Source organism: Kitasatospora sp. NPDC087315 (genome assembly GCF_044744345.1).
Classification (GTDB): domain Bacteria; phylum Actinomycetota; class Actinomycetes; order Streptomycetales; family Streptomycetaceae; genus Kitasatospora.
The window spans coordinates 1-115,343 of record NZ_JBIUYD010000020.1; the positions used below are offsets into that span (position 1 = coordinate 1).

Sequence of the window (115,343 nt, forward strand, 5' to 3'; positions counted from 1 at the left end):
TGCCGAGTACGAAGCCGCCTACTACAGCCAACAGCAGCCAAACCTGCAGGTCACAGCAACAATCTAGAGTCTCTGCAGAACCCGCAGCGGTTCAGACCCCGAAGACTACAAGGCAAGGCACGCGGTCGAATGCGGCATCAATCGGCTCAAAAGACACCGCGCTGTAGCCACACGGTACGACAAACTCGCGGTCCGCTACGAGGCGACCGCCCTCGTCGCAGCCATCAACGAGTGGTTGTGACGTACTGATCCGACGACACCTCAAACACCCGTACTCGCCGACCGCCGATGGGATTGACGGTCTCACGGACCGGATGCATCCCCAGTTTGGCCATGATCCGTTCGGAGGCGTCGTTGCCCACTTGCGTGATGCTGACGATCCGCTCCAGCCCTCGCTCTTCGAACCCGAACCGTACAGCGGCCGCAGCAGCCTCGGTGGCCAAGCCCTGCCCCCAGTGTGAACGTCCCAGCCGCCAGCCGACCTCAACCGCCGGGAGTACCTCCGGCAAGAAGTCGGGCACCGAAAGGCCGGTGAACCCGGCCAGCTCGCCAGTGGACCGGATCTCCACGGCGAACAGGCCGAAGCCCTGTGACTCCCACTCGCTCTCCCATGCCTGGACCCGGCTGCGTGTCTGCTGTTCGTCAAGGACGCTGCCGTCGCGGATCCACCGCATGACCTCGGGGTCGGCGTTGACGGCGGCCATGGGCGCAACGTCTTCCTCGCGCCAACGACGCAGGATCAAACGGGGAGTCTCAAGCGTGACCATCCAATCATTCTGGATCACAATTGGGCTCTCCGCCCTCTTCACTAGGCACTTTCGATACACGCCCTAGTGGCGTCCTCACAGTTGGTCCCGGCACTCCGAGCACAGTCGGTCCGCGCTCGGGACCGGCCGACGGCACAGGCCGTCGTCGCCCTGGCACTCGGGAGACGCCTGGCGAGGCGCCGGAGCAGCCTCGGACGGTGCCGGCCGGTGGGCGGATGGGAACGGGGGCACCTTCAACAGCCGGGCTGCCAGGACGGCGCCGACACTTCGGGTGATCTTCTCCGGGAGCGGGGCGGACAGGATGCCCGTCAGCGCGTCCCGGGTCCAGCCGCCCGCGAGCAGCCCCTCCACCCGGGCGGCCTGATCCGTCAGGGGCTTGCCCGCGAGCGCCATGCGCGGTTCACAGCGGCCCAGTTCGAGCAGCAGCTCCATGCCCTCCGTCGGACGCGGCGGGCTCGGCACCTTCAGACTTCCCGGGCTCCCGACGGACAGCTCCGCGTCCGGGCCGACCGGCCGGGACGGAAGGACGGAAGGTCCTTCAACTTCCCTCCGAATCAGATTCCTTACCCTCCCGGAGGGGTTTCCCGTCTTCCCGGCCGCCGCCGTTCCGGCTCCGGGGCGCCCGGCGGCCGGAGGCACGGGAAGCGGCGGCACCGTGTGCACCGCCTTGCCCGTGACCGGGACCTCGTGGACGGACACCGTGGTCCGCACCTGTCCCGTCAGCGGGTCCCGCTCGGTCCGCCGGATGTAGTGGCCGGCCTGCTCAAGCTCACGGAGCGCACGGCTTACGGTCGTTCGGCCCTCGACACTCTTCGCCGCCAGGGTCCGCACGTCCTCCCGGGCCCCGTCGGGAAGGCTGAGAAGGTAACTCAGCAGCCCACGGGCCGCCCAGCTGAGCGAGTGCTTCCGGACGACGTGGCCGTTGTCGAGGATCGTGTACCCGGGCGCATGCTTCGGGATACGATGGATCTGCATAGGGAGCTCTCATCTCCTGGTGCCGAGCCCCGGGGTGTTGACGCACCGCCGGGGACCATCTTTTGGCACGGATCATCAGATTAATTGCGCCAACAGGTCGGCGTGACACCACCGTTGGCCGCAAGGATCACCGTAGACGCGGCAGACGAACACCAGCGCCGGAACCAGATAGTCCCCTCTCCGGATCACCCGAACAGACGGCGCGCGAACACCCCCCCTGGCGCAACACAAAACAGCGCGCCCCCGAACGAATCCGGAGGCGCGCCGCTCCCGGGCCTACCCGCCGACCGGGCTGAACCGGACCGGCAGGTGGACCAGGGCGCGGTGGAACGGGCCCGGGCGCCAGAACAGGTCGTCGGCCGGGGTGCTCAGCGCGAGGTCGCTCAGCCGGCTGGTGAGCTGCTCGATCGCGGTGATCGCGATCAGCAGGGCGGGGTCACGGGCCGGACAGGCGTGCGGCCCGGCCGCCCAGGCCAGGTGGGCGCTCTCGCCGCTGCGCAGCTCGCCCCCGTCGGTGTCCGGCGCGGCCCGCGAGTTGGCGGCCGCGTAGGAGACCAGGAGCAGCGAGCCGGCGGCGATCTCCCGGCCGTGGAAGGTGATGTCGTACCGGGGGTAGTGGGCGGAGAAGTTCGCCAGCGGCGGCTCGTGCCAGAGCACCTCGTCGATCGCCTGGTAGGCCGTCATCGCACCGCCGAACAGCGATCCGGCGTAGCGGGCGTCGGTGAGCAGCCGCAGCAGCGCGTTGCCGATCAGGTTGGTGGTCGGCTGGTGCCCGGCGATCATGGTCAGGGTGATCTGCCGGATCACCTCGTCGTTGTCCAGCCCGGCCGGGTGGTTGAGGAACCAGGAGGTCAGGTCGTGCCGGGCGTGCTCGCGGCGCTCGGCGACCATGCCGGTCACCACCGAGACGAGGTCCGCGTAGGCCGCGCCGGCCTTCTCGGTGGACTCGATCATGCCGGAGATGCCGGCGACCAGCCGGGCGCTGTGCTCCTCCGGCACACCGAACCAGGTGTTGAAGACGAACACCGGCAGCTGCCGCGCGTACTCGGCGATCAGGTCGGCGGAGCCGGCCGCCTCGAAGCGGTCGATCAGCTGGTGGGCGACCTCGGCGACCCGGCGCTGGAGCAGGTGCGGTTCGATCAGCGCCAGCCCGTCGGTGATCACCTGCCGGTAGCGGGCGTGCACCTCGCCGTCGCTGAACAGGGCGGTCGGCCGGTAGCCGAGCATCGGCAGCAGGGGTGAGGCCGCCGGGACGGTCTGCTGCCAGGCCCGGGAGTCCTTGGAGAAGGTGTCGGTGTCGCGCAGCAGGTCCAGCGCGGCCTGGTAGTCGGTGACCAGCAGGGCCTCGACGCCCGGCGCGATCTCCACCGGGGCGACCGCGCCGTAGCGGCGCAGCTGCTCGTAGACGAGCTGCGGGTCGGCCGCGAAGACCGGGCCGTAGATCGGGATCGGCCGGGTCTCGGGCCTCGGCGGGCTGGTGTCGGCGGTCACGGCTGCTCCAGGGCGGCGGCGGGTGCGGCGGGCAGGACGTCCAGGACGTGTTCGGCCAGCGCGATCAGCGCGTCCAGGCTGGCACGGCGCTCGCGGGCGTCGCAGAGCACCAGCGGGGTGTCCGGATGCAGGTCCAGATGGGTCCGGAGCACCTCGATCGAGTGCACGGGCGCGTCGGGGAAGCAGTTGACGGCCACCGCGTAGGGCAGGCCCTGTTCCTCGACCATGTCCATGATCTCGAAGGAGTCGGCCAGCCGGCGGGTGTCCGCGAGCACCAGGGCGCCGAGAGCGCCGCGCGCGATGTCCTGCCAGAGCGGGAAGAACCGCCGCTGGCCGGGCGTGCCGAACATGTAGAGCACCAGCTGGCCGGGCAGGGTGAGCCGGCCGAAGTCGACCGCCACCGTGGTGGTGGTCTTCTCGGGCAGGCCCGCCGCGTCGTCCACCGGCGCGCCGGTTTCGGTCATCGCCTCCTCGGTGTGCAGCGTGGCGATCTCCGACAGGGTGCGGATGAGCGTGGTCTTGCCGACCCCGAACGGGCCGGCGACCACCAGTTTCATCAGCGTCTGGTCCCGGTCGGGCAGGTAGCCCACCCGGCTCGGGCGGCCGGTCGGGCTACCGGAGAGTGCGGAGTCCAACGAGGAGCCTCTCAACGATGGAGCGGTCGGTCTGCTGTGCGCGGGGGATCGGGCTGCGGGCCCGTAAACAGCCCGCGTCGACCAGATCCGCCGCGAGGAAGACGGTGGCGCTGACCGGGAGCCGCAGGTGCGCGGCGGCCTCCACGACGGTCAGCGCGCCCGGGCGCAGCAGCTCCCAGAGCCGCCGGTGCTCGTGTTCCAGCTCCGGCGGCGGCTCGGCGCCCGCGGCGTACAGGACGGTGAGCCGCTCGAAGCCGGCGCCGCCGGGCCTGCTGCGGCCGCCGGTGGCCAGGTAGGCGGGCACCATCCGCCTGCGGGGTACGGCGGTCATGACCGGGCGGTGCTCTCCTGTTGCCGTGCCGGACTCGCCATCGCACGGCCCAGGGCGGCGACCTGCACCTGCATCTGGTAGGCCACGTTGCCGAGTTGGGCCTCCGGCGAGGTGAACACCGCGAGCGAGGTGTTCTCCCCGGCCGGGACGACGATGGCGAAGCCCAGTTCGGACTCGACCACGGTCTGGGCCAGCCGGGGCTGGTCGGTGTCGGTGAAGGCGCTGGTGAACGCGCGGGCGGCGGCGTGCACGGTGGCCGTCATCGCGGCGACCCGCTCGGCGGAGGCCCGGTCGAGGCCGTCCGAGGCGCCTTCGACGAGGCCGTCACCGGTCGCGATGACCGCGTGCAGGACTCCCGGCAGCTCCAGCAGCGGGGTCAGCACCCACGAGATCTCGTCGGTGGCGGTAGGGCTCGTGCTCACTGCTCGGCTCCTTCGGGGGTCTGGGCGGGGCTGTGGCCGGTACCTGCGGTGTCGGCCGTGCCGTCGGACCGGTCGGCCCGGTCCGCGGCTTCCGCCACGGCGGCCCGGCCGGTCCCGGTGCCCTGCTGCAGGGCCTGCCAGCGGGCGGCGGCCTGCTCGGGGGTGCGGGCGGGCGGGGCGGCGGGCGTTCCGGCGGGACTGCGTTCGGCGGTGGGGTCGGCGGCGCGCGGGACGGGCACCCGGTCGTCGGACGGCAGCGGCTGGCGCCGGCGGCGGCTGGGCAGCCCGCTGCCGTCGCCGGACGGCACGGCCTGCACGGGTGGCGCGTCGGGCCCGGACGGCACGACGTGCATGGTCGGCACGGTGTGCCCGACCGGCGGTTCGGGCCGGTCCGGGTCGCGGACGGTGCGCCCGTCGCGCCCGTCGGACAGCTCGCGCGGGGTCGGCACGGCCTGCACGGTGGGCGCCGGAGCCGGGCCCGCGCCGGCCCGCAGCGGCAGCGGGGTGAGCACCGAGAGCGGCTGCTCGTCGTCCACCACCGTCAGCAGCGCCGCCGGGATCCGCACGATCGTCCGCATGCCGCCGTACGGCGAGGGCTCGATGTGACAGGAGAAGCCGTACTGGCGGGCGAGCTTGCCGACCACGGCGAAGCCGGTCTTCGGCGGGTTGCCCAGCTCGGTGAGCAGCACCTCGGGCGGGCCGGTCAGCAGCCTGCGGGCCCGGCGCAGCTGGTCCTCCTCCATACCGATGCCGCTGTCGTCGATGATCACCAGTGCCCCGCGGCCGCCCTGCTGGACGGTGACCGGGACGTCGGTCTCCGGGTGCGAGTACGCGGTGGCGTTGGCGAGCAGCTCGGCGACGGTGATGGCCAGCGGCTCGGCGGCCCGGGCGACCACGGCCAGCCGGCTCTCCCGCAGGTGGTTGGCCACCTTGATGCGGGCGTAGCCGGGCACCCGGGAGAGCGCGCCGACGACCACCTCGGCGAGCGGCGAGTCGGTCCGGGCCAGGCCGGGCCAGGCCTCGCAGAGCACCGCGATGGTCTGGATCCGGCGCAGGGCGACCTCGTTGCGGAAGTCGACCTCCAGCAGCCGGGGGTCGTCGTTGTCGTGCTGGAGCTGCTGGACCAGGCTCTGGATCTGGTACAGCAGCGTCTGGATCTTGGAGGTGGCGCCGCGCATCGCGGCCCGGGCGGCGGCGTCGACCCGCTCGCGTTCGTCGGTGATGGCGGCCGCGGCCGCGTCCAGCACGGCCTGCAGGGCCTGGACCGCCTCCGGGCCGATGCCCTGCCGGTCCAGCGGTCCGGCCACCGGCGCGTTGGGGTGGCTGAGCCGCAGCGCGGTGGCCGCCACCCGCTCCTTGGCGAGGTGGCCGATCTCGGCCAGCAGCTCCCTGGTCCGCTCGTCCGCGTCGGTCAGCCGCTGCTGGGCCTCGGCGGTCCGGCCCTCGGCGGCGGCCGCCCGCTCCTCCGCCTGGTGGATGAGCCGTTCCGCCTGACCGGTCCGCCCCTCGGCGGCCAGGGCGCGCTCGGCGGCCTCCCTGGTCCGCTCGTCCGCCTCGCGGGTGCGCTCCTCGGCGGCCCGGTAACGGCCCTCGGCGCGGCGGGTCTCCTCGGCCGCGTGCCGGGCGGCGTCCTGCGCCTCGCGCTGCTGCTGCTCGGCCCGGGCCAGCCGGCCCTCGGCGACGCGGGTGCGCTCCTCGCTGTGCGCCAGTCCGGTCTCGGCGGCCGCGGCCCGGGTGAGGGCCCGGGAGCGGCCGCGGGCCAGGACACCCGCCAGCACGGCGGCGGCCACCACCAGGGCGAGCAGCGCGATCTGCGTCATCGAAGTCCTCGGAAGTCCTCGCTGGAAGGGCTGGAAAGGGGGTGCGTGCACGGTCCGGACGGGCCGACGGCGGCGCCGGCGCTGCGGTCCGTCCGGTCTGTTCGATCCGTCCGGTCAGGCGGGCGAGCCGGTGCTCCGCCCCGCCCGGAGCCGCGGCACCCGACCAGTATCCTCGTCCAACTCCCTGGCCACCAGGGCAACCTGACTCATGGCCTCCAGGACGCTCGGCACCTCGGAGCCGTCCAGGTGGCGGTACTCGGCGGCGACGGTGAGCACCAGCCGCTCGGGCAGGCCGAGTTCGGGGTAACGCTGCTCGGCGATGACCCGCCGGGCGGCGTCCAGCGCGGGTATCCCGGCGGCGTGCAGGGCGTGCGCGCGGTCCCGGACGTACTCCAGGTACCCGATGTGCGCCTGGACGCCGGAGCGGTCGAGCACCGGGCCGTGGCCGGGGACGACGACCTCGGCGCCGGTGGCCAGGATCCGCTCGCAGGCCTCGATCACGTTCTGCAGCGGGCCGGCCCAGTGCACGGGGTGGTCGCCGGGCTGCTGCGGCGTCGATCCGAAGATCACATCACCGGTGAACACCGCGCGCTGTCGCGGCAGGTGGACGATCAGGTCGCCGCCGGTGTGCGCGGCCGGCAGCCCGGTCACCTGCACCGGGTACTCCCCCACGCGCAGCTCCAGCTCACCGTGGAACACCGTGTCCGGGCGTACCGGCTCGGTGCCGGACCAGTCGAACTGCCCGAAGTGCTCGCGGAGGTAGCCGCCCAGCGGCGAGGCCGGGTCGCTGCCCGTCACCAGCGCGTGCTGCTGCTTCGGGGTCGGCTCGTAGTGGATGTGCTCCAGCGCCTCGCGGGTGGAGATCACCTCGGCGTCCGGGAGCACCCCGGCGCCCCAGAGGTGGTCGCCGTTGGCGTGCGTGACGATCACCCGGTCCACCGTGACCCCGTCGGGCAGCCGGCGGCGGCTCTCGGCGAGGAACTCCGCGGCCATCGAGGGGTCGTACGGTGTGTCGATCCACAGTGCGGTCTTCGGCGAGACCAGCAGTCCGCAGTTGGCCAGGCCCCAGCCCCGCTTCGGGGGGAGCCACACATACAGGTCCTCGGCAATCGCGCTCACGTTCGCACGGTTGATCGTCATGTGCGCGATTATGCCCATGATGTGTCAGGGGCGGGAAAATTCCTGTACGTTCACCGACAGGCCGCGCCCCAGACTCTCCCGACCTGTCCCGATTCGCACACCCTTGGTCGGTACCAATCGTCTCACCCAGCGGGACGGACCACGAAACGGGAACGGACGGCGCGACGACGGACCGGCCGGGGCCATCACAGCGCGGGCAGGGTCCGGGTACTCGGTGCAGAAATCCGGAAATCCCGTGGTGAGTACGCCCCCGGACCGCGGCGGCGGGGCCTCAGCCGTCCAGCCGCTTGGTGAACTTCCGCTCGCTCGCGCAGCGTTCGTATCCCAGCCACGCATTGATCGCGAGCATCGGCGCATTGGTCGCGTCGTTGCTGGTGTACGCCCAGCGGTAGCCCGCCGCCCGGGCCCGGCGCAGCGACTCCGCCTTGGCCAGCTTGCTCAGGCCCCGCCCCCGGAACTCCCGGCGGCAGGCCGTGAACGCCGACCAGTACCGGTGCGCGCCGTCCGTCTGCACCGCGGTGAACGCGGCCGGCTCGCCGTTCACCACCGCCACCACGGTCAGCTCCCGGTCGAGGTCGGGCCGGGCCCATGCGCCGCGCAGCCAGTCCTCGTAGTCGGCGGCGTCCATCTCGACCTCGCCGGGCTCGTCGCGGATCGCGTCCGCCTCGATGAGGAAGACCGGGTACGGGTCGTCCACCCAGTCGGTGGCCGGCCGGAGCCCGACACCCGGCGGCAGCGCCGTGGCCGCCGGCAGCGGGAGCGTCAGGTCGCGGCCCGCGAAGTGGGCCGGCCGCCCCTCCGTGAAGCCCCGGTGGGCGGCGAAGGCCAGCGACTCCGGCCGGTCGTCCACCCAGCTGTGCAGCTCCACCACACCGTGCTCGACGAGGTGCCGCTCGGCCGCCGCCAGCAGCGCGGTGAAGGCGCCGCGGCCCCGGTACGCGGGCAGCACACTGCCGTTGGCGTACCCGACGCCCTTGGTCGTCGTCCCGGTGACCACACCGCAGCGGATCGACCCGACCACCTCGCCGTCCAGCTCGGCGACGAAGGTACGGAAGTGCTCGCCCCCGGCCTGGCGGGTGTTCAGCCACACGAACACCTCGGGGGTGAGCAGGAGGTGCTCACGGCCCGCGGTGTGCGCGGCGGCGGCGGCCCCGGCGTCGGCCGGGCGGAAGTCACGAATCGTCAGTGTCGTCATAGACGCGCCACGCTAACCGCCCGCCCGGCCGGGCCGCCTCCGAATTTCGGCCCCCACCAGCAGCTCGGCACGGCGGACGGGACTAAAGTCCCTCACCACCGGGCCCTCAAGCTCAAATAATGCTCTGAGATGACCGGGCGAGGCTTGGCAGCCACCCCACCCGGGGACATCCTCAGCAGCACGGCCCGGCGGTCCTGGCGACGACGCCCGCACCACCCGACGGCCACCCCACCCAGCCCTCCGAAGGGGGCGCGCACCGATGACCTCCCCCGCAGTGAACCGGCCCGCGGCGGCCACCCCGGCGAACCGGCTCGGCATCGGCCTCGGCTGGCGCAGTGAGATCGACACCGTGGTGGAACGGCAACCCGGCCTGGACTGGGTCGAGGTGGTCGCGGAGAACATCTGCGCCGACCACCTGCCCGAGTCGCTGACCGTCCTGCGGGCCCGCGGCGTCACCGTCGTGCCGCACGGCGTCGCGCTCGGCCTCGGCGGCGCCGACCGGCCCGATCCGGCCCGGCTCGCCCGGCTCGCCGAGGCGGCCGAGGCGCTGGACTCCCCGCTGGTCACCGAACACCTGGCGTTCGTCCGGGCCGGCGGCCTGGAGGCCGGGCACCTGCTGCCGGTGCCCCGCTCGCGCGACGCCCTGCGGGTCGTCGCCGAGAACGTCCGGATCGCACAGGACCTGCTCCCGGTGCCGCTGGCGCTGGAGAACATCGCCGCCCAGCTGGCCTGGCCGGACGACGAGCTGACCGAGGGCCAGTTCCTCGCCGAGCTGGTCGAGCGCACCGGCGTCCGGCTGCTGATCGACGTCGCCAACCTGCACACCAACCGGGTCAACCTGGGCCTGGACCCGGCCGCCGAGCTGGACCGACTGCCGCTGGAGGCGCTGGCCTACGTCCATGTGGCGGGCGGCACGATGATCGACGGCATCTGGCACGACACCCACGCCCACCCCGTCACCGAGCCGGTGCTGGAGGTGCTGGCCGAGCTCTGCGCGCGGGTGGCACCGCCCGGGGTGCTGCTGGAACGGGACGCCGCCTTCCCGCCGCCCGCCGAACTGGCCGGCGAACTGGACGCCATCCGGCGTGTGCTGGAGGGGGGCCGCACGACATGACGGGCCCCACGCACAAGAGCCCGGCGCCCGAGGGCCCCGCGCACGAGCCCCCGGCGCACGATCACCCCGCGCACGAGCCCCCGGCGCACGATCACCCCGCCCACGGGAGCCCGGCGCCCGAGGCCCCGGACCTGACCGCCGCCCGCGCCGCGCTGGCCCGGCGCCAGGAGGCGCTGCTGGCCGCCCTGGTGGCCGGCGGCCCCGTCCCGCCCGGCTTCGACGAGGCCCAGGTGCGCGCCCAGTCGATCGGCCTGGCCGCCAAGCGCCGCGACACCGCCGCCAAGGTCGCCCCGGCCCTGCCCCGCCTGCTCGGGCCGCAGTACGGACCGCTGTTCCTCGCGTACGCCCGCCGGCACCCGCAGACCGGCGGCTACCGCGCCGACGCCCGCGCCTTCGCCGCCTGGGCGATCGCGGACGATGCCACGGGAGAGGAGCACCGCACCGCCCTGCGGCAGTGGCTCGACCCCGCCGCCGGGCGACGGCCCGGCCCGCTCACCCGCCTGCGCCGGGCCCTGCTACCCGGCCCGCGGCCACACGACCAGAAGAGGCCGGCGGGAAGCGCCGGACCCTCCCACGAACTGTAAGACCTCACCATTCCGGGGGAAACGCCCATGTGGCACAACGTCTACTACCTGGTCCCGGCCGTCCTGCTGGCCGCAGCCGCCGTCGCCGCGATCCGGGCCAAGGTGCTGGTCAAGCGCGTGCCCTTCGCCAAGGGCCTGCCCGGCCGCGGCCTGCCGCTGCTGGACACCGCCTTCCTGTCCGGGGGCCCCGGCCGGGTCTTCGACACCGCGCTGGTGCGGATGCACCAGGCGGGCCGGGTGGTGGTCAACCGGGCCGGCCTGGTCACCGTCACCACCGGCACGCCGTACGACGCCGTGGACCTCGCGATCATCGAGGCCGTCGGACCGTCAAAGCACCGCGACCTCACCCCGCTGCGCCGCGAGGTGATGCGCTCCCCCGCCGTCCAGGAGATCGGCGACCGGCTCGCCGACCGCGGCCTGATGCGCAACCCCGTCCGGCTGCGGCGGGCCCGCCTGGCACGCCGCCGGCTCTGGTTCGCCCTGCTGGGCGTGGTGGTGTTCACCGTCGCGGCCTATCTGCTGGACTCCGGCGACGCCGGCTCCGACCGGCCCGCGCCGTGGATCCCGCCGGTCCTGCTCGTGGTGGGCCTGGTCGCCCTGATCCTCACCTGGCCGGTCAAGGGCCGGATCACCCTGGCCGGCTGCCGCCAGCTCATTCTGATGAACAGCGGCAAGCCGTGGAAGCCCAGTGCCGGTCTGGCGCCCAGGTCGACGGGCGGCGCGCTGCTCGGCGCGATCGCGCTGGGCGGGCTGGCCGCCGCCGGGCTCGGGGACGAGGAACTGCAGGAGGCGATGCTCGCCGCGGCGGCGGCCGACGCGGCCGCCCGGTCCACGGCGGCCACCGGCGGCTCCTCGTCCTCCTCCTCGTCGTCCTCGTCATGCTCGTCGTCCTCGTCCGGCTCCTCCTGCGGCGGCTCGGCCGCCTGGTGCGGCTCCTCCGACTCCGGGTCCTCCGGATCCGGCTGCGGCGGCGGCAGCTGCGGCTCCAGTTCCAGCGGTTGCGGCTCGTCCTCGTCGAGCTGCGGCTCCGGCTCCAGCAGCTGCGGGTCCTCGTCCTCCTCCAGCTGCGGTTCGAGCTGCGGTGGTTCGAGCTGCGGCTCCTGACGTCACAGTTCGGTATCGCGCTCCGGGAATGCGTTCCGCGCGCGACCGCGAGAGGTCTACAACAAGCCCATGTGGTTGCTCTTCCTGATCCCGGCCTGCGTCGCCGCGGTGCTCTCCTGCATCCGGCTGGTCCGGATGACCGCCACCGCGGACACCCTCGCCGGACAGGACGGACCGCGGCCGTCCGAGGCCGTCGGAATCGGGCTGTACGAGACGGCCTACCTGGCGGGCGGCCCGGACCGGGTGGTGGAGCTGGCGCTCGTCCTGATGTCCTCCCGGGGGCGGCTGCACCTCGCGCACACCGGCTGGACCACCGTCGTCGACCCCAAGGGCCGCAGCCGGCTGGAACGCGCGGTGGTCGCCACCGTCGGGCCCGAGGGCCAGTGCCGGACGGCCGACCTGCGGCGGGCGATGGGCGTCCACCCCACCGTGCTGGAGATCGGCGGCCGGCTGACCCTGGCCGGACTGGCCACCCCGGCGTCGGTGCAGCAGAACACCGTCCTGGTGATCCGGCAGGTCCGGCAGGCGCTGCTGCTCTCGCTGGTGCTGCTGGCCGCCGCGCTGGCCGTCGGCGGGGCCGCGGACGGTGACACGCTGGTGCCGCTCGCCTGGTTCTCGCTGCCGCTGATCCTCACCTCGGGCACGCTGCTGATGGCCCGGGTCGACGTCTACCCCTACACCCAGTGGGCCTCACCGGTCGGCCAGGAGGTGCTGCGCGAGGTCCGCCCGGCGCGCCAGCACGGCCTCGTCGACGACGACGAGCGTGAACTGCTCACCGCCGTCGCGATGATCGGCCCGGCCGCCCTCCCGGACGCCCGGCTGCGCGCGGCGCTCCGCCCCCAGCGCGACTGACCGCGGCCCGGCCGACGCGCTCCGGCCGGAGAACGCGTGGAGGGGCCCGCCGAGGCGGGCCCCTCCACATGGTGCGCGGCCGGTCAGACCAGGCCGTTGAGCAGCTCGCTCACCGGCTTGCGGCGGCCGGTGAAGAACGGCACCTCCTCGCGGACGTGCAGCCGGGCCCGGGACGGGCGCAGGTCGCGCATCAGGTCGACGATCCGGTGCAGCTCGTCCGCCTCGAAGGCGAGCAGCCACTCGTAGTCGCCGAGGGCGAAGGAGGCCACGGTGTTGGCCCGCACGTCCGGGTAGCCGCGCGCCATCTGGCCGTGCTCGGAGAGCATCGCGCGCCGCTCGGCGTCCGGCAGCAGGTACCACTCGTAGGAGCGGACGAACGGGTAGACGCAGACGTAGTCGCGCGGGCGCTCGTCGGCGAGGAACGCCGGGATGTGCGACTTGTTGAACTCGGCCGGGCGGTGCAGCGCCATGTTCGACCAGACCGGCTCCAGCACCCGGCCGAGGCCGGTGCGGCGGAAGCGGTTGTACGCGTCCTGGAGGTCGTCCGAGTCCTCGGCGTGCCACCAGACCAGGATGTCGGCATCGGCACGCAGACCGGACACGTCGTAGGTGCCGCGCACCGTGATGTCCTTCGCGGCCAGCTGGGCGAAGAGCTCGTCCACCTCGGCCGCGAGGGCGGTGCGGTCCTCGGGCAGCGCGCCCTTGAGCTTGAACACCGACCACATGGTGTAGCGGATGACCTGGTTCAGGTCGCGCGCCTTCTTCTTCTCGGGCTGCTGCTCCGGCTGCCGCTCAACGGTCTCAGTCATGCGCCCATTGTCCTCTCCGTGGAACCTTCCCCGGTCTCCGGGGTCGGCAGTCTGTCGACGATCGCGGCCACCGCCGTCCGCGCGCTCGCGACGCACGCCGGGATGCCCACCCCGTCGTACGCGGCCCCGCACAGCGCCAGCCCGCCGAGCCGCCCGGCCGCGGCCCGGATCCGGGCCACCCGGTCGAGATGGCCGACCGGGTACTGCGGCAGGCCGGCCCGCCAGCGGGTGACGGCGGTGTCGTACGGACGGGCGGTCAGGCCGATCGCCTCGCCCAGGTCCTCCAGCGAACGGGCCACCAGCTCCTCGTCCGGCAGGTCCAGCGCCTGCTCCTCGCGGTGCCGGCCCAGTGAGGTGCGCAGCAGGAACGCGTCCGGGGCGGAACGCTCCAGCCAGCCCCACTTGTTGGAGGAGAAGGTGGACGCCTTGATCCGCCGGCCGTCCACCGGCGGCACCAGGAAGCCGCTGCCGGCCGGCGGTTCGGGCAGGTCCGCGCGCCGGAAGGCGAGGGTGACCAGCGCCATCCCCGCGTACTCGACCCCGTCCAGTTCGGCGGCCGCGCCCGGCGCGTCCGTGCGCAGCAGGCGGGCGGCGGCGGGCGCGGGCACGGCCAGCACGACGGCGTCCGCCGTGAGCGTCTCGCCGCCGCCGGTCACCACCCGCCAGCCGTCGGGGGCCCGGCGCAGCTCGTCCACCGGCGTGTGCGTCCGCAGCTCGGCTCCGGCCCTGACGCAGGCCGCCGCGACCGCCTCCGGCAGCGTGCCGAGGCCGCCGCGCAGGCCCTGGAACACCGGCCCGGCGGTGCTCTGCGGCCGGGTCGCCAGCTCGCGCACCCCGGCCACCAGGGAGCCGCCGCCCTGCGCGATCGGCAGCAGCTGCGGCACGGCGGCGCGCAGCGAGATCTCGTCGGCGTGCCCGGCGTAGACGCCGCCGAGCAGCGGCTCGACCAGCCGGTCCACGACCTCGCGGCCGAGCCGGGCGGCGACGTACCGGCCGATCGCGATGTCGTCCGCGACCTCCGTACCGCCCTCGTGCCGGGTCCGCTCCAGCCCCTCGGCGGTGAGGACCCCGGAGGCGGCGAGCGCGTCCAGGTCACCGGGGACGCCCATCACCTGCCCGCCGGGCAGCGGCCGCAGCGCGCCCCTGGTCCAGATCGCGGCCTTGGCGGTGGTCGGCGGTTCCAGCTCCTCGCCCAGCCCGACCGCACGGGCCAGTTCGACCGCCTCGGGCCGCCGGGCCAGCATCGACTCGGCCCCCAGGTCCACCCGGACCCCGCCGACCTCTCCGCCGGACAGCTTCCCGCCGACCCGCCCGGACGCCTCCAGCAGCGTCACCCGGGCCCGCGCGCTCCCCCCGGCCGCACCGCTGAGGAAGGCGGCCGCGGCCAGCCCGGCGATACCGCCGCCGATCACGACGACATGTGCTTGCGACATGCCTCGCAGTCTTGCAGGTCCTTACACCTTTGCCGCACTCCGCCCGCTTCCGGACGATTCCCCCTCCGCAGCGCCGCCGATCAGAGCACGGCCAGGGCGTGTCTGACAATTCGCGGCGGATCAGCGCGCGGCGTTGGGGTGCGTGCATCGCAAGGCGGAGGAGGGAGTCCATGCGGAGCATCGGCGACCGACGACAACGCGGCGTGGGGGCACCTCCCGGCCGGAGGCTGGGGGAGTGCGTGCCCCAACGCCGCACGCCCGGCGGGAATTGTCAGACACGCCCTAAGCTTTCCGCCATGGAACCGATCCTGGTGAGCGCGTGTCTGGCGGGTGTGCCGTGCCGGTACGACGGGCGGGCGAAGACGTCGGCGGCGGCCGTGGGGCTGGTGGAGGCCGGACAGGCGGTGGTGGTCTGCCCGGAGGTGGCGGGCGGGCTGGCGACGCCGCGGCCGGCGGCGGAGATCGTCGGTGGGGACGGCGAGGACGTGCTGGCCGGGCGGGCCCGGGTGGTGGACGTGACGGGGGCGGACTGCACCGGGGCGTTCCTGGACGGCGCCCGGCAGGCGCTGGCCGCCGCCGAGGCGGCCGGGGCACGGCGGGCGCTGCTGATGGCCCGCAGCCCCTCGTGCGGCTGCGGCCGGATCTACGACGGCACGTTCACCGGCGCCCTGCGCCCGGGGGACGGGGTGACGGCGGCGCTGCTGCGGCGGGCGGGCATCGAGGTCGAGGCCGGGTAGCCACCCCGGCGACCGTACGTGTCCCCTCCGCCACCGAGCCGTGATCGAGTTGCGATCTCCCGGACGGGTCCGATTCGGGCCCTCGCCCGTCGAATGGTCTGGGCGCCCCGGTCGGGGCGCCGGACCGAGGGTTCGGGGAGGGTTCGATCGTGGTGCGAGGACGACGCAGACCGGGCGCACTGGCGGCCGGAGTGGTCGCGGCGGCGCTGCTGGTCGGGGGGTGCGGCGCGGCCGAGCGGAACATGGACGCCCGGGCGGGGGGCGACAGCGCGGCGAGGAAGGACGAGGCGCCCGCGGCCGCGCCGGCCGCCGGTGCCGCACAGTCGGCGGCTCCGGCCGGAGCGGGCGGAACGGCGGGGGCGGCGGGGCAGACCGGGCAGGCGACCGGGCAGCCGGGCGCCGTGCCGGCCGCGGACACCCGGCTGATCGCCTACACCGCGCAGCTGTCGCTGCGGACCACGGACGTCTCCCAGGTGCTCGCCAGGGCCCGCGAGCTGGCGGCCGCCGCCGGGGGCTACATCGGCGGCGAGACGGTGAACGGCGGGGCTCCCGACGGAAGGGACCCGTACAGCGCGGCCCCCCGGCCCGGCGGCCCGCTGAACGGCCAGATCATCCTCAAGGTGCCGTCGGCGGCGTTCCAGCAGACCCTGGACCAGCTCTCCGCACTCGGCGAGGTGCTGTCGCGCAAGAGCCAGGCGGACGACGTGACCCAGCAGGTCGCGGACGTGGCGAGCCGGGTCCAGAGCCAGCAGGCGAGCGTGGAGCGGGTGCGGGCGCTGATGGGCCAGGCGAAGTCGCTGGCCGACATCACCAGTCTGGAGAGCGAGTTGAGCCGCCGTGAGGCGGACCTGGAGTCGCTGCAGAAGCAGCAGAAGGAGCTGGCCGCCCGGACTTCGCTCTCCACCCTCACGCTGGACGCACGGCGCGAGCCGACGCCCGCCCACACCGACGCGCCCGACGCACCGAAGCAGAGCGAGGAGGGTTTCTGGCACTCGGTCGGCTCCGCGCTGGGCGGCGGCTGGGACGTGCTGGTCACGATCGTCCGCGGGCTGGCGATCGCGGTCGCGGCGGTGGCGCCGTTCCTGCTGGTACTCGGGCCCGCGGCGTTCGCCTTCTGGTTCCTCCGGCGGCGGCGGGCGGCCAAGCTGCCCCCGGTGCCCGCCCATGCGCCGGGCCGGCCCGGCTTCCCGGCCGGTCCGGAGGCGGAGGAGACGGTGGAGGAGGAAGAGGAGCGGTACAGCTGAGACAGCGGTGGCGGGCCGCCTTGCGCGGGCCCGCCACCGTCCTGTCCTGGACCGGTCAGCGCGCGCTGGCCTCGTGCACGAAGGCGACGAGCCGGCTGAGCGCGTCCGGGTCCATGCTGGGCAGCACACCGTGGCCGAGGTTGAAGATGTGGCCGCTGCTGCCGATCGCCTGGGCGGCGTGCAGCACCTCGCGGGCCTTGGTCTCGACCGCCCTGGTGGGCGCGAACAGCACGGCCGGGTCGAGGTTGCCCTGGAGCCCCTTGCCGGGGCCGACCCGCTCGGCGGCGACGTTCAGCGGCACCCGCCAGTCCACGCCGACGACGTCCGCGCCGGCCTGGCCCATCAGGCCGAGCAGCTCACCGGTGCCGACGCCGAAGTGGATGCGCGGCACACCGTATCCGGCGACGGCGTCGAACACCTTGGTGCTGGCCGGCATCACCGAGCGGCGGTAGTCGTCGGGGGCGAGCGCGCCGACCCAGGAGTCGAAGAGCTGGACGGCGGAGGCGCCGGCCTCGATCTGCACCTTCAGGAAGACGGAGGTGATGTCGGCCAGCCGGTCCACCAGGGCGGCCCACAGCTCGGGCTGCCCGTACATCATGGCCTTGGTGTTCTCGTGGTTCCTGGACGGGCCGCCCTCGATAAGGTAGCTGGCCAGGGTGTAGGGCGCCCCGGCGAAGCCGATCAGCGGGGTGGAGCCGAGCTCGTCCACCAGCAGGCCGACGGCCTCGGTGATGTAGGGGACGTCGTCCGGCTCCAGCGGGCGCAGCCGCTTGAGGTCCTCGGCGGTACGGATCGGGTCGGCGATCACCGGGCCGATGCCGGGCTTGATGTCCACGTCGATGCCGATGGCCTTGAGCGGGACCACGATGTCGCTGAAGAAGATCGCCGCGTCCACCTTGTGCCGGCGCACCGGCTGCAGGGTGATCTCCTTGACCAGCTCGGGCCGCATGCAGGAGTCCAGCATGGGGATGCCCTCGCGGACCTTCAGGTACTCGGGCAGCGAGCGGCCGGCCTGGCGCATGAACCACACCGGGGTGTGCGGCACCGGCTCGTGCCGGCAGGCGCGCAGGAAGGCGGAGTCGTACGCGGCGCCGCGGCGCGCGGGGGGCTGCTGACCGGTGCTGATGGCTGCCGTGGTGTCTGCCGTTGTCTCACTCACGGTTCAAATCTTCGCACGTACCCCGGGTGGCACTCCCCGCCCGGCCTCGTGGGTTCCTCCAAGATCTGGCCGGATTGCCGTCCCGGCACGCCGCACGGGCAGAAGTTGCGGCGATTACCCAGGTTTTCGACCTAGTCTTCGGGTCATGGCAGCGGTCGGCGGGCACCCCGCACAGGGTGGCGGAACAGGTGGCGGAACGGGTCGGGAGGGGGCGCCGAGCGAGTTCCGGGCCGCCGTCGAGGCACTGAGCGGGGTGCGGTTGCGCCCCGAGATCGAACTGTCCGCCGTACCCGCGCCACGCCGGCTCGCCCCCTACTCGTTCGCGCTGACCGCCTCCGTGGAGGTGGACGGCGAGGAGCTGGCCGACGGCCGGCTGGTGCTGCTGCACGACCCGGCCGGCCAGGAGGCCTGGAACGGTGACTTCCGGGTGGTGACCATGACCCGGGCCGAACTGGAGCCCGAAATGGCCGGCGACCCGATGCTCTCCGAGGTCGGCTGGGCCTGGCTGCTGGACGCGCTGCAGACGCACGGCGCCGGCTTCGTGGAGCCGTCCGGCACGGTGACCAGATGCGCCTCGCAGTACTTCGGCGCGCTGGCGGACCGGGCGTCGTCCACCGAGATCGAGATCCGCGCGTCCTGGACGCCGGCCGACGGCCGCTTCGAGCGGCACCTGGCGGCCTGGGGGGACCTGCTCTGCACCAGCGCCGGCCTGCCGCCGGCCGTACCGGCGGCGCAGCAGTCCGCCGATGCCTCGTCACTCGGTGGAGTGGTTCCGATGCCCGCCCGCCGGCGCCCGCGTTCGCACTGATTCGCGCCGGTTCGCACGAAGGAGTGGCGCCGGTCCGCATCGGACCGGCGCCCCCCGGGGCTGACGGAGTGTGGCCTTCGTTCCGCTCCACGTCAATCGACCGGTCGAAACCCACCGAAACCGGCCAATCCGCGCTGGATCTGATCGATTTTGTACGAATTCCAGGCATGTCACATCAGTCGCCTGCGCGATTTGTCCGTATTGTTACTCACTAGATCGTGATCTTTCGCTAAAGCCGGGCACGGTAGCTGCCGAAGCAGACTGTGACCCTTTCCAAACGCGGAACACTCCGACCGCCCCCATCGGGGTTCCGTCCGCCACTCCCCGCAGGAGGCCTGGTGTCGGTCCTTCTTGAGCACCCCGCAAACGTGGTCGCCTACCGGCCGACCAAGCCCACCGCCATGGTGGTCATCGCCGATCCCCGCGTCCGAAACACCGTCACCCGCCACCTGTGGGCCCTCGGCGTCCGAGACGTGATCGAAGTGTCCTCGATCGCGGAGGCCCGCCCCCGGGTCTCCACCCCACGCGACATCTGCGTCGCCGACGTGCACCTCCCGGACGGCTCCGGGCTGACCATCCTGGCCGAGACCCGCGCCGCGGGCTGGCCCAACGGCCTGGCACTCTCCGCCGCCGACGACATCGGCGCCGTCCGCAGCGCGCTGGCCGGCGGCGTCAAGGGCTACGTCGTCACCGGGACGCGCACCAACGTCGCCATGCCGGGCCGCCCGGGCCTGCCGCTCGGCGCGGGCGGCCTGGCCGGCCGGATGCGGCGCCCCGGCATGCCGGGCGTGCCGGGCTCGGCCGGTGTGCCGGGCGCCCCCGGAGCCCCCGGAGCGCCGGGCGCACAGCAGGCCGCGTACCGCGAGCTCTCCGGCCGCGAGGTGGAGGTACTGCGGCTGGTCGCGGAGGGCCAGTCCAACAAGGCGATCGGTGTGGCGATGGGCCTGTCCGCGCTCACCGTGAAGAGCCACCTCGCCCGGATCGCCCGGAAGCTCGGTACCGGCGACCGGGCCGGGATGGTCGCGGTCGCGTTGCGGACCGGAATCATTCACTGACGCCCTAGGTGGGACCGCTGCGGCGGCCCTGGAGGAACGTTTCCTCCAGGGCCGTATTTTCGCCCGCTCGCCTCTGTGTTTTCGCCCGCTCGCCTCCGGGGCGCTCTGGTCCGGTGCCGACGGTCGTCGCTCCAAGGCCCCTCGCTCCTCGGGGCCTCCTCGCTCCTTCCTTTCGGCACCGGCGCGCCCCTTCGGCTCGGGGCGGGTAGGGCGGGCTGGGGCGGGGGGCGAGGCGGATAGGGGCGGGCGGAACGAGGCGAACGGGTGGGAGCGGGTTGGGATTGGTGCGGCGCTTCGGCTCGGACCGGGTGGGCGGAGAGATCGTCATGGACCCGGTCTGACCAGTCCGACAACACTCCCGGTTCTGAGGACCGTCGTACCCTTGGTGGGTGACCGACGCCGTAGCAGCCATCCCAGAAGAAGCAGCCCCGGTCCCGCTCCTTGAGCCGAAGGAGGGGATCCCGCCAGTCGTGGCGGACGAGGGGGCGCTGGCCGCCACCGTCGCCGCCTTCGCCGCGGGTACCGGACCGGTCGCCGTCGATGCCGAGCGGGCCTCCGGCTACCGCTACGGACAGCGCGCGTACCTCATCCAGCTCCGCCGCGCGGGCGCCGGCTCCGCGCTGATCGACCCGATCGCCTGCCCCGACCTCAGTGGGCTGGGCGCCGCCCTCGCGGACACCGAATGGGTGGTGCACGCCGCCACCCAGGACCTGCCCTGCCTGGCCGAGGTCGGCATGAGACCCCAGAGACTGTTCGACACCGAGCTGGCCGGGCGGATCGCCGGCTTCGCCCGGGTCGGCCTCGGGCCGATGACCGAGAGCGTGCTCGGGCTGAGCCTGGCCAAGGAGCACTCGGCGGTCGACTGGTCCACCCGCCCGCTGCCCGAGCCCTGGCTGCGCTACGCCGCTCTGGACGTCGAGGTGCTGGTCGAGCTGCGTGACGCACTCGAACAGGAGCTGGACGCCCAGGGCAAGCTCGACTGGGCGCTGGAGGAGTTCGCCGCGATCGCCGCCGCACCCCGGCCCGCACCGCGCACCGACCCGTGGCGCCGCACCTCCCAGCTGCACAAGGTCCGCCGGCGCCGCCAGCTGGCCGTGGTGCGCGAGCTGTGGCTGACCAGGGACCGGACCGCGCAGGAGCGCGACATCTCGCCGGGCCGGGTGCTCTCGGACGCCGCGATCGTCAACGCCGCGCTGGCCATGCCGCTCAACATCGCCGCCCTCCAAGGCGTTCAGGGCTTCGGGCCGCGGGTGCACCGGCGCCAGCTGGAACAGTGGCTGGCGGCCGTACAGCGGGGCCGGGACGTCCCGGAGAACCAGCTGCCGCCCGCCGCCGCACCGCACGACGGCCCGCCGCCGCCGCGCGCCTGGGCCGAGAAGGACCCGGTGGCCGCCGCCCGGCTGTCCGGGGCGCGGGCCGCGGTGAGCGAGCTGGCCGAGCGGCACAACCTGCCGGCCGAGAACCTGATCACCCCGGACCTGGTCCGCCGGGTCTCCTGGGAACCGCCGGCCGACGCCGACGCCGAACGGGTGGCCGCCGCGCTGCGCCGGCTCGGCGCCCGGCAGTGGCAGGTGGAGCTGGTGGCACCGGCGATGGCCGCGGCCTTCGCCAAGGCGGCGGCCCAGGAGAACTGAGCAGCACCGGCACACGGAGGTACGCCGAAAGGGGATGTCGTCACGGACGGCATCCCCTTTCGGCGTACCCGGGCCGGGGGAGTCCGCAGAGGCATGTGACGGGGTGTGGCGGGGACGTGGCGCGGGACACACGGGGAGATCGGGCCGCCGGGCCTGGGCAGGTTGGTTACCGACGGGTAGCATGGCGGTGGAGCGGCGCCGCCCGGGTCTTCGACGGCGGCGGCCTGCCCACCTCAACCGTTGGTCCCTGGGAGGAGAGCCCCCGTGCCTCGTACCGCGAGGGACGTCGTCTTCGTCGATGGCGTCCGCACCCCGTTCGGCAAGGCCGGCCCGAAGGGCATCTACCACGAGACCCGCGCCGACGACCTGGTCGTCAAGTGCATCCGGGAACTCGTACGCCGTAACCCGAACCTGCCCGTCGAGCGGATCGACGAGGTCGCCGTCGCGGCCACCACGCAGATCGGCGACCAGGGGCTGACCATCGGCCGCACCGCCGCCCTGCTGTCCGGCCTGCCGAAGTCCGTCCCGGGCTACGCGATCGACCGGATGTGCGCCGGCGCGCTGACCGCCGTCACCACCACCGCCGGCGGCATCGCCTTCGGCGCGTACGACGTGGTCGTGGCCGGCGGCGTCGAGCACATGGGCCGCCACCCGATGGGCGAGGGCGTCGACCCCAACCCGCGCTTCGTCTCCGAGAAGCTGGTCGACGAGTCCGCCCTGTTCATGGGCATGACCGCGGAGAACCTGCACGACCGGTTCCCGCACCTGACCAAGGAGCGCTGCGACGCCTACGCCGTGCGCTCGCAGGAGAAGGCCGCCAAGGCGTACGCCAACGGCGACATCCAGCCCGACCTGGTGCCGATCTCGATCCGCAACACCAACCCCGAGGTCGGCGAGACCGGCTGGGGCCTGGCCACCGTGGACGAGCCGATGCGCCCGGGCACCACCCTGGAGAACCTGGCGGGCCTCAAGACCCCGTTCCGCCCGCACGGCAACGTCACCGCGGGCAACTCGGCCGGTCTGAACGACGGCGCCACCGCCTCGCTGCTGGCCGCCGAGGACGTCGCCGAGGAGCTCGGCCTCCCGGTGAGGATGCGGCTGGTCTCGTTCGCCTTCGCGGGCGTCGAGCCCGAGGTCATGGGCATCGGCCCGGTGCCGGCCACCGAGAAGGCGCTGGCCAAGGCCGGTCTGACCATCGACGACATCCAGGCCTTCGAGATCAACGAGGCCTTCGCCGTCCAGGTGCTCGCCTTCCTGGACCACTACGGCATCGCGGACGACGACGAGCGGGTCAACCCGTACGGCGGCGCGATCGCCTACGGCCACCCGCTGGCCTCCTCCGGCGTGCGCCTGATGAACCAGCTGGCCCGCCGCTTCGGGCAGCGCCCGGACGTCCGCTACGGCCTCACCACGATGTGCATCGGCTTCGGCATGGGCGGCACGATCATCTGGGAGAACCCGCACTGGAGCGGAGCCACCGAGCAGGCAGAGTCCGAGGGCGGTAAGTGACCATGAGCACCACTGAGCTGCTGCAGCACGGCGCCGGGCTGTTCCCCGGCGAGGTCGTGACCACCGCGCACGTACGCCACCTGGACCTGCCGCTGCGGGCCGGACGGCTGGCCCTGATCACCCTGGACAACGGCTTCGACCACACCAAGCCGACCACCTTCGGCCCGGGCTCGCTGCTGAAGCTGTCCGCCGCACTCGACCAGGTCGAGGCGGAGGCCGCCGAGGGGACGATCGTCGGCGTCGCCGTCACCGGCAAGCCGTTCATCTTCGCGGTCGGCGCCGACCTCAAGGGCGTCGAGCTGCTCAAGGAGCACGCGGACGCGCTGGCCATCGGCAAGGGCGGCCACGAGGTCTTCAAGCGGATCGCCGCGCTGCCCGTCCCGTCCTTCGCCTACTACAACGGCGCGGCGATGGGCGGCGGCGTCGAGGTCGGCCTGCACTGCACCTACCGCACGGTCAGCGCGGGCGTGCCGGCCTTCTCGCTGCCCGAGGTCTTCCTGGGCCTCGTCCCGGGCTGGGGCGGCTGCACCCTCCTGCCGAACCTGGTCGGTCCGGCGAAGGCCGTCAAGGTGATCATCGAGAACTCGATGAGCCAGAACAAGCAGCTCAAGGGCGCGGACGTGTTCGAGCTCGGCATCGCGGACGCGATCTTCGAGCCGGCCGACTTCCTGGAACAGTCGCTGCTGTGGACCGCCAAGGTCCTCAACGGCGACGTCGTGGTCGAGCGCGAGGAGATCGACCGCGGCAAGGCCTGGGACGACGCCGTCGCCTGGGGCCGGCTGGTCGCCGACGCCAAGGTGCACGGTGCCGCTCCGGCCGCGTACAAGGCGCTGGACATCATCGCCCGGGTCAAGGACCAGGACCTGCAGGCGGGCTTCGACGCCGAGGACGCGGCCCTGGCCGACCTCATCATGAGCGGCGAGCTGCGCAGCGGCATCTACGCCTTCAACCTGGTGCAGCGCCGGGCCAAGCGCCCGTTCGGCGCGCCGGACAAGTCGCTGGCCCGCCCGGTCACCAAGGTCGGCGTGGTCGGCGCCGGTCTGATGGCCTCGCAGCTGGCGCTGCTGTTCGCCCGCCGGCTGGAGGTGCCGGTGGTCCTCACCGACATCGACCAGGAGCGCATCGACAAGGGCGTCGGCTACGTCCACACCGAGATCGACAAGCTGCTCGGCAAGGGGCGGATCGGCCAGGACAAGGCCAACCGCCTCAAGGGCCTGGTCACCGGCTCGCTCGACAAGGCCGCCGGCTTCGCCGACGCGGACTTCGTGATCGAGGCCGTGTTCGAGGAGATGGGCGTCAAGCAGACCGTCTTCGCCGACCTGGAGAACGTGGTCTCGCCGACCTGTGTGCTGGCGACCAACACCTCCTCGCTCTCGGTCACCGAGATGGCCTCGAAGCTGAAGCACCCCGAGCGGGTCGTCGGCTTCCACTTCTTCAACCCGGTCGCGATCCTCCCGCTGCTGGAGATCGTCCGCGGCGAGCAGACCGACGACGCCTCGCTGGCCACGGCCTTCGGCGTCTCGAAGAAGCTGAAGAAGACCGCCGTACTGGTCAAGGACGCCCCGGCGTTCGTGGTGAACCGGATCCTGACCCGCTTCATGGGCGAGATCCAGAGCATCATCGACGAGGGCACCCCGATCGCCACCGTCGAGAAGGGCGTCGAGCCGCTCGGTCTGCCGATGTCCCCGATCGTGCTGCTGGAGCTGGTCGGCCCGGCCATCGCGCTGCATGTCTCGGAGACCCTGCACGGCGCCTTCCCGGAGCGGTTCACCGTCTCCGAGAACCTCGGCCGGGTGGTCAAGGCCGGCAAGCGCGGCTTCTACACCTGGGTCGACGGCAAGCAGGTCCTCGACCCCGAGGTGCTGGAGCTGCTGACCTTCGGCGACTCCGTGCTGACCGAGGAGCAGGTCCTCGACCGCGCGCTGGAGGCCGTGACGCAGGAGATCGGCCTGATGCTGGCGGAGGGTGTCGTCGCCGAGGCGCAGGACATCGACCTCTGCATGATCACCGGTGCCGGCTGGCCCTTCCACCTGGGCGGGATCACCCCGTACCTGGACCGTTCGGGCGTCGCCGAGCGGGTGAACGGCAAGAGGTTCCTCGCCCCGGGCGTGGCCTCCGTCCCCGCGTAACGCGGCCGGACCCGCAGGAGCCCCGGTGACCGTGGAGGTCACCGGGGCTCCTGCTCGTGTGCCGGGCCCGGGGCTCAGCGCTTGAGGCGGTAGACCACGGTGTCGGCGAAGACGCCGACCATCTCGTAGTGGGTGTCCAGCAGGTTCTCGATCTTCGGCACCAGCCCGGGCTGGTACGGGGCGAGGCCGGAGTCGTCCACCACGACCTCGGGCAGGCTCTTGGCGATCTCCTGGTCGAAGGTCTGCCAGGCGTTGCTGACGCTGAACTGTTCGCCGACGTTCGGGTTGCCGTCCTTGCCGCCGCTGTAGTTCGTCAGGAAGCCCGCCGTCAGGTAGCGGGTGGCCGGCTTGCGGTCGGCCAGCCAGTACAGCTCCGGGTGCATGCCCCAGACCAGCACGGTGTCCTTCGGCGTGGTCTGCGCGGCGACGGCGGTGGCGACCTCCGTGGTCCGGTCGAGCCGCTCCCCCGGCCAGGCCAGCGCCAGGCCCCAGAACACCGTCGCGACGGCCGTGGTGTACACCAGGACCGGCCGCCAGCGGACCGCCGAGGTGGCGACCGCGCCGGTGCCCAGCAGCACCAGCGGGGGCATCAGCTGCAGGTAGTAGTGGCCGAAGAAGTGGAAGCCGACACTGACCGCGACGGCCGAGGAGAGCAGCCAGACCCAGAGGTCGGTGGTGGAACCGTGCTCCTCCCCCGCGACGGGCAGCGGGCGGTGGCGGTACTTCAGCCAGAGCCGGCGCCCGACCGGCAGCAGGAAGCCCAGGCCGGCCCCGACCAGGATCGCGGAGTTGCCCAGCGCCCGGCCGGTCATCTGGAGCCAGGCACCGCCGAAGGAGGCGTAGTCGCCGCTGCCGGTGACCACCCAGAACAGGAAGCCCTTGGGCTTGGTGAGGATCACCGCGACCAGCGCTATCGGCAGCGTGAACCCGAAACCGATCTTGAACAGGGCGGGCAGCCAGCGCACCCCGCGCCGGCGGGCGTCCTGGAACAGCATCCAGAGCACCGGCAGCATCACGGCGCCGCCGGTCTGCTTGGTCAGCGAACAGAGCGCCACCGCGATGCCCGCGGCCAGCCAGCGGCGCCGCTCGGCGTACCGGAAGGCGGCCACCATGGCGGGCAGCATGAAGACCTCGAAGGTGGCCGCCTGGGTGTCCTCCGGGGAGAGCCCGATGGAGACCAGCAGGTAGAGCAGGCCCGCCCCGGCGCCGGCCCGGTTGCCCCAGCGGCCGCGGGCGATCGAGGCCAGCAGGATCGCGGTGACCAGGTGGGCGACCACGGCCAGGGTGCGCAGCGGCCAGAGCGAGGCGGAGCCGAAGACGGTGAAGCAGGCCTGGTAGAGCCAGGGCAGCAGCGGCGGCTTGCGGTCCACGACGGTGTCGTACAGCACCCCGCCGTCGGAGAGCATCCGCGCCTGGGTGGCCAGGAAGCCCTCGTCGGGGCTCCAGACCGGCCGGACGAAGGAGGGGATGTGGGTGACGAGCGCGACCAGGGCCAGCACCGGCACCAGCCTCGTCCAGTAACCCGTACGGACGCCCGCCCAGCGGTCGGCCAGGAAGGCCGCCATGGGCAGGCGCTGGGCCGGGCCGGCGAGGCGTGGGTGGGTGGGGGTCGTCGGCACGAGTGACAACCTACCGGGCGGGATCGGCGCGGGCAGCGCCGGTCCCGCCTTTCGGTGCGATTATCAGCCTTGCCTGTGACGAACTGTTACAGAGTTGCGTCGGTCGGCCGTCCGTGGGACGGCCCGGGCCCCGGTCAGGCCTCGACGGGGGCCACGTCCAGCCGGGAGACCAGCGCGGTGACCCGGCGGGCGATGTCCGGGGCGTTGAGGCCGATCTCGGCGAGGATCTCGGCCCGCGAGGCGTGGTCCAGGAACTGCTGCGGGATGCCGAAGTCACGCACCGGCACATCCACCTCGGCGTCGCGCAGCGCCTGCGCCACGGCCGCGCCCACACCGCCGACCCGACCGTTGTCCTCGATCGTGACGACCACCCGGTGCTCGGCCGCCAGGCCGGGCAGGGCGGCGTCCACCGGCTTGACCCAGCGCGGGTCCACCACGGTGGCGGTGATGCCCTGGGCGGCCAGCAGGTCGGCCACCTCCAGGCTGGTGGGGGCCATCGCGCCGACCGAGACGATCAGCACGTCGGCACGGCGGTCGCCGGCCGGGGCCTCGGCCGCGCGCAGCACGTCCATGCCGCCGACCCGGCCGACCGCGGCGACGGCCGGGCCGACCGTGCCCTTGGAGTAGCGGACCACGGTCGGGGCGTCCCCGACCTGGACGGCCTCGCGCAGCTGGGCGCGGAGCTGGTCGGCGTCACGCGGGGCGGCCAGCCGCAGGCCGGGGACGACCTGCAGGATCGACATGTCCCACATGCCGTTGTGCGAGGCGCCGTCGGTGCCGGTGACGCCGGAGCGGTCCAGCACGAAGGTGACGCCCAGCTTGTGCAGGGCGACGTCCATCAGGACCTGGTCGAAGGCCCGGTTGAGGAAGGTCGCGTAGACCGCGAAGACCGGGTGCAGGCCGTTGGTGGCCATACCGGCGGCACTGGTGACGGCGTGCTGCTCGGCGATGCCGACGTCGAAGATGCGCTCCGGGAAGGCCTTGGCGAACGGCGCCAGGCCCACCGGGTGGAGCATCGCCGCGGTGATGCCGACGATGTCCTCGCGCTCGTGGCCGAGCGCGACCATCTCCTCGCCGAAGACCGACGTCCAGTCCTTGCCGGAGCTCTTGATCGGCAGACCGGTCTCCGGGTGGATCACGCCGACCGCGTGGAAGCGGTCCTCGTCGTTGTTCTCGGCGGCGTGGTAGCCGCGCCCCTTCTCGGTGAGGCAGTGCACGATCACCGGGCCGCCGAAACCGCGCGCCTTGGTCAGCGCGGACTCCAGGGCGGTGAGGTCGTGGCCGTCGATCGGGCCGATGTACTTGAGGCCGAGGTCCTCGAACATGCCCTGCGGGGCGATGAAGTCCTTCAGGCCCTTCTTGGCGCCGTGCAGGGTCTCGAACAGCTGCTGGCCGACCACGGGGGTGCGCTGCAGCGCGTCCTTGCCCCAGGAGAGGAAGCGCTCGTAGCCCTGGGTGGTGCGCAGCGTGGCCAGGTGGTTGGCCATGCCGCCGATGGTCGGCGAGTAGGAGCGCTCGTTGTCGTTGACGACGATGACGAGCGGACGGTCCTTGGCGTCGGCGATGTTGTTGAGCGCCTCCCAGGCCATCCCGCCGGTGAGCGCGCCGTCGCCGATGACGGCGACGACCGGGCGGTCCTGGTGCCCCTGGATCTGGTTGGCCTTGGCGAGACCGTCGGCGTACGAGAGCACGGTGGAGGCGTGCGAGTTCTCGATCACGTCGTGCTCGGACTCGGCGCGGGAGGGGTAGCCGGAGAGGCCGTCCTTCATCCGCAGCCGGGAGAAGTCCTGGCGGCCGGTGAGCAGCTTGTGGACGTAGCTCTGGTGGCCGGTGTCGAAGAGGATGCGGTCGCGCGGGGAGTCGAAGACCCGGTGCAGCGCGATGGTCAGCTCCACCACGCCGAGGTTGGGCCCGAGGTGGCCGCCCGTCTTGGAGACCTCCGTCACCAGGAAGGTCCGGATCTCCTGGGCCAGTGCGGCCAGCTGTCCGGGCGTGAGCCGGTCGAGATCGCGCGGTCCCCGAATGCGGGTCAGCAGGGCCACCCGTTCCTCCTCGTTCAAAGTTGCGGACCGCGGGGGTCCGACGGGCGTCGCTGCCCGGTGTGCCGGCGCGCTCCGACGGTCTCGGTCGGTGCCGACCGGTCGAGTCTAATGTCCGCCTCCCGGACACCGAGCGGCGCGCCCGGTGCCACCGGCCGGTTACCGCCGGCCGCCGGGGTGCGGCCCGCACCCGGATCCGGCCGGGGCCGCGCCCCGCTCAGGGCCGGGCGACGGACGCCGGGACCGGGCGGCCGACGGCGCCCGACTCGTCCATCTCGCTCATCACCAGGGCGAGCGCGCCGAGCACCTCGGCCCGGCCGCCCAGGGTGCCGGGGACCACCGAGAGCTGACGGGCGGCGCTGGGGATGGCGTACCGGGCCACCGAGTCCCGGATCGGGCCGAGCACCAGCTCACCGGCCTCGGCGAGGTCTCCGCCGAGGATGACCCGGCGGGGGTTGAGCAGGTTGCAGAGGGTGGCGACGCCGCTGCCGATCTGCCGGCCGGCGTCGGCGATCACCCGGCGGCAGCCGAGGTCGCCGTGGTGGGCCAGCTCGACCACCCGGGGCAGGGTGAGCCCGGTGCCGAGGGTGGGGGTGAGCAGGCCGAGCAGGTAGCGGGAGCCGACGAAGGTCTCCAGGCAGCCCCGGTTGCCGCAGCGGCAGACCGGGCCGGCCTCGTCCAGGGTGATGTGCCCGATCTCACCGGCGGTGCCGCCCGGGCCGCGGTAGAGCTGGCCGTTGACGACCAGACCGGCGCCGACGCCGCTGGCCACCTTGATGTAGGCGAGGTCGCTCACCCCGCGGCCGGCGCCCCAGACCAGCTCGCCGAGCGCGCCGAGGTTGGCGTCGTTGTCCACGTGCACCGGCATGCCGAGCCGCTCGGCCAGCTCCCGGCCGGGGGCGATGCCGGTCCAGCCGGGCAGGATCGCGGTGGAGCCGAGGGCGCCGGTCTCCACGTCGATCGGGCCGGGCACGCCGAGGCCGACGCCGATCACCTTGTCGGGGCGGAAACCGGCCTGCTGGAGCAGCCGCTCGACCAGCGCCTCGGCGCGGTCGAAGCCCTGCTCGGCGGAGACGTCGACGTCGATCGGCGCGCTCTCCTCGGCGAGCACCCGGTGCGCCAGGTTGCCGACGGCGACCCGGAGATGGGTGTGGCCGAAATCGATGCCCACCACGATCCCCGCGTCGCCGCTGAGCGAGACGCTGCGGGCGCGGCGGCCGCCGGAGGAGGTGTCGGCGACCACGACGGTGCCGCCCTCCTTCAGCTCCCGGACGATGTTGGACACGGTGGCCGCCGAGAGGCCGGTGCCGCGGGCGATCTCCGCCTGGGTCAGCGAGCCGGCCATCCGTACCGCCCGCAGCACCCGGTCCAGGTTCGCCCGGTGCAGCGAGGACTGCGAGCCCGGTGTGTCCGTCGACATGATCGACCCTCCCAACGGCGAGGGAACCCCTCCGCCGGGCGTCCCCTTCAACTCCTGAAGCCTACGGCGCGGAGCGGCCCGGGGGTGCGGTCCGGGGCGGGACCGGACGGCGGCGGCCGGTGCGGTCCGGGGCCGTCGCGCAGGGGTCCGGGGGCTCCTGAGGAGGGCCCGGGAAAGCCCACCCGTACGATGGTGCCCAATCTCACCCGCCCCACCGGCCCCGGATGTGAACCGGCCGGGGGGCGCTTCCAGACATGACGGGGCAGCAGATGGCAGGGGATCACCCGATACCGGGGACAGGCGATTCGTCCGGCGGCGGTGCGCAGGGCAACCGGGGCGTCTCACTCGGGCGCACGCCCGGCGGCGTGGACCCGGCCGCCGTGGCGGACCAGAGGACACATGTCGACGGGGCGCCGGTCCCGGGCCGGGTCGCACCGGCCGCGCCCGGCACACCACCGCCGCCCGGGCCGCCGCCGGCTCCGGCTCCGGCTCCGGGCAGCGAGTACGCCTACGCGCCCACCGCGGCCGCGTTCCCCGCGCAGAGCGCGCCGCCGCCCCCGCCGGGCGCACCGGTCGGCCCGTACGACCCGGCTCCGCCGTACCAGGCGCCCGTCGCCGGCCAGCCGTACGGCTACCCCGCCCCGCCACCGGCCAACGGCTACGGGTACCCGCAGCAGGCCGGGTACGGCTACCAGGGCGTGCCGGTGCCGCCCGCGCCGAAGCAGCGCAACCCGGTGATGCTCTGGGGCGGGATCATCGGCGGCGTGCTGGCGATCGCCATCGTGGCCGGCCTGGTCGTGCTCCTCACCGACGACCCCAAGCACGACCCCGTGGCGAGCACCGGGGGCACCGTCACCGGCGGCAGCGTCACCGGCGGGACCACCGACGACCCGACCACCTCGAACTCCCCGAGCGCCAGCGCCAGTGGCGGCACCGGCGGCGGCAAGGCGGGCGCCTACAACCTCGCCTGGAACGCCGCCAAGCCCGCCAACGCCGGCAGCGGCTCCCAGGTCCTCGGGGCCTGGGGCACCGACAAGGTCCTCGTCCGCGCGGACACCACCGGCATCCGGGCCGTCAACGCCTCCGACGGCAAGGAGGCGTGGACCATCGCGCCGCCGGCCGGCGCGAAGGAGTTCTGCACCGTCTCGCACGGGGTGAACTCCAAGCACGTGGTCGCGGTGTCGCTCAACACCGGTGACAGCGACTGCTCCACGGTCGGCACGGTGGACCTCACCAGCGGCAAGCTGCTCTGGTCGACCAAGGTGACCACCGACCGGCTCTCCGGGCCGACCCTGAGCATCACCGACAAGACCGTCGTGATCGCCGGCACCGCCATCGGCGCGGTCAGCATCACCGACGGCTCGCCGGTCTGGCAGTACCAGCCGCGCGAGAAGAACTGTTCCGTCTACAGCAGGGCGGCCGGCAACCAGATCGCGATCAGCGACCGCTGCTACCAGGGCTCCAACACCACGGCGCAGCTCCAGATCGTGGACGCGGAGACCGGCAAGGCCACCAGCGGCGCGCTCCCGCTGGACGACCTGGAACACGTCGACAAGGCCCTCTCGTCCTCGCCCCTGGTGCTGCTGATCACCAACAACACCAGCGGCGACTACGTGCTGCCGTTCGACAAGAGCAACAAGCCGATGGCCAAGCTGCCGGTCAAGGAAGCCGGTTCGGACAGCCTGCGGCTCTCCGGCGAGCACGAGGCGTTCACCCAGAACGTGATCAGCGGCACCACGCTGTACGCGCAGGTCAACGGCACCAAGCCGACCATCAACGCGTACGACCTGACCACCGGCAAGCGGCTCTGGTCCTCCACCGGCGGCACCAACCAGGGCATCCGGCTGGTCTCCGGCACCGACAAGGACGGCCGGGTCCGCGCGGTGCTGGACATGGGCTACAACAAGGACGCCAAGCTGGTCACGCTCGCACCCACCGACGGCTCGGTGAGCGAACTCGGCGACCTCGCGGCGCCGAAGGGCACCTACACCATCTCCAGCAGCACGGAGTACGTGATCCAGCCGGACGGCTCGCTCGTCGGCTTCGCCCGCAGCGGCGGCTCGGACGCGCCGGTCTTCAAGTACGCCAAGAAGTGAGGCACCGCCACCCCGGGAAATGCGGTCGGCGCGAGATGCGCTGACCCCCCGTCGCGGGCGGGGCGGGACGGGCCGAACGGCCTGCTCCGCCCCGCCCGCGATTATTCGCCGGCCCCGCGCGTTGGGCATGGGAGGATGCGAAGCATCAGCCTGACGAAGGAGTCCTGCGAGTGCCCGGCACCAACCTGACCCGTGAGGAGGCCCGCACCCGGGCCGACCTCCTGCACGTGGACGCGTACGACATCGAGCTCGACCTGAGCTCGGCCCGCGAAGGAGGCACCTTCCGGTCCACCACCGTGGTCCGGTTCACCGCGAGCACCCCCGGCGCGGCCACCTTCATCGACCTGGTGGCACCGAGCGTCGAGGAGATCACGCTCAACGGCGAGCGGATCGACACCGCGAACTTCGCCGACAGCCGGATCGCGCTGCCCGGCCTCGCCGCCGAGAACGAGCTGCGGGTGGTCGCCGACTGCGCCTACACCAACACCGGTGAGGGCCTGCACCGGTTCGTCGACCCGGTCGACGGCGAGACCTACCTGTACACCCAGTTCGAGGTGCCGGACGCCCGCCGCGTCTTCGCCTCCTTCGAACAGCCCGACCTCAAGGCCGCGTTCACCTTCCGGGTGACCGCCCCCCGGGGCTGGGTCGTGGTCTCCAACTCCCCCACCCCGGTCCCGACCGGCGAGGGCGACACCCAGGTCTGGACGTTCGAGCCGACCGGCCGGATCTCCACCTACATCACCGCGCTCGTCGCCGGCCCGTACGTCGGTGTCTTCGACAGCTACGAGAACGGCGACCAGAAGGTGCCGCTGGGCGTCTACTGCCGGCCCTCGCTGCGCGAGTTCCTGGACGCCGAGGCGATCTTCGCGGTCACCAAGCAGGGCTTCGACTACTTCCAGGAGAAGTTCGACTACCCGTACCCGTTCGCCAAGTACGACCAGCTCTTCGTCCCGGAGTTCAACGCCGGCGCGATGGAGAACGCGGGCGCCGTCACCCTGCGCGACCAGTACGTGTTCCGTTCCAAGGTGACCGACGCCGCGTACGAGCAGCGGGCCGCGACGATCCTGCACGAGCTGGCCCACATGTGGTTCGGCGACCTCGTCACCATGGAGTGGTGGAACGACCTCTGGCTGAACGAGTCGTTCGCGACCTTCGCCGAGGCCGTCTGCCAGGCCGAGGCCCCCGGCTCCAAGTGGCCGCACTCCTGGACCACCTTCGCCAACCAGATGAAGACCTGGGCGTACCGGCAGGACCAGCTGCCGTCCACCCACCCGATCATGGCCGAGATCAACGATCTCGAAGACGTCATGGTCAACTTCGACGGCATCACCTACGCCAAGGGCGCCTCGGTGCTCAAGCAGCTGGTGGCGTACGTCGGCCAGGACGCCTTCTTCCAGGGCGTGCAGGCGTACTTCAAGCGGCACGCCTGGGGCAACACCCGCCTGAGCGACCTGCTCGGCGCGCTGGAGGAGACCAGCGGGCGCGACCTCAAGGCCTGGTCCAAGGCCTGGCTGGAGACCGCCGGGATCAACGTGCTGCGCCCGGAGCTCACCCTCGACGGCGACGGCGCGATCGAGACCTTCACCGTCCTTCAGGAGGCCCCCGCGCTGCCGGCCGGCGCCCGCGGCGAGGCCGTGCTGCGCCCGCACCGGATCGCCATCGGCCTCTACGAGCTGGCCGACGGCGCGCTGGTGCGCACCGACCGGATCGAGCTGGACGTCGACGGCCCGCGCACCGACGTCCCGGAGCTGGTCGGCCGCCACCGCCCGGCCGTCATCCTGCTCAACGACGACGACCTCTCCTACGCCAAGGTCCGCCTCGACGAGGACTCGCTGGCCGTCGTCACCGAGCACCTCGGCGGTTTCGCCGACTCGCTGCCGCGCGCCCTGTGCTGGGCCTCCGCCTGGGACATGACCCGCGACGGCGAGCTGGCCGCCCGCGACTACCTCGCGCTGGCGCTCTCCGGCCTGGAGCGGGAGTCCGACATCGGCGTCGTCCAGTCGGTGCACCGTCAGGTCAAGCTGGCCCTCGACGCCTACGCCGACCCGGCCTGGCGCGAGCAGGGTCTGGCCCGCTGGGCCGAGGCCGCCGAGGAGCGGCTGCGCGCCGCCGAGCCCGGCAGCGACCACCAGCTGGCCTGGGCCCGCACGCTGGCCGGCGTCGCCCGCACCGACGGGCAGCTCGGTCTGCTCGCCGGGCTGCTGGACGGCTCGGTCGAGCTGAAGGGCCTGGCCGTGGACACCGAGCTGCGCTGGACGCTGCTCGCCCGGCTGGCCGCCACCGGCCGCGCCGACGACGCGGCGGTCGAGGCCGAGCTGGCCCGCGACAACACCGCGGCCGGCCAGGAGCACGCCGCCAGCTGCCGGGCCGCCCGGCCGACCGCCGAGGCCAAGGCCGCGGCCTGGGCCTCCGTGGTGGAGTCGGACACGCTCACCAACTACGTCCAGGACGCGGTGATCGCCGGCTTCCAGCAGGCCGACCAGCGCGAGCTGCTCGCCCCCTACACCGCGAAGTACTTCGCGGCCGTCAAGGGCGTCTGGGAGACCCGCAGCCACGAGATCTCGCAGCAGATCGTCGTCGGCCTGTACCCGGCGCTCCAGGTCGAGCAGGCCACCCTGGACGCCACCGACGCGTGGCTGGCCTCGGCCGAACCGGCCCCGGCGCTGCGCCGGCAGGTCGTCGAGGCGCGGGCCGGTGTGGAGCGCGCGCTGAAGGCCCAGGCGGCCGACCGGGCGGCGGGCGCCCGGAGCTGATCCCGCGGGAACGCCCGAAGGGGCGCCGGACCTGGTCCGGCGCCCCTTCGGGGTCTGTACGGGTCCTGTGGCGGGCCCTCGGGCTACTTCTTCTTGGCCTTGCCGCCGTACGGCAGGCCGGCCAGGGCGGCGATGATCACGAAGGCCGCGATCGGGGCCAGCACGTACAGGCCGAGGGTCTGGGCGACGCTCAGGCCGCTACCCGGGTCGTCGCCGTCGTCCCGGGTGAGGGCCATGGCGGGCGACGACAGCAGCATCATCAGCGTGACCGTTGCGGAGACCGCGCCGGCTCGCAAAGCGTTCCTCTTGTCCACGTCGCCCAACTTACCCGTCGTTTACGCGGGCGCGCTCGGCGGGGTCGGCCTTTCGGACCGGGTCGGCGGGGGCTGGGTCGGCGGGGGCTGGGGTACCGGGGCCGCCCGGCGGGGACGGCTGCGGCTGCGGCCCGGCGCGCAGGAGATCGGGCAGGGCCCGGGCGGCCGGTACCGCGGCCAGGGCGTCCAGCGTCACCGGGTGGCCCTCGGCGTCGGCGACCGGCAACCGCCAGTTGGGGTACTGGTCCCAGGTGCCGGGCAGGTTCTGCGGGCGCGGATCGCCCACCAGGTCCGGCAGCCAGACGCCGACCAGCCCGGCCGGGGTGGCCGCCAGGAAGCGGTACAGCGCCTGCGCGGAGAGCGGCTCGCCCTCGGCCAGCAGGCCCAGCCGGAGCAGTTCCGCCCGCCAGTCGGCCAGCTCCGCCGCCGCCTCGGCCTGCTCCTCGCCGAGCGCGCGGGCCAGCAGGCCGAGCCGGTGCCGCAGTTCGACGTGCTCGCCGGAGAGCCGGGCCGCGGTGCTCGGCAGGTCATGGGTGGTCAGGGTGGCCAGGCTGCCCGGCCGCCAGCGTTCGGGGGGCAGGATCTCCCCCTTGGCCTGCCAGTCCCGCTCGAACCAGAGGACGGACGTGCCGAGGATGCCGCGCGCCGCCAGCTCCTCCCGCACCCCCGGCTCCACCGTGCCCAGATCCTCGCCGATCACGGCGGTACCGGCCCGGTGCGCCTCCAGGGCGAGCACCCCGAGCATCGCCTCGGCGTCGTAGCGGACGTAGGCGCCCTCGGTCGGCGCGTGCCCGGCCGGCACCCACCAGAGCCGGAACAGGCCCATGACGTGGTCGACCCGGATCGCCCCGGCGTGCCGGGCGGCGGCGCGCAGCAGCTCGGCGTACGGGGCGTAGCCGGCCGCGGCGAGCGCGTCCGGGCGCCAGGGCGGCAGGCCCCAGTCCTGGCCGTGGGCGTTGAACGCGTCCGGCGGTGCGCCGACCGAGATGCCGCCGGCCAGCACGTCCTGGAGCACCCAGGCGTCGGCGCCGTCCGGGTGCGCGCCGACCGCCAGGTCGTGGATCAGGCCGACGGGCATCCCGGCGGTCTCGGCGGCCCGCTGGGCGTGGGCGAGCTGCTGGCCCACCTGCCAGGCGAGCCAGCGGTGGAACTCGGCCCGGTCCGCCAGCTCCTCGGCGGCGCGGGCGGTCTGCGGGCCGTCCGGGTGGCGCAGGTCCTTCGGCCAGCCGTGCCAGTCGGCGCCGTGCACCTCGGCGAGGGCGTTCCAGAGCGCGTGGCGTCGCAGCCACTCGCCCTCACGGGCCTGGTACGCCTGGAAGGCCGCCTCCCGTCCCACGCCGCGCGGCACCTGGTACAGCAGTTGCAGGGCCTCGCGCTTCAGCGCCCAGACGGCGTCCCGGTCGATCAGCCCGTCGTGGCTCAGCACCTCGGCCCGCAGCCGCGCCGCGCGCCGGCCCAGCTCCTCCGCCTCGGCGCGCCGCTCGCCCGTCAGATAGCCGTACTCGGGCACCGCCTCGATCCGCAGGTGCACCGGGTCGGCGAAGCGGCGGGAGGAGGGGCGGTACGGGGAGGGGTCGGAGGGGACGGCGGGCAGGGCGGCGTGCAGCGGGTTGATCTGCACGAAGCCCGCGCCGAGGCCGCCCGCCCACTGGGCGAGCTCGACGAGGTCCCCGAGGTCGCCCATGCCCCAGGAGCTGTCGGAGAGCACGGAGTACAGCTGGGCGAGGAAGCCCCAGCCGCGGCCGGGGAGCTGGGGCAGCCGCTCCGGTGCGACGATCAGCGGCGCCCGGCCGCTGCGCTCCGGGGTCTCCGCCGTGAGGGTGTGCCGCCCGAGCGGCAGGTCGGCGGGCAGCCAGTGCGAGTGCCCGCGCGGCAGCTCCCAGCGGCCGCCGTCCTCCAGCTCGACGGTCAGCCGCGCGTCGGCCGGCACGTCCAGCGCGGTGCGCCGGCCGGCCCGGACCACCACGCACGGCGGCAGCAACCGGGCCGCCAGAGCCGACCGGTGACGCTCCAGCGCCTCCCGGGCGGCCTCCGGTGTCCCCGCCTCCACCCCGAGCGCGGCCAGCACCGCCACCAGCGTCCGCGCCCCCACCGGCACGGCCCCGCTCCCCGGGTTGTACCTCGTGTCCACCCCGTACGCGTGCGCCAGCGCCACCAGTTCGGCCGGAGGCGCCGGCGCGTCCTGCGCCGGCACCTCAAGGCTGTCGGCTCCGTTACGGTCGAGATAAGCGGCCACTCGCGGCTCCTGCGATGTCTCGGCAACGCCCTGTCAGGACAGCCACAGTCCTACCCGCGTGACGGGCCGGTGACCCGGCGCGACACGGGCGCGCTACGCCCGGGGCACCTCGGTCGGCGCGCTGCTCGGGCATCCGCGGCAGGATCGACTGATTGTCCGACTCCGGCCGCGGCCCGGGCCCGCGACGCCGGTCGGTGTCGCGGGCCCGGGGTGTGTTCGGGGGCGGTCTTTACAGATGATCAAATAGGACAAACTTGGCATAGCCGTCGGTGACATTGACACCGGAACACCCAGCTGGTGGGCTTTGGCCGCGATGTGGTTCCAGCCCGGCGAGGAGGCTCCTGTGCAAGCCCGAGTATCCGTCTTCGCCGGGCGGCGGCTGCGGCAGCAGGTGGAGCAGAGTGCCGCGCTGCGGGATGTGCTCCAGCATCCGGCGGCGGTCTCGGCGCGGCAGGTGACGGCGCGGACCTGCCGCCAGCTGGCGCCGCGGACGGCGGACCGGCTGATCGCGGATCTCAAGGGGACGGAGCCGTTGCTGGCCTCGGTGCGCGCCGAGCGGGCGGCGGCCGACCGGCCGGGGGCGCCGGGCCGGCGGACGCTGCGGCTCGCGGCGACGCTGTCGGCGGCGGCCGTGGTCGGCGGGCTGCTGGCGGGGTCCGTGCCGTCGGTGGCGTACGCGGCGGCGCCGGGGCCGGATGTGGTGAGCAGCGCGCCGCAGACCCCGCTGGGCAGTGTGAGCAACCCTCAGGTGTTCCCGCGGCCGCAGGAGCAGAGTGTGGCCGGGAAGCCGGTCGCGGTGCCGGCGGCGGTGACGCTGGTGGTCGCGCCGAAGGCGGACCACGGTGCGGTGGACGCCGTCCGGGAGGTGCTGGAGATCGCCGGGGCGACCTCGGTGACGCCGCAGGAGGAGGCCGACGCGCCGGCCGCCGGTTCGCTGGTGGTGTACGTCGGCGGGCCCGCCGAGGGCGCGGGCGGCGCGGTGGACAGGGTGCTGCGCGGGCTGACCGCGGCGGCCGGCGGCAAGGACGTCGCCGCGCCCTCGCCCGGCGGGCTGCCGGCCGGCGGGTACGTGCTGTCGGCCGGTCAGCTGCCGGCCCAGGGCGGCGGGACGTACGGCGCGGTGGTGCTGGCCGGCACGGACGCGGCCGGGACGTTCTACGCCGCGCAGAGCCTGCGCCAGCTGCTCGCGGCGGTGCCGGCCGGGCAGGGGCAGGCGCCGGGTGCGGCCGGTCTCGGCCTGCCGGGCATCACGCTGCGCGACTGGCCCTCGGGCGCGCCGGTGCGGGGCACCGCCGAGGCGTTCTACGGCACCCCGTGGAGCCAGCAGCAGCGGCTGGACCAGCTGGACTTCCTCGGCCGTTCCAAGCAGAACTTCTACCTCTACGCCCCGGGCGACGACCCGTACCGGCTCTCCCGCTGGCGCACCGCCTACCCGCAGGCGCAGACCGAGGAGCTGCGCGCGCTGGGCGCCCGGGCCTGGCGCAACCACGTCACCCTCGGGTACTCGATCGACCCCGGGCAGTCGTTCTGCTACAGCTCGGGCCGGGACGCGGACGCGCTGGTGGCCAAGCTGGACGGGCTGCGCAAGCTCGGCTTCACCGCCTTCCAGCTGCAGTTCCTGGACGTCAGCTACGACGAGTGGCACTGCGGCGACGACCGCTCCAGGTACGGCACCGGGCCTGCCGCCGCCGCCAAGGCGCAGGCCGAGCTGGTGGCCAAGGTGCAGGACCGGCTGATCGCGAAGAACCCCGGGCTGGCGCCGCTCACCGTGGTGCCCACCGAGTACCACCAGCAGGGCACCACGCCCTACCGCAAGGCGCTGGCGGCCGCGCTGCCGGCCGGGGTGCAGGTCGCCTGGAGCGGTGTCGGGGTGATCCCGGAGAAGATCACGGGCGCTCAGGCCGCCGAGACCGGGGACCTGTACGGGCACCCGCTGGTCACCATGGACAACTACCCGGTCAACGACGCCACCCCGGACCGGCTCTTCCTCGGCGCCTACACCGGGCGCGACCCCGGGGTCGCCACCCGCTCCGCGGCGATGCTCACCGGCGCGATGCGGCAGCCGGTCGCCTCCCGGATCGCGCTCGCCACCGCGGGCGACTTCGCCTGGAACCCGTCCGGTTACAAGCCGGACGAGTCCTGGCAGGCCGCGCTGCGCTCGCTGGCCGGCCCGACCGGCGGCGGCGCCACGCCCGCCGGGGCGGCGCTCGCCGCCGTCACCGCGCTGGCCGGCAACAGCTCGTCCTCGCCGCTGTCCAAGCAGGAGTCCGGCTACCTCACGCCGCTGCTGGAGCGGTTCTGGGCCACCGCCGAGCCGAACGCCGGCGCCGCCCCCGACCTCGCCAAGCTGATACAGGCGGCGGCCCCGCTACGGGAGGCCTTCGCCGCGATGGCGGACGCCCGGCAGACCCTGGCCGCCACCCAGGCCACCGCCCCGCTGGCCGCCGAGGCCGCCCCCTGGCTGGCCCCGCTGCACGACTACGGCCTGGCCGGGCAGGCCGCGCTGGACATGCTGCTGGCCCAGCACGGCGGCGACGGCCCGGCCGCCTGGAAGGCCCGGGTCGAGCTCAACAAGTTGCGCGAACAGCTCGGGCAGAGCCCGGCGACGGTCGGCGCGGGCGTGCTCGACCCGTTCCTGGAGCGCGCCGTCGCGGCCGCCGACACCTGGGCCGGTGTGGCCGGTGGCGGCGTCACGCCGACCACCACCCTGGGCACCGCGCACGACCACCTGCCGGCCCTGATGACCGACGGCGTCGCCGACACCTTCTACTGGAGCTCGGCACCCCCGCAGCCCGGCGACTCGGTGGGCCTGGACCTCGGCGGCGGCCGCCCGGTCGGCAGTGTCACCGTGCTGATGGGCTCCTGGGGCAGCGGCCCGGACGGCGCCAGCGCGATCGACGACTACATCCGCGACGGTGTCCTGGAGTACTCCACCGGCGAGGGCGGCTGGAAGCAGCTCGCCCAGGTGAAGAACCAGAAGAGCGTCACCGCGCAGCTGCCCGCCGGGACGGTCGTCCGGGCCGTGCGGCTGCGCGCCACCGCCGCGCAGAAGACCGCCGTGGCGGTGCGCGAGTTCTCCGTCACCGCGCCGGACGACGCCCCGGCCAGCGTCTCCGGCGGCCCCGGCGCCCTGCCCGGCTCCTCGCCGTCCGCCGTGCTGGACGGCAACCCGGACACCGCCTACCGGGCGGCCACCGCGCCGACCGCGACGGACGAGCCGCTCACCGTCGAGCTGGGCGCGGCCCGCCCGCTGGACCGGCTCACCGTGCTCACCGACCCGGGTGTGCGGGCCACCGCCACCGTCTCGGTGCGCCATGCCGACGGCACCTGGGTGCAGATCGGCACCGTCCAGCCGGGCTACAACGAGCTGTCGGCCGGCGGCCAGGTCGCGGACGCGTTCCGGCTGGCCTGGAAGCCCGGCGGGGAGCCTCCGGTGGTCAACCAGGTGATCCCCTGGTACGCGGACGCCCCGGCGGCCCGGCTGAGCCTCTCCGACCCCGCGCTGGACGTGGTGACCGGCGCGGCCGCCCCCACCCAGACCCGGGTGACGGTCGAGGCGGGCCGCCCGGAGGGGACCGCCGGCGAGCTGCGGACCGAGGTGCCGGCCGCGGCCAAGGGCCTCACGGTGGCCCCGGCGGCCGGGCTGACCGTGCCGCGCGGGGGCCGGGTGGGCGTGCCGCTGCTGGTCACGGCCGCGCCGGGGACGCCGTCCGGGACGTACCAGGTGCCGGTGCTGTTCGTGGCCGGCGCGACCACCGTGCGGCAGGTGCTCCAGGTGCACGTGGTGCCGCCGACCGGCGGCCCGGACCTGGCCGTCGGCGCGCAGGCGACCTCCTCGGGCGACGAGACCTCGTCCTTCCCCGCCTCGGCGGTGGCCGACGGCGACCCGAAGACCCGCTGGTCCTCGCCGGCCCGGGACGACGCCTGGGTGCGGCTGGAGCTGCCGCAGGCCGCCCACCTGGGGGCGGCGGTGCTGCACTGGCAGGCCGCGTACGCCTCCGCGTACAAGATCCAGACCTCGCCGGACGGCGTCACCTGGACCACGGTGGCGACGGTGGACGACGGCAAGGGCGGTGACGAGACGGTGCGCTTCGACGCGCCGGGGGCGAGGTTCCTGCGGGTGCAGGGCGTGGCCAGGGCCACCAAGTACGGCTACTCGCTCTGGGGCGTCGAGCTGTTCGCCGTCACTCCGGAGGCCCCGCCGGCCGGTCAGCCGAACCAGCCCGGTACGCCGGGTGCGCCCGGCACCCCTGCCCAGCCGGTGACGCCGCCGGTGGCGCCCGGCACCCCGCCGCAGAAGCCGTAGCGGAGTCCGCGGCGCAGTCCGTCGCGGAGTCCGCGACAGGCCCCGGACGGCGGGCCGCCGCGCTCCCCGGGGCGGGGTGCGCGGCGGCCCATGAGGCGTACCGGAGATATGACGGGCAAGCCCTTGTGGAGCGGGATCAGGCGGAGAGCGGTTCGGGATGCTCACCGCGGCGGACGGGGGGCTGGTGGGCGGAGTGCGCCCGGCCGAGGGGCACGGGGTGCGCGGCCTCGGTATGGTCGTGGTGCTCGTACTCGCCCCACTGCGGGGCGCGCATCAGGTCGCCGCCGCCGTAGGGCTCCAGATAGGGCCGCCAGCGCGGGTCCTTGATCCCGGTGCCGATGATGCGCCAGGCCAGCCCGCTGGGCGGGGCCGGTGGGCGCTTCATCCGCCAGCCGAGTTCGGTGAGGTGGCGGTCGGCCTTGGTGTGGTTGCAGCGGCGGCAGGCGGCCACCACGTTGTCCCACCGGTGCTGGCCGCCCCGGCTGCGCGGGATGACGTGGTCGACGCTGGTGGCGGCGGCCCCGCAGTAGACACAACGGCCGTGGTCACGGGCGAACAGCGCCCGGCGGGTGAGCGGGACGGGCCCGCAGAACGGGACCCGGACGAAGCGGGTCAGACGGACGACGGACGGCGCCGGAAGGGCGCTGGTGGCGCTGTGCAGAGTGACTCCCGAGTCCTCCAGGCTGACCGCCTTGTGGTTGAGGACCAGGATGAGTGCGCGGCGCATCGATACGACGCCGAGTGGCTCGTAGGACGCGTTGAGGACCAGGACATGCGGCACGGATGCCTCCTTGGACGCCTGCGGCGCGTGGCTCGCGCCGGGACGAGCGGTTGGATCACACAGCGGGTGCGTGATCTCCCCCAGTGTCGCCTTACGCCTTTGTACGGCGCCACCACTCCTGTGTAACGGACCTGACGTGAACTCCGGGTGTGGCTTCTGTCATACCCGGTATGCCCGGGCGAAGGACGGGTTGCACCCGGGCGCCCTCCCGGGGGACGGCTCGGCCGGTCGGAGCAGCGGCGTGACCGCCGCCGACGGGGTGGTGTGGGGGGCGCGACGGTGCGTTGACGGGGCGTCCGGGCCTGGTCCGCGCGCCGTCGGCGTGTCCGACGGGTGGTTCGGCGGCGGATAGGCTAAGGCGGACGGTCCGCAGGCCCCGGGGCGACCACCGCCACTGCCGGCGGGCCCGCCACGCTCCCTGCAGGAAGGTCCCGCACGTGTCCTGGTCCGGTGCCGCCGGCCTCCTCGCCGACGCGTCCACGAAGCTCACGGCCGCGGCGCTCTCGGCGACCACAGCCTCGTCCACGACGCCGAGCCCGTCCCCGAGCCCCACGGCGCCCGAGCTGCCGCAGCTCGACCTCAGAATCCCCACCAGCGCGCAGGAGGTCAGCGACACCACCAGGCAGGCGGCCGGCTGGCTCGACTCGCACTGGCAGGACTGGCTGGCCGGCGGGGTGCGGATCGTCTTCATCATCGTGCTGGCCCTGGTGCTGCGGGCCGTGGTGCGCAAGCTGATCACCCAGCTGATCGCCCGGATGATCAAGCCGGGCGAGGCCGACGACGAGCCGGGCCGGCTCGGCGGGCTGCTGGCCAACACCGGGGTGGTCAACCCGGAGCGCCGGCAGCAGCGCTCGGAGGCAATCGGCTCGGTGCTGCGCAGCGTGGCGTCGTTCTCCATCCTGGGCACGGCGGCGCTGATGGTGCTCTCGGCGCTCGGGGTCAATCTGGCACCGCTGCTGGCCAGCGCCGGTGTGGCCGGTGTGGCGATCGGTTTCGGCGCGCGCAACCTGGTGACGGACTTCCTCTCCGGGGTCTTCATGATCATGGAGGACCAGTACGGTGTCGGCGACGAGATCGACACCGGGGTGGCCTCCGGCACGGTGCTGGAGGTCGGCCTGCGGGTGACCAAGCTGCGCGGCGCGAACGGCGAGATCTGGTACATCCGCAACGGCGAGGTGAAGCGGATCGCCAATATGAGCCAGGGCTGGTCGACGGCCTCGGTGGACGTGCAGGTCGGCTACCGGGAGGACCTCGTCCAGGTCGAGGCGCTGATCCAGGAGACGGCGGAGGCGCTGGCCAAGGAGGCGCCGTTCGACGAACTGGTCTGGGCGCCGGTCTCGATCCTGGGCGTGGAGTCGGTGGCGGTGGACTCGGTGGTGCTGCGGGTCGAGGCCAGGACGGCGCCGGGCAAGGCGCCGATGGTGGCGCGGGCGCTGCGGCAGCGGCTGAAGACGGCCTTCGACCTGGCCGGGATCAAGGTCAAGGAGGAGGTCCCGGCGGCGGCCGCCGACGCCGGAGCGGCCACCGGCACGGCCGCCGCCGCGGTGGTGCTGACGACCGCCTCGGCGACCACGCCCGCCGATGCCGCGCCGCCGTCCGCGCTGGCGGACCCGGCGTCGCCGCGCTCCCTGGCGACGGCGCCGATACCGGCACCGGTGCGGCCCGCCGAGGACGGCGCCAAGGCGCCCTGAGCGGCCGCCCGGCTCCGGGCCGGGTCCGTCCGTACACCGCCGAGCCCCGCCCCCCTCCGCCCAGGGGGAGCGGGGCTCTCGCGTGTGCGGGCACGGCGGACCGGGACGGGGCGCGAGCAGGCCCCGCGTGCGCGGGCTCACGCTTCGACGCGCCCGGGTAACGGTCCCGCGCGCCCGGGTAACGCTTCGGCATCCACCGGCCGGAGGGCCATTGACACCCCTCTGGCGGGGTCATACGGTCCTGTCACAAGCGAACTGGAAAGTTTCCTAACAGTTCGCCCGACGGTTCGTCCCGGGCACCGGCGCGTCACTCGGCCGCGCCCCCGGACACCCGCCACCACCGGCCGAAAGAGGAGGATCGAGGCGTGACCAGGACCATCGGCTCCGCCCGAACCCCCCTCGCCGGCACCCCCAGCCTGCTGCGCGCCATCAACGACCGCGCCGCCCTCGAACTGCTGCTGGAGAACGGGCCGCTCTCCCGTACCCAGATCGGCACCCTGACCGGCCTCTCCAAGCCCACCGCCTCCCAGCTGCTGGCCCGCCTGGAGGCGGCCGGGCTGGTGCTGCCGGTGGGCACCACCGCGGGCGGCCCCGGCCCCAACGCGCAGCTGTACCAGGTGAATCCGGCCGCCGGCTACGTCGCCGGACTGGACGTCACCACCAGCCATGTCCGGATAGCGGTCGCCGACATCACCGGCACCACCCTCGCCGAGCACGTGGTGCCCACCAAGGGCTGGCCCGCGGCCGGCGTCGTCCCCCGGGTCGCCGAGGCGGTCGCCGGGACCGTCCACGCCGCCGGGCTCGCCGAGGACAGCCTGCGCGCCGTGGTGATCGGCGTCGGCGGCGCCCCCGACCCGGTCACCGGCAAGCTCCGCTACGCCTCCCACCTGCCCGGCTGGCACTCGCCGAGACTCGTCCAGGAGCTCTCGGAGGCGATCGGCGCGCCGGTGTCGATCGAGAACGACGTGAACCTCGCCGCCGTCGCCGAGCAGGCCTCCGGTGCGGCGCTGGGCTTCGAGGACTTCGTCCTGCTCTGGGCCGGCGAGGGCACCGGCGCCGCGATCGTGATCGCCGGCCGGCTGCACCGCGGGTTCACCGGCGGCGCCGGGGAGGTCGGCTACATGCCGGTGCCCGGCTCACCGGTCGTGCGGGACGTGCGCCGCCGCAACTCCGGCGGGTTCCAGGAACTGGTCGGCGCACCCGCCGTCCGGGCGCTGGCCCGGGAGCACGGGCTCGGCGCGCCCACCGCGGAGGAGTCGCTCGCGCGGGCCCTGGAGACCCCGGGCGCCGGCGACGAGTTCCTCGCCGCCCTGGCCGGCCGGCTCGCCGTCGGACTGGCCGTGATCGTCGCCGTCGTGGACCCCCAGCTCGTGGTGGTCTCCGGCGGTGTGCCGAGTGCGGGCGGCGAACGGCTGCGCGCGCTCGTCGAGGAGGAGCTGGCCCGGATCTCGATCGCCCGGCCGGAAGTCCGCAGCAGCGCCCTGCCGGGCTCGCCCGTCCTGCTCGGCGCGCTGCAACGCGCGCTGGCGGCCGCCCGCGAGGCGGTCTTCTCCACTCACTGACCCGCCCACTGGTCCACCTGCCGACCCACCCTCTGATCCGCCCACCGACGCTCCCGCCCGCACCAGGCACCACCGGCACCACGCACCACCCGGCACCACCCGGCACCGCCTCGCACCACCACCAGCACTGCACCTGAAACCTCTCCCCCAACCCCCGAACGCGGGACCCGAGGCAATGACGCCTGCCCGCGCACCCCCAGGAGGACCTCGAAGTGCACACCACCTCCCGCAGAGGACGCCGTACGTTCGCCGCCGTCGCCGGCAGCGCCGTGCTGGCCCTGCTCGCCACCGCCTGCACCGGCAGCAACGACGACGGCGGCAACGACGACTCCGCCAGCGGCAAGGACGTCACCATCACCTTCTGGCACGGCTGGAGCCAGGACTCCGAGGTGAAGGCGATCAACGACAACATCGCCGCCTTCGAGAAGGCCCACCCGAACATCCACGTCAAGGCCGTCCCCAACATCGCCGACGACAAGGTCAACCAGGCCCTGCGGGCCGGCGGTGACGAGGCCCCGGACGTGGTCTCCTCCTTCACCACCAACAACGTCGGCATGTTCTGCTCGACGAAGGCCTTCGCCGACCTGAAGCCCTTCCTCGACAAGGACAAGATCGACACCGCGAAGACCTTCCCGGCCGCGATGCTCAACTACACGCAGTTCCAGGGCAACCAGTGCTCCCTGCCGCTGCTCGGTGACGCCTTCGGCCTGTACTACAACAAGGCCGCGTTCACCAAGGCCGGCATCACCACGCCGCCGAAGACCTTCAGCGAGTTCGCCGACGCCGCCGTCAGGCTGACCATCGCCGACGGCGACGGCTTCAAGCAGCTCGGCTTCATGCCGACCTACCACGGCTACGAGACCACCGTCGAGCACTTCCTCGGCCAGTACGGCCCGACGTACTTCGGCACCGACGGCAAGTCCAGCATCGCCACCGACCCGAAGGTCGCCGCGATGCTCAACTGGCAGAAGGGCCTGGTCGACAAGCTCGGCGGCTTCGACAAGCTGGAGAAGTACCGCTCCACCTTCGGCGAGGAGTTCAGCGCCAAGAACCCCTTCCACACCGGCCAGGTCGCGATGGCCCTGGACGGCGAGTGGCGCACCGCCTCGCTGGCCGCCGACAAGCCGGACTTCGAGTGGGCCACCGCGCCGTTCCCGGTGCCGGACGACCAGGCCGACAGCTGGGGCCGCGGCTACCAGACCGGCACCATCGTCGGCATCGCCAGCAGCAGCAAGAAGCAGGCCGCCGCCTGGGAGCTCGTCAAGTACCTGACCACCGACACCGACGCGGTGGTCAGCTTCGCCAACGCGATCCACAACGTGCCGAGCACCTTCGCCGCGCTCGACTCGCCGAAGCTGATCAGCGACGCCAACTTCAAGACCTTCCTCGACATCGCCAAGAACGCGCACTCGGGCACCACCCCGGCGAGCGTCAACGGCGGCGGCTACATCGTGTCGCTGCAGAACCTCGGCTACGCGTACGAGTCCGGCAAGCAGAGCGACCTCCAGGCCGGCCTCACCGCCACCGCCAAGGAGATCGACGCCGCCATCGCCCAGGCCAAGTAAGGGCCGGACGGAGCTCCCATGTCACTCGCGTTCGGCACCCGCAAGGGCACCGGACCGACCGACCCGGCGGCGCTCTCCTCGCAGCACCTGCTGCGCCGGAAGCGCCGCCGGGAGGCGGCCCGCACCCTCGCCTTCCTCTCCCCCTGGCTGATCGGCTTCTGCGTCTTCTTCCTGTACCCGCTGATCTCCACCGTCTACTTCTCCTTCATGAAGTACAACGGTTTCGGGGCCCCCACCTTCAACGGCCTGAAGAACTGGGACTACGTCTTCAACGACTACCCGTTCTTCTGGCAGGGCCTGCGCAACACCCTCTGGCTCGTCGTCATCATGGTCTCCCTGCGGGTGGTGTTCGGCCTCGGCATCGGGCTGCTCATCACCAAGGTGAAGACCGGCGCCGGCTTCTTCCGCACCGCGTTCTACCTGCCGTACCTGGCCCCGCCGGTGGCCGCCACGGTGGCCTTCGCCTTCCTGCTCAACCCCGGCACCGGCCCGGTCAACCACTTCCTCGGCGAACTGGGGCTGCCGCAGCCCGGCTGGTTCGCCGACCCCGACTGGTCGAAGCCCGCGCTCACCATGCTCGCCATGTGGGGCATCGGCGACCTGATGGTCATCTTCATGGCGTCCCTGCTGGACGTCCCCAGGGAGCAGTACGAGGCGGCCGAACTCGACGGCGCCGGACCGTTCCAGCGCTTCCGCTACGTCACGCTGCCGAACATCTCGCCGATCATCATGTTCTCGGTGGTCACCGGCGTCATCCAGAGCATGCAGTACTACACCCAGGCGATCGTCGCGGGGAAGGTCGCCGGCGGCATCGCGGGCAACTCCGGGCAGCAGTTCGAGCCCGGCTTCCCGCAGGGCTCCACCTGGACCCTGCCGCAGATGGTCTACAACCTCGGCTTCCAGCGCTTCAACAACGGCGCGGCCTGCGTGGTCGCCCTCGTGCTGTTCGCCATCGCGATGGCCGTCACCTCGCTCCTGCTGCGCCGCAAGTCCGGCTTCATGGCGAGCGACGACTAGCGGACCAGTGAGGACCCCACCATGACTCTCAGCACCACGCTCACCAAGCCCCGTACACCGTCCGGCACTTCGGGCACCTCAGGCCCGCGCGGCGCCGCCGCCCGGGCCGCCCGCCGCCGCGCGGCGCTCAACTGGGTCGCCGTCCACTCGCTGGCCATCGCCGCCACGCTGTTCTTCCTGCTGCCGTTCGTCTTCGCCTTTCTCACCTCGGTGATGACGGACAGTCAGGCGCTCACCACCAACTACTGGCCCACCTCCTGGGAGTGGGGCAACTACCGCACGGTATGGGAGACCCCCGGCTTCCTCACCTGGTGGCGCAACACCCTGCTGTACGCCGGTCTCGGCACCGTCCTGACCATCGTCTCCAGCCTCCCGGTGGCGTACGCGCTCGCCAAGTTCCGTTTCAGGGGCCGCAATCTGGCCCTGATGGCCGTCATCTCGATGATGATGCTGCCGCCCCAGGTCACCATCATCCCGATGTACCTGTTCTGGTCGAAGCAGATGCACCTCACCGGCACCCTCTGGCCGCTGATCATCCCGATGGCCTTCGGCGACGCCTTCTCGATCTTCCTGCTGCGCCAGTTCCTGCTGACCATCCCCAAGGAGTACATCGAGGCGGCCCGGATCGACGGCTGCGGCGACCTGCGCACCCTGCTCAAGGTCGTGCTGCCGATGGCCAAGCCGGCCATCGCCGCCGTGGCGCTGTTCCAGTTCTTCTACGCCTGGAACGACTACTTCGGCCCGCAGATCTACGCCAGCAACAAGCCCAGCGCCTGGACGCTCTCCTACGGGCTGGAGTCCTTCAAGAGCGCCCACCACACCAACTGGAACCTCACCATGGCCGCCACCCTGCTGGTGATGGCACCGGTGATCATCCTCTTCTTCTTCGCACAGAAGGCCTTCATCGAAGGCGTGACACTGACAGGGGTCAAGGGCTGATGTCCGCACTCAAGCTGGCCATCGTAGGCGGCGGATCGACGTACACCCCGGAGCTGATCGACGGCTTCGCCCGGTTGCGCGACACCCTGCCGATCGGCGAACTCGTCCTGATCGACCCGGCCGCCGACCGGCTGGAGCTGATCGGCGGGCTGGCCCGGCGGATCTTCGCCAAGCAGGGCCACGGCGCGGTCGTGACGACCACCACCGACGTCGAGGCCGGTGTCGCCGACGCCGACGCGGTGCTGCTCCAGCTGCGGGTCGGCGGACAGGCCGCCCGCAACCGGGACGAGACCTGGCCGCTGGAGTGCGGCTGCGTCGGCCAGGAGACCACCGGGGCCGGCGGCCTGGCGAAGGCCCTGCGCACCGTCCCGGTGGTGCTGGACATCGCCGAGAAGGTCCGCCGCACCAACCCCGACGCCTGGATCGTCGACTTCACCAACCCCGTCGGCATCGTCACCCGGGCCCTGCGGAACGCCGGGCACAAGGCCGTCGGCCTCTGCAACGTGGCGATCGGCTTCCAGCGCCGCTTCGCCGGACACCTCGGCGTCGACCCCGAGCTGATCCGCCTGGACCACGTCGGCCTCAACCACCTGACCTGGGAGCGCGGCGTCACCCTGCTCGACGCCCCGGGCGCGTCCACCGGGCGCGAGGTGCTGCCCGAGCTGCTGGGCACGTACGGCAAGGAGATCGCGGCCGACCTGCACCTGCCGCAGCCCGTCATCGAACGGCTCGGCGTCGTCCCGTCCTACTACCTGCGCTACTTCTACCAGCACGACGTGGTGGTCCAGGAGCTCAAGGAGAAGGGCTCGCGGGCGGCCGAGGTCGCCGAGATCGAGCGGCAGCTGCTGGAGATGTACGCCGACCCGGCCCTGGACACCAAGCCGGAGCTGCTGGGCAAGCGCGGCGGCGCGTTCTACTCCGAGGCCGCGGTGCAGCTGATCGCCTCCCTGCTGGGCACCGACGGCCGGACCTCCGTCCAGGTCGTCAACACCCGCAACGACGGCGTGCTGCCGTTCCTGCCCGACGACGCCGTCATCGAGGTGCCGGCCGAGGTGGACGCGGCCGGTGTGCGCCCGCTGCCCCAGCGGGCCGTCGAGCCGCTGTACGCCGGCCTGATCGCCGCCGTGACCTGCTACGAGCACCTCGCGCTCGACGCCGCCCTGCGCGGCGGTCGCGACCGGGTCTTCGACGCCCTGCTCGCCCACCCGCTGGTCGGCCAGATCGAACTCGCCGACCAGCTGACGGACCGGCTGCTCGCGCACAACCGCGAGCACCTCGCCTGGGCCTGAGGCGCCCGCGTGCCCGGCCCGCGCCCCCACCGGGGCCACGGGCCGGGCCGCGAGGAGACCGACCACCCCCGGCCGGGGACAACGGCCGGGCCACGTACGAGCCGCGGGGACCTGATGACCCACCAGCCCGAACCACTTCTGCCCGGCGTTCTCGCCATCGACGCGGGCAACTCCAAGACCGACGTCGCCCTGATCGGCGCCGACGGCACCGTCCACGGCTCCGCCCGGGGCGGCGGCTTCACACCGCAGAAGACCGGCGGCGCGGCGGCCGTGGCCGGTCTCGCACCGCTGGTCGAGGAGGCGGCCGCCGCGGCCGGGCTCTCCCTGAACGGCATCCTGACCACCCACGTCAGCGCCTGCCTCGCCAACGCCGACCTCCCGGTGGAGGAGGAGGCGCTGCGCACCGCCCTGGAGTCGCACCCCTGGGGCGTCAGCAACACCGTCGCCAACGACACCTTCGGCCTGCTGCGGGCCGGCACCGACGGCCCGCGCGGCGTCGCCGTCGTCTGCGGCGCCGGCATCAACTGCGTCGGCCTGCTCCCCGACGGCCGCACCGCCCGCTTCCCCGCCCTCGGCGAACTCACCGGCGACTGGGGCGGCGGCGCCGGCCTCGCCGTCAGCAGCATGTGGCACGCCGTCCGCGCCGAGGACGGCCGCGGCGGCCCGACCGCGCTCGCCCGGGCCATCGCCGAGCACTTCGGCCTGCCGAGCACGGGCACGGTCGCCGAGGCCATCCACCTCGGACACCTGCCGTCGGCGCGGATGCACGAGATCGTCCGGGTGCTGTTCGCGGTCGCCGAGGAGGGCGACCCGGTGGCGCTGGAGCTGATCGACCGGCAGGCCGACGAGATCACCCGGCTGGCCGTCGTCGCGCTGCGGCGGCTCGACCTGCTGGACTCGCCCACGCCGCTGGTGCTGGGCGGCGGCGTGCTCGCCTCCCGGCAGCCGCTGCTGCTCGACAACCTGACGGCCCGGCTGGCCGCCGCCGCCCCGCTGGCCGAGCCGCGGGTCGTGGTCGCTCCGCCCGTCCTGGGCGCGGCGCTGCTGGGCCTGGACCACCTGGGCGCCGGCGCCGGGGCGCAGTCCCGGCTCCGCGAGGCGTACGACACCGCACGGCCCGTCGCGGCGTAACGCCCGTCCGGACACTCCGCCCCCGACCGGTCCGCACACCCGTCGGGGGCGGCCCGCGTGGAACCGCGGCCGGGGCGGGCGTCGTGTACGGAGGTGCCGAATCCGGTCACGCCCCAGGGAGACTTGCGTCATGACCGCGCCCCGTCTGCTGCTCGCCGCCCTGCTGCTCTGTACGGCCGCCCTCGGCCTCTCCGCCTGCACCCCGGTGGACGAGGACCCGACGGTGGCCGCCGGCGGCGAGTTCGACGACGGTGACGACGACGGCGACGGTGCCGACGGTCCGGCCGTCGCCCTGGTCTCCCCCGCGGCCGCCGCCTGCACCACCGCCGCCGAACGCCCCGGCCACCGCGTCCTCCAGGTGGTCACCGTGGCCCGCGACCAGCTCACCGCCCGCCCCACCCGGTTCGTCTGCGGCCCGGACATCCCCGACGACGGCTACTACGAGCCCACCGGCTCCCCCGCCCGCTACACCTTCGCCGCCACCGCGACCGCCACCCTGGTCGATCTGGAACACGCCGAACCGGCGAGGCCGGTACCGGTGCCGGAGCTGGTCGACCACCTCGACGACTGCCTCGCGGACCGCGAACCCGAGCCCCCGTACGGCTGCTACGGCAGCGACTACGACGTGGTGCTGGACTCACGCGGCCGGATCATGCGGATCGGGGAGCTGTACCACCCCTGAGGGCTCATGAGGTCCTGCCCCGGGGACGGCGTCCCGGGCCGGTGGAGCAGTGGGCTTCTCCCCATGGTGCGACCGGTGGTGATGCCCGATCAGTGACGCCGGCCAATGATCACCTCGCCGGGCGGCTTTGTATCGTTGGTGGACGGAACGTGTCGTAATCGATCCCATCGCGCGCCGCGTGAGGGAGGACGGAGATCGCCGATGACCACCGACGCCACTCGAAGGATCATTGTGGTCCGTCATGCGCGGGCCGAGCGGGAGACACAGGTCGACCACGAGCGCCACCTGGACGACCAGGGCCGCACGGACGCGCCGCTCGCCGGGCGGTGGCTCGCCGGGTCCGGCCTCACGCCCGGTCTGGCGCGTGTCTCCGACGCCGTCCGCACCAGGGAGACCTGGGAGTTGATGGCCCAGGAGTTTCCGGAGAAGCCCGCGGCCGGCTACGAGGAGGCGCTCTACACGCCCGGCCACGACGAGGGCGGGCTCGGCGGGCTGATCGCGCTCGTGAACGGGACCTCCGACGAGGTGAACGACCTGCTCGTGGTCGGCCACAATCCCGAGATGCACGCGCTGGCCGACACCCTCGCCGGGGAGGCGGAGGGAGACCTGCGCGCCCGCATGGAGCGGTCGGAGTTCCCCACCGCCGCCGTCGCCGTCCTGGCGTTCAGCGGCTCCTGGAAGAGCCTCGGGCCCGGCAGCGCGCGGCTCGTCGGCTACTGGACCCCGCAGGGCTGACGCCCAGCGGCCCTTGCCGGGTACGGAGTCGGGCCGGCGGTGCTACACCGCTGCCGCCGTGCGCGGGCAGGGGCCGAAGACCAGGCGGTCGCGGGCGGTCCGGTCGGCCTGGGCTCGGGCCGGGGTCGCCGACCGCCTCGGTACCCAGGACGCGGCGGCCTGCCGCTCGTCCGGCACGGGGGCGTGCGGGGAGAACGGCATGCCGCCGGGGCCCGGGTGCGGGTCAGTGCCCGGTCGTGGTCGTGAAGCCCTCCGGCGCGCGGAGGTCGATCGCCCCGGTGTGGTCGGTCGACACCTCGATCGGCAGGCCCGCCACCGTCAGGCCGGTCACGCGCAGTGCCTCGTACCCGGGCGTGATGTGGGAGCGGACCCGCAGCCGCCGGTTGGGCGCGTCGGCCTCCAGGCCGAGCAGTGCCTGGAGGACCAGCACGGAGGAGGCCGCGGCCCAGGCCTGGGGCCGGCAGGACGCCGGGTACGGGACCGGTCGGGCGTACTGGCCGCGGGGGTGGCCGGCGAACAGCTCGGGGAGCCGCTGGTCGAAGGCCGCCGCGGCGCGGACCAGACCGGCGGCCAGCGGCGCGGCGGCGTCGTGCAGGCCCGCGCGGGCCAGGCCGTGGACGGCGATGGCGCTGTCGTGCGGCCAGACCGAACCGGTGTGGTAGCCGAGCGGGTTGAAGCCGGCCGCGTCGGCGTCGAGGGTGCGCAGGCCGAAGCCGCTGTCCATGCCCGGGGCGGTGAGCCGCCGGGCGACCAGCGCGCTCTCCTCCTCGTCGAGCAGGCCGGTGCCGAGGAGGTGCCCCATGTTGGAGGCGATGGAGTCGACCTTCCGCTTGTCCCGGTCGAGGGCGACGACCGGGTACGGGCCGTGGGCGTCCTCGGCCCAGAAGTGGGCGCGGAAGCGCAGCCGCAGGTCCTCCGCCCACTGCCGCCAGCGGTCGGCGCCCGGCCGGCCGAAGGCGTCCAGCAGCGTGGCCGCCGCGACGGCGGCCTCGTGGGCGTAGCCCTGCACCTCGCTGAGCGCGATGGGCGCGTCGGCGATCCGGCCGTCGCGGAAGCGGATGCTGTCGGAGGAGTCCTTCCAGCCCTGGTTGGACAGGCCGGTGCCGGAGGTGTCCACGTACTCCAGGAAGCCGTCGCCGTCGGCGTCGGCGTGGTGCTCCAGCCAGGTCAGCGCGGATTCGGCGTACGGCAGCAGTTCCTCGACCTGGTCCCCGGGCAGGCCCCAGCGCCAGGCGTCGTGCAGCAGGGTGATCCAGAGCGGGGTGGCGTCGGCGGTTCCGTAGTAGCAGGGCGGCAGTTGGGAGCCGGCGTCGAGGTGCTGCTCCTCGCGGCGGACCTCGTGGAGGATCTTGCCGGGCTGCTCCTCGGTCGCCGGGTCGACGGCCCGCCCCTGCCGGCGGGCCAGGGTGCGCAGCGTCCCGGCGGCGAGGTCGGTGCCGAACGGGAGCATCATCCGGGCCGCCCAGAGGGAGTCCCGGCCGAACAGGGTGAGGAACCAGGGTGCTCCGGCGCCGAGAAAGTGGTCCTCGGGCCGCAGCGGGTCGGAGAGCAGGAGTCCGCGCAGGTCGCGGTGGGAGCGGTCGATCCAGTGGGCGAGGTGGTGGTCCCGTCCGGTCACCTCGGGGGTGTTCCACGGGGCGGCGCCGGCGGAGGGCGCGGGAAAGAGGTCGCCGTCGCGGTGTTCGGCGGTGCACTCCAGGACGGCCTGCCAGCTGGCGCCGGGCGCGAGTTCGAGGTCGAAGCCCAGGACACCGGTGTCGGTGGCGCGGTGGTCGGGTGCCGGTGAGACGGTGAGGGTGGCGGTGAGCGGTCCTTCGGACCAGCGGAGGCCGTCCTGGTGGGCGGCGGGCGCGGTGGCGGGGACGTCGCGGCCGGCCTTGACCTCGTCCATGGCGGCGAAGTCGCTCTCCGCGCGCAGGTCGAGGCGGAGCCGGGCGGTGAGGCCGCCCGCGTTGCGGACGGTGTAGCGCTCGGTGAGGCGGCCGGGCCGGAGCTCGCGGCGGCGTTCCAGGGTGACGGCCGGGTCGGCGGTCAGCTCGGCGAGGCCGCGCAGCACGGTGACGAAGGTGGTCTGTCCGTCGTCGCCCTGCGCGGTGGCGACGGGTGCGTTGGGAACGCCCGGGACGCCGATCTCCAGGCGCGAGAGGAACCGTCGGTCGCCGTGGTAGAAGCCGTCCGCGCCGCCGCCGACCTGGCCGTCCGAGCGCGAGGCGCAGAAGCTCGGGGCGGCCACCGAGAGCTGGGCGTCGTGCAGAAACGGCTGCAGGCTGATCTCTGACATGGCCTCGGCATCCTCGTTTTGGGGCTTGACAGTTGCTTCCATCCGGGCGCAACCTTTCTGTCATTGGAGCGTTCCAAAACACTAACCCCCTGGTGGGGCTAATGGAACACCGTCTTGGAACGCTCCAAGTAATTCGCCGAACGAGACCGAACCCCGGGACCACCGCCATGCCTGCAAGTTCCTCCCCCGCGCCGAAGGCGGGCTCGTCGGTGACGCTCGAGATGGTCGCCGCCCGGGCGGGCGTGGCCCGTCAGACGGTCTCCAACGCCATCAACTCCCCCGAACTGCTCCGCCCGCAGACGCTGGAGCGGGTCCAGCGCGCGATCGACGAGCTCGGCTACCGGCCGCACCGGGCCGCCCAGGCGCTGCGGACCAGGGCCAGCAAGCTCATCGGCTACGGCATCCGGCCGAGCCTGGCGGGCGCCCCGACCCCGGTGCTCGACCAGTTCCTGCACTCCCTCTCCGAGGCCGCCGACCAGGCGGGCTACCGGGTGGTGCTGTTCGCCGCCACCCCCGGGGACGACGAACTGGGCTGCTACCAGCGGCTACTGGACGAGCACGGGGCCGACGGATTCGTCCTGAGCGGCACCGATCGCGGCGACCGGCGTCAGGGCTGGCTGCACGACCGCGGCGTCCCGTTCGTCGCCTTCGGCCGTACCTGGTCCGGCCGGGACGTCGGCGACTGGGTCGACGTCGACGGTGCGGCCGGCACCGCGGCGTCCGTCCGCCGACTGGCCGGGCAGGGCCACGAGAAGATCGGCTTCCTCGGCTGGCCGAAGGGCTCCGGCGTCGGTGACGACCGTGCCCGCGGCTGGCAGACCACCATGCGCGAGCTGGGCCTCTCCATCCGGGGCCGCCGGGTCGAGAGCCTGGACGACCCCGCGAGCGCCACCGAGGCCGCCGAGCGGCTGCTCGCGGGCGGTGCGACCGCCGCGGTGGCGGCGAGCGACACCCTCGCCGTCGGCTGGTACCAGGCGCTCCGCCGCAGCGGCCGCACGCCCGGCCCGGACGCGGCCGTCATCGGCTTCGACGACTCCCCCATCGCCCCGGCGCTCTTCCCCGCGCTGTCCAGCCTCGCCCAGCCGCTCGACGCGGTGGGCCGCGAGTGCATGCGGCTGCTCCTGGAACGCCTCGGCGACGCCCGGCGCCCGACCGAGCACGTGCTGCTCGCTCCCACGCTGGTCCTCCGCGACAGCGTCTGACCGCCCGGCCCGGTCCGCTTCGCCCTCCATCCCCCCCTCCAAGCACCCCCCACCCTCGCAAGGAGAACCTGCATGGCCACCACTCGCACCCTCGCCGCGGCCATCTGCGCGGTCGTCGCCCTCGGCGCCGTCACCGGCTGCTCCTCCTCCGGCGGCTTCAGCGACTCACCGGCCACGCAGGCCTCCGGCGAAGGCCAGAGCCTGAACGTGCTGATAGCCACCTCCGGCGACGCCGAGACCGCCGCGGTCAAGGCCGCCACCGCCGACTGGGCCAAGCAGACCGGCAACACCGTCACGGTGCAGATCGCCAGCGACATCAACCAGCAGCTCGGCCAGGCGTTCGCCGGCGGCAACCCGCCGGACCTCTTCTACGTCAACTCCGACCAGTTCGCGAACTACGCCAAGGGCGGCTCGCTGTACGCCTACGGGGATCAGATCCCCGACGCCTCGGACTTCTCCGAGCAGCTGCGCAAGGCGTTCAGCTACGACGGCAAGCTCACCTGCCTGCCCAAGGACAGCTCCACCCTCGCGCTGGCGATCAACACCACGCTCTGGCAGCAGGCCGGGCTGACCGAGGCCGACTACCCCACCAGCTGGCAGCAGCTCTCCGACGACGCCGCCAAGCTGACCAAGGACGGGACGACCGGTCTGGTCGTCGCCCCGGACTACCAGCGGCTCGGCGCGCTGATGAAGCAGGCCGGCGGCTGGATCACCAACCCCGAGCAGACCACGATGACCGCCGACAGCCCGGCCAACAAGCAGGCCCTGGAGTACGTGCAGTCCATGATGAAGGCCGGCTCGGCCAAGTACGTGGCCGAGGTGGACGCCGGCTGGGGCGGCGAGGCGCTCGGCAAGGGCAAGGCCGCGATGACCATCGAGGGCAACTGGCTCAAGGGCGCGATGGCCGCCGACTACCCGGACCTCTCCTACAAGGTGCTCCCGCTGCCCGCCGGCCCGGCGGGCCAGGGCACCCTCGCGTTCAGCAACTGCTGGGGCATCGCCGCCAAGAGCCAGCACCAGGCCGCCGGCGTCGACCTGGTCAAGCACCTGACCTCGGCGAACCAGCAGATGAACTTCGCCGACGCCTTCGGCGTGATGCCCTCGCGCACCAGCGCGCTGGCCACCTACGCCGAGAAGTACCCGCAGTCCAAGGCCTGGGTCGACGGGGTCGCCCACTCCCAGGCGCCGGTGACCATCCCCGGCTTCAACCAGGTGCTCACGCAGTTCAACACCGATCTGCAGTCGCTGAAGACCGGCGACCCGGCGACCATCCTCGCCAACCTCCAGCGCAACGGCGAGCAGGCCCTGAAGAATGCCAAGTAACAGCACGCCGGGCCGACGAAGCCTGCGTGAGGGAGCATGGGGCTGGCTGTTCGTCAGCCCCATGGTCCTGGTCCTCGGCCTGTTCCTCGTCCTGCCGATCCTGATGGCGCTCTGGGTGAGCCTGCTGCACTGGGACGGCCAGTCCAACCCGTTCAGCGGCCAGGCCGACTTCGTCGGACTGCAGAACTACCGCAACCTGTTCACCGAGGACGGGCTGGACCGCGCCCTCTTCGCCACCTCGATGCGCAACACGCTGTACTACGTGGTGCTCACGGTGCCGCTCCAGACGGTGCTGGCGCTCTTCCTCGCCATCATGGTCAACCAGCGGATGCTGCGCGGCAAGGGAGCGCTGCGGACGGTCTTCTACTTCCCCTCGGTCACCAGCTCGATCGCGATCTCGACGGTCTTCCTCTTCCTCTTCCAGGGCAGCGGCGCCGTCAACCGGATGCTGGGCTGGCTGGGCGTGAAGGGCCCGAACTGGTTCGCCGATCCACGCGGCATCGTCTGGGTCGTCCTCGGCTGGTTCGGCGTCTCCGGCCCCGCGCAGGGCGGGGGTTCGGCGGGCCACGGCCCGCTGGGCCTCTCCTGGTCGGAGTGGTTCTCCGGTCCGTCGGTGGCGATGTGCACCCTCATCCTGATGGCCGTCTGGACGACCTCCGGCACCTTCATGCTGATCTTCCTCGCGGCCCTGCAGAACATCCCCCGCGAACTGGAGGAGGCCGCCGCGCTGGACGGCGTCAACCGGCGCCAGCTGCTGCGCCACGTCACGCTGCCCGCGCTGCGGCCGGTGCTCTTCCTGGTCCTCACCCTCGGGCTGATCTCCACCTGGCAGGTCTTCGACCAGGTCTATGTGATGGGCAAGGGCGCCCCCGGCAACACCACGCTGACGCCCGCGTACCTGTCCTACTCGGCCGGCTTCGACAACGCCGACTACGGGCAGGGCGCCGCCATCGCGTTCGTCCTGCTCGCCATCATCCTGCTGCTCACGGCCCTGCAGCGCTGGGTCCTGCGCGAGCGGGACGCCAAGCCGAAGCGGAAGCCGAAGGGAGCCGGCCGTGCCACACACTGACAAGCCCGAACAGGAGCGGCCGGTCCTCGGCCGCTTCCCGAGGCCGGTACGGATCCTGGGCTACACGGCCCTGGCCGGGTTCGCGCTGCTCTATCTGCTGCCGTTCCTCCTCCAGCTGGCGAACAGCTTCAAGACCGACCCGGAGGCGGCCGCCAACCCGATGTCGCTGTTCCCGGGCGACGGGACGCTCGCCGCGTACCGGCGGCTCTTCGGCCTGGCGGACGGCGTCGCGAACGTCCCGTTCCTGACCTGGCTGGGCAACTCCACGGTGATCGCCGTCCTGGTCACGGCCGGGCGGGTGCTGTTCGACTCGATGGCGGGCTACGCCCTGGCCCGGCTCCGGTTCCCCGGCCGCCGGCTGCTGTTCGCCTTCGTGCTCGCGGTGATGGCCGTCCCGGGCGTCGTGCTGCTGATCCCGAAGTTCCTGGTGCTGAAGAGCTTCGGCATGTTCGACACCTACAGCGGCATGATCCTGCCGCTGCTCGTCGACGCCGCGGGCATCTTCATCATGAAGCAGTTCTTCGAGTCGGTGCCGCGCGAGATCGAGGAGGCCGCCCGCATCGACGGCGCCGGTGTCCTGCGCGTCTTCTGGTCCGTCGTCCTGCCGATGTCCCGCCCCTCGCTGATCACGCTCACCGTGCTCTCCTTCCAGGGCTCGTGGAACGAGTTCACGCACTTCCTGGTCTCCACCCAGTCCAGCGAGCACGACACCCTGACCACCGGTCTGGCGCACTTCGTCTCCGGCGGGCTCGGCTCCGGGACGCAGTACCCGCTCAAGCTGGCGGCGGCGCTGGTCTCCACCATCCCCGTCGCGATCCTCTTCTTCTGCTTCCAGCGCTACTTCGTGCGCGGCGCCAACTCGGGCTCGCTCAAGGAGTGAACCCGGCCGCCCGTCCGCCGTACCGACCGACCCCTGAACCATCCTGGAGAACCACGTGGCCGCCCGTATCGAGGACTACGCGCTGATCGGCGACATGCAGACCGCCGCCCTGGTCGGCCGGGACGGCTCGGTCGACTGGCTCTGCCTGCCCCGCTTCGACTCCCCCGCCGTCTTCGCCGGCCTCCTGGGGACGGACGAGCACGGCTTCTGGCGGATCGGCCCGGCCGGCGCGCCGTCGGCCGACGCACCGCCCGCCGGCCGGCGCCGCTACCGGGGCGACTCGCTGGTGCTGGAGCAGGAGTGGGACACCGCCGAAGGCACCGTCCGGGTGGTCGACTTCATGCCGCCGCGCGGCACCGCCCCGCAGCTGATCCGGATCGTCGAGGGCGTGGCCGGCACCGTCCGGATGCGCTCGGCGCTGCGGATGCGGTTCAGCTACGGCCGGATCGTGCCCTGGGTGCGCAAGGTCTCGGACGGTGACCAGACCCGTACGGTCGCCGTCGCCGGGCCCGACTCGGTGTGGCTGGACGGCGAGGCCGAGACCTACGGCCAGGACCTCACCACCTACGCCGACTTCACCGTCACCGCCGGTGAGCGGATCGCCTTCGCGCTCACCTGGCAGGCCTCCCACCTGGAGGCTCCGAAGGCCCCGGACGCCGAGGAGGCGCTGGCCGTCACCGAGGAGTTCTGGCGCGACTGGGCCGGCCAGTGCACCTACCAGGGCCCCTACCGCGAGGCCGTGATCCGCTCGCTGATCACCCTCAAGGCCCTCACCTACGCCCCGACCGGTGGCATCGTCGCCGCCCCCACCACCTCACTGCCCGAGTCCATCGGCGGCGTCCGCAACTGGGACTACCGCTACACCTGGCTGCGCGACGCCGCCATCACCCTCTCCTCACTGCTGCGCACCGGCTACCGCGACGAGGCCCGCGCCTGGCGCGAGTGGCTGCTGCGCGCGGTGGCCGGGGACCCGGAGAACCTGCAGATCATGTACGGCATCGCCGGGGAAAGGGAGTTGGCCGAGTCCGAGCTCGACTGGCTGCCGGGCTACGAGGGCTCCCGGCCCGTCCGGGTCGGCAACGGCGCGGCCGGGCAGCTCCAGCTCGACGTCTACGGCGAGGTCGTCGAGGCCCTGCACCTCGCCCACAGCACCGGACTGGCCCGCGACGACCACGCCCACCTGCTGCAACTCCGGCTGATCTCCTGGCTGGAGGAGCACTGGCGCGAGCCGGACGAGGGCATCTGGGAGGTGCGCGGCCCGCGCCGCCACTTCGTCCACTCCAAGGTGATGGCCTGGGTCGCCGTCGACCGCACCATCAAGCTGCTGGAACAGACGCCCCACGAGGGCCCGTTGGAGCGCTGGCGCACGCTGCGCGACACCATCCACCAGGACGTCTGCACCCACGGCTACGACGCGGAGCGCAACACCTTCACCCAGTCCTACGGTTCGCGGGAGCTGGACGCCTCGCTGCTGCTGATCCCCCAGGTCGGCTTCCTCCTGCCGGACGACAAGCGCGTCATCGGCACCATCGAGGCGATCCAGCGCGAACTCTCCACCCCGGACGGCTTCGTGCTCCGCTACCCCACCAGCGGGGGCGTGGACGGCCTGCCCGGCGACGAGGGCGCCTTCCTGGCCTGCTCGTTCTGGCTGGCCGACGCCCTGGCGATGATCGGGCGGGCCGACGAGGCACACGAGCTCTTCGACAAGCTGCTGGCCATCCGCAACGACCTCGGCCTGCTCGCCGAGGAGTGGGACCCGCGCGAGAAGCGCCAGGTCGGCAACTTCCCGCAGGCGTTCAGCCACGTCCCGCTGATCGACACCGCCCTGCGGCTCAGCTGAGCCCGGCCTGGAACGAGCGCGCGGAAGGGGAAGTCGGCCGGTCCGACTTCCCCTTCCGCGTTTCCGGCGGAGTCCGGGGGTGTCAGGCCGACGGGTCCACCAGTCCGGCGCGGTAGGCGGTGATCACCAGTTGGACGCGGTCCCGGGCGGCGAGCTTGGCCAGCAGGTGCCCGACATGGGTCTTGACCGTGCCGGTGCTGACGTACAGCTCCTCGGCGATCTCGGTGTTGGTCAGCCCGCGCCCGATCAGCGTCAGCACCTCCGCCTCCCGCCCGGTGATCACCCGCAGCAGCCGCTCCTGTTCACCGCCCCGGGCACCGGCCGACGACGGCGTGGGCCGGGCGGCGAACTCGCGGATCAGTCGGCGGGTGACGCTGGGGGCGAGCAGGGCCTCACCGGCGGCGACCACCCGGATCGCGGCCAGCAGGTCCTCCGGCGGGGTGGACTTGAGCAGGAAGCCGGAGGCCCCGGCGCGCAGCGCGCCGTAGATGTACTCGTCGAGGTCGAAGGTGGTGAGGATCAGGATGCGCACGCCGCTGTCGGCGGTGATCAGCCGGGTGGCCTCCAGACCGTCCGTGCCGGGCATCCGGATGTCCATCAGCACCACGTCCGGGTGCTCGACGCGGGCCAGCCGGACGGCCTGGGCGCCGTCGGCGGCCTCGCCGACGACCTCGAAGCCGTCGGCGGCGGCGACGATCCCGCTCAGGCCGACGCGCACCAGGGTCTGGTCGTCGGCGACGACGACGCGGATCGGCGGACCGTCGCTCATGCCGCATCCGCCCCGGGCGCACCGGCCGGCCCGGCCAGCGGGAGGACGGCGTGGACCCGGAACCCGCCGCCGGGCAGCGGACCGGCGTCCAGCGTGCCCTCGTACAGCCCGACCCGCTCGGCCATCCCGGCCAGGCCGTGCCCGCCGGCCGCGACCGGCCCGCCGCGCCCGGCGTCGGTCACCTCCAGCGCCAGCGCCTCCTCCCCGTAGTCCACGTTCACCCGGGCCGACGCGGCGTGTGCGTGCTTGACGACGTTGGTCAGCGTCTCCTGGACGATCCGGAACGCCGACAGCTCCACCCCCGCCGACAGCTCCCGGACTTGGCCGCGCACCCGCAGCTCGACCTTCAGCCCGGCCTCGGCGCAGCTCGCCACCAGCCGGTCCAGGTCGGCCAGGCGGGGCGCGGGGGGCGGCACGGCGGCCTCGGCACCGGCGTCGCGCAGGACGGTCAGCAGTCCGCGCATCTCCACCATGGCGTCCCGGCTCACCGCCTGGATCGCGGCCAGCGCCTGCTCGGCCTGTGCCGGGTCCCGGCCGATGACGAAACGGCCGTAGCCGGCCTGGACGTTGACCACGCTCATGCTGTGCGCGATGACGTCGTGCAGCTCCCTGGCCAACTGGATCCGCTCCTGGGCGAGTTCGGCCTTGGCGACGTCGGCCTGGTGCTCGCGCAGCGCGGCACTGTACGAGCGGTAGCGGGCCAGCGCGGAGCCGAGCGACCAGGCCGTGACCACCGCCAGCGCGGCCAGCACCAGGTTGTTCCACAGCTCCCGCGAGCCGAACTCGCTCAGCCCGGCGCCGACCAGGCCGAGCACCATGACGGCGGCGCCGAGGCGCGGCGGGCGGGTCGCCGCCACCAGGTAGACGGTCGTCATCGCGGCGATCTCCACCTGGAAGCCGGCCAGGTTGGCGATGGTCAGCTGCCCGGCCACCGCGACGACGACCGCCCACGCGGCGAAGACCGCCCCGGCCGCGAACAGCGGGCCGAGCCGGCGCAGCCCCATGGCCACGCCCACCGCCACCACGCACCCCAGCACCGTCACCAGCTCGGCCGGGGCCGGCTTCGGGTATCCCCGGTGGTGCGGGTCGAACACCCGGTAGGCGTCCAGCACCCGCACCCAGGTGATCAGGGTCAGGACCAGGGAGAACATCACGTCGATCGCCACCCACTGGCCGCGACGCAGCCTCTTGGTCACCGGCGGGTGCGGGGCGTTGGACATTTCCCCAGGCTATCGGCGGGCCCGCGGTCGCGGCATCCCCCGGCAGGCCTATGACCACGGGCGGAGGCCGGGCCCCGCGGGAGGCGGCGGTTCCGCCCGCGGTGGGACGACCGGGCCGGGCGTGGACGGGAGCGTGGAGCCGTCAGGGGAGCCACGCCAGTGGAACCACGTCGACGGAAAGGCACGACGATGATCGAGGTACGCGACCTCACCAAGCGCTACGGGGACGCCGTCGCGGTGGACGGGCTGTCCTTCACCGTCCGGCCGGGGCGGGTCACCGGATTCCTCGGGCCGAACGGCGCGGGCAAGTCCACGACGCTGCGGATGATCCTGGGCCTGGATGCCCCGACCCGAGGTCGGGCACTCGTCAACGACCGGCCGTACGCCTCGATGCGGTACCCGCTGCGCGAGGTCGGGGCGCTGCTGGACGCCGGCGCCGTCCACCCGTCCCGCTCGGCCTACCACCACCTGCTCGGGATCGCCGTCACCAACGGCATCGGCGCCCGCCGGGTCCGCGAGGTGCTGGCCCGTACCGGCCTGGAGCAGGTGGCCCGACGCGGGGTCGGGCGGTTCTCCCTGGGCATGAAGCAGCGCCTCGGCATCGCCGGCGCCCTGCTCGGCGATCCGCCGGTCCTGCTGTTCGACGAGCCGGTCAACGGCCTCGACCCCGAGGGCGTCCACTGGATCCGCGGCCTGATGAAGGACCTGGCCGCCGAGGGCCGGACGGTCCTGATCTCCAGCCACCTGATGAGCGAGATGGCCGTCACCGCCGACCACCTGGTCATCATCGGCCGCGGTCGGCTCGTCGCCGACCAGCCCACCGCCGAGTTCCTCGGCGACAACGCGCGCACCGACGTCCTGGTCCGCACCTCGCAGCCGGCCGCGCTGGCCGGGCTGCTGCGCGGGGCCGGGGCGGCCGTGGCGGAGGAGCCCGGCGGAGCGCTGGCCGTCAGCGGACTGGAACCGGCGGCGATCGGCGACCTGGCCGCCACGCACCGCCTCGGCGTCCACGAACTCACCGTCCGGCACGCCTCCTTGGAGCAGGCGTTCATGGACGTCACCGGCGACGCGGTCGACTACCGCGCCGCCCGGACCGGCGCCGCCGCGATGTTCAGGAGGAAGCAGGCATGACCGCCCCGACCACCCGTGGCGCCCTGGCCGGAGAGTGGGTCAAACTGCGCAGCGTCCGCGCGACCTACCTGTCCGCGCTCGTCGCGCTGGCCGCCGCACTGTTCATCGGCCTGATCGACTACGGCAGCGCCGCCGACAACTGGGACGCCTGGACCGCCGAGCAGCGCGCCCGCTTCGACCCGGTCCGGTACGGCTTCTCCGGCGGCTTCTACGTCGCCGTCCTGGCGATCGGCACCCTGGGGACCCTGGCCGCCTCCAGCGAGTACACCACCGGCCAGATCCGCACCACCCTGGCGGCCGTGCCCCGGCGCGGCCAGGTGCTCGCCGCCAAGGCCCTGGTCGTCGGCGGCGCGTCCACGCTGCTCGGACAGGTCCTGGCGTTCCTGACCTTCCTGCTCGGTCAGCGGGCCATCGACGGCAAGCACCTCGCGGTGTCGCTCTCCGCCCCCGGCGTGCTGCGCGCGGTCGTCGGCTGCGGGGTGTTCCTGTCGGCGTTCGCCCTCATCGGCCTCGCGCTCGGCTTCGTCATCCGGCACACCGCCGGCGCGGTCGCGGCGCTGTTCGGCCTCTTCTTCCTGTCGCCGATGCTGCTCGCGCCGTTCGGTGACGGCGTTTCGAGGTTCGGCCTGCAGAGCGCCTTCGAGGGCCTGGGCACCACCGTCGCCTCGGCGGGCGGCGACACCCGGCTCGGCGCGGCCGGCTGCTTCGCGGCCCTCGCCGCCCACCTCGCCGCCGCCCTCACCGCGGCCGCCCTCACCCTCAGCCGTCGCGACGCGTAGCCGGTCGGCCGGCTGCTGCCTGGAGGAGCCCCCGAACGGGAAGTCGGACCCGCCGACTTCCCGTTCCGCGTTTCAGACGGCTCGCCGGCCGTGGGGGCGGAGGAGTTCAGCCCTGGCCGGCCTGTCGCTCATGGAGCAGGCCCTTTCGCAGGAGTTCGGTGATCCGCAGGACCTGGGAGGTACGGGCCGAGCCGAGGTTGATCAGGTAGGCACCGGTCAACCGCCCGTAGTCCCAGTCCACTTCGAGGGAGGGCAACTTGGCGTCACCGAGAGCGAGGACGGCCGTCAGCTCCTCGACGGCGAAGGCGGCCTCGCGGCGCTGCTCGGCGGTCGCCCGGTTGAGGATCGGCCCCATCAGACCATCTCCCGGTGCGACTCGAACCCCCGCCAGGCCTTCTCCGCGACGGAGAAGGAGGAGAAGCCGCACAGCGATCCGTCGCCGTCTCTCAGCCACTCCCCCGTGATCTCGTTGCGCACCCGGTAGAGCCGGGCGGCGGGATCCCAACGGATCCCGTAGCCGTGGAGCCTGGTGGCCTGAACTCGGACACGATCCATACGAACCCTCCGTACTCGGAATTTCACGGTCTGTGTCCATGTTGGCCTGAAGGCAGCTACCATCGGAAGCCGCGATCTACTTGACCTCGGCCTCGGCGAATGTTGGGGAAACCGCCTTGAACAAGAAGACCCTTGACCCGACCTCATCCCCCTGGGCCCCCTTCGGCGTGCAGCTCCGCAGGTCACGCGAGGGCCGTGGACTCACGCAGGCCCAACTGGCCCGCAAGTGCAAGTACGACCCGTCGTACGTCTCGTTCGTCGAACTTGCGCAGCGCCCGCCGAGTGAGCAGTTCGCTGCCCGGGCGGACGCGGTCCTGGAAACCGGCGGGACACTGTCGCTGATGTACTGGCAGCACCGGCACACGGCCCTGGTCCCGGGCTTCCCGGAGTACGCCAACTACGAGTCGCGGGCCGAGGAGATCCGGCTCTTCGAGATCAATGTCATCCCTGGGCTGCTTCAGACCAAGGCGTACGCAACCGCCTGGGAGCACGGGAATGTCAGGCGAGGAACAGCTACTCAAGAACACGTCGAGGAGCGAGTCAACTTCCTGTTGACTCGACAGCAGTGCCTCCAGCGGACGCCGCCGCCCCTCGTCCACGCGGTGCTCGACGAGAGCTGTCTCCGGCGGCCGATCGGGGGCCGGGATGTGATGGTCGAACAATTGCTACACCTTGAACACATGGCCGAGCAACCGAACATCCTCCTTCAGGTAGCCCCGTACTCCCTGGGCGAAGACCGGCCGTTCACTCGTGTGGTGACCATGCTGACGATGCCTGGCCGCAAGATGCTCGCCTACACGGAGACCGAGCAACGTGGCTATCTCGACCGCGATACGGAGTCCGTAGCGGCGCTGGCCAAGGACTACAATCGGCTCCTGATCGAGGCCATGAACCAGGCCGAGTCGGTAGCAATGATCCGTGCGGTACGGAGGGACTTCGAATGGACGTCGATCTGACTGGCGCTCGCTGGAAGAAGAGTTCATACAGCGGCAGCGGAGGCCAGTGCATCGAGACAGCCGACAACTACCCCGGCATCATGCCCGTCCGTGACTCCAAGGACCCGAGCGGCCCCGCCCTCCTCTTCCCGGCGTCCTCCTGGCAGTCCTTCGTCACTGCCGTCCGCACTGGCGAGTTCGACACCCACTGACCGCCCCGGGCCGGGGCGGCGGCAGGGCATCCCGGGCTCGCGCGGAGACCGAGCAACGCAACTGTCTCGGCCGCGATACAGATCCTGTGCCGGCGCCGGCCAAGGACTACGATCGAATGCAGATCAAAGCGCTGCGCCAAGCCGCATCCGTGGCGATGATCCGCGCGGTACGGAAGGACTTTGAGGATGGACATTGACCTGGGCAATGCCCTCTGGAGGAAGAGTTCGTACAGCGGTGGCGGTGGTGCATGCATCGAGACTGCCGAGGGGTACATCAACGTCGTACCTGTCCGTGACTCCAAGGACCCGAGCGGCCCCGCCCTCCTCTTCCCGGCATCCTCCTGGCAGTCCTTCATCACTGCCGTCCGCACTGGCGAGTTCGACACCCACTGACCGCCCCGGCCCCGCCGCGCCAGGCGGTGGGGCACCCCGGCCTCCCGGAGTGGATAGTCGAACCCGTCGGTGTGCACGTAGTAGATCTGTACGAAGATCCGCCACCGGCATCGCCCGACCGAGCCGGACAGGGGCCGGCGACGGTCAGCGCATCCAACGCCGTACGCACGCTCTCCCCGGCCAACCCCAACCGGTTCAAATCCCGTACCGCGCCGATGACCTGAGTAAGTCCGTGTACTGCTTTCCCCCGACGGTGATCAACCCGTCCTCGCGGCCGTGCTCGACCGACCGGGCCCGGAACTTGGCCGGCATCGTGAAATCGAACTCTCGATCCACAGATTCCAGGCCAAGAGCATATTTCCGGTCGATCGCGCGGACCGCCGGCTCCGCAGTCTGGCGGTCGGCCAGGGTCTCGGCGAACCGCGACACCGTGACCGCGGCGACAGACCCGGCATTCCACACACCCCGAACGCGAGTGCGAACGGCTCCGCCCGAGAACACCTCCTCGGGCTTCTCCCGCAACCACATCGCCAGAGTCCCCTGGGGAACGCGCCGCAACCTGCGCCGCGTGTTCAGGGACCTCTGGCTGCCCCCCAGCGACCGTCTGTCCACGAGACGCCCACACGAACGTCCCAGCGGCATCACGGCCGAACTTCAAAGCCGCCATCGGGCCACCAGGAGACAGTCCCGGGGGCCTCGGCCCCCCGGACGCCCCGCCCGGCAAGAGCCAGGCGGGGGCGTCCGTGAGGCAACAGAGCGCCGATCGCGGCGTGGTCCAGCTCCCCGGCGATGTCTCGGTGTCGGTCAGACCACCGTGTCGTGACGCCGGACCACGCTATTGCCGCTCGCGGAGAAAGGTCTGGACCGAGCGCGTTCCCGATCCATCAGGGTGTCCGAGGACTGCGGCCCTGGCCTTCTGGAGAAGGCCTGGATCAGTAGTCCTCGTAGCCGCCCTCGTGGCCGCCCTCGCGACCACCCTCGTGGCCTCGGACTACCCGGAAGCTGGCCACCACTCCGTGCTCGACGAAGACACCCTCGGTGCAACGCGGGTCCACACCGTCGCTGGAGCTGCGGGGCCCAACGGTGGCGATGGGGGCACCATCGTCACAGACCGCCCCGCGGAAGACCTCGACGGTCTTGTGGCTGTCGTTGCGGATGTTCAGGCTCTTGGCGCCCAGGCCGCTGACCACGGTGATGCAGCCGCCCGAGTGAGCGGAGTAGGTCCGCTCGTTGATGTGGATGCGGCCCTCCTCGTGGTGCTTCCGGTGCCCCTTGCCCTCGTGGCCCTTGCCCTCGTAGCCCTTGCCCTCGTGGCCCTTGCCCTCGTTGCCCTTGCCCTCATTTCCCATGCCGTCGTTGACGAAGGACGCCTGTGCGGGAGCGACCGCCTGCTGGACGACCGGGGCCGCCTGGGTCATCGGCTGGGAAGCGGCCGAGGCGTAGGTGAGGCCGGTCGCGGCCAGGGCCGCGGCGGTTCCTACGGCCGCGGTGATGACGGTTGCGCGGGTGATCTGCATGGAACTTTTCTCCTGATCCTTGTACTGGTCGACTGGGCCGCCGACCTCGTGATTTGAACGTACCGAGGGCGGTCATATCGGGCATATCGAAGGACCGGCACAGGGGGGGCCGAACGGGTGGCGGGGCAAGGATTCAGAGAACTGATGGATCGTCATATAAGTTAGAAAATATGACGATTGACTGGCGGTTGATCCTTCCGAGTGATCCCTGATGCCCACTCACTCCTCCGGCGGCAGAACGCCCGAAACCGCCGACGCGACGAGGTGAGCCGCCTTCAGGGAACGAGACGCCCCAAGGGGGAGAGCTCTGCCCGCCGACGCCGGCGGCGGGCAGGGCTCGGAGGCCGGACCCACGTCGCGCTCGCCGGCTGTTCCCGCAGGTCACCGCCATCAGCCGGGCGGGCCAGGCCCCGGCCGACGACGTACGGAGATCACATCCGGGGTGTCAGGCCACAGCCGAAGCGTCCCGGTAGAGCACGGTGCGGAAGATCCCGGAGACCGTGGCCCCCACCAGGAGCGCGCCCATCAGGAGCAGGGCGGCGAGCAGTCCGCCCGCGATGGCGGGCCCCGCGCTGTTCGACTCCACCCCGAGCATGAATGCCACGAATCCGATGACCACGGCGAGGGCCACGGGCAGCGCGATCCACAGCGAGCCGTACACCTGCCGGGAGAAGGTCCCGCGCACCATCCACGCCGACCGGCGGGTGCCCTCCGCCACCCCGAGGCCGTCGATCATCATGGCGGGCGGCGTCAGGGCGGCGTCAGGGGCGGCCTTCGGTGATGCCGAGGCGGCGTGCCGTCGGCAGCGGCAGCAGGTAGGGGCGCTCGGGTGGGAGGAGGCGCTGGGCCTTCGCCGGGTGGCCGTTCTGGACCAGGGCGGCGATCTTGCGGACCTGCGGGGTGAGGTCGGTGAGGTCGACGATCCAGTCGTCGACGTAGCTGCGGATCAGCGATCTGCCGATGCCGACCTGGATGCTGTAGTGGTTCAGCGCCGCACCCCTCGGCGACCGCTCCGGGTCCCACTGGACGTGGACCTCGGCCTGGGCCACGGCGGCCGGATCGGCGGTGGTCAGGACGGCCCGGGAGAGCGCTTCCTCCCATCCCTCCCGGGTGATCCGAACGGCGAGGATGCGTTCCTGGCCCGGCTTCCGGCCCCAGTTGCTGCGGTGCATCAGCCAGGTGAAGGACGGCTTGATCCACGTCATCCGCTGGAACGAGAACGGCGGCACGAACCGGCCCGCCTTCAGGGCCGGCTCGGCGACGACGGGCGCGTACGCCTGGTAGACGACGATCGTCCGGGCGTCGTGGTCGGCGCGGATCCGGTGCTGGGGCTGCATGCGCGCCTACCGCCCCACCGGGCCGGCCTCGGCGGCCAGCCGGTCACGGGTGCTCATCAGGATGCGGCCCAGCATGTTCTTGCCCGTCCCCGTGCGGCCGCGCCCCCAGTAGTGGTCGGCGCCGGTGTCCTCGACGATCCGGTCGGTGCCGGTGGACAGCAGGACGGCCCGGATGTCCTCGTGGGTGCGGAACTCGGCGTCCACGACCCGCCGCATCACGTCGTCCTTCACCCGCTCCCAGTCGCGCCGCAGCGGCTTGGACGTGTCCCGCCCCAGCTGGGCGGCGCGCAGCGGCGTCGGGGCCTTGCGGATGAGGTCGGCGTGGCGGGTGCCGGTGAACTTCTGCGCCTGGAAGCAGTGCTCGGAGGTGGGCCAGAACCGCCCGTCGAGCTCGACCCCGTGTGCCGAGAAGTTCGAGAAGCAGCCGTACGGCACCTCGTCGGCTCCGTAGAAGTAGATCGGCATCGGGTCTCCGTCCGGGCGCGCGGCACCCATCAGGATGCGGCGGTGAGCGGCGGTGAGATCGTATGCCGCGCCCACGCCCGGGCGCGTCTGCTTTTCCACCCGCCCCCGCTCCCGGCGCTTCCGCAGAGTACGGAAGCAGCGGGAGCGGGAACGGAACGGCCCGGATCAGGCGCCGTCAGCAGCCGACCAGCCGCAGCGGAACAGCGGGTCGCGGGTGTCGAACGGCACGTCCTCGCGGGAGGCCTCGACGGCGGCCATCGAGGAGGGCAGGTCGAAGGGCAGGACCCCGCGCGCCGGGGCGAGTCCGAGGGCGGCCTCCAGCACCAGGTCGTCGTCGGCGCCGAACTCGCCGATCAGCATGGCGGCTTCGCCCGCGAGCGGGGTGAGCACGGCGGGCCGGTCGAGATGGACGACGAAGCAGGTGGGCACGGTGGCGGCGATCGCGCGCAGACGCTCCGCCTCCTCCGCCGGGAACTCCAACGACCCGCTGTGGAAGAAGCGTTCGAGGAGGCCCTCGCGCTGCTCGTAGGGCGCCTTGAGCCGGACGACGGCCGCGTCGGCGTCCTCCGGGCGGGCGACCACCGCGCCGTGGCGGGCGGCGACGGCCGGGTCGATCTCCTCCAGGTACAGCCGCCGACCTGCCAGTGGCCGCCCGGCGATGTGGACCAGCGAACGCTCCTGCACCCGGCGGCCCAGCTCGCGCCCGGCCGGGGCGCCGACGAGGGCGGCCGCGGCGTCGGGGTCGACGTACGGGTCGTCGAAGAGGCCGAGCCGGAACTTGTCACGCAGGATCCGCCGGGCGGACTCGTCGATCCGGGCCTCGCTCACCGCGCCCGAACGGACGGCGTCGAGGACGAGCCCGGGGTCGGTCTCGCCGCCGAGCTGGTCGGCGCCCGCGTCCAGGGTGAGCACCACCTGCTCGGCCACCGACAGCTCCTCGACGCCCCAGTGGCGCGGCGGGAGGGCGGCCATGCCGGGGATCGCCATGCCGGTGATGGCGTTGAAGTCGGTGCAGACCACGCCGTCGAAGCCGTACTTGCCGCGCAGCAGGCCGGTGATGACGTCCCGGTTGAAGTTGGCGCCGACCTCGGCCAGCCCGGTGCCGGAGGGGATCGCGTAGGCGGGCATGATCTGCGCCGTGCCCACCGCGAAGGCGGCCTCGAACGGGCGCAGGTGCTGGTCCAGCGCGCCGCCGGGGTAGACCAGCCGGCGGCCGGCCGCGAAGTGCGAGTCCTCGCCGGCGGCCTGGGGGCCGCCGCCGGGGAAGTGCTTGGTCATGCAGGCGACGCTGTCCGGGCCGATGCTCTCGCCCTGGAGGCCGCGGATGTAGGCGGTGATCATCCGGACGGCGCGCTCCGGGTCCTCGCCGAAGGTGCCGCTGATCCGCGCCCAGCGCGGCTCGGTGGCGAGGTCGGCCATCGGGTGGATGGCCAGGCGGATGCCGACGGCGCGCAGCTCACGGCCGATCAGCCGGGCGTACTCCTCGACCAGCGCCGGGTCGTCGGTGGCGGCGAGGCCGATCGGTTCGGGGCCGGCGCTGAAGCCGCCGCCGACGAAGGCGGTGGCGGGGTTGGCGGTGAAGCCGTGCCGGGGGTCGGAGGCGAGGGTGACGGGGATGCCGAGGCGTTCGGCGGCGGCGAGGTCCTGGACGTGGTTGTTCCACTCGGCCATCGCGCGGGCGTCGGGGACGGCCATCATGGCGAAGGCGGTGAGGCCGCGTCCGTTGATCAGCTCGGCTCCGGTGGGGAACGGGAGTTCCGGGCTGGTACCGGGCATCATCCGGCCGTGGAACATCAGGGCGGCCTTCTCGGCGAGCGTCATCCGGCCGAGCAGGTCCTCGACGCGCTCCTCGACGGGCAGCCTCGGGTCCTCGTAGGGCTCCATGGTGCCGTTGTGGTTGAGGTCGCGGAACGGGGTGCCGTCGTGATGACGGAGCCGGGCCGTCATGCGACGGCCTCCGTCCCAGCGGCGGCAACGGCCGCGTCGGCGGCGACGCCGGCCTTGGCGCGGAAGGCCTCGATCGTGGCGGGGACCACGCCGCAGTGCGCCAGGAAGGCCTCCGTACCGCCGTACCGGGTGTCGACCAGCTCCAGGAAGGCAACCATCGCGCCGGCGGGGGCCTCCAGCAGCGGGGCCGGGACGGTGAGCGTGCCGGCCTGGTAGTCGTTCATGGCGCTGCGGTTGCGATCGGCGAGGTTGGCCCAGATCTGCGTCAGCGCCTCGTTGGTGCGGGCGTAGTCGGCAACGATCTCCTCGGCGGGGACGCCGACCAGGTCGAGCAGCAGGGCGATCAGCAGGCCGGTACGGTCCTTGCCGGCGGCGCAGTGCAGCAGCACGCCGCCGGGGCGGGTGGCGGCCTCGACGGCGGCGACGACGGCCTCGGGCGCGGACTCGGCCATCAGCAGGTAGAAGGCGCCGAGGTCGGCGGCGGTGGTCATCTCCCGCATGGACGCGTCCAGGGCGTCGCTGGTGGGCTGGATGCGCGCCGCGACGACCTGGATCCCGGCGGCCTCGGCCTCGGCCCAGTCGGCCGGCCTGGCCTCGGCGTCGCCGCGCAGGTCGACGATCGTGCGGATGCCGGCCTCACACAGCTGGGCGAGAATCGCCGGGGCGGCGGCCGCGTGCGGCTGGGCGGAGCGGTGGACGGCGCCGGGGCGGATCCAGCGGCTGTCGGGGTCGGCGAGGACGGCGGGGTCGCGGAAGTTGACCAGGGACATGGGGGGCCTTTCGGGTGGCACTGGCTTTCGGGTGGAGCTGCGAAAAACGAAGACATCTAGATGTCTAGATGTGTAACGGCTACCGGGGGTGCCCGGCAAGCGGCGGCGAGATGAACATCGGGTCAAGGGCTGGTGCTTCTACGGGCGGACGGCATCCCGGGCGCCCGGCTCCGTAGGATCTGGCGCGTGGCAACGCACCGAACCAGCACCCCGCTGTACCGCCGGCTGGCCCGGCAGCTCCAGGAGCGGATCGACGCCGGGACGTACCCGGCCGGCGCCCGGCTGCCCAGCGAGCCGGAGCTGAGCGCGGAGTTCGACGTCAACCGGCTGACCGTCCGACAGGCCGTGGCCGAGCTGGAGCGGGCCGGGACCATCGAGATCCGGCGCGGGGTGGGCACCTTCGTGCGCCCGCCCGCCGTCCGGGTCTCGATCGACGTGGACCCGCGCAGCCAGCGGGTGGACCTCGGCAGCGTCCACGCGGCGCTGCACTCCCGGGACGGCGAGGAGGTGGTCGCGGCGCCGCCGGTGACCGGCTCCGCCGAGGACCTGGAGGCGGCCGGGCGGCTGGGCCGGGCGCCGGGCGAACTGTCCCGGCTGGAGAGCGTGATCCGGCTGGGCGCGGAGGTCCGGACGGTCAGCAGCTACTGGCTGCCGTCCGCCCTGCTGCCGCCCGGCTTCGACCGGCCCGGCCTCCGGGGCAATCTGGTGCCGGAGCTGGCCCGGGCGGCCGGGATCGAGCTGGAGTACGACTGGCGGGCCTTCGGCGCGATCGGCGCGGACCTCGCCGACGCCGAACTGCTGGGCCTGCCGGTCGGCACGCCGCTGCTGGTCCGCGAGGGCGTCAGCTGCACACCGGACGGCGCCCCGGCGCTGTACGTCCGGCGCCGGATCGTCGGCAGCAGCGCCCGGTTCGTGCTGCACTACCGCGAGCACCCCGACCGCTAGCGCCCCCGGCCCGGGTACCGCGGGACCGGCCGGCCTCACCCGTCCGCCCGGGGGCCGGGACCCGGCGGCACCAGCGTGCGGAACGCCTCCTCCCAGGCCTCCGGCAGCCATGGCTCCGAACTCCCGACCATGATGTGGCGCCGCGTCATCGCCCCGAGCGCGGCCCCGAGCGCGTGCGCCCGCAGGTCCTCGTCGGGATCGGTGCCCAGGCGCCCGGCCGCGGCCTCGATCGTCCGCTGGACGAACGTGTCGACCTGGAGGATCGCGTGGTCGTGCACGGACCGGACGTCGAGGAAGCGCCGGCGCAGCAGCCGGCGCCGGGCGGTGTGCTCGGCGGGCTCCTCCAGCCGGCCGCCGGTCGCGGTCAGGGCGTGCCAGAACGCCTCCCAGAGGCCGAGGGCGGCGGGGGCGGCGGCGAACTCGTCGATGATCTGCCGACCGAAGTCCCAGCCGAAGAGCAGGGACTCCTTGCTGGGGTAGTACCGGAAGAAGGTGCGGTGGGCGACGTCCGCGCGCCGGCAGATCTGGTCCACGGTGGTGCGCTCGAAGCCCTGCTCCTCGAAGAGGTCCAGCGCCGCCGTGCGGATCGCCTCGCGCGTCCGCGCCTTCTTGCGGTCGCGCAGCCCGGTCTCGACGACGGCCTCCGCCCCGACCACCACCCCGTCCACGGTCTCCGCCACGGTTTCGGCCCCCTGCCCCTGCATGTTCCCTGGCCCTGCCCTTCTCCGACGGTTCTCCGTCACTCGTACGCAATCACGCCTGGCGCGGCCCGCTCAAGGCGAGCGCCAAGTCGTCGACACCTCGTCACGTGAAGTTTGCACAACTGCCTTTTGGCAGTTGTGCCACTTCCGAATGGTGGTCTGCGGCGGCAGCCCCACGCTGTCGGCCCCCACCTTCGATCCGAGGAACACCGAGGAACCATGAAGCGGAACAAGCACGTTCTGGCAGCGGCCATCTGCACGGTCACCATCGCCCTCACCGCCGGCGCCTGCTCGGCCTCCGACACCGCGGTGTCCGGCGGCTCCGCCCAGGCCGCCCCGGCCACCGACGGCCAGGCGACCGACGGCGGCACGCTGAAGATCGGCCTGGACCGCCCCTTCGCCAAGCTCGACCCGGCCGACAGCACGCTGACCTCGCTGCCCGTGCTGGTCCTGGCCAACGCGCTGTACGACCCGCTGATGGTCAACGGCGACAACGGCACCGTGCAGCCCTACCTGGCCAAGGGGTTCACCCCCAACGCGGACGCCACCGCCTGGACCCTGGAGCTGCGCGAGGGCGTGAAGTTCAGCGACGGCAAGCCGCTGGACGCCCAGGCCGTGGTCGACCACGTCAACCGGCTGGCCAAGCCGGAGAGCAAGTGCTCCTGCGCCACCGACGCCGCCACCATCGGCGGCATGACGGTGAACAGCCCGACCAGCGTCGTCTTCACCCTCAAGACCCCGAACGCGGCCTTCCCCAACCTGTTCACCCGCTCCCTCGGCTACGTCTCCGAGGCCCCGAACGGGGACGCCCCGGCGGTCGGCTCCGGCCCGTACACCGTGGAGAGCGTGCAGCCGGGCGTCTCGGTGACCGTCGCCCGCAACGCCTCCTACTGGGGCGACAAGGGTCACGCCGAGAAGATCGTCTACCGGGTGCTGGCCGACTCCGACAGCCGCTACCAGTCGCTGCGCTCCGGCGACGCCGACCTGATCTGGGCCGAGACGCCCGCCCAGCTGAAGCAGGCCGCCGGGGACGGGCTGCGCGTCGCCACCGGCCCCAGCTCCACCTCCACCATCCTGTTCAACACCAAGGCCGCGCCCTTCGACGACCCGCGCGTGCGCCAGGCCATCCAGTACGCCATCGACCGCGAGGCCCTGGAGAAGGTCGTCTACCTCGGCCAGGGCAAGGTCTCGGACGGTCCGATCGGCTCCGTCTCCCCCTACCACTCGGCCGCCGCCACGTACCCGGCCCGCGACGTGACCAAGGCCCGCGCCCTGCTCGCCGAGTCCGGCCACCCGGACCTCTCCTTCGAGTACCAGGTCGACAACCGCCCCGAGGGCCAGCAGCGCGCCACCGTGATCCAGCAGATGCTGGGCGAGGCCGGTGTGAAGGTGACCGTCAAGCCGATGGACCCGGCCACCCTGGGCACCTCGCTGATGCAGCGCACGTTCCAGGTGCAGGACTTCATGACCAGCCTGTTCGGCGACACCGACACCGCGCTGGCCAACCTGTACGCCCCCGGCTCCCCGTACAACTTCACCGGCTGGAGCAACCCGCAGGCCACGCAGTCGATCGCGGCCGGGCGCGCCGCCCTGGACCCGGCCCAGCGCACCGCCGCCTACAACGAGGCCGCCAAGGCCGTCGTGGCCGAGGCCCCGATGCTGTTCCTCACCGAGAACGCGGCCGGCTTCGTGGCCACCAGCAAGGTCGGCGGCCTGCCCGACCTCTCCAAGCGGGCCGTCGTCAACGTCTCCCCGGCCACCCTCTGGGTGAAGAAGTGACGCCCCGGATCCTCGGCCTCGCCGGACGGGCCGGCCGCGCCGCCGCCGTCCTGCTGCTGGTCACCGTCGCGGCGCTCAGCCTGCCGCACCTGATGCCCGGCTCCCCCGCCGTCGCCGCCCTCGGCCCCACCGCCACCCCCGAGCAGATCGCCGCCTACGAGGCCAAGCTCGGCCTGGACGAGAACGTGCTCACCGCCGCCTGGCGATGGCTCGGCGACGCCCTGCACGGCGACCTCGGGCACTCGCTCACCAGCGGCGCCGCCGTCACCTCCGAGCTGGCCGACCGGATCCCGGTCACCCTCGAACTCTTCGTCTCCGCCCAGCTGGTGGCGCTCTGCCTGGCCGTGCCCGTCGCGCTGCTCTCGGCCTGGCGGCCGGGCGGCGCGGTGGACCGGATCGCCACCGCGGGCGCCTTCGTCTGGCTCGCCGTACCGGGCTTCGTGCTCGCCCTGCTGCTGATCTGGATCACCGCCGTACAGCTGCGGATCCTGCCCGCCACCGGCTGGGTGCCGTTCGCCGAGGACCCGGTGGAGAACCTCCGGCACCTGGTGCTGCCCGCACTCACCCTGGGCCTCACCGAGGCCGCCGTCTTCACCCGCACCCTGCGCGGGCAGCTGCTGGACACCCTCGACCAGACGTACGTCGCCGCCGCCCGCAGCCGGGGCATGGGCACCGTAAGGCTGCTGCTGCGGCGCGCGCTGCGGCCGTCCTCGCTGCCGCTGGTCACCCTGCTCGGCATCGGCGTGGGCACCTCGCTCGGCGGCTCGGTGCTGGTCGAGACGCTGTTCGCGGTGCCCGGCGTCGGCAGCCTCGCCTCCAACGCCATCGGCGCCCGCGACTTCCCCGTCATCCAGGCCGTGGTGGTGGTCAGCGCGCTCGGCGTGGTCGCGGCCACCCTCGCGGTGGACCTGCTGTACCGCAAGCTCGACCCGAGGATCGCCCATGACCACCGTTGAGAGCACCCTGGCGCCGCCGACCGCGCCCGCCCGCAAGCGCCGCCGGCGGCCCCCGGCGGGTGTCCTCGCCGCGGCCGCCTGGCTGGCCGTGGTCGCGCTCGCCGCGCTGCTGCTGCCGCTGCTGCCCGGCTTCGACCCGCTGCACGGCGACTTCGCCGCCCCCTCGGCCGCGCCCGGCCCCGGGCACTGGCTGGGCACCGACGCCTCCGGGCGGGACGTCCTCCAGCGGACGATCGCCGGGGCCCGCGCCTCCTTCGCGGTGGCCGGGCTGACCGTCGCCGTCGGCCTGCTCGGCGGGGGCGCGCTCGGGGTGGCCGCCGGCTGGTTCCGCGGCCCGGTCGACAAGGCCATCGGCTTCGCCACCGACCTGCTGATGTCCGTCCCCACCCTGATCCTGGTGATGATCGCGGTCTCGCTGCGCGGCCCCAGCCTGCCCGTGATCGGCACGCTGATCGGCCTGTTCACCGTGCCGGCCTTCACCCGGGTGGTGCGCGCCGTGGTGCTGTCGCTCAGCGAGCGCGGGTTCGTCCAGGCCGCCCGGATGATCGGCACCTCCCCGGCCCGCATCCTGCGCCGCGAGGTCGTCCCGCACGTCGCGTCGGCCGCGCTGACCTTCGCCTTCACCGCCACCACGGTCGCCATCGTCGCCGAGGGCTCGCTCAGCTTCCTCGGTTTCGGCCTGCGCCCGCCGGAGCCGTCCTGGGGCGGCATCATCGCCGAGGGCCGGACCACGCTGGGCAGCGCGCCGTGGATCTCGCTCGCCCCGGCGGCGGTGCTCTGCCTGACCGTCCTCGCCCTCAACTACCTCGGCGAGCGCCTGCGTTCGCCCGCCCAGAAGGGACAGTCCCGCTGATGGCCACCCCGGTCCTGGACGTCCGCTCGCTCAACACCGTGATCCACGCCCCCGACGGCCGCGCGCTGCACATCCTGCACGACGTCAGTCTCACCATCGACGCCGGCGAATGCCTGGGCGTGGTCGGCGAGTCCGGCTCCGGCAAGTCCGTGCTCGCCCGCACCGTCCTGGGGGTGCACGGCCGCACCACCCGGGTCGAGTCCACCGGGCAGGTGCTGCTCAGCGGCGAGGACCTGCTCACCGCCGCCCCCGCCCGGCGCGCCGAACTGCTCGGCACCGGCGTCGCCATGGTCCACCAGGACCCGATGACCTCGCTCAACCCGGTGGTGCGGATCGCCGACCAGGTCACCGAGTCGCTCACCAACCGGAAGCGGCTCGGCCGCCGCGCCCGGCGGCAGACCGCCACCGAACTGCTCGCCGCCGTCGACGTCCCCGACCCGGCCCGGCGGGCCCGCGCCTACCCGCACGAGCTCTCCGGCGGCCTGCGCCAGCGCGTCGGCATCGCCGCCGCGCTGGCCGGCAGCCCCGCCCTGCTGCTCGCCGACGAACCCACCACCGCCCTGGACGTCACCGTCCAGCGCACCGTGCTCGACCTGCTCGACCGGCACCGCGAGACCCGCGGCCTCGCCACCCTGCTGATCACCCATGACATCGGCCTGCTGTACGGGCGCGCCCGCCGGATCGCCGTGATGTACGGCGGCCGGGTGGTGGAGAGCGGCCCCACCGAGTCCATCACCGAACGGCCCGCCCACCCGTACACCGCCGCACTGCTGCGCTCGGTGCCGCGCGTCACCGGGCCGCTGCGGCGCACCCTGCCCGCCATCGCCGGCTCCCCGCCCGACCTCGCCAAGCCGGCCACCGGCTGCCCGTTCGCCCCGCGCTGCGAACGCGCCGCCGCCGTCTGCACCACGGCCGCGCCGCCCGTCCACCGGGCCGGGCCCGCGCACACGGCCGCCTGCCACTTCCCCCTCTCCCCCCTCGCTCCTCTCGGCACCTCGGAGGCCGCCGCATGACCACCGTCCTGCACGCCACCGGCCTGACGGTGGTGCACCGCACCCGGTCCGGCCCGCTGCACGCCGTCAGCGGGGTCGGCCTCGAACTGCGGCAGCGCCGCACCCTCGCCCTGGTCGGCGAGTCCGGCTCCGGCAAGAGCAGCATCGCCAAGGCCCTGCTCCGGCTGCCCCCGCCCACCTCCGGCACCGTCACCCTGGACGGCACCGACCTCGGCTCGCTCTCCGCCCGCGCGCTGCGGGCGCTGCGGCCCCGGATGCAGATGGTGTTCCAGGACCCGATCTCCTCCCTCAACCCCCGCCGCCGGGTGCGCGACCTGGTCGCCGAACCGCTCGACGCCCACCCCGACCCGGCCCGCGACCGCGAGGCCGTCATCGACGAACAGCTGGACGCCGTCGGCCTCTCCCCCGCCCTGTTCGGCGACCGCCGGCCGGGCCAGCTCTCCGGCGGCCAGGCGCAGCGCGTCGCCATCGCCCGGGCGCTGGCCGCCGAACCGCGGGTGCTGATCGCCGACGAGGCCGTCTCCGCGCTCGATGTCTCCGCCCAGGCCACCGTGCTCAACCTGCTGCGCCGGCTCACCGACGAGCGCGGCCTGGCCAGCCTGTTCATCTCGCACGACCTCGGTGTGGTCCGGGCGGTCAGCGACGACGTCGCCGTCCTCCAGCTCGGCCGGATCTGCGAGCAGGGCCCGACCGAGGAGGTGCTGGCCGCCCCCGCCCACCCGTACACCGCCGCCCTGCTCGCCGCCGTCCCCGAGCCCGGCCGCCCGCTCGGCGACACCGGTCTGCTCCCCGCCGACCCGCCGTCCCCGCTGGACCCGCCGTCGGGCTGCCGCTTCCGCACCCGCTGCCCACTGGCGGACGAGCGCTGCGCCACCGAGGCACCGGCCCTGCGCGCGGTGTCCCCCGGGCGGACGGTCGCCTGCCACCGGCCACTGCTGCCGGTCGACTGAGGCGGAGGGTGCCGACGCTCCGGGTTGCCTGCGATTCCCCCCGGCAGGTCCGACCGTCCACCGCTGCGGACAGGATGCGAAAACCGGCCGGTCATCCGCCTCCGGACCCCCGCCACCACCGGGCCCCGCACCCCGCTCCAGGCCCCGCCCCGGCGGCGGTCCGGCCGTGGGAATCCGGTAAAATTCCGGCCGGATCATCAGGCGTTTTCCGGGGCGGAGCAGAGCGGCATGGCGGCGGGAGACAATCAGGACACACCCGCCGAACTGAGCCGCTGCTACCTCGGCCTGCTCGCCGACGTCTCCCGCACCGGACGGCTGCTGCGCCGCGCCGAGCTGGAGAGCCTGCGCGCGCTCGGCGAGCGCAGCGCCGAGGCCGGGCACGGGCTGCGCGAGGTGGTCGCCCAGTGCCTCGCCGCCACCCGGCAGGCCTGGCAGACGCTCCCCGGCATCTCCACCGCCGCCACCGTCAGCGAGCTGCGCCGGACGGGCGACGCCGTACTGGCCGCCACCGAAGCCGCGCTCGCCGCGCTCGGCGAGGGCCACGAACGGGCGCAGCGGCTGGCGGTCCGTCAGGAGGAGTCCGCCCGGCGGGAGTTCATCGACGACCTGCTGCACGGCCGCAGCGACCTCGGTCTGCTGGCCGAGCGCGCCGAGCGGTTCGGGCTGCGGCTGGCGGGCGCGTACGCCGTCGCGGTCGCGGTCGGCGACGATCCGTACCCTGACGTCCATCCGCTGGCGCACCGGGTGGAGCGGGAGCTGGTCGGCCGGTTCGGCGAGCGGGACATGCTGCTGGCCGGCAAGGACGGCCGGCTGGTCTGCATCGCGCCCGACAGCGAGCGCGCGGTGCTGGAGGCCTTCGCCGAGCTGGCGCTCCGCCCGGGCCCCGGCTACCGCCCGGTGCTGCGGGTGGCGACCGGCCGCCGGCACTCGGGCGCCAGCGGCGTGCTGCGCAGCTACGAGGAGGCACTCGGCGCGCTGGACTACGCCGCCCGGCTCGGTCTGTCCGCCCAGCAGCTGAGGGCCGAGGAGCTGCTGGTGTTCCCGGTGCTGATGCGGGACCGGGCGGCCATGGCCGACCTGGTGCGCAGCGTGCTGGGCCCGCTGGTGGAGGCCCGGGGCGGCGCGCGGCCGCTGCTGGACACCATCGCGGTGCAGGCCGAGGCGGGGTACGTCAACGCCGAGGCGGCCCGCCGGCTGGGGCTGAGCGTCCGCACGCTGGGCTACCGGCTGGAACGCATCAAGGCGTTGACCGGTTACGACCCGGCGGACGCGCTGCACCGCTTCACCCTGGAGACGGCCGCGATGGGCGCCCGGCTGCTCAGCTGGCCGGAGCAGCCGCTGTAGGGCTTGTCCGACACGCCCCGGGCGGGCGGTACGGCCCGGCCCGCGCGTTCCAGGGTGTCAAGAGGGCGTCAAGATTGCCGGATCCTGGCAATGTGCGAACAGCCCTTCGACTGTCACGATCTCCGTGGCGCCGAGGTGGCGCCGCCGGAGAGAGCACGGGGGGCGGGGCGCGATGGGGGGATTCGTCGAGGCCGCGCTGGGCTTTCCGGCGGCGCTGTTCAGCTTCGCGCTGGTGGTGGTCATCGGGTACTGGTTGCTGGTCGTACTCGGTGGCATCGGGGTCGACGCCCTGCACGGGGGACATGGCGTCGATCCCCACGTCGGCGCCCCGCATGTGGGGCACGGTGTCGGCCACCACGACGGCGTCCCGCACGGGGGCGACGACGCCGGCCACCACGGGGGCACGGTGGCCGGGCTGGGACTGGGCGGGGTACCCGTGACGGTGGCGGTCTCGCTGCTGGTCGCGCTCGCCTGGTTCGTCAGCCTGGCCGGCTCCGCCCTCACCTCGGGGGCCGTCGAGCGCGCCGGTGTGCTGGTGGTCGCCCTGGCGGCGTCCTGGACCGGTACCCGGCTGCTGCTGAAACCGATCTCGCGGCTCTTCCCCGAGGACCGGCCCGCCACCCGCGGCGACTTCGTCGGCCGGGTCTGCGTGATCCGCACCGGCCGGGTGACGGCCGACTTCGGGCAGGCGGAGGTCACCGCCGACGACGGCTCCACCGCCACCGTCCAGGTCAGGTCGCTGACCGACGAGCCCGGCCTCGCGGCCGGCCGGACGGCCCTGATCTTCGACTACGACGCCGACGGCGAGCACTTCCTGGTGGCGCCGTTCGATCCGGCGCACCCCGGCCGCTGACCCCGCCCGGCTCCACCGGGCCCGCTCCACCCGACCCGCTCCACCCCGCCTTCTCCGCAGAGCTTCTCCGCAAGGCCTCTTCGCAAGACCTCTTCTGCAAAGGACACCGTGATGGACACCATCGCTGTGGGATTCGGCGTACTTGTCGCCGTCGTGCTGCTCATCGTGCTCGCCATGCTGCTGTTCGTCGGCCGGCTCTTCCGGAAGGTCGAGCAGGGCAAGGCGCTGATCATCTCCCGGACGAAGAAGGTCGACGTCACCTTCACCGGCACGATCGTCCTCCCGGTGCTGCACAAGGCCGAGCTGATGGACATCTCGGTGAAGACGGTGGAGATCCACCGCACCGGCCGGGACGGCCTGATCTGCCGGGACAACATCCGCGCCGACATCCGGATCTCCTTCTTCGTCCGGGTGAACAAGACCGTCGAGGACGTCATCAAGGTCGCCCAGGCGATCGGCACCGTGCGGGCCAGCGACCCGAACGCGGTGCAGGAGTTCTTCGCGGCGAAGTTCTCGGAGGCGCTGAAGACCGTCGGCAAGCAGCTCGACTTCACCGATCTCTACACCCACCGGCACGAGTTCCGGGACCAGATCATCGCGGTGATCGGCACCGACCTCAACGGGTACACCCTTGAGGACGCGGCCATCGACCACCTCGAACAGACCCCGATGAACCAGCTGGACTCCAACAACATCCTGGACGCCCAGGGCATCCGCAAGATCACCGAGCTGACCGCGATCGAGCACGTGCGCACCAACGAGTACCAGCGCACCGAGGAGAAGGAGATCACCCGGCAGAACGTGGACGCCCGCGAGGCCGTCCTCGAACTGGAGCGCCGTCAGGCGGACGCCGAGATCCGCCAGCGCCGGGAGATCGAGACCCTGCGGGCCAAGGAGGAGGCCGCGGTCGCCCGCGTCCAGGAGGAGGAGCGGCTCAACGCGCAGAGCGCCTTCCTGCGGACGGAGGAGCAGCTCGGCGTCCAGCGGGAGAACCAGGCCCGTGAGGTCGCGGTGGCGCAGAAGAACCGCGAGCGGGTGATCGCGGTGGAGACCGAGCGGATCGAGAAGGACCGCCTGCTGGAGGTGATCGGCCGCGACCGGGAGACCGAACTCGCCCGGATCGCCAAGGACAAGGAGGTCGAGTCGCAGAAGCGCGAGATCGCCGACGTGGTCCGCGAGCGGGTCGCGGTGGACCGGACCGTGGCCGAGCAGGAGGAGTCGATCAAGTCGCTGCGCGCGGTCGAGGAGGCCGAGCGGATGCGCAAGTCCGTGGTCATCCAGGCCGAGGCCGAGGCGCAGGAGAAGCTGGTCAAGGACATCAAGGCCGCCGAGGCCGCCGAGCAGGCCGCCGGCCACAAGGCCCGCGAGTCGCTGCTGCTGGCCGAGGCCCGGCAGCAGGCCGCCGAGCTGGACGCGGCCGCCAAGATCCGGCTCGCCGAGGGCATCCGGGCCGAGGCCGCCGCCGAGGGCCTGGCCCAGGTGCAGGTCCGCGAGCAGGAGGCCGCCGCGATCGAGAAGGTCGGCCGCGCCGAGGCCGTCGTGCTGGCCGAGAAGGCGCAGGCCGCCGCGCTGGAGATCGGCGCCAAGCTGAAGGCCGAGGCCGAGGGCCTCACCGAGAAGGCCGCCGCGATGGCCAGGCTGGACGAGGCCTCCCGCGGGCACGAGGAGTACCGGCTGCGGCTGGCCGCCGAGAAGGACGTCCGGCTGGCCGGTCTCGACACCCAGCGGCAGATCGCCGAGGCGCAGGCCACGCTGGTCGCGGCCGGGCTGGAGAAGGCCAACATCGACATCGTCGGCGGGGACGGGATCTTCTTCGACCGCCTGGTGCAGTCGGTGACGGCGGGCAAGAGCGTGGACGCGTTCGTCGCCCACTCCGACACCGCGCGCGCCCTGGCCGGGCCGTGGCTGGACGGCAGCGCCAGCTTCACCGACGACCTCACCCGGGTGCTGTCCTCCGTCTCCACCGCCGATGTGCAGAACCTCACCGTGTCCGCGCTGCTGATGAAGCTGATCGGCTCGGGGGCCGGCGAGCAGGCCGGTCAGCTGCGGCAACTGCTCTCCTCCGCGCAGAAGCTGGGCATCGCCGAGACGCCGATCGCGGCGCTCGCCGCGGCCAACGGTTCCAAGTAGCGCTCGCGGCAAGGGGAGAGACCAGCGTGGACGTCCTCGACACGGGCGCACGGCCCGACGCGGGTACCCGGCTCGACGCCGGCACCTACGAGGTGCTGCGGGACCGGCTCGCCCGGGCCGCCGCCGAACTGGCCGAGCGCGCCGGGGAGCTCAACGCCCGCCGGGCGGAGGAGTTCGGCGGGCGCGAGCTGCGGCTCACCGGCACCGGCCGGCTCACCACCGCCCGGGCCTGCGTCGCCCGGGACCTCACGGCGGCCGGCGGCCTGCTGCTGCTCGGCCACCGGCCGGCCGACGGCGCGGCCGCGGGCGGGCCGCCCGGCGTCGAGGACGTCCTCACCCTGCACCACCCCGACCTCACCGAGGCGGGCCCGCCGTCCGAGACGCAGCCCGGAGCACCGTCCGGATCGCCGTCCGCCGCTTCCTTCCTGGCGGACCCCCGGCTGCGGCAGGACGTCGCCGAACTCCACCGCTACTACCGCGACGCCCGGCTGGAGCAGCTGCGCCCGGTCGGCGGCCGTCTGCTCGCCGTCTTCCGCACCGGCCCCGCCGCCGGGGACGTCCGCGTGCTGCGCTGGCGGACCGGCGACGGCGACACCCCCGCCTACCTGGACGGGCACGGCGAACGCGACCACACCCCCGCCGACGGCCGGCAGGTCGGGTGGACCGCGCTCACCCGGGACGACCAGCTCCCCGGCCGGCCGCCCCGGGTCTCCCTCGGCGGCGACCTGCTGCTCGCCACCGAGGGCGGCACCCTCACCCTCACCACCCCCGCCGGCGACCTCCTCCACCGGGAGCCGCTGGACGAGGCACTGCAGACCCTCGCCGACGCGCAGATCGCCCACGCCCGGATCGGCACCCTGCTGCTGGTACGGGTCCGCCCCTACCAGGAGGAGACCGTCCGCCACCTGGTCTGCCACCTGCCCACCGGCCGGGTCACCCGGATCGACGCGCTCGGCCAGGCCTGCCTGCGGCTCCCCGGCGACCAGGGCGTCGCCTTCCCCGGCGGCTGCCACCTCGCCGACGGCACCGTCCGCACCTTCGACCAGCCGGTCGACGGGCTCGCCTACGAACGGACGATCGCCGCGCCCAACGGCGAGGACGTGCTGTACGTCTTCCGCGCCCCCGCCGACGGCCGCACCCTGCTGCTCCCCTACAACAGCGTCCGCCAGGAGGCCGCCGCCCCGCTGCTCTGCCAGGGCTTCGCGCTGCTCGACGACGGCACGCTCACCGCCCTGCGCCCCAACACCGACGGGCCCACCCGCCTCCACCCGGTGCAGCTCTGGCAGACGCCGTTCACCAGCGAGCGGTACGCCGCCGCGCAGCCCGCCGGCGCGGGGCCGCTCGCCCGGATCGGCAACGCCGACCTGGTCCGCGGCCTCGCCGACTGCCTCTCGCTGGCCCGGCTGGCCGCCGCCGGCGCCGACACCCCGGCCGGCCACCAGGCCGTCCTGGCCGCCTGCACCCGCACCGCCGACCGCCACCACTGGCTCGGCGAACCGGGCCTCGGCGACCTGCACCGGCCGCTCGCCGAGATCCGCGACACCGCCCGGCAGGTCATCGCCGAGTACGAGACCGTCGCCGAACTCACCGCCCACGCCGCCCGGCAGACCGAACAGGCCACCGAACACGTCGAAGGCCTGCTCCGGGTCGTCCGCGGCGAGACCCTCGCCGACGCCACCGCCTGGGTCGACCGGCTCACCGCCCTGCGCCGGGCCCAGGGCCGGGTGGAGGCCCTGCGCGACCTGCCGCGCGCCGACCCCGAGCGGATCGACCGGCTCGCCGCCCACCTCGCCGGGGGCCTGACCGAGGCCGCCGAACGCGCCGTCACCCACCTCGCCGAGCCGGACGCCTTCACCGGCCACCGGCAGCGGGCCACCGCACTCGCCGACACCTGCGCCGCCCTCACCACGGCCGCCGGGGCCGGACCGCTCGGCGAGGAACTGACCGCGCAGAGCGAGGCCCTGCAGACCGTCTCCGAACTGGTCACCACCCTCGACCTCGCCGACGCCACCACCCGCACCGGCATCCTGGACCGGCTCGCCGACGTCCTCGGCCTGCTCAACCGGGCCCGCGCCACCCTCACCACCCGGCGCCGCGAACTGCGCACCCGCGAGGCCGCCGCCGAGTTCGCCGCCGAGACGGCCCTGCTCGCCCAGGCCACCACCGCCGCCCTCGCCGCCGCCGACACCCCGCAGGCCTGCGACGACCAGCTCGGCCGACTCCTGCTGCGGATCGAGCAGTTGGAGACCCGCTTCGCCGACGCCGACCCGGCGCTCACCGAACACCTCACCGACCGCCGCACCGAGATCCACGACGCGCTCACCACCCGCCGCCAGCACCTGCTCGACGACCGGGCCCGCCGGGCCGACCGGCTGGCCGCCTCCGGCGACCGCATCCTCGACACCCTGCGCCGCCGCCTCGCCGCCCTCACCACCGCGGCCGAGATCGACGCCGCGCTCGCCGCCGACCCGACCGCCGTCAAGCTGCGCGAACTCTGCTCCCAGCTGGCCGCGTCGGGCGACCAGGTGCGGTCCGAGGAGCTGGCCGGCCGGCTCCGCGCCGCCCGCGGCCAGGCCCACCGGGCCCTGCGCGACCGCGCCGACCTCGCCGGCGACGGCCCCGGCACCCTGCGGCTCGGCCGCCACCTGTTCGCCGTCACCACCCAGCGGCCCGAACTCACCTTCGTCCCCTGGCAGGGCCGCCCCGCCTTCGCCCTCACCGGCACCGACTACCGCTCCCCCGTCACCGACCCCGCCTTCGCGGCCACCGAGCGGTACTGGGAGCAGCCGCTGGTCTCCGAGAGCGCCCGGATCTACCGGGGCGAGTACCTCGCCGCCGGCCTGCTCCTCGCCGCCGAGTCCGACGGCCTCGACCCACTGCACGAGGCCGCCGCCGACGGCACGCTGGACGAACTCGTCCGCCGGGCCGCCGAGCAGCGGCACGACGAGGGCTACCAGCGCGGCGTCCACGACCACGACGCCACCACCATCCTCCGCGCGCTGCTGCGACTGCACGCCGAGGCCGGCCTGCTGCGCCACCCCGCCGGGGCGCGCGCCGCCGCACAGCTGTACTGGGCGTACGGCGCCGACGAACGGCAGCGGCTGGTCTGGCGCACCCGGGCCCGGTCGCTGGGGCTGGCCCGCAGCGCCTTCGGGCCGGTCCCCGCGCTGGACGCACTGGCCCGTGAACTGGACGCGGCCGTGGGAGAGTTCACCCAGGCCGCCGAGCCCGCCGGACGCTACCTCGTCGAGGAACTGGCCCGCGCCGACCTCGCCTTCGCCACCCCGCCCGCCGTCACCGCGCTGCTCGACAAGTTCCACGCCGCGCCCGAGGCGACCGGCCTCACCGAGGCCCTCGCCGCCCTGCCCGACGACCCGGCTCTCCTCCCCGCCCGGCGCCAGCTCGCGCACGCCTGGCTGGAGGCCGGCACCGCGGCCACCGGCGTCCGGGCCGCCGCCGACGACCTCGCCGAGGCGGCGGCCACGCTGCTCTGCCCCGGCCTCCCCCGCTACCCCGCAGGCGGCGCCGTCACCACCCGGCTCACCGGCCTGCTCGGCGACCACCCCCGGCTCCCCGGCGGCGGCCTCGACCTCAGACTGGACGAACTCCTCGCCCGGGCGACCGACTTCACCACCCACGACGTCCCGGCGTACCGCGCCTACCAGCGCCTGCGCACCGACCTGCTGGCCGCCGAGCACGACCGGCTCCGGCTGGAGCAGTACCGCCCGGCACCGCTCAACGGCTTCGTCCGCAACCGGCTGATCGACGAGGTCTACCTGCCGCTGGTCGGCGACAACCTCGCCAAGCAGCTGGGCACGGCCCAGGCCCCCGGCAGCCACGCCCCGGCGGACCGCAGCGGCCTGCTGCTGCTCGTCTCCCCGCCCGGCTACGGCAAGACCACCCTCGTCGAGTACCTGGCCGAACGGCTCGGTCTGCTCCTGGTCAAGGTCGACGGCCCCGCCCTCGGCCACCGGGTCACCTCCCTCGACCCGGCCGAGGCCCCCAACGCCACCGCCCGCCGCGAGGTCGAGAAGCTCAACTTCGCCCTCCACGCGGGCAACAACGTGCTGCTCTACCTCGACGACATCCAGCACACCTCGGCCGAGTTCCTGCAACGGTTCATCCCGCTCTGCGACGCCCAGCGCCGCGTCGACGGCGTCCGGGACGGCCGGGCCCGCGAGTGGGACCTGCGCGGCAAGCGCTTCGCGGTCGTCATGGCCGCCAACCCGTACACCGAGACCGGCCGGCTCTTCCGGCTGCCCGACATGCTCGCCAACCGCGCCGACGTCTGGAACCTCGGCGACGTCATCGCGGGCCGCACCGACCTCTTCGCGCTGAGCTTCGTCGAGAACGCGCTCACCGCCAGCCCCCACCTCGCCCCGCTGGCCACCGCCGACCGCGCCGACCTGGACACCCTGCTGCGCCGCGCCGCCGGCGAACCGGCCCCCGGCGAGCTCAGCCGGCCCTGGCCGCCCGCCGAGACCGACCGGATGACCGCCGTCCTGGCCGGCCTGCTGCGGCTGCGCGAGACGGTCCTGACGGTCAACCGCGCCTACATCGCATCCGCCGCCCAGGACGACCGCACCCGCACCGAACCCCCGTTCCGGCTCCAGGGCTCCTACCGCAACATGGCCAAACTCGCCCAGCGCCTCGCCCCCGCCATGACCGACGCCGAACTCGACGCCCTCCTCACCGACCACTACCGCGCCGAGGCCCAGTCCCTGGGCGCCGAAACCGAGGCCCAGCTCCTCAAACTGGCCGAACTCCGGGGCACCCTGACCCCCGAACAGTCGGTCCGCTGGCAGGAGTTGAAAGCCACCTGGACCGGCGCGCAATAGTCCGACTTTCCCGGCCCGGCGGCACGACCGCGCCCTCACGCGATAGGTTCGGCCCGCCCGGCCGGAAGGGCCGGGCGGCGCTGCGGGGGTGCGGTTACTGGACGGTGGGGAGCTTCGCGGTCAGCGCGGTGGGCACCCGCACCACGTCGTCGAGGCTGTACTTGCCCGGGCCGAAGTCCGCGGCCGTCAGGCCCTTCTTCGCCCCACCGGTCACCAGCCAGACCGTCGTGCTGTCCGGCGAGACCAGCAGCGTCCCGTTCACCGGAGCGGCCTTCGCCGCCGCCTGCGACAGCCACGCACCCGGAACACCACGCAGCGGCAGCTGGTCGTACCCGAAGGCCGTGTAGTCCGCGCCGCTCAGCGGCACCGCCACCCCACCGGCCGTCACATAGATCGTCGAGTTCCCACCGGCCGCATCCCGCACGATCGTCCGGTTCGGAATCACCGCACCCGCCCGGCGCCTTGACCAGCGTTCCGGGCGGCAGCGCCGCCGGGTTGTCGTTCAGCCCGGGTGCGGTGGGGCTGTCGATGACGCCGTTGTCGTGAACCGGGAAGTAGGTTCCGTGGCCGGCGAAGTAGGGGTAGGGGATCGTCCGGTGCCAGACCCCGGAACCGCTGAACTCGTACCCGACGTAGGAGGCGTGCGACGAGTCGACCCAGTGGTCGAAGATGACGCTGTGGCCGTTGTTGCCGGCGGCGTCGTTCAGGAGGGCGTCACCGGGCTTGAGGGCGTCCTTGCCGATCCTGGACGCGACACCGCTGGGCACGAAACTGGTGGTGTCCAGGCCGGGGGTGCTCAGCTTCCAGGCCATCGAGGCGTAGCCGGAGCAGTCCGTCCGGTAGCCCTGGTAGGAGCCTTGCTGGTTGTACTTCAGCCCCTTGTCGACCCAGCTGTTGGCCCGGCTGAGGACCTCGCTGCGGGTGAGCTGCACCGCGTTCGTCGACGTGACGGCCGCATGGGCGGAAGCGGTCGTGAAGGTGGTGGCGACCACGGCGCCCGAGGTGGCGATGGCGGCGGCCAGGACGATACGCAGGGTCTTGGAAGGCTTCGAAGACATGACTGTTCTCCTCTACGGGCGGAAAAGAGCCGGCCTCTTCAGATCAGGACGGGCCGGAACGGGGCATTTCGGAGCTGCGAATTCAGGGCGGGGTATTCCGGAACAGCGCGTGCGGAACAGCGCGTGCGGAACAGCGCGTGCGGAACAGGGCTTTCGGCGCTGGGCTTTCCACCCTGAAGGTCCGGCCCCCAGGGCAGTGGACACTGCGCGGTGGCGGACGGCTGCCCTGCAGGAGCAGCCGGTCGGCGGGGACCTGCGGACGGGCGGGGCGGGCGGTCAGCCCCAGATCATGTCGCCGGCCAGAACGGTCGTGGGGATGCCGGTCGGCACGGGGGTGCCGGTCGCGGCGGCGGGCAGCGCCGGGGTGGCCTGCTCGGCGGCGGCGAGGGCGGGGACCAGACCGGAGAGGGCGAGGGTGAGGGCGGCGACCGCGGCGGCCCTGGCGGTGACGGTACGGAACATGGTGGTATCCCCTTCGGATGCGACGTGGCAATGGATTCCGGTGCTCGCGTCCCGCGGTGACGCTTCGACCGGTGTGCCGTTCGGGCGGTGCTCCCTGCCGGCGATCACCAGTTTGGTTCCAGTTCCAGCCCTCCGGAAGAGTTCTCCGGTGGACGGAAACGTCCCTGGACCGTTCCGTCCCGCGCTGCCGGAAGCGGACAACGGCCGGTGCGCGACGGGGCCACAAGGTGATGCAGCCATGACATCTGGAGCGAGGCCGCCGAACGGGACAATTCGCTTCCGGGGCGCCCCTCGGGCGGCTTTCCCCTTGGCCTGAACCGTCCAGCACGCTGGCCCGGGGATGCCTCATATGAAATGATCGCGTGCGACTCGAACAAGATTTATTACCGGGGGGGCGGCAGGTGCTCACAACACTTGGCCTGGACAGCACGTCAGAAACCGTTTACCGCGCGATGCTCGCCCGCCCGCACGACGGGGTGGACGCCCTCGCCCTACGCCTCTCGCTCCCGGAGCAGCAGGTCAGAGCGGCGCTGGACACGCTCAGCGAGCTGTCCCTGCTCCGCCCCTCCGCCGAACGGCAGGGCGAGCTGCGCGCGGTCTCCCCCGACATCGGGATGGAGATCCTGATGGCCCGCCAGCAGGCCGAACTCGCGGCCCAGCAGCTGCGCATCGAGGCCTCCCGGGCGGCCGCCGCCCAGCTCATCGCCGAGTACGCCGACCTGCGCCCCAGCACCGGCCACCCCGACGTCGAGCACCTGGTCGGCCTCGACCAGATCCGCGACCGCCTGGCCTCACTCACCCGCGGCATGCGCGAGGAGGTCATGACCTTCTCCCCCGACGGCGGGCAGAAGCCCGAGAACATCGAGGCCGCCAAACCCCTCAACCAGACGCTCCTGGAGCGGGGCATCCGGATGCGCACCGTCTACCTCGACAGCGTCCGTAACAGTCCGCACACCGTGGACTACGTCAACTGGCTTGCCTCGCACGGAGGTCAGGTCCGCACCGTGCCGGTGCTGCCCACCCGGATGATCGTCGTCGACCGGACGACCGCCGTCATCCCCGTCCAGAGCGACGACACCGCCGCCGGCGCCGTCGTCCTCAACGGGCAGGGCATGCTGACCGCCCTCTGTGCCCTGTTCGAGTCGGTCTGGGCCGGTGCCCAGCCCCTCGGCAGTGCCACCCCGCTGGACAAGCACGGACTCAGCGCCCAGGAGAACACCGCGCTCACCCTTCTCGCCGACGGCCACACCGACGACGCCATCGCCAAGCGCCTCGGCGTCTCCTCCCGCACGGCCCGCCGCATCGCCACCGACCTGATGGAACGCCTCGACGCCCGCAGCCGCTTCCAGGCGGGCGCGCGCGCCGTGCAGAACGGCTGGCTGCCCGGCACGGCCTGATCCGCCAACTCCCCGGCACCATCGCCGGCGGCGCCGGGGAGCGCGGCTCAGGGCGTCGGCGGCGGCGTCGGGAACAGGCTGGCCAGCGGGTTGCTGTAGGTCTTGCTGGGCATGCACGTGGGGCCGGGGGTCTTCATGAGGTTGGCCTCCATCTCACGGAAGCCGTTGGCCGGGTCGACCTTGGCCATGGGGAGGTAGATGTAGAGCTGGACGCCGGCCGGGATGGCGCTGGGGCGGATGGTCAGGACGTGCTTGAGTCCCTCGCTCTCGATGTTCCAGCCGTGGGTGGCGAGCCAGTCCGGGTTGCCGTCGCCGTCGCCCGGCGGGTCGGCGGGGCTCTCCGGCTCGGGGGCGTGGCAGTTGGGCTCGCCGGCGTAGACGTGGGTGCGGGCGCCGAGCCGGTCCAGGTCACGCTGCAACTGGGCCGCGTCGACCGGCTTGTACGACTCCAGGACGGTCAGCCTGACGAGGTCGTCGCCGCCGCTCTGCAGGGTGTACGCCGCGTTGGTGATGTCGCCCAGCACCTGGCTCCCGGCGGTGGCACCGGCACTGCCGGGCGTGGACGTGACGGGGCGGCCCGCCGTGGCGGTGAACGCGATCCCGGCCGCGGCGGCGGCCAGGCCCAGCGGGAGCGCCACCCGCACGGTCAGGGTCCGTCGCCTGGCCGCGCGCCGGGATTGCTCGGTCACGGTGTCCATCAGATGCTCCTTCAGCAGGACATGGCGGTCGCGAGGGAGCTCCGGATCGGCCACGGCCGGCAGCAGCCGGGCCAGTTCCTCCCGCTCGGTCTGCCGAGACCGGGACTGGGGGGTGGCGTTCATCGGATCGTCTCCTTGCTCGACCGGACCGCGAACCCGCGGTCACCTGCTACCTGTCCGTCGGCAGCCGTGCGTTGCACGCCTTTCTCCGAGGCGGTCTTCCGGGAGGCCGCCAGCTCCTTCGCCGCGAGGTCCCGCAGCCTGCCGCGGGCGCGCGACAGCCGGGAGCGGACCGTCCCGACCGGCTTGCCCAGCGCTTCGGCGACGGCCGCGTGGTCCATGCCCTCCCACACGCACAGGGCGAACACCTCCCGCTCGGCCGGGCGCAGCTGTTCCAACGCGGCTTTGGTGGCGGCGAGTTGCTCGGTATCGGCGAGCCGTCCTGCCAGCTCGGCGGCGAAGTCCGGGACCACCTCGCGCGGCGGCAGTTTCGCGAGCGCCCGCTGGTGCCGCCGGGCGGCCCGGCGGATGTTGCGGATGACGTTGGTGGCGATACCCAGCAGCCAGGGCCGGAGGCTCTCGCCCTCCTCCTCGACCTTCGCCCGCAGCCGCCAGGCCTCCAGGAAGGTCAGCGAGACCACGTCCTCGGCGACGGTCCGGTCACCGGTCATCCGGACGGCGTGCCGGTACACCGCGCGGGCGTGATCCTCGAAGATCTGCCCGAACGCCACCGCGTCCCCGGCCCGTATCCGGGCTCGAATCGATTTCTCCACACCGCGTCCTGTCCGCCCGCCCACCACCGTTGCCGTGATCCGCACCACACGGCGGCCGGGCGGTGCCGCGCGGTCGACGGTACTGGCAGCAGGGCCCCCACCCGGCGCAGGCAGGTCCAGCCCTCTGCGAACCCACGGAGGGCCGGACCGCGTTCAGGGCCACGGGACAGCATCCTGGTCAGAGCACGCCGGCCGCCCGGAGCCCGCCATGAAAGTTTTCTTCTGATGCCAGGTGAAAGAGAATTGACGGTACGTCAGATGAACTGGGCGAGGGAACCCGGCCCACCCGGGGACCGCCGGCGCTGCCAGAACGGGCGGCTGTGCCACCGCTCCTCGCCGATGTGGATCTGGCGGTGGCCGTACCGGTAGGCGTCGAAGGTCTCGCCCAGCCGCGCCGCGTAGCCGTCCAGCGCGCCGGCCTCGCCGCGGAGCCGGGCGTCGATCGCCTGGCCCGCGCAGAGACCCGAGTAGAGGGCGGTGAGGATGCCCTGCGAGGAGAGCGGGTCGAAGGCGATCGCCGCGTCCCCGGCCGCGATCCAGCCCTCGCCGGCGAGCGGCTCCAGCCGCGCGGTGTGCGCGGCGCAGCGGCGCGGTGAAGCCCCCGCGAGGGGCGAGCGGCCGACGGCGAGCCGGGCCGTGTGGCGGGTGGCGGCGAGCCGGTCGAGGAAGGCCCCGGGGTGGCCGAGGCCGGGCGGGGCGAGGTCGGTGTCGGTGAAGTAGGTGACGAGCCGGTGGGCGGGGGTGTGGGGCGCGGTGTACCACCAGCCGTCGGGGGCGGACTCGACGAGCGAGGCCCCCTCGCTGTCGGCGGGGCCGGCGGTCAGGCGCAGGTGGACGGCGATCAGCCGGTCGTAGCGGTGGCGGCGGGCTCCGCACCTGGTCGCGAGCGAGGCGCGGCGGCCGGTGGCGTCGACCAGCCACCGGCAGCGCACCGGGCGGGCCGCACCGTCGGCGCGTACGGTCACCTGCCATCCGCCGCCGGGGTGGGGGGCGGGGTGGGTGACCGTGGCGCGTTCGGCGACGTCCGCCCGGTGCGTGCGGACGGCGGCGCGCAGCAGGCGGTCGAAGGCGGGCCGGTCGAGGTGCCAGCCGTGCCCGTACGGGTCGGTGATGAAGTCCGTCCGGTGCAGGTGCGGTGAGCCCCAGGCGGAGAGGGTGGCGCGGCAGGGGCGGTGATCGGCGTCGAGCGACCGGATGTCGACGCCGAGGTCGTGGAGGAGCAGCCGGGCGGCGGGCACGAGGGACTCGCCGGTCTTGGACGGGCCGCCGCCCGCGTCGGCGAGCAGGACGGTGCGTCCGGCCCGGGCCAGGGTGAGGGCGGCGGCGGCGCCCGCCGGGCCACCGCCCGCGACGACGGCGTCGTACCGGTCGGTCCCGTACCGCTCGGCGTACGGACCGTCGTACAGGTCGGCGTACGGGTCGGTGTCCGGGTCGGCATACGGACCGGCGTACGGGTCGGTGTCGTACCGGCGGGCCGTGCGGCTCTCGGTGGGCGCCGCCGCCGTGGTCACCGGGTGTCCCGGAACGGGTCGACCTTGGCGAGGTAGCCGGCCGAGATCTCCTCGGGTCGGAACACGCTGGTGCGGGCGACCTCGTCGGCCGCGTGCTGCTCGACGGTGGCGCGCTGCTCCTCGGCCAGCCGGGGGTGACCGGCCTCGCGCACATGGATGTTGACGAGGTTCTGGCGGTCGTCGACCGGGCCGAGCGAGGGGTCGGGCGTGGACTCCACCAGGATCGCCTTCGGGAACTTGTCGTCCACCGTGTAGGGGTTGGTCTCGACGACGCCGAACTTGGACCAGTTGTCGACCATGTTCCGCAGGCCGGTCTGCTTGTCCGGGCTCAGGAACCGCAGCCACACCGCCCGCTTCACGAAGGCCTCTTCACGCCGGTCCTCGGTGATGGTGCCGTTCGGGGCCTGGTTGACGATGTCGAAGTCGGTCTTCTTCAGGACGTGGTTGGGCACCCGGGCCGGCCAGAAGGACGGCAGGTAGGGGCTGTAGCGGGGGCCGATGTTGGCCCGGAGTTCGTAGCCGGAGCGGCAGCTCGCGGTGTCGGTCTGCCAGGGGACGCCCATCCAGCGGGTGAGGCCGCCCGGCATCTGGGCGTGCAGGGGGCCGTTGGCCGACAACGCGCGTTCCGGCAGGAGGTACTGACCGTAGTCGGGTTCGGGATCGTCGCCCGGGCGGTGGCTGATCCGGAACGGCTCGGCGTAGAGGGTGTCGTGGCGGATCGGCCAGGTGACCTCGCAGCCGGGGTGGAAGGCGTCGGCGAGACAGTAGTCCAGGGCGGCCCGGTCGAGCAGCCCGGGCTGCAACTCCACGGGAGCGCCGTCCAGCGACTGGTAGGCGGTGTGCTTCGTCTTGTCGTCGAAGTTCCCGTCCACCCACTGGGCGAGCATCTGGTCCTGGGTCGTCGTCAGGACTCCGTACTGGCGGGGGGACTTCGCGGGGACGGCCATGGCGTCCCCGTAGAGCCAGGGCCAGGGCAGCGGGGACAGGCCGTCCCGGTCGTAGCTGCGCATCTGGTAGTACACGCGCTGGCGGAGGTCGTGGTACTGGTCCTTCTTGCTGCCGAGGACGGCGAGCAGTCCGGGCGAGGTGAAGTCGTTGGGGCCGTTCCAGCCGTACTCGGCGGCGAAGCCCTGGTTGACCCACTGGTGTCCGTTGAACCGCTGGAGCAGCGGCTTGATGTGCTCGTCGAAGACGACCGTGGTGGGGGCGGGCAGGTCACCGGTCTGGACGAAGAGGTCGTACAGCAGGTCGTGGAGCGTCACGATGCCCTTGACGTCGGGCGCGTAGTTCGGGGGTGCGACCACCACCCAGGCCGGTTTCACCTCCACCGACGTGCCGTCGATGGTGACCTCGGCGGTCACCGGACCGTCGGAGATGTCGTCGTACCAGCCCTCGTTGTTGCCGAAGGTGGTGAGCGGGGACGGCGGGCTGGTGAACGAGGCGGAGCTGCCCCTGCCGCCCAGGACGACGAGCCGGCCCTTGTCGTCGGTCCGCAGCTCTCCCAGGTGGACGGGGATGTTGTTGATCTTCCCGGTGTCGAAGCTCTGGCCGCTCCGGCCCGCGCCCGTGATCGTCCGGGGGCCCGGGTCGATGGTCAGCACGTCCCTGGCGAGCGCGTTGTTGCGCCGTTCGTACTGGTCCTGCGACAGGCTCTGGGCCTCGGGGATGTCCAGCGCGAGCGAGAACTTGTACCAGGCCGCCTTCCGGTTGGCCAGGTGGACCGTCCACTCGACACCGGCACCGCCCTGTCCGTCCAGGATCTCCCGGACGACCTTGCCGTCCTTGTCGTAGCCGTAGACGCGGAAGCGCGCCGCCTGCCGTTTGATCCTGCCGGTGCCCTCCTTGTAGGAGCCCGGGCTCCTGGGCGGCTCGTCCGGTGTCTCCGGTCCGTAGAAGAACGTGTCACCGTTGCCCACCCGCGCGACACCGATCGCGGGGTGGATCTTCACATAGGCAATGGCGGTCATCTGGCTGGCTCCTGGAAGCTCGCGGGCTCCGGCGGGACGACGGGGCCTCGGACGCGGACGCCCCGGGGTCGGGCGGTGGCCGGCGGCCGCTTCGGGCGGAACCGCCGGGGTCCGTACCGCCGGTTTCGCGCCCTCCCCACCGTGGGAGCGCGTGGGCCGCACACCGGCTGACGGGTGCACGAAGGGATGCCGCGCGGGGATGTCCGCGTCTCCAGCATGTGACCGGGGCCATCGCCCGTCACGCCGGGTACGCCCAATCAAGGGAGCCGGCGTTCGAATGCCCGGTCGACGCCGGCCCCCGCCCCCGCACGCCGGGGGCTACGCCGCCCACGCCCCGGCCGGACGCGGCGAGGCCTCGGCGGAAGCGGCCAGCCGGTCGAGCATGGCGCGGGCGGCCGCGGTGCGGCGGTAGGGCGCCAGGCAGGCGCGGAGCAGCTCCAGGGCGGCTGTCACGCGGGCCGAGCGCAGACAGGGATAGTCCCGGCAGAAACCCTGCGCGGTGACGCAGGCCGCCTCGATCAGGCCGACCCGGATCTGGAGTTCGGCCAGCCGGGCCGCGGTGAGGGCGCGGGAGCGCCGCTCGGACGGCGGGTGGTGGCGGAGGGACCGCTTGAGGGCGCCGATCGCACCGGTGACGTCGCCGGTCGAGGTCAGCACCTCGGCCTGATGACGGGCCAGTTGGGCCGGATGGTAGGCACCGGGGCCACTGTCGCCGGGATCGGCTTTCGCCAGGTGGCGTTCAGCCTCGCGCAGCTGGGCCAGCGCGCGGTCGCGGTCCCCGTTCGCCGCCGTGGTCACGGCGAGTTGGCCGATCAGGAAGGCGGCCGTCATGTGGGCCGTCCAGCTGTGCTGTTCGGCGGCGCGCTCGGCGAGGAGGTGGGCCTCGCGCAAGTGGCCCAGACCGTAGGCGTGTTCACTCATACCGCGAAGCACGATCGCGCCGGTGACACCGTCCCCGCTCTCGCGGGCCAGGCCGAGGGAGGCGAGCTGGTAACGGCGGGCAAGCCCGTGCAGGTGCTCGTCGGAGCACATGGACCCGGCGAGGCAGACCAGCAGCGCGGCGGACGACAGCAGGCGGTCGGGAACGGTCGCGGCACGGTGGGTCCGCAGCCACAGCGTGACGTCGCCCGCCAGATAGGCGACCAGGGCGGTACGGGTGTGGCCGCCCCCGAAAGCGGCGTCCGCCCGGGAGAACATCGCGGTCATCGTCTCCACCATCTCGGCCCGCGACAGCCCGAACCGGGTACTCGGCCCCGGCCGGTTCCTTGCCGCCGGCCTCGCGGGCGTCTCCTCGGCCCGGCTGGGCGCGGCGAGTTGGATCTCGTGGTAGACGGTGTGACGTAACGCCGGGCGACGGGCGGGATCGGCGTCGGCAGCACACAGTTCGACCAGCTGGCGCACGCCGCACCGGTCGCCGAGGACCGGAACCGCACCCTCCGGGGCGGTGAGGCCCGTGAGACCGGTCAGGCCGGTCTCCGCGATCGCGACCGGTCGCCCGATCCGGCGGGTGAGCACCTCGGCGACCAGTACCGCGATCCGCGCGGGCGGCCGGGTACCGGCCAGCCAGCGGCACACCGCGGCCCGGCCGTAGGTGAGCACCAGGCCGCTCTCCCGGCCCGCGCCGTTGACGGCCTCGGCCAGACCCCGGCCCGTCCAGGAGGCCTCGTCCAGCAACGCGCGCAGCCGGACGTTGGGAGGGCGTGCGGTCATGGCGTTCTCCCTGCTCGGGCACGGCCCGCCACCCTTCGCGGCGACCGGAGGAGGCAACGACCTCAAGAGCGCCTCGCCGCTCGAACCGCCGATATGAAAGGGGTGCCGGGCCCCGGGCGGCAATCCGCCGGACCCGGCCTGGAACGCCGTCCCGCACCCGGCCGATTTCACAAGTTCACAACATGCAACGCCCTCAACGTATCCGTCCGCCGAACTCCTTGTGCCCGGGTGGCCGCCGCCGTCTACTGGCAGGTATCGACCCTCGGAGGAGGAGCGGCCCCGGCGGACGGAGAACGCACCGTTCGAGCGTCCTCCCGTACAGCATCTGCGTGGGCTACCGGTCGCCCGGGGCGATCCACTGCTCTCCCCTCTGCCCCAGTGCCCGGTATTCAGGAAAAAGCGGAGTCCGAAATGGCGAGATCCGCATGGATGTTCACCAGTCCGGGGGCGCACCTGGCAGGCGCCTTCCGGCCACATGCCAACGGGATCCAGGAGCATCGCATGCTCCTGAAGGAGGTGGACAAGGCCGCCGCCGAGTACGGCTGGGGGCCGGTCTCGCCACTGCTGCTGCAGAGCACCGACGCCCGGATCCCCAGGACCCCCGAGGGCCCCGAGACTCCCGAAGGCCCCGAGCACCTGTGGCTCGGCTTCTACTCCACCTCCCTCGTGCTGGCCGACATCCTCGAACAGGCCGGTGTCCGCGCCGATGTCCTCCTGGGACACAGCAGCGGCGAGGTGACGGCGCTGGTCGTCGCGGGTGCGCTCGGCGTCGCGGACGGTGCGCGGCTGCTCTGCGAACGGTTGAAGGCCGTGACCGAGGCAGACCTGCCACCGGGCGCGATGCTCGCCCTCGACACCGATGTCCACCGGGCGCGGCACCTGTGCGGCGCCGCGGGCGACGGCTCGCTGACCGTCGCCGTCGACAACGGCCCCCGCCAGGTGGTGGTCTCCGGGCGCGCCGACGCCGTCGACGTGGTACGGCAACTGGCCGGGACGGCCGGGGTGAAGGCCACTGTGCTCGGCATTCCCGGCGCCTACCACAACCCGATGCTGGCCGCGGCGGCCCACCGGTTCGCGCTGGCCACCGCGGATGTGCCGATCCGGCCACCCACGACGCCGGTGTACTCGCCGCAGCTGGGCCGGTACCTGTCCAGCCGGGCGGAGGTCCGGGAACTGCTGGACGGGTTGCTCATCCTGCCCGTCGGCTTCCGGGAGACGTTGACGCGGCTGTACAGCGACGGCGTCGCGACGTTCGTCGAGTGCGGTGCCCGCAGTGTGCTGAGCGACCTGGTGTCCGCGAATCTTCCGGCCGGTGCGAGCGCGGTCCCCCTCCTGCCCGGACGGGCGGCGGCGTCGGTGCTGCGCGAGCGCGTCGGGTCGCTGCTCTCGGGGGACGGGGCCGTCGACGCGAAGCCCGTCGCCCTCGGGGCACCGGCCGACGAAGCCCCGCCGACACCGGCCGGCCCGGTCCTGCCCGCGTCCGAGCCGCCGGGCACCGCACCCGCAACAGCCGGCACCGCACCCGGACCGGTGCCTGATCTCACGCCTCACCCGGGTGCCGTGCCCGCGGCCACAACCGCCGAGGCCACGGACGCAGAGTCCGCAGCCGCCGGGCTGCCTCCGCACGACGAGCTCGTCACGCGCATCCGGCAGGTCTACGCCGACGCCCTCCAGTACCCCGTCGAGGTCATCGAGGAGGACTCCGAGCTGGAGGCCGAACTGGGGGTCTCGTCCCTCAAGCACACCCAGGCGTTCGTCCGTCTCCTGGACCTCTTCCGCCTGCCGACGCCGCCCGAACAGGTACGGGTCGCCTCCTACCGCACCGTCGGCCAGGTCGCGGAGCTGCTCCGGCAGCTCGCGGCAGGGCGACCGGCGGCCGAAGGTGACGGATCATGACATCGCGTACCGGACCTGCGGACCGCTCGGTCGCGGTTGTCGGGATGGGGGCCGTCGCACCGGGCGCGAACAGCCCCGAGGAGGTGTGGCGGGTCCTCACCTCGGACGAGCGCCGGTTCCGCCCGCCGGTCCGCTTCGACGGGGACCTCATCCACTCACCGGACCCAGAGGCCGAGGACCGCACCTTCGGCCGCGACGGCGGGTACATCTCCGGGTTCCGCCCCCATCCCGTCCTCGCCGCCGAGATCGAGCGCGGCGACTGGGGGCCGAGCGACAGCGAGGTGCTGTGGCTGCGGCACTGCCTGCTTCAGGCGCTGGACGGCGCCGGCCCGCGCCCCGGCCGGCGCGCGGGCTGCTACGTCGCGACCTGGACGGGGGCCACGCTGGCCGCCGAGGACACCCTGCTGGCCTCGTACCTGGCACGCCACATGGCACGTGGACTGGCCTCGGGGAGCGCCGCCCGCACCGCGTACGAGCAACGGCTGCTCACCCGGCTGCGTGGCCGCTACACCAACGCGAGCCCCCGCCCACGTCTGGTACTGCCGGATCTGGTGGTGCGCCGGGCGGCGACCGGGCTGCTCCCCGAGGACAGCGACTGGCTGGCGGTCACCGCCGCCTGCGCCTCCTCCCTGTACGCCGTCGACCTCGGCATCGCGAGTCTGCTGGCCGGTGACTGCGACATCGCCTACTGCGGATCGCTCAACGGCATCGGCCGGCTCATGGCGGTCACCGCGGCCAAGTTCCAGGGCATGTCCGGGAGCGGGGATGTGCGGGCCTTCGACGCGAACGCGGACGGCACGCTGTTCTCCGAGGCCGCCACCATGATCGCCATCAAGCGGTACGACCGGGCCGTCGCGGACGGCGACCGGGTGCTCGCGGTGATCAGCGGCACGGGTCTGGCCACCGACGGACGCGGCACGACCATATCCACGCCCCACCCCGACGGGCTCCGCCGCGCCATTACGCTTGCCTGGGCCGACGGCACGGTGACGGCGGACGACGTCTCGTGGGTGATCGCACACGGCACCGGCACACTCAAGGGCGACCAGGTGGAGATCGACGGCCTGGTGGACGCGGCAGGGCCCGGCCGGTGCCTGCTGTGCACCTCGAACAAGTCGCTGCTCGGACACGCCGCCTGGGCGGCCGGCGGCCTCTCCGTCATCCATGCGGTGAAGGCCCTCGAACACGGTACGATCCCCGGCCAGCGCCGGTTCACGACCCCGCACCCGGCACTCGCCGGTACGTTGGTACACGTACCGACCGGGGATGTCAGCTGGCCCGCCGGGGACCGGCCGCGGGTGGTCGGGATCAGCGGATCCGGAGTCGGCGGGGCCAACGCCCACCTGCTGGTCCGTGACCGTCCGCAGGCCCCCGCACACGACGGGTCCCGGCCGCAGCGGGAACAGGACGACCCGCTGGTGCTCACCGCGTGGAGCGCCTGGCTGCCCGGCCGGCCCGAGCCGGAGGACGTGCACCACTGGCTCGCCACCGGCGAGGGCCCGCCCCCGCACGGCTTCGGGGACGCCTACCCGGCGTCGGACTTCGCCGCGACCCGGCTGCCCCCGGTCGTCACCGACGTCATCGACCGCAGCCATCGCATGGCCCTGGACGTCGCGCACCGGTTCGTCCTTGAGCACGGCGAACTGTGGGACGGCCTGCGGGAGGACACCGGCATCCTGTCCGCCCACTACGGCCCCTCCGAGAGCTGGGCCGACGCCACCGTCCGCGCGGCCTCGGGAGACCTGGAGGCCGTGCCGTGGAACGACGACGAGCAGGCCGCCTTCGACGCGGTACTGGCACAGGTACGCGCCAGGCAGCGGATCACCGACGAGTCGCTCACCGGCAGCGTTCCCGACCTGGCCGCCTACCGCATCGCCAACCGCTGGGACCTGCACGGCCCCACCATGTCCATCGACAGCGGCGCCACCTCGGCTCTCACCGCCCTCCACGTCGCCGCGCGCCACCTGCGGCAACGACGGATGAAACTGGCCCTGGTACTGGCGCTGAACAGCTCCACCACCCCGGAGACCGCGGACTTCACCGAGTCCGACCGGGCCCGGCTCGCCGAAGGCGCCTTCCTGCTCGCCCTCACCCGGGCCTCGGTCGCCCGCGAGCGGGGCTGGCCCGTGCTGGCCCACCTCACGACGACCACACTGCGTGAGGCGAACGACACCGCCCGGCCCACGGCGGACAGCCATGACTACCTGGGCGCGCAGGGCGCCGTCGAGCTGCTGCGCCGCCTCGTCCGCGGCGAACGGGCCGAGTCGGTCGGCGCCTCGCCCGGCCTGCTCGTCACGCTCACCCCGCCCGGCTCCCGGCAGCACGACGGCGATCCGGCACGCAGCAGCCGGGGCGCGATCGCCCTGCGGCGCAGCGATGCCCGGCCGGCGGCCGAGGCGGGAGCGGCCGTCCCCCCGTCGTCCGTGATACTGGTGGGTTCCGCGCGACTGGCCGCGCAACTGGCCGGCACGGCCGCAGCCGCGGGCGCCCTGCTGGTGAGCACCGATCCGGCCACCCCGCCCTCCGTCGCCGCGGTGGTCCCGGAGATCACCGACGAGTCGAGTGCGGACGCCGTCCTCGACCGGATCGCCGCCCAGCGCCCCGACATCCGCGTCTTCGCCGCCGTCCACCGCCCCGTCGAGGACTGGTACCTCCAGGACCCGGCCCTGGACCGACTGCTGGAATTCGCTCTGCTCGCCGCCAAACGCTGCGGTGAGCGGCTGACCCGGGGAAGCTTCGCCGTCACCGTGCTCGATCCGCTCCCCGATCTCCAAGTCCACCCCGACAGCGCGCAGTTCACCGGATTCGTCCGCGCCCTGGGCTGGGAGATCCCCCGGGACCGGGCCTTCGCGCTGGTCACCGACGCACCACTGGACGGCGCGCTGCACGAGCTCGCCGCCGAGAGTGCCGCAGACCGCGACGCCCCGGTGGCGTACTACCAGGGCGGGCTGCGGCACACCGAACTGCTCTGCCCGGCCCCGCTGCCCGTACCGGGCCCCGGCGATCCGGTGGACGCGCTGGGACCGGAGCCGGTGGTCGTCGCGGTGGGCGGAGCCCGCGGCATCGCCGCCGTGGCCCTGGCCGAACTGGCCCGCAGACACCGGCCGGTGATCTGGCTCCTCGGCCGCAGCGACCCCGGCTCCGTACCGCCGGAACTCCTCGACGCGGCGGACGGCGACGAGGCACAGCTGCGCGCCGACTTCATCCGACGCGGCACCACCGAGCGCCCCGGGCCCCCGATCGCGGAACTGAGCCGCACCTTCGACCGGAACTGGCTCGCCCGGGAGGCCGCCACGAACCTGCGCCGACTGCGCAGGCTGTGCGGTGCGGAGCGGGTCCACTACCAGCAGTGCGACATCACCGACCGGGCCGCCGTGGAGCGGGTGGTCGCCACCATCACGTCCCGCCACCCGCGGATCGACCTCCTGCTGAACTCGGCGTTCAGCCAGGAGTCGGCCCAGTACACGACGAAGACACTGGCCGGCTTCCGGCGCGTCAAGGACACCAAGATCGCCGGATACCGCCACCTCAAGGCGGCGTTCGCCGCCGCGCCGCCCCGGCGCTGGTGCAACTTCGGGTCCTCGATCGTGCTGTTCGGCCTGCCCGGCGAGACCGACTACACGGCGGGCAGCGAGTACCTCGCCGCCGCGGCACGCTACGAGTCCCGGCTCCTCGGCGGTACGGCCGTGACCGTCAACTGGGGCCTGTGGGAGGAGGCCGGATCGGCCGCCGCCGAGGCGACCCGCCAACGCCTGGAGCGCACGGGAGTACGCACCGGGGTGAGCAACTCCGAAGGCTGCGCCTACTGGCTCTCCGAACTCGTCTCGGCCCGCCCGGCCGAGCCCGCCCCCGTCTACACGACCGGATACGACCGGCAGATCGCCGAGCGCCGCTTCCCCCGGGTACTCGCGACCTTCGACACCGCCGACGCCACCGACACCGCCGATACCCGCGGCGTCCCGGCCGGCCTGCTCGGCGAACCCGTCGAGACATCACCCGGCCGGGCACGCTGGGACTGGGCCCTGAGCCCCGGGCACGACCGCTACCTCCTGGAGCACCTCGTCGACGGGCGGCCGACACTCCCGGGTATGGCCATGGTGGCCATGGCCGCCGAGGCCGCAGGCCGGCTCCACCCCGGAATGCCGGTCCGCCAGCTGCGCGACATCCGCTTCCAGGAGTTCGTCCGGGCCGATCCACGCACCCCGGGCCCCACCAAGTACCGCATCGTCGCCGAGGACACCACCGCGCAGGACTCCGCCACCCACCGGACCGTCCGGGTCCGCGTGCTCTCCGATGTGCGTACCCCGGGCGGCCGGGTGCTGCGTTCGGACCGCTGCCATGCCACTCTCGAGGTGCTGCTGGGCCCCCCGCAGGAGCCACCACCGCACTGGGACACCCCGCCCCTGGCTGCCGGGACCAGGCAGACCGACCCCCTCTGCCGCTCCGACTCACCGATCCGCCTGACCGGAGTCTTCCGGAACACGGTCGACATCCTCGCCGACGAGGAACGGGCCGAGGGGCGCTTCCAGCCGCTGCTCGCCCACGAGGACGCCTTCAGCCACGCCGTCCTGCCCGTCCTGCTCCTCGACGCCCTCGGCCGTACCTGCTGTTTCCGGCTCACCGGTCCCGGCAAGGTCGCCGTGCAGGCCCCGACCGGCATCGACCGCCTGGACATCCGCACTCCCGGCCCGGACAGCGAACTCGCCACCCACCACCCGGCGGGCATCGGTCTGCACGGAGAGCTCACGCAGGACCGGTACACCGCGTTCGCCCCCGACGGCACCGTCCTCGCCCAAATCACCGGCCTGCACTGCCAGGTCTTCGCCACACTGGACGCGGTGCTCCTGCCGGACCGCGGACACCCGGACACGGAGGTCGCACCATGACTCCGGAAGCGGCCCCGCCCCGCCCCGCCCCAGCACAACTCCGCTGGTACGAGATGGAGCACATCGTCACCTTCGGCGAGACCAGCGGCGCCGGCTTCGTCTATTTCGCCCATCTCTTCAGGTGGCAGGGCGAATGCCGTGAGCGCTTCGGCTGCGCCTACTGCCCCCGCTACATGGGCGGTCTCACCGGTGAACTCACCATGCTCACCTCCTCCGCCTCCTGCGAGTACCTCGGGGAGATCTGGGCCGCCGACCGGATCCTGGTGCGGCTCACCATCCCTTGGGTGCGACTGCACTTCATGAAGGGCGACTTCGCCTTCTACCGGACCAGTGAGGGCCGGGAGGACCTGGTCGCCCGCGGCGAGCAGATGTGGGCCAACGTCCACCGCGACGGCAGCACCTTCGCCCCTGCCCCCTGGCCCGCGGAAATCCTCGACGCCTGCGCGCACTTCGGGACAGATCTGACCCGCGCTCTCACCTAGGAGTCCGGCATGGACCCACGACCCGCCACCCCCGAACCGGCCCGACAGCAGATGTCGCCGGTAGAGGCACGCAGCCGCCGGATCACCCCGGCGACCGTCTTCGCCACCCTGGGGGCACTGTTCCTCGCCCTGCAGGCATGGATCTTCATCCGCTGGGCCGCCGCGGGTGACGCCCACGCGGTGCCGTCCGCCCACGACAACATATCCGCTCCCCGCGAAGCGGCCGTCTGGGCGGTACAAGCCGTAGTCGTCCTGCTCGCGGCCGTCTACACCTGGATCGTCGTACGGCAATGCCGCCGCACCGGGCAGATCACCTTCGACGCCGCCCTGTTGCTGGGGTACGTCCTCGCATTCTGGCAGTCGCCTCTGTTCAACTACCGGGCTCTGTCGATCGTGGTGAACCGCCACACCGTCAACGTGGCAACCTGGGGCGAGCAGATCCCGGGCTGGCACAGCCCACCAGGCCAGCCGGAGACCCTTCTGGGCCTGAGCGGGCTCGGCTTCGTCGCCCTGATGACCTGGGTGTGGATCCAGGCATGGCTCACCATCCGCATCTCCCGGCGCTTCCCGCAGTGGGGCTGGGGGCGACTCCTCCCCGCCACGCTGGCCGCCGGATTCGTCGTCGACTGGGCAATCGAGGCCGTCTGGGGAAGCACAGGCTTCTTCTCGTACGCCACCCAGCCCACCGTCCTCACCCTGTTCGAGGGGCACTGGTACGGGATGCCGCTGCTGTACTACGCCGCGGTCACCCTGTTCATCTCCACCGGCGCCGTCGTGATCCGTCACCAGGCCCAGGCCCGCGGCACCGTCCCCTACATCTTCCGCGGAACGGAGCTCCTCACCGGCCGTGCCCCGGCCGCGGTCCGCCTCCTGGCGGGCATCGGACTGGCCAACATCCTGCTCCTCACCTACTTCGCTGTGACCCTCCTGATCAGCCACTTCCTCGGCGGTCCGATGCCGTCCGACACCCCCGGCTACATGTGGACGCCTTGATCTCATCTGGTAGTGCTTTGTTAGGTGGCTTGTCACATCGTGTAGTCGGTAGTTCTCCGGTCGTATGAGGGCTGGGGAGCTTGCGGTGTGGCGGGGTCGGTTGGAGGAGTTCGCGGCTGAGGTGTTCGCGCCCTTGGCCCGGTGTGATCAGCGGGTCAAGGGCGGACTGTATCTGCGGGGGCTGCTGCTGGACGGCCGGCGCAAGTCGATGCAGCCGATGGCCGAGCGGCTGCAAGTCGACCACCAGCGGTTGCAGCAGTTCATGACGTCCTCGACCTGGTCGGTCGGGGACGTGCGGGCCCGGCTGGCGCGGCGGGCGGTGCGGCCCGAGGTGTGGGCCGTGGACGACACCGGGTTCCCCAAGGACGGCCAGGCGTCGCCCGGGGTCGCCCGGCAGTACTCGGGCACCCTCGGCAAGGTCGGCAGCTGCCAGATCGGCGTCAGCGTCCACGCGCTCTCCGACACCGCTTCCTGCCCGAGTCATGGGACGGGCCGCAGGCGGCGTGCGGCCTGCCGGATCCCCGAGGACGAGCACCACCGGCCGAAATGGCGTCTGGCGCTGGACATGCTCGACGAGCTCGCGGACACCGCCTACGGCGCCAACGCCGACTTCCGTCACGGCCTGGAGGACCGCTTCCTGGCCTACGTACTGCAGGCCAAGGGCGAGATGACCGCCCACAGCGAGGACGCCGAACCGTACCAGCCGCCCTACGGAGGCCTCGGTCCGCGGCCACTGCCACTGCCACTGCCACTGCCACTGCCACGCTACCGCTCCCGCCCGATCTCCCTGCGCGAGCACGTTCTGGCCGCCGGACGCCGGGCCGGGCGGAGCGTGACCTGGCGCAAGGGCTCCAAAGCCGCGATGAGCTCGCACTTCGTCCTCCTGCGCATCCGGCTCGCCGGGCGGCGTCCCAGGCCGGCCCACGACGGCACGATCCCCCTCACCTGGCTGATCGCCCAGTGGCCGGAGAACGAGGCGGAACCGGTCAAGTACTGGATCTCGAACCTGCCCGCCGACATCCCCGCCAAGGACCTGGTCCGGCTGGCGAAGTCACGCTGGCGGATCGAACACGACTACCGCGAGCTGAAGACCCGCCTGGGCCTGGACCACTTCGAAGGCCGCTCCTACATCGGCCGGCACCGCCACGTCACCCTCGTCAGCGCCGCCCACCTGTTCCTCACCGAACAGCGGGCCCTCCCCAAAGCCCTGGCCAGGGCCTGACCTTCTACCAGGCCCTGGACCTCCTCCAACACCTCATCGCCACCTGGACCGGCACCTGCCCCACATGCCGACAACCCATCCCATGGCAGACCTCCGACACCACCTGACAAAGCACTACCAGCTGTCGCCAAACTCCCTTCTGTGCACCGATGTTGGGGTGAGTGCGGGGCCGCCGAGGTCAGGGGCACGGCAGCCCGGACGCGCGGCCCGGGCCTCGAAGCGGACCCGGGCGGTCGCCCTGGCCGTCCGGTCAGCCGGTGGACCCCGGGACCACCAGACCGGACTCGTACGCGATCACCACCGCGTGGGTCCGGTTCTGCGCGCCGAGCTTGAGCAGCACGTTCCCGACGTGCGTCTTCACCGTCTCCAGACTCACCCTGAGCGCGTTCGCGATCTCCGGGTTGGACAGACCGGTCGCCATCAGCCGCAGCACCTCCTCCTCCCGCCCCGTCAGCGCCGCCCCCGGCAACGCCTCGGCGGAACCCAGCGGACGGGCCGCGACCATCCGGCGCAGCGCCGCCGGGAAGAGGATCGCCTCTCCCGCCGCGACCACCCGTACCGCCTGTGCGATCTGGCGGACCGGGAGCCGTTTGAGTACGAATCCGCTGGCTCCCGCGCTGAGTGCGGCGGTGACGTAGCCGTCGTTCTCGAAGGTGGTGATCATCACGACCTTCGGCGGCTCGGCCGAGGCGGCCAGCAACTGCCGGGTGGCCTCGATCCCGTTGCAGCGCGGCATCCGCACGTCCATCAGGACCACGTCCGGCCGCAGCAGCCGCGCCCGCTCGACGGCCTCGACGCCGTCGGCGGCCTCCCCGACCACCGTGATCCCCGGCTGTGCCGCGAGCAGCATGCGCAGACCGCTGCGGGTCACCTCGTCGTCGTCCGCGATCAGGAGGGTCACGGGGGTGTCGGCAGGGTCGGTCATGCCGGCAACCGTATCGGCAGCCGGACCGCCAGCCGCCAGTGCCGCGGCCCGTCCGGGCCCGCCTCGATCTCACCGTGCAGCAGCCGCACCCGCTCGGCCAGCCCCGGCAGACCGTGCCCGGACGTCGGAAAGACACCCGCGCCCGTGCCCGTCCCCGCTCCGGTCCCGGTCCGGTTGACCACGCCGAGCTCCAGCCCGTCCGGCGCGACCGTCACCCGGACCTCGACCGGACCACCCGCCCCGTGCCGCAACGCGTTCGTCAGCCCCTCCTGCAGAATCCGGTACGCCGCCCGGGAGAGCGTCCCCCGCACCCGCGCCAGGTCGCCCGACAGCACCGGCTCCACCACCGCACCCGCGCACCGCAACCGGTCCAGCAACTCGGGCAGATCCTCCAGAGTCCGCGCCGGCGCCGTCCCCGGCTCCTCCTCACGCAGCACACCCAGCACATAGTCCAGGTCCTCCAACGCGGCCCGGGCCGACTCCTCGATACCACGCAGAGCCGCCCGCGCCGCCACCGGATCGACGGAAAGCACCTCACCCGCCACCGCCGCCTGAATCGTGGCCGCCGTCAGCGTATGCCCGATCGAATCGTGCAACTCACGCGCCAGCCGGTTGCGTTCGGCCAGCAGCAGCTCCCGCTCCGCCGCCAGCGCAAGCCGCTCCGCCGACGACGGACCCAACAACCCCGGCGCCAGCCACCGCAAAGCACCCGTCACCACCACACACACAACCGGCACCAGCACCAGACAGACGAGCGCCACCACCCAGCTCCAGACACCCGCCACCTGTACCGACCAGCCGGACCAGCTCACCCGTGCCTCACCGGAGGTCCAGCCCCCCGGCAGGGCCAGGCCCGCGCCGAGCAGCACCGTGCTCGCCAGGCCTCCCGTCCACCCCAGCGCCACCTGCAGCAGCAGCCAGAGCGGCGTCCGCCAGCGATCGGCACCGGACGGCACGGCAGGGGCCGACGCGGTGCCGGGTGAGCGCGCGGACCGACGCGCGGCCACCGGATCCGGCAACGGAACCCCCAGCAGCCGACGCGCGCCGACGATCAGCACCCGCCGCGTGGTGCGGGCCAGCCCGACCACGACGATCAGTGCCGCCCAGACCAACAGGGTCAGCACGAACCGAACCCCATAGGGAGCGGACCGCCACACCAGCGCCGGCAGCATGGCGAAAGGCAGCAGCGGCAGGCTCGCCAGCGCTCCGCAGTAGGCGAACAGCGCACCCGCGTACGTGGAGCCGCGCAGCAGCGGCCGGATTCCCCTGATCATGATCGTCAGTATGGCCGGGCAGCCCACCGGCGGCCTCCCCCGATCGAGGGAGCGTTACGGCCACCGTGAGCCCGGCCACCGCCGACACCTCCTTGATCATCAGATCCGCCGTCGACCGGACACTCCCCCTCGACGCCCGTTCAGGGCGACTCCGCGAGGTCACCCCATTCAGTCGGAATCCCGGTATCTGTGCGACAGGCCGGCCGGAGCTCTCCACGCCGCTGTGACCTGCGGGTTCACGCGATCACCCGGGCTTTGAACCCCTCCTGTTCACACGGTTGGCAGCGCGCGGAAAAGGTCGCTGGATGGCGAGGACGATCCCTGTCGCATAGAAATAGCCCCATGGGCGGCGATCCCCAAGAACCATTCCGGGGCCCGGCTCCCTCACCGTCTCCCGCCCGTACACGAGGGGGCGGAAGGGGCGGAATGCGCCGACGAACTCGTCGCACGACCACTGGAACCGCCTGTTGAGCCGTCGTCGGCAGATGAGTCCGCAGGCGGGCGGAACGAGCGACCGGCGGGATGCCGTTCGACCAGGGCGAGGAGCCGGATCTCGCTGCCATCGCTGATCAGGTGGTGCTTGCCACCGGTCCGGGCGGGCTGCGCAGGCATGCCCCCCTCCATGAAGCGCATGGCTACCCGGAGGCCTGTTCCACTGCATCACCTCGACAGAAAGGACTGTCCGTGCTGCATTCGATCTCAGCTGTCATTTTCCTCGGCCTTGTGTTCCTCGCACTTGTCCTCGTCCACCACCGGCCGGCCGTCGTATTCACTGGGATCGTTGGCGTACTCTTCGGTTTCGCATTGGCGACTTCCTCCCTTGCCCCCGCCATCGACAACGTCCTGTGTGTCATCTTGTCGGCTCTGGAGAACTTGTCGCGGTAGCGGCTGTCGGCGTACGCGCGAGGCCCCTCACGATTTCGTGAGGGGCCCTCCGCGTCCACGAACACCAGAACGGCCGGTCAACCCGACATCCCGTCGGACTGACCGGCCACATGGGGTCGGCTGACCTGACCCTATGAGGGCCGATCCCCCTCCCACTGGCCGCAGGCCGCTTCGACGCAGGGCCCGGCGAAGCGGAACCGTGCCTCCGGCGGGCGCAGGCCGGGGGCGGAGGCCCGGGGCGCACAGGCTGCTCGGGCACGTCGCCCCGGCCCGGGCCGCATCGGTCTCGGCGGTGCCCACCACTCCCCCGGCGCCATCACGATCCCGATCGGACCCGGCCGCCGCACCAACGCGTCCACCGCGTCGTGCGGTGAGCCGGCGTTGCCGAACGGCGCCTCACGCGGCGGCGGCGCGAGGTCGAGCCCCGCGACCTCGTCGAGGACGGCCCTGCGCACCGCGTCCCCGATCCTCTCCAGCACATCCCATCGACGACGCTGCCACCGGGGCCCCGGACCGGGCGACCGCTGCTGACCGATTGGAGTGAGATGGTCCGCACCGGGCCCGCTGCCTGGTCGTTTCGGGGGTACGTCGGCGCGCCACCCCTCGCAGGTCTGTGCACGCTTGTCTGGGATCCGGAAGCCGCGAGCGGCATCGCCCGAAGCGACCCGCCGGCCCCGACCCACCACCGCACCGACGGGAGCACAGCATGACCGGGACCCCCGAGCCCTTCGACGACACCGCCGGGCTGCCACCCCTGCCGGGCTGCGCCGAGAACGCGGCCGGCGCACTGAAGCAGATGTTCGTGGACCTGACCCAGGGCGTGCGGATGGCCCGCGGCCAGGACCCCGTCAAGCGGCCGGTGTTCCTCAAACCGCACGGCGTGGCCCGTGGCACGCTCACGGTCGCCGACGACCTGCCGGCGGACCTGCGCGTCGGGTTCCTGGAGAGCACCCGCACCCAGGCCGGCGGCCTGTCCGCCTGGGTGCGGTTCTCCAGCGACACCGTGCCCGGCAGTCCCGACCTGATGACCACCCTCGGCATCGGCATCAAGCTGTTCGGTGTGCCCGGCCCGAAGCTGCTGGAGGGCTACGCCGAGGCCGGCACCCAGGACCTGCTGCTGCAGAACTTCGACGTCTTCTTCGTCGACACCGCCCAGGACATGTGCGAGTTCACCAAGGCCGGTGTCATCGACGGCAGTTACGACAAGTACCTGGAAGCCCATCCGGTCACCCGCGAAATCCTCGACGCGATGGCCAAGTTCGAGCCGAGCGTGCTGACCGCCACCTACTGGGGTGTGCTCCCCTACGCCTTCGGACCGGATCGTTTCGTCAAGTACAAGCTGGTGCCCGCCGGTTGCGAGACCGGCGACCCGGCGGCGACTCCGCCCGACGAGAACCCCACCTACCTCGGTGCCGACCTGGTCCACCGGCTCAAGGCCGGTCCGGCGGCCTTCGACCTGATGCTCCAGTTCCGCACCGACGACGAGAAGATGCCGCTGGACCGGGCGACCGTGCGGTGGGAGGAGTCCGAGAGCGCCCCCGTGAAGGTGGCCCGGCTGACCCTCCAGCAGCAGGACGTCACGGCCCGCGGCCAGGCCGCGTACGGTGAGAACCTCGCCCTCAACCCGTGGCACGGTCTCGCCGAGCACACCCCGGTGGGCAGCATCGCCGAGGTGCGCAGGACGGTGTACCTGGCCTCGGCCGAACAGCGCCGCGACGTGAACGGCGTCCCGACGGCCGAGCCCGGCCCCGCCCGTCCGCAGATCACCCCGCCGGCGGCCCGCGACACCCGGATCGTCCGGGCCGCCGTGCACCCGGCCATCGGCGTGGCCCGGGTCGGCGACAGCACGATGGACGACTTCGTCCTCGCCCCCGAGGTCGACGATCCGGCCCCGCTGCCCGCCGGGAGCTACAAGGACGTCACCGGCGCCCTGAAGCGCCAGGCCGTCCGGTTCCGGGTCTACGGTTACAACGCCGCCGGCCAGCCGGTCGCCGAACTGACCGCCGACAACGCCGACCTGCGCTGGACCGTGCACGTCGCCAACTCGAAGGCGGCCTGGTACCAGTTCCAGATCGCCCTCGACATCCCGGAGGCGAACCAGTCCGACGCCAGCAACCTGCGCAACCCCAAGATCCAGGCCGACCAGCGCAAGGACCTCCTGGTCATCGACCCCGGCCCCCGTTCGGTGCGCGGCCGCGACCGCTCCGACAAGCCCGAGTACCGCTTCGACACCGGCACCTTCATGGGCAAACCCGTCTACCTCGGGGAACTGCGCACCGACGACAGCGGCCGGCTGATCTTCCTCGGCGGCCACGGCGTCTCGGCCTCGTCGACCGGCACCCCCGCCGACACCTTCGCCAACAACGACGGCTGGTACGACGACACCTCCGACGGCCCGGTCACCGCCGAGGTGAGCATCGACGGACGGCCGATCCCGGTCGAGCCGGGCTGGGTGGTGACCGCGCCCCCCAACTACGCGCCCGAACTCGCCTCGGTACGCACGATGTACGACCTGGTGCGCGACTCCTTCTTCAGCGCCGGGCAGCTCCCCGAGCCGCAGCAGGTCTCGTTCACCCGTGACGTGCTGCCCGTGCTGCGCCGGCTGTCCGGCCTGCAGTGGGTCAACAAGGGCCTGGCCACCCAGTTCGGCTTCGGCGGCCGCGAGTTCCTCCTCGACCCCGCCCGGGTCGCCGCGCTGGCCGACCCCTCGCCCGTCCAGCGGGAACTGCGCCGGCAGATCTGGCTCGCCGTCCGCGACTACGACCGCGACGGCATGTCACCGGTGCCCTGGCCGCCGGTCTACGGCGACGCGATGAACCTGCCGCCCCAGTCCGTGCGCCAGCACATGACGCTCTCCGCGTTGCAGTACCGCCTCCTGCAGCGCTGGGCCCGCGGGGACTTCGTCGACGACTACGACCCGACGGCCGCGCCGCCCGCCACCCTCGACGACGTCCCGTTCGCCGAACAGCCCGGGACCCTCGACCGGGCGGCCCTGTCGTTCTGCCTCGCCGACGCCTTCCACCCGGGCTGCGAGCTGACCTGGCCGATGCGCCACATCACCCTGTACAGCGGCCCGTTCCGGGTGCGGCACCGCG

General features: G+C 73.1%; 89 protein-coding genes and 2 pseudogenes (1 of these 91 running past the window's edge). 50 read left to right on the forward strand and 41 right to left on the reverse strand.

Annotated features, from left to right (window positions below):
* Positions 1-224 precede the first annotated feature (224 nt).
* The 10 genes and pseudogenes from ACIO5D_RS26165 to ACIO5D_RS26210 all read right to left on the reverse strand — a co-directional run bounded on the left by ACIO5D_RS26165 (position 225) and on the right by ACIO5D_RS26210 (position 8,776).
* On the reverse strand, positions 225-767 hold the full coding sequence (locus tag ACIO5D_RS26165) for a GNAT family N-acetyltransferase (protein WP_400798139.1): 543 nt from the start codon (positions 765-767) through the stop codon (positions 225-227).
* A gap of 75 nt (positions 768-842) precedes the next feature.
* Entirely contained in the window at positions 843-1,229 is a 387-nt protein-coding gene (locus tag ACIO5D_RS26170; RefSeq protein ID WP_400798281.1) for a hypothetical protein, read from the reverse strand.
* Between the two features lie 300 nt (positions 1,230-1,529).
* Positions 1,530-1,742 (reverse strand): annotated as a pseudogene (locus ACIO5D_RS26175) (helix-turn-helix domain-containing protein); the annotation flags it as partial.
* A 276-nt stretch (positions 1,743-2,018) separates the two neighbouring features.
* Positions 2,019-3,233 carry a cytochrome P450 gene (locus ACIO5D_RS26180; RefSeq protein ID WP_363613483.1) on the reverse strand — a complete coding sequence of 405 codons (1,215 nt, stop codon included), beginning with the start codon at positions 3,231-3,233 and terminating at the stop codon, positions 2,019-2,021.
* Positions 3,230-3,868 carry a GTP-binding protein gene (locus ACIO5D_RS26185; protein ID WP_400655981.1) on the reverse strand — a complete coding sequence of 213 codons (639 nt, stop codon included), beginning with the start codon at positions 3,866-3,868 and terminating at the stop codon, positions 3,230-3,232. The genes ACIO5D_RS26180 and ACIO5D_RS26185 overlap by 4 nt, the downstream gene beginning before the upstream one ends.
* Complete coding sequence (locus ACIO5D_RS26190) at positions 3,846-4,199, reverse strand: DUF742 domain-containing protein (protein WP_400655978.1); 354 nt, start codon at positions 4,197-4,199, stop codon at positions 3,846-3,848. The genes ACIO5D_RS26185 and ACIO5D_RS26190 overlap by 23 nt, the downstream gene beginning before the upstream one ends.
* Positions 4,196-4,621, reverse strand: coding sequence for a roadblock/LC7 domain-containing protein (locus ACIO5D_RS26195; RefSeq protein WP_363613479.1), 426 nt, complete (start codon positions 4,619-4,621; stop codon positions 4,196-4,198). The genes ACIO5D_RS26190 and ACIO5D_RS26195 overlap by 4 nt, the downstream gene beginning before the upstream one ends.
* Positions 4,618-6,441, reverse strand: coding sequence for an ATP-binding protein (locus ACIO5D_RS26200; protein ID WP_400655976.1), 1,824 nt, complete (start codon positions 6,439-6,441; stop codon positions 4,618-4,620). Before ACIO5D_RS26200 ends, ACIO5D_RS26195 begins: the two co-directional genes overlap by 4 nt.
* Positions 6,442-6,555: 114 nt before the next feature.
* A complete protein-coding gene (locus ACIO5D_RS26205) occupies positions 6,556-7,581 on the reverse strand; it encodes an MBL fold metallo-hydrolase (protein WP_363613475.1) in 1,026 nt (341 codons plus the stop codon).
* Between the two features lie 271 nt (positions 7,582-7,852).
* Positions 7,853-8,776 carry a GNAT family N-acetyltransferase gene (locus ACIO5D_RS26210; RefSeq protein WP_400798142.1) on the reverse strand — a complete coding sequence of 308 codons (924 nt, stop codon included), beginning with the start codon at positions 8,774-8,776 and terminating at the stop codon, positions 7,853-7,855.
* Between the two features lie 259 nt (positions 8,777-9,035).
* On the opposite strand from ACIO5D_RS26210, the pseudogene ACIO5D_RS26215 reads away from it, so the two are divergent.
* The 3 genes and pseudogenes from ACIO5D_RS26215 to ACIO5D_RS26225 all read left to right on the forward strand — a co-directional run bounded on the left by ACIO5D_RS26215 (position 9,036) and on the right by ACIO5D_RS26225 (position 12,430).
* Positions 9,036-10,474 (forward strand): annotated as a pseudogene (locus tag ACIO5D_RS26215) (DUF692 domain-containing protein).
* A gap of 27 nt (positions 10,475-10,501) precedes the next feature.
* Entirely contained in the window at positions 10,502-11,578 is a 1,077-nt protein-coding gene (locus tag ACIO5D_RS26220) for a TIGR04222 domain-containing membrane protein (protein WP_363613471.1), read from the forward strand.
* A gap of 69 nt (positions 11,579-11,647) precedes the next feature.
* Entirely contained in the window at positions 11,648-12,430 is a 783-nt protein-coding gene (locus ACIO5D_RS26225; RefSeq protein WP_363613469.1) for a TIGR04222 domain-containing membrane protein, read from the forward strand.
* A gap of 83 nt (positions 12,431-12,513) precedes the next feature.
* Here ACIO5D_RS26225 and hemQ read toward each other — a convergent pair whose 3' ends face one another.
* Together hemQ and hemG are read right to left on the reverse strand one after the other, a co-directional pair.
* Positions 12,514-13,239, reverse strand: coding sequence for a hydrogen peroxide-dependent heme synthase (hemQ, locus tag ACIO5D_RS26230; protein WP_363613467.1), 726 nt, complete (start codon positions 13,237-13,239; stop codon positions 12,514-12,516).
* Entirely contained in the window at positions 13,236-14,672 is a 1,437-nt protein-coding gene (hemG, locus tag ACIO5D_RS26235) for a protoporphyrinogen oxidase (RefSeq protein ID WP_400798145.1), read from the reverse strand. Before hemG ends, hemQ begins: the two co-directional genes overlap by 4 nt.
* A 296-nt stretch (positions 14,673-14,968) precedes the next feature.
* Between hemG and ACIO5D_RS26240 the strand changes: the two genes are divergently transcribed.
* Both ACIO5D_RS26240 and ACIO5D_RS26245 read left to right on the forward strand, forming a co-directional pair.
* On the forward strand, positions 14,969-15,409 hold the full coding sequence (locus tag ACIO5D_RS26240; protein ID WP_400798148.1) for a DUF523 domain-containing protein: 441 nt from the start codon (positions 14,969-14,971) through the stop codon (positions 15,407-15,409).
* A gap of 149 nt (positions 15,410-15,558) precedes the next feature.
* Positions 15,559-16,653 (forward strand): DUF4349 domain-containing protein, encoded by a 1,095-nt coding sequence (locus ACIO5D_RS26245; protein ID WP_400798151.1) that lies wholly within the window; start codon positions 15,559-15,561, stop codon positions 16,651-16,653.
* 55 nt (positions 16,654-16,708) lie between these two features.
* On the opposite strand, the gene hemE is transcribed toward ACIO5D_RS26245, so the two are convergent.
* Complete coding sequence (gene hemE, locus ACIO5D_RS26250; protein WP_363613487.1) at positions 16,709-17,779, reverse strand: uroporphyrinogen decarboxylase; 1,071 nt, start codon at positions 17,777-17,779, stop codon at positions 16,709-16,711.
* Positions 17,780-17,957: 178 nt separating this feature from the next.
* Between hemE and ACIO5D_RS26255 the strand changes: the two genes are divergently transcribed.
* From ACIO5D_RS26255 to ACIO5D_RS26275, 5 genes are all read left to right on the forward strand, one after another.
* Positions 17,958-18,620, forward strand: coding sequence for a DUF3000 domain-containing protein (locus ACIO5D_RS26255; RefSeq protein WP_363613459.1), 663 nt, complete (start codon positions 17,958-17,960; stop codon positions 18,618-18,620).
* Positions 18,621-18,958: 338 nt separating this feature from the next.
* Positions 18,959-19,675, forward strand: a complete 717-nt coding sequence (locus ACIO5D_RS26260; RefSeq protein WP_363613457.1) for a response regulator transcription factor — start codon at positions 18,959-18,961, stop codon at positions 19,673-19,675.
* A gap of 389 nt (positions 19,676-20,064) precedes the next feature.
* Positions 20,065-21,309, forward strand: a complete 1,245-nt coding sequence (locus ACIO5D_RS26265; RefSeq protein WP_363613455.1) for a ribonuclease D — start codon at positions 20,065-20,067, stop codon at positions 21,307-21,309.
* Between the two features lie 264 nt (positions 21,310-21,573).
* Complete coding sequence (locus ACIO5D_RS26270; protein WP_363613453.1) at positions 21,574-22,818, forward strand: acetyl-CoA C-acyltransferase; 1,245 nt, start codon at positions 21,574-21,576, stop codon at positions 22,816-22,818.
* A gap of 2 nt (positions 22,819-22,820) precedes the next feature.
* Positions 22,821-24,947 (forward strand): 3-hydroxyacyl-CoA dehydrogenase NAD-binding domain-containing protein, encoded by a 2,127-nt coding sequence (locus tag ACIO5D_RS26275; protein WP_363613451.1) that lies wholly within the window; start codon positions 22,821-22,823, stop codon positions 24,945-24,947.
* A 74-nt stretch (positions 24,948-25,021) separates the two neighbouring features.
* Here ACIO5D_RS26275 and ACIO5D_RS26280 read toward each other — a convergent pair whose 3' ends face one another.
* The 3 genes from ACIO5D_RS26280 to ACIO5D_RS26290 form a co-directional block, all read right to left on the reverse strand.
* Entirely contained in the window at positions 25,022-26,566 is a 1,545-nt protein-coding gene (locus tag ACIO5D_RS26280; protein ID WP_400655965.1) for an ArnT family glycosyltransferase, read from the reverse strand.
* Between the two features lie 134 nt (positions 26,567-26,700).
* The gene (gene dxs / locus ACIO5D_RS26285) at positions 26,701-28,608 is read right to left on the reverse strand and encodes a 1-deoxy-D-xylulose-5-phosphate synthase (protein ID WP_363613447.1); all 1,908 of its coding nucleotides are present in this window, start codon (positions 28,606-28,608) and stop codon (positions 26,701-26,703) included.
* 214 nt (positions 28,609-28,822) lie between these two features.
* Positions 28,823-30,025: an ROK family transcriptional regulator gene (locus ACIO5D_RS26290; protein ID WP_363613445.1), complete on the reverse strand. Its 1,203-nt coding sequence runs from the start codon at positions 30,023-30,025 to the stop codon at positions 28,823-28,825.
* Between the two features lie 380 nt (positions 30,026-30,405).
* Between ACIO5D_RS26290 and ACIO5D_RS26295 the strand changes: the two genes are divergently transcribed.
* Positions 30,406-32,121 (forward strand): PQQ-binding-like beta-propeller repeat protein, encoded by a 1,716-nt coding sequence (locus ACIO5D_RS26295; protein ID WP_400798154.1) that lies wholly within the window; start codon positions 30,406-30,408, stop codon positions 32,119-32,121.
* 170 nt (positions 32,122-32,291) lie between these two features.
* Positions 32,292-34,874 (forward strand): aminopeptidase N, encoded by a 2,583-nt coding sequence (gene pepN / locus ACIO5D_RS26300; protein WP_400798157.1) that lies wholly within the window; start codon positions 32,292-32,294, stop codon positions 34,872-34,874.
* An 83-nt stretch (positions 34,875-34,957) separates the two neighbouring features.
* Here pepN and ACIO5D_RS26305 read toward each other — a convergent pair whose 3' ends face one another.
* Together ACIO5D_RS26305 and malQ are read right to left on the reverse strand one after the other, a co-directional pair.
* Complete coding sequence (locus ACIO5D_RS26305) at positions 34,958-35,188, reverse strand: hypothetical protein (protein WP_363613439.1); 231 nt, start codon at positions 35,186-35,188, stop codon at positions 34,958-34,960.
* A gap of 10 nt (positions 35,189-35,198) precedes the next feature.
* A complete protein-coding gene (gene malQ / locus ACIO5D_RS26310) occupies positions 35,199-37,382 on the reverse strand; it encodes a 4-alpha-glucanotransferase (protein WP_400798275.1) in 2,184 nt (727 codons plus the stop codon).
* A gap of 385 nt (positions 37,383-37,767) precedes the next feature.
* On the opposite strand from malQ, the gene ACIO5D_RS26315 reads away from it, so the two are divergent.
* Positions 37,768-41,730 carry a beta-N-acetylglucosaminidase domain-containing protein gene (locus ACIO5D_RS26315; protein ID WP_400655956.1) on the forward strand — a complete coding sequence of 1,321 codons (3,963 nt, stop codon included), beginning with the start codon at positions 37,768-37,770 and terminating at the stop codon, positions 41,728-41,730.
* Positions 41,731-41,866: 136 nt separating this feature from the next.
* Here the strand turns inward: ACIO5D_RS26315 and ACIO5D_RS26320 are convergent, their stop codons facing one another.
* Entirely contained in the window at positions 41,867-42,511 is a 645-nt protein-coding gene (locus tag ACIO5D_RS26320) for an HNH endonuclease (RefSeq protein WP_363613241.1), read from the reverse strand.
* A 563-nt stretch (positions 42,512-43,074) separates the two neighbouring features.
* Here ACIO5D_RS26320 and ACIO5D_RS26325 point away from each other — a divergent pair.
* The 9 genes from ACIO5D_RS26325 to ACIO5D_RS26365 all read left to right on the forward strand — a co-directional run bounded on the left by ACIO5D_RS26325 (position 43,075) and on the right by ACIO5D_RS26365 (position 53,122).
* On the forward strand, positions 43,075-44,202 hold the full coding sequence (locus tag ACIO5D_RS26325; RefSeq protein ID WP_400798278.1) for a mechanosensitive ion channel family protein: 1,128 nt from the start codon (positions 43,075-43,077) through the stop codon (positions 44,200-44,202).
* Positions 44,203-44,567: 365 nt separating this feature from the next.
* Entirely contained in the window at positions 44,568-45,764 is a 1,197-nt protein-coding gene (locus ACIO5D_RS26330) for an ROK family transcriptional regulator (RefSeq protein WP_363613245.1), read from the forward strand.
* Between the two features lie 212 nt (positions 45,765-45,976).
* Entirely contained in the window at positions 45,977-47,329 is a 1,353-nt protein-coding gene (locus ACIO5D_RS26335) for an ABC transporter substrate-binding protein (protein ID WP_400655952.1), read from the forward strand.
* Positions 47,330-47,347: 18 nt separating this feature from the next.
* Positions 47,348-48,346 carry a sugar ABC transporter permease gene (locus tag ACIO5D_RS26340; protein ID WP_363613249.1) on the forward strand — a complete coding sequence of 333 codons (999 nt, stop codon included), beginning with the start codon at positions 47,348-47,350 and terminating at the stop codon, positions 48,344-48,346.
* 21 nt (positions 48,347-48,367) lie between these two features.
* Positions 48,368-49,285, forward strand: coding sequence for a carbohydrate ABC transporter permease (locus tag ACIO5D_RS26345; protein ID WP_363613251.1), 918 nt, complete (start codon positions 48,368-48,370; stop codon positions 49,283-49,285).
* Positions 49,285-50,574, forward strand: coding sequence for a 6-phospho-beta-glucosidase (locus ACIO5D_RS26350; protein ID WP_363613253.1), 1,290 nt, complete (start codon positions 49,285-49,287; stop codon positions 50,572-50,574). The genes ACIO5D_RS26345 and ACIO5D_RS26350 overlap by 1 nt, the downstream gene beginning before the upstream one ends.
* A gap of 114 nt (positions 50,575-50,688) precedes the next feature.
* Positions 50,689-51,705 carry a BadF/BadG/BcrA/BcrD ATPase family protein gene (locus ACIO5D_RS26355; protein ID WP_363613255.1) on the forward strand — a complete coding sequence of 339 codons (1,017 nt, stop codon included), beginning with the start codon at positions 50,689-50,691 and terminating at the stop codon, positions 51,703-51,705.
* 130 nt (positions 51,706-51,835) lie between these two features.
* Positions 51,836-52,387: a hypothetical protein gene (locus ACIO5D_RS26360; protein WP_400798160.1), complete on the forward strand. Its 552-nt coding sequence runs from the start codon at positions 51,836-51,838 to the stop codon at positions 52,385-52,387.
* 201 nt (positions 52,388-52,588) lie between these two features.
* Positions 52,589-53,122, forward strand: a complete 534-nt coding sequence (locus tag ACIO5D_RS26365; RefSeq protein WP_363613259.1) for a histidine phosphatase family protein — start codon at positions 52,589-52,591, stop codon at positions 53,120-53,122.
* A gap of 223 nt (positions 53,123-53,345) precedes the next feature.
* On the opposite strand, the gene ACIO5D_RS26370 is transcribed toward ACIO5D_RS26365, so the two are convergent.
* Positions 53,346-55,403 (reverse strand): glycogen debranching N-terminal domain-containing protein, encoded by a 2,058-nt coding sequence (locus ACIO5D_RS26370; protein WP_400798163.1) that lies wholly within the window; start codon positions 55,401-55,403, stop codon positions 53,346-53,348.
* Between the two features lie 209 nt (positions 55,404-55,612).
* Between ACIO5D_RS26370 and ACIO5D_RS26375 the strand changes: the two genes are divergently transcribed.
* The 5 genes from ACIO5D_RS26375 (at position 55,613) to ACIO5D_RS26395 (ending at position 61,717) form a co-directional block, all read left to right on the forward strand.
* The gene (locus ACIO5D_RS26375; protein ID WP_400798166.1) at positions 55,613-56,605 is read left to right on the forward strand and encodes a LacI family DNA-binding transcriptional regulator; all 993 of its coding nucleotides are present in this window, start codon (positions 55,613-55,615) and stop codon (positions 56,603-56,605) included.
* 72 nt (positions 56,606-56,677) lie between these two features.
* A complete protein-coding gene (locus tag ACIO5D_RS26380; protein ID WP_363613265.1) occupies positions 56,678-57,928 on the forward strand; it encodes an extracellular solute-binding protein in 1,251 nt (416 codons plus the stop codon).
* Entirely contained in the window at positions 57,918-58,997 is a 1,080-nt protein-coding gene (locus ACIO5D_RS26385) for a carbohydrate ABC transporter permease (protein WP_400798169.1), read from the forward strand. Before ACIO5D_RS26380 ends, ACIO5D_RS26385 begins: the two co-directional genes overlap by 11 nt.
* A complete protein-coding gene (locus ACIO5D_RS26390; protein ID WP_400798172.1) occupies positions 58,984-59,877 on the forward strand; it encodes a carbohydrate ABC transporter permease in 894 nt (297 codons plus the stop codon). Before ACIO5D_RS26385 ends, ACIO5D_RS26390 begins: the two co-directional genes overlap by 14 nt.
* A 55-nt stretch (positions 59,878-59,932) precedes the next feature.
* Positions 59,933-61,717, forward strand: coding sequence for a glycoside hydrolase family 15 protein (locus tag ACIO5D_RS26395; protein WP_400798175.1), 1,785 nt, complete (start codon positions 59,933-59,935; stop codon positions 61,715-61,717).
* A gap of 82 nt (positions 61,718-61,799) precedes the next feature.
* Here the strand turns inward: ACIO5D_RS26395 and ACIO5D_RS26400 are convergent, their stop codons facing one another.
* Both ACIO5D_RS26400 and ACIO5D_RS26405 read right to left on the reverse strand, forming a co-directional pair.
* A complete protein-coding gene (locus ACIO5D_RS26400; RefSeq protein ID WP_400655934.1) occupies positions 61,800-62,486 on the reverse strand; it encodes a response regulator in 687 nt (228 codons plus the stop codon).
* Complete coding sequence (locus tag ACIO5D_RS26405; protein WP_400798178.1) at positions 62,483-63,706, reverse strand: sensor histidine kinase; 1,224 nt, start codon at positions 63,704-63,706, stop codon at positions 62,483-62,485. Before ACIO5D_RS26405 ends, ACIO5D_RS26400 begins: the two co-directional genes overlap by 4 nt.
* A gap of 189 nt (positions 63,707-63,895) precedes the next feature.
* Here ACIO5D_RS26405 and ACIO5D_RS26410 point away from each other — a divergent pair, with 189 nt between their 5' ends.
* Both ACIO5D_RS26410 and ACIO5D_RS26415 read left to right on the forward strand, forming a co-directional pair.
* Positions 63,896-64,837, forward strand: a complete 942-nt coding sequence (locus ACIO5D_RS26410; RefSeq protein ID WP_400798181.1) for an ABC transporter ATP-binding protein — start codon at positions 63,896-63,898, stop codon at positions 64,835-64,837.
* Positions 64,834-65,616: an ABC transporter permease gene (locus ACIO5D_RS26415; RefSeq protein ID WP_400798183.1), complete on the forward strand. Its 783-nt coding sequence runs from the start codon at positions 64,834-64,836 to the stop codon at positions 65,614-65,616. Before ACIO5D_RS26410 ends, ACIO5D_RS26415 begins: the two co-directional genes overlap by 4 nt.
* Positions 65,617-65,722: 106 nt before the next feature.
* Here the strand turns inward: ACIO5D_RS26415 and ACIO5D_RS26420 are convergent, their stop codons facing one another.
* Complete coding sequence (locus tag ACIO5D_RS26420; protein WP_400655926.1) at positions 65,723-65,971, reverse strand: hypothetical protein; 249 nt, start codon at positions 65,969-65,971, stop codon at positions 65,723-65,725.
* Positions 65,971-66,171, reverse strand: coding sequence for a hypothetical protein (locus tag ACIO5D_RS26425; protein WP_363608016.1), 201 nt, complete (start codon positions 66,169-66,171; stop codon positions 65,971-65,973). Before ACIO5D_RS26425 ends, ACIO5D_RS26420 begins: the two co-directional genes overlap by 1 nt.
* A 116-nt stretch (positions 66,172-66,287) precedes the next feature.
* On the opposite strand from ACIO5D_RS26425, the gene ACIO5D_RS26430 reads away from it, so the two are divergent.
* The 3 genes from ACIO5D_RS26430 (at position 66,288) to ACIO5D_RS26440 (ending at position 67,711) form a co-directional block, all read left to right on the forward strand.
* On the forward strand, positions 66,288-67,127 hold the full coding sequence (locus tag ACIO5D_RS26430) for a Scr1 family TA system antitoxin-like transcriptional regulator (RefSeq protein WP_400761184.1): 840 nt from the start codon (positions 66,288-66,290) through the stop codon (positions 67,125-67,127).
* The gene (locus ACIO5D_RS26435) at positions 67,112-67,318 is read left to right on the forward strand and encodes a DUF397 domain-containing protein (protein WP_363608018.1); all 207 of its coding nucleotides are present in this window, start codon (positions 67,112-67,114) and stop codon (positions 67,316-67,318) included. The genes ACIO5D_RS26430 and ACIO5D_RS26435 overlap by 16 nt, the downstream gene beginning before the upstream one ends.
* 186 nt (positions 67,319-67,504) lie before the next feature.
* The gene (locus ACIO5D_RS26440; RefSeq protein WP_400655919.1) at positions 67,505-67,711 is read left to right on the forward strand and encodes a DUF397 domain-containing protein; all 207 of its coding nucleotides are present in this window, start codon (positions 67,505-67,507) and stop codon (positions 67,709-67,711) included.
* 195 nt (positions 67,712-67,906) lie between these two features.
* Here ACIO5D_RS26440 and ACIO5D_RS26445 read toward each other — a convergent pair whose 3' ends face one another.
* From ACIO5D_RS26445 to ACIO5D_RS26475, 7 genes are all read right to left on the reverse strand, one after another.
* Complete coding sequence (locus tag ACIO5D_RS26445; protein ID WP_400655917.1) at positions 67,907-68,233, reverse strand: hypothetical protein; 327 nt, start codon at positions 68,231-68,233, stop codon at positions 67,907-67,909.
* A gap of 410 nt (positions 68,234-68,643) precedes the next feature.
* Positions 68,644-69,228 (reverse strand): hypothetical protein, encoded by a 585-nt coding sequence (locus ACIO5D_RS26450; protein ID WP_363608021.1) that lies wholly within the window; start codon positions 69,226-69,228, stop codon positions 68,644-68,646.
* A gap of 445 nt (positions 69,229-69,673) precedes the next feature.
* The gene (locus ACIO5D_RS26455) at positions 69,674-69,967 is read right to left on the reverse strand and encodes a hypothetical protein (RefSeq protein ID WP_400761175.1); all 294 of its coding nucleotides are present in this window, start codon (positions 69,965-69,967) and stop codon (positions 69,674-69,676) included.
* A 22-nt stretch (positions 69,968-69,989) separates the two neighbouring features.
* Complete coding sequence (locus ACIO5D_RS26460) at positions 69,990-70,565, reverse strand: DUF4291 domain-containing protein (RefSeq protein ID WP_363608024.1); 576 nt, start codon at positions 70,563-70,565, stop codon at positions 69,990-69,992.
* A 6-nt stretch (positions 70,566-70,571) separates the two neighbouring features.
* Positions 70,572-71,030 carry an NADAR family protein gene (locus ACIO5D_RS26465; RefSeq protein WP_400655911.1) on the reverse strand — a complete coding sequence of 153 codons (459 nt, stop codon included), beginning with the start codon at positions 71,028-71,030 and terminating at the stop codon, positions 70,572-70,574.
* 165 nt (positions 71,031-71,195) lie between these two features.
* Positions 71,196-72,977: a glycoside hydrolase family 3 N-terminal domain-containing protein gene (locus ACIO5D_RS26470; protein WP_363608026.1), complete on the reverse strand. Its 1,782-nt coding sequence runs from the start codon at positions 72,975-72,977 to the stop codon at positions 71,196-71,198.
* On the reverse strand, positions 72,974-73,747 hold the full coding sequence (locus ACIO5D_RS26475) for a tyrosine-protein phosphatase (protein WP_400655910.1): 774 nt from the start codon (positions 73,745-73,747) through the stop codon (positions 72,974-72,976). Before ACIO5D_RS26475 ends, ACIO5D_RS26470 begins: the two co-directional genes overlap by 4 nt.
* A 186-nt stretch (positions 73,748-73,933) precedes the next feature.
* Here ACIO5D_RS26475 and ACIO5D_RS26480 point away from each other — a divergent pair, with 186 nt between their 5' ends.
* On the forward strand, positions 73,934-74,692 hold the full coding sequence (locus tag ACIO5D_RS26480; RefSeq protein WP_400655908.1) for a GntR family transcriptional regulator: 759 nt from the start codon (positions 73,934-73,936) through the stop codon (positions 74,690-74,692).
* A 35-nt stretch (positions 74,693-74,727) separates the two neighbouring features.
* Here the strand turns inward: ACIO5D_RS26480 and ACIO5D_RS26485 are convergent, their stop codons facing one another.
* Positions 74,728-75,372, reverse strand: a complete 645-nt coding sequence (locus tag ACIO5D_RS26485; protein ID WP_363608029.1) for a TetR family transcriptional regulator — start codon at positions 75,370-75,372, stop codon at positions 74,728-74,730.
* Between the two features lie 240 nt (positions 75,373-75,612).
* Here ACIO5D_RS26485 and ACIO5D_RS26490 point away from each other — a divergent pair, with 240 nt between their 5' ends.
* The 9 genes from ACIO5D_RS26490 (at position 75,613) to ACIO5D_RS26530 (ending at position 90,109) form a co-directional block, all read left to right on the forward strand.
* On the forward strand, positions 75,613-77,172 hold the full coding sequence (locus ACIO5D_RS26490) for an ABC transporter substrate-binding protein (protein ID WP_400655906.1): 1,560 nt from the start codon (positions 75,613-75,615) through the stop codon (positions 77,170-77,172).
* Positions 77,169-78,128, forward strand: a complete 960-nt coding sequence (locus tag ACIO5D_RS26495) for an ABC transporter permease (protein ID WP_363608031.1) — start codon at positions 77,169-77,171, stop codon at positions 78,126-78,128. Before ACIO5D_RS26490 ends, ACIO5D_RS26495 begins: the two co-directional genes overlap by 4 nt.
* Positions 78,115-78,981, forward strand: coding sequence for an ABC transporter permease (locus tag ACIO5D_RS26500; protein WP_363608032.1), 867 nt, complete (start codon positions 78,115-78,117; stop codon positions 78,979-78,981). Before ACIO5D_RS26495 ends, ACIO5D_RS26500 begins: the two co-directional genes overlap by 14 nt.
* Entirely contained in the window at positions 78,981-79,994 is a 1,014-nt protein-coding gene (locus ACIO5D_RS26505; RefSeq protein ID WP_363608033.1) for an ABC transporter ATP-binding protein, read from the forward strand. The genes ACIO5D_RS26500 and ACIO5D_RS26505 overlap by 1 nt, the downstream gene beginning before the upstream one ends.
* The gene (locus ACIO5D_RS26510) at positions 79,991-80,944 is read left to right on the forward strand and encodes an ABC transporter ATP-binding protein (RefSeq protein ID WP_400655901.1); all 954 of its coding nucleotides are present in this window, start codon (positions 79,991-79,993) and stop codon (positions 80,942-80,944) included. Before ACIO5D_RS26505 ends, ACIO5D_RS26510 begins: the two co-directional genes overlap by 4 nt.
* Positions 80,945-81,172: 228 nt before the next feature.
* A complete protein-coding gene (locus ACIO5D_RS26515; protein WP_400655899.1) occupies positions 81,173-82,288 on the forward strand; it encodes a PucR family transcriptional regulator in 1,116 nt (371 codons plus the stop codon).
* Positions 82,289-82,460: 172 nt separating this feature from the next.
* Complete coding sequence (locus ACIO5D_RS26520; protein WP_363608036.1) at positions 82,461-83,141, forward strand: hypothetical protein; 681 nt, start codon at positions 82,461-82,463, stop codon at positions 83,139-83,141.
* 111 nt (positions 83,142-83,252) lie between these two features.
* Positions 83,253-85,271: a flotillin family protein gene (locus ACIO5D_RS26525; protein WP_363608037.1), complete on the forward strand. Its 2,019-nt coding sequence runs from the start codon at positions 83,253-83,255 to the stop codon at positions 85,269-85,271.
* A gap of 26 nt (positions 85,272-85,297) precedes the next feature.
* Entirely contained in the window at positions 85,298-90,109 is a 4,812-nt protein-coding gene (locus tag ACIO5D_RS26530) for a DNA repair ATPase (protein WP_400655896.1), read from the forward strand.
* A gap of 94 nt (positions 90,110-90,203) precedes the next feature.
* Here ACIO5D_RS26530 and ACIO5D_RS26535 read toward each other — a convergent pair whose 3' ends face one another.
* Together ACIO5D_RS26535 and ACIO5D_RS26540 are read right to left on the reverse strand one after the other, a co-directional pair.
* Positions 90,204-90,533, reverse strand: a complete 330-nt coding sequence (locus ACIO5D_RS26535) for a hypothetical protein (RefSeq protein ID WP_400798188.1) — start codon at positions 90,531-90,533, stop codon at positions 90,204-90,206.
* 910 nt (positions 90,534-91,443) lie between these two features.
* Complete coding sequence (locus ACIO5D_RS26540; protein WP_400798191.1) at positions 91,444-91,629, reverse strand: hypothetical protein; 186 nt, start codon at positions 91,627-91,629, stop codon at positions 91,444-91,446.
* A 401-nt stretch (positions 91,630-92,030) separates the two neighbouring features.
* Here ACIO5D_RS26540 and ACIO5D_RS26545 point away from each other — a divergent pair, with 401 nt between their 5' ends.
* Positions 92,031-93,026: a LuxR C-terminal-related transcriptional regulator gene (locus ACIO5D_RS26545; RefSeq protein WP_400798194.1), complete on the forward strand. Its 996-nt coding sequence runs from the start codon at positions 92,031-92,033 to the stop codon at positions 93,024-93,026.
* 47 nt (positions 93,027-93,073) lie between these two features.
* Here the strand turns inward: ACIO5D_RS26545 and ACIO5D_RS26550 are convergent, their stop codons facing one another.
* The 5 genes from ACIO5D_RS26550 to ACIO5D_RS26570 all read right to left on the reverse strand — a co-directional run bounded on the left by ACIO5D_RS26550 (position 93,074) and on the right by ACIO5D_RS26570 (position 99,685).
* Entirely contained in the window at positions 93,074-93,847 is a 774-nt protein-coding gene (locus ACIO5D_RS26550; protein WP_400798197.1) for a hypothetical protein, read from the reverse strand.
* Complete coding sequence (locus tag ACIO5D_RS26555) at positions 93,844-94,497, reverse strand: RNA polymerase sigma factor (RefSeq protein ID WP_400655888.1); 654 nt, start codon at positions 94,495-94,497, stop codon at positions 93,844-93,846. Before ACIO5D_RS26555 ends, ACIO5D_RS26550 begins: the two co-directional genes overlap by 4 nt.
* A 254-nt stretch (positions 94,498-94,751) precedes the next feature.
* Complete coding sequence (locus ACIO5D_RS26560; protein ID WP_400761151.1) at positions 94,752-96,008, reverse strand: NAD(P)/FAD-dependent oxidoreductase; 1,257 nt, start codon at positions 96,006-96,008, stop codon at positions 94,752-94,754.
* Positions 96,005-97,975, reverse strand: coding sequence for a LodA/GoxA family CTQ-dependent oxidase (locus ACIO5D_RS26565; protein ID WP_400655883.1), 1,971 nt, complete (start codon positions 97,973-97,975; stop codon positions 96,005-96,007). The genes ACIO5D_RS26560 and ACIO5D_RS26565 overlap by 4 nt, the downstream gene beginning before the upstream one ends.
* Before the next feature lie 318 nt (positions 97,976-98,293).
* The gene (locus tag ACIO5D_RS26570; protein ID WP_363608046.1) at positions 98,294-99,685 is read right to left on the reverse strand and encodes a hypothetical protein; all 1,392 of its coding nucleotides are present in this window, start codon (positions 99,683-99,685) and stop codon (positions 98,294-98,296) included.
* 501 nt (positions 99,686-100,186) lie between these two features.
* Here ACIO5D_RS26570 and ACIO5D_RS26575 point away from each other — a divergent pair.
* From ACIO5D_RS26575 to ACIO5D_RS26595, 5 genes are all read left to right on the forward strand, one after another.
* Positions 100,187-101,581: an acyltransferase domain-containing protein gene (locus ACIO5D_RS26575; RefSeq protein WP_363608047.1), complete on the forward strand. Its 1,395-nt coding sequence runs from the start codon at positions 100,187-100,189 to the stop codon at positions 101,579-101,581.
* The gene (locus ACIO5D_RS26580; protein WP_400798201.1) at positions 101,578-106,467 is read left to right on the forward strand and encodes an SDR family oxidoreductase; all 4,890 of its coding nucleotides are present in this window, start codon (positions 101,578-101,580) and stop codon (positions 106,465-106,467) included. Before ACIO5D_RS26575 ends, ACIO5D_RS26580 begins: the two co-directional genes overlap by 4 nt.
* On the forward strand, positions 106,464-106,949 hold the full coding sequence (locus ACIO5D_RS26585; protein ID WP_400655873.1) for an acyl-CoA thioesterase: 486 nt from the start codon (positions 106,464-106,466) through the stop codon (positions 106,947-106,949). Before ACIO5D_RS26580 ends, ACIO5D_RS26585 begins: the two co-directional genes overlap by 4 nt.
* A gap of 9 nt (positions 106,950-106,958) precedes the next feature.
* Positions 106,959-107,942, forward strand: coding sequence for a spirocyclase AveC family protein (locus tag ACIO5D_RS26590; RefSeq protein WP_400655871.1), 984 nt, complete (start codon positions 106,959-106,961; stop codon positions 107,940-107,942).
* A gap of 64 nt (positions 107,943-108,006) precedes the next feature.
* Positions 108,007-109,164: an IS701 family transposase gene (locus tag ACIO5D_RS26595; RefSeq protein WP_400798204.1), complete on the forward strand. Its 1,158-nt coding sequence runs from the start codon at positions 108,007-108,009 to the stop codon at positions 109,162-109,164.
* A 250-nt stretch (positions 109,165-109,414) separates the two neighbouring features.
* Here ACIO5D_RS26595 and ACIO5D_RS26600 read toward each other — a convergent pair whose 3' ends face one another.
* Both ACIO5D_RS26600 and ACIO5D_RS26605 read right to left on the reverse strand, forming a co-directional pair.
* Positions 109,415-110,089 carry a response regulator gene (locus tag ACIO5D_RS26600; protein ID WP_400655867.1) on the reverse strand — a complete coding sequence of 225 codons (675 nt, stop codon included), beginning with the start codon at positions 110,087-110,089 and terminating at the stop codon, positions 109,415-109,417.
* Positions 110,086-111,363 (reverse strand): sensor histidine kinase, encoded by a 1,278-nt coding sequence (locus ACIO5D_RS26605; RefSeq protein ID WP_400655865.1) that lies wholly within the window; start codon positions 111,361-111,363, stop codon positions 110,086-110,088. The genes ACIO5D_RS26600 and ACIO5D_RS26605 overlap by 4 nt, the downstream gene beginning before the upstream one ends.
* A gap of 522 nt (positions 111,364-111,885) precedes the next feature.
* On the opposite strand from ACIO5D_RS26605, the gene ACIO5D_RS26610 reads away from it, so the two are divergent.
* On the forward strand, positions 111,886-112,248 hold the full coding sequence (locus ACIO5D_RS26610; RefSeq protein WP_400655862.1) for a hypothetical protein: 363 nt from the start codon (positions 111,886-111,888) through the stop codon (positions 112,246-112,248).
* A gap of 706 nt (positions 112,249-112,954) precedes the next feature.
* On the forward strand, positions 112,955-115,343 hold the 5' portion of the coding sequence (locus ACIO5D_RS26615) for a LodA/GoxA family CTQ-dependent oxidase (protein WP_400655861.1). It continues 653 nt past the right edge of the window; 2,389 of the gene's 3,042 nt are visible here — the first part of the coding sequence; the start codon lies at positions 112,955-112,957; its stop codon lies off the right edge, out of view.

Excerpts from the sequence above, each read along its gene's own strand:
- ACIO5D_RS26465 (WP_400655911.1), bottom strand. The coding sequence starts at position 71,030 with ATGCCGATCTACTTCTACGGAGCCGACGAGGTGCCGTACGGCTGCTTC.
- ACIO5D_RS26415 (WP_400798183.1), top strand. The coding sequence starts at position 64,834 with ATGACCGCCCCGACCACCCGTGGCGCCCTGGCCGGAGAGTGGGTCAAA.
- ACIO5D_RS26540 (WP_400798191.1), bottom strand. The coding sequence starts at position 91,629 with ATGTTCCGTACCGTCACCGCCAGGGCCGCCGCGGTCGCCGCCCTCACC.
- ACIO5D_RS26470 (WP_363608026.1), bottom strand. The coding sequence starts at position 72,977 with ATGACGGCCCGGCTCCGTCATCACGACGGCACCCCGTTCCGCGACCTC.
- ACIO5D_RS26460 (WP_363608024.1), bottom strand. The coding sequence starts at position 70,565 with ATGCAGCCCCAGCACCGGATCCGCGCCGACCACGACGCCCGGACGATC.
- ACIO5D_RS26590 (WP_400655871.1), top strand. The coding sequence starts at position 106,959 with ATGGACCCACGACCCGCCACCCCCGAACCGGCCCGACAGCAGATGTCG.
- ACIO5D_RS26205 (WP_363613475.1), bottom strand. The coding sequence starts at position 7,581 with ATGACGATCAACCGTGCGAACGTGAGCGCGATTGCCGAGGACCTGTAT.
- ACIO5D_RS26440 (WP_400655919.1), top strand. The coding sequence starts at position 67,505 with ATGGACATTGACCTGGGCAATGCCCTCTGGAGGAAGAGTTCGTACAGC.
- ACIO5D_RS26210 (WP_400798142.1), bottom strand. The coding sequence starts at position 8,776 with ATGACGACACTGACGATTCGTGACTTCCGCCCGGCCGACGCCGGGGCC.
- ACIO5D_RS26340 (WP_363613249.1), top strand. The coding sequence starts at position 47,348 with ATGTCACTCGCGTTCGGCACCCGCAAGGGCACCGGACCGACCGACCCG.
- ACIO5D_RS26165 (WP_400798139.1), bottom strand. The coding sequence starts at position 767 with ATGGTCACGCTTGAGACTCCCCGTTTGATCCTGCGTCGTTGGCGCGAG.
- ACIO5D_RS26525 (WP_363608037.1), top strand. The coding sequence starts at position 83,253 with ATGGACACCATCGCTGTGGGATTCGGCGTACTTGTCGCCGTCGTGCTG.
- ACIO5D_RS26275 (WP_363613451.1), top strand. The coding sequence starts at position 22,821 with ATGAGCACCACTGAGCTGCTGCAGCACGGCGCCGGGCTGTTCCCCGGC.
- ACIO5D_RS26355 (WP_363613255.1), top strand. The coding sequence starts at position 50,689 with ATGACCCACCAGCCCGAACCACTTCTGCCCGGCGTTCTCGCCATCGAC.
- ACIO5D_RS26365 (WP_363613259.1), top strand. The coding sequence starts at position 52,589 with ATGACCACCGACGCCACTCGAAGGATCATTGTGGTCCGTCATGCGCGG.
- ACIO5D_RS26500 (WP_363608032.1), top strand. The coding sequence starts at position 78,115 with ATGACCACCGTTGAGAGCACCCTGGCGCCGCCGACCGCGCCCGCCCGC.
- ACIO5D_RS26520 (WP_363608036.1), top strand. The coding sequence starts at position 82,461 with ATGGGGGGATTCGTCGAGGCCGCGCTGGGCTTTCCGGCGGCGCTGTTC.
- ACIO5D_RS26510 (WP_400655901.1), top strand. The coding sequence starts at position 79,991 with ATGACCACCGTCCTGCACGCCACCGGCCTGACGGTGGTGCACCGCACC.
- ACIO5D_RS26370 (WP_400798163.1), bottom strand. The coding sequence starts at position 55,403 with ATGTCAGAGATCAGCCTGCAGCCGTTTCTGCACGACGCCCAGCTCTCG.
- hemQ (WP_363613467.1), bottom strand. The coding sequence starts at position 13,239 with ATGACTGAGACCGTTGAGCGGCAGCCGGAGCAGCAGCCCGAGAAGAAG.
- ACIO5D_RS26515 (WP_400655899.1), top strand. The coding sequence starts at position 81,173 with ATGGCGGCGGGAGACAATCAGGACACACCCGCCGAACTGAGCCGCTGC.
- ACIO5D_RS26490 (WP_400655906.1), top strand. The coding sequence starts at position 75,613 with ATGAAGCGGAACAAGCACGTTCTGGCAGCGGCCATCTGCACGGTCACC.
- ACIO5D_RS26450 (WP_363608021.1), bottom strand. The coding sequence starts at position 69,228 with ATGCAGATCACCCGCGCAACCGTCATCACCGCGGCCGTAGGAACCGCC.
- ACIO5D_RS26605 (WP_400655865.1), bottom strand. The coding sequence starts at position 111,363 with ATGATCAGGGGAATCCGGCCGCTGCTGCGCGGCTCCACGTACGCGGGT.
- ACIO5D_RS26455 (WP_400761175.1), bottom strand. The coding sequence starts at position 69,967 with ATGATGATCGACGGCCTCGGGGTGGCGGAGGGCACCCGCCGGTCGGCG.
- ACIO5D_RS26570 (WP_363608046.1), bottom strand. The coding sequence starts at position 99,685 with ATGACCGCACGCCCTCCCAACGTCCGGCTGCGCGCGTTGCTGGACGAG.
- ACIO5D_RS26475 (WP_400655910.1), bottom strand. The coding sequence starts at position 73,747 with ATGTCCCTGGTCAACTTCCGCGACCCCGCCGTCCTCGCCGACCCCGAC.
- ACIO5D_RS26420 (WP_400655926.1), bottom strand. The coding sequence starts at position 65,971 with ATGGGGCCGATCCTCAACCGGGCGACCGCCGAGCAGCGCCGCGAGGCC.
- ACIO5D_RS26600 (WP_400655867.1), bottom strand. The coding sequence starts at position 110,089 with ATGACCGACCCTGCCGACACCCCCGTGACCCTCCTGATCGCGGACGAC.
- ACIO5D_RS26360 (WP_400798160.1), top strand. The coding sequence starts at position 51,836 with ATGACCGCGCCCCGTCTGCTGCTCGCCGCCCTGCTGCTCTGTACGGCC.
- ACIO5D_RS26550 (WP_400798197.1), bottom strand. The coding sequence starts at position 93,847 with ATGAACGCCACCCCCCAGTCCCGGTCTCGGCAGACCGAGCGGGAGGAA.
- ACIO5D_RS26585 (WP_400655873.1), top strand. The coding sequence starts at position 106,464 with ATGACTCCGGAAGCGGCCCCGCCCCGCCCCGCCCCAGCACAACTCCGC.
- ACIO5D_RS26435 (WP_363608018.1), top strand. The coding sequence starts at position 67,112 with ATGGACGTCGATCTGACTGGCGCTCGCTGGAAGAAGAGTTCATACAGC.
- ACIO5D_RS26610 (WP_400655862.1), top strand. The coding sequence starts at position 111,886 with ATGCCGTTCGACCAGGGCGAGGAGCCGGATCTCGCTGCCATCGCTGAT.
- ACIO5D_RS26595 (WP_400798204.1), top strand. The coding sequence starts at position 108,007 with ATGAGGGCTGGGGAGCTTGCGGTGTGGCGGGGTCGGTTGGAGGAGTTC.
- ACIO5D_RS26350 (WP_363613253.1), top strand. The coding sequence starts at position 49,285 with ATGTCCGCACTCAAGCTGGCCATCGTAGGCGGCGGATCGACGTACACC.
- ACIO5D_RS26565 (WP_400655883.1), bottom strand. The coding sequence starts at position 97,975 with ATGACCGCCATTGCCTATGTGAAGATCCACCCCGCGATCGGTGTCGCG.
- ACIO5D_RS26385 (WP_400798169.1), top strand. The coding sequence starts at position 57,918 with ATGCCAAGTAACAGCACGCCGGGCCGACGAAGCCTGCGTGAGGGAGCA.
- ACIO5D_RS26400 (WP_400655934.1), bottom strand. The coding sequence starts at position 62,486 with ATGAGCGACGGTCCGCCGATCCGCGTCGTCGTCGCCGACGACCAGACC.
- ACIO5D_RS26410 (WP_400798181.1), top strand. The coding sequence starts at position 63,896 with ATGATCGAGGTACGCGACCTCACCAAGCGCTACGGGGACGCCGTCGCG.
- ACIO5D_RS26190 (WP_400655978.1), bottom strand. The coding sequence starts at position 4,199 with ATGACCGCCGTACCCCGCAGGCGGATGGTGCCCGCCTACCTGGCCACC.
- hemG (WP_400798145.1), bottom strand. The coding sequence starts at position 14,672 with ATGTCGCAAGCACATGTCGTCGTGATCGGCGGCGGTATCGCCGGGCTG.
- ACIO5D_RS26345 (WP_363613251.1), top strand. The coding sequence starts at position 48,368 with ATGACTCTCAGCACCACGCTCACCAAGCCCCGTACACCGTCCGGCACT.
- ACIO5D_RS26220 (WP_363613471.1), top strand. The coding sequence starts at position 10,502 with ATGTGGCACAACGTCTACTACCTGGTCCCGGCCGTCCTGCTGGCCGCA.
- ACIO5D_RS26575 (WP_363608047.1), top strand. The coding sequence starts at position 100,187 with ATGCTCCTGAAGGAGGTGGACAAGGCCGCCGCCGAGTACGGCTGGGGG.
- ACIO5D_RS26240 (WP_400798148.1), top strand. The coding sequence starts at position 14,969 with ATGGAACCGATCCTGGTGAGCGCGTGTCTGGCGGGTGTGCCGTGCCGG.
- ACIO5D_RS26425 (WP_363608016.1), bottom strand. The coding sequence starts at position 66,171 with ATGGATCGTGTCCGAGTTCAGGCCACCAGGCTCCACGGCTACGGGATC.
- ACIO5D_RS26580 (WP_400798201.1), top strand. The coding sequence starts at position 101,578 with ATGACATCGCGTACCGGACCTGCGGACCGCTCGGTCGCGGTTGTCGGG.
- ACIO5D_RS26405 (WP_400798178.1), bottom strand. The coding sequence starts at position 63,706 with ATGTCCAACGCCCCGCACCCGCCGGTGACCAAGAGGCTGCGTCGCGGC.
- ACIO5D_RS26290 (WP_363613445.1), bottom strand. The coding sequence starts at position 30,025 with ATGTCGACGGACACACCGGGCTCGCAGTCCTCGCTGCACCGGGCGAAC.
- ACIO5D_RS26255 (WP_363613459.1), top strand. The coding sequence starts at position 17,958 with ATGGCAGCGGTCGGCGGGCACCCCGCACAGGGTGGCGGAACAGGTGGC.
- ACIO5D_RS26505 (WP_363608033.1), top strand. The coding sequence starts at position 78,981 with ATGGCCACCCCGGTCCTGGACGTCCGCTCGCTCAACACCGTGATCCAC.
- ACIO5D_RS26380 (WP_363613265.1), top strand. The coding sequence starts at position 56,678 with ATGGCCACCACTCGCACCCTCGCCGCGGCCATCTGCGCGGTCGTCGCC.
- ACIO5D_RS26200 (WP_400655976.1), bottom strand. The coding sequence starts at position 6,441 with ATGACGCAGATCGCGCTGCTCGCCCTGGTGGTGGCCGCCGCCGTGCTG.
- ACIO5D_RS26225 (WP_363613469.1), top strand. The coding sequence starts at position 11,648 with ATGTGGTTGCTCTTCCTGATCCCGGCCTGCGTCGCCGCGGTGCTCTCC.